Annotated in this window: 83 protein-coding genes and 2 riboswitches; of the genes, 46 read left to right on the top strand and 37 right to left on the bottom strand. The window is 72.0% G+C overall.

The genetic code is table 11. From position 1 onward, the window contains the following. Window positions 1–199: 199 nt before the first annotated feature. The 3 genes from pyk to pta all read right to left on the bottom strand — a co-directional run bounded on the left by pyk (window position 200) and on the right by pta (window position 5044). A complete protein-coding gene (gene pyk / locus ACZ4M3_RS07945) occupies window positions 200–1627 on the bottom strand; it encodes a pyruvate kinase (protein ID WP_467730721.1) in 1428 nt (475 codons plus the stop codon). Window positions 1628–1690: 63 nt separating this feature from the next. Then, entirely contained in the window at window positions 1691–2905 is a 1215-nt protein-coding gene (locus tag ACZ4M3_RS07950) for an acetate kinase (RefSeq protein WP_467730722.1), read from the bottom strand. A gap of 45 nt (window positions 2906–2950) precedes the next feature. Beyond that, window positions 2951–5044, bottom strand: coding sequence for a phosphate acetyltransferase (gene pta, locus ACZ4M3_RS07955; protein WP_467730723.1), 2094 nt, complete (start codon window positions 5042–5044; stop codon window positions 2951–2953). Between the two features lie 307 nt (window positions 5045–5351). Between pta and ACZ4M3_RS07960 the strand changes: the two genes are divergently transcribed. Then, window positions 5352–6377, top strand: coding sequence for an ATP-dependent 6-phosphofructokinase (locus ACZ4M3_RS07960; protein WP_136214478.1), 1026 nt, complete (start codon window positions 5352–5354; stop codon window positions 6375–6377). Between the two features lie 23 nt (window positions 6378–6400). On the opposite strand, the gene ACZ4M3_RS07965 is transcribed toward ACZ4M3_RS07960, so the two are convergent. Beyond that, complete coding sequence (locus ACZ4M3_RS07965; RefSeq protein WP_467730724.1) at window positions 6401–7129, bottom strand: XRE family transcriptional regulator; 729 nt, start codon at window positions 7127–7129, stop codon at window positions 6401–6403. Between the two features lie 313 nt (window positions 7130–7442). On the opposite strand from ACZ4M3_RS07965, the gene ACZ4M3_RS07970 reads away from it, so the two are divergent. Both ACZ4M3_RS07970 and ACZ4M3_RS07975 read left to right on the top strand, forming a co-directional pair. After that, window positions 7443–7835 (top strand): MerR family transcriptional regulator, encoded by a 393-nt coding sequence (locus tag ACZ4M3_RS07970; RefSeq protein ID WP_467730725.1) that lies wholly within the window; start codon window positions 7443–7445, stop codon window positions 7833–7835. A 31-nt stretch (window positions 7836–7866) separates the two neighbouring features. Next, complete coding sequence (locus tag ACZ4M3_RS07975) at window positions 7867–8223, top strand: thioredoxin family protein (protein ID WP_467730726.1); 357 nt, start codon at window positions 7867–7869, stop codon at window positions 8221–8223. A gap of 29 nt (window positions 8224–8252) precedes the next feature. On the opposite strand, the gene glgB is transcribed toward ACZ4M3_RS07975, so the two are convergent. The 4 genes from glgB to ACZ4M3_RS07995 form a co-directional block, all read right to left on the bottom strand. Continuing rightward, window positions 8253–10538: a 1,4-alpha-glucan branching enzyme gene (gene glgB, locus ACZ4M3_RS07980; RefSeq protein WP_467730727.1), complete on the bottom strand. Its 2286-nt coding sequence runs from the start codon at window positions 10536–10538 to the stop codon at window positions 8253–8255. Then, window positions 10535–11986: a maltokinase N-terminal cap-like domain-containing protein gene (locus tag ACZ4M3_RS07985; protein ID WP_467730728.1), complete on the bottom strand. Its 1452-nt coding sequence runs from the start codon at window positions 11984–11986 to the stop codon at window positions 10535–10537. The genes glgB and ACZ4M3_RS07985 overlap by 4 nt, the downstream gene beginning before the upstream one ends. Window positions 11987–12158: 172 nt before the next feature. Then, the gene (gene treS, locus ACZ4M3_RS07990) at window positions 12159–13853 is read right to left on the bottom strand and encodes a maltose alpha-D-glucosyltransferase (protein ID WP_467730729.1); all 1695 of its coding nucleotides are present in this window, start codon (window positions 13851–13853) and stop codon (window positions 12159–12161) included. Further along, complete coding sequence (locus ACZ4M3_RS07995) at window positions 13850–15844, bottom strand: alpha-1,4-glucan--maltose-1-phosphate maltosyltransferase (protein WP_467730730.1); 1995 nt, start codon at window positions 15842–15844, stop codon at window positions 13850–13852. The genes treS and ACZ4M3_RS07995 overlap by 4 nt, the downstream gene beginning before the upstream one ends. 498 nt (window positions 15845–16342) lie before the next feature. Between ACZ4M3_RS07995 and glgP the strand changes: the two genes are divergently transcribed. Continuing rightward, entirely contained in the window at window positions 16343–18991 is a 2649-nt protein-coding gene (glgP, locus tag ACZ4M3_RS08000) for an alpha-glucan family phosphorylase (RefSeq protein WP_467730731.1), read from the top strand. 37 nt (window positions 18992–19028) lie between these two features. Here glgP and ACZ4M3_RS08005 read toward each other — a convergent pair whose 3' ends face one another. After that, entirely contained in the window at window positions 19029–20030 is a 1002-nt protein-coding gene (locus ACZ4M3_RS08005; protein ID WP_467730732.1) for an Lrp/AsnC family transcriptional regulator, read from the bottom strand. Window positions 20031–20166: 136 nt separating this feature from the next. On the opposite strand from ACZ4M3_RS08005, the gene ACZ4M3_RS08010 reads away from it, so the two are divergent. Both ACZ4M3_RS08010 and ACZ4M3_RS08015 read left to right on the top strand, forming a co-directional pair. Then, window positions 20167–21687: an MFS transporter gene (locus tag ACZ4M3_RS08010; protein ID WP_467730733.1), complete on the top strand. Its 1521-nt coding sequence runs from the start codon at window positions 20167–20169 to the stop codon at window positions 21685–21687. 177 nt (window positions 21688–21864) lie between these two features. Continuing rightward, complete coding sequence (locus ACZ4M3_RS08015; protein ID WP_467730734.1) at window positions 21865–22782, top strand: hypothetical protein; 918 nt, start codon at window positions 21865–21867, stop codon at window positions 22780–22782. 155 nt (window positions 22783–22937) lie between these two features. On the opposite strand, the gene ACZ4M3_RS08020 is transcribed toward ACZ4M3_RS08015, so the two are convergent. Next, window positions 22938–25208, bottom strand: a complete 2271-nt coding sequence (locus ACZ4M3_RS08020) for a M4 family metallopeptidase (RefSeq protein WP_467730735.1) — start codon at window positions 25206–25208, stop codon at window positions 22938–22940. A 381-nt stretch (window positions 25209–25589) separates the two neighbouring features. On the opposite strand from ACZ4M3_RS08020, the gene ACZ4M3_RS08025 reads away from it, so the two are divergent. Next, complete coding sequence (locus ACZ4M3_RS08025; RefSeq protein WP_467730736.1) at window positions 25590–27074, top strand: sugar transferase; 1485 nt, start codon at window positions 25590–25592, stop codon at window positions 27072–27074. A 52-nt stretch (window positions 27075–27126) separates the two neighbouring features. Here ACZ4M3_RS08025 and ACZ4M3_RS08030 read toward each other — a convergent pair whose 3' ends face one another. Then, window positions 27127–28080 carry a GDP-L-fucose synthase family protein gene (locus ACZ4M3_RS08030; protein WP_467730737.1) on the bottom strand — a complete coding sequence of 318 codons (954 nt, stop codon included), beginning with the start codon at window positions 28078–28080 and terminating at the stop codon, window positions 27127–27129. A 361-nt stretch (window positions 28081–28441) separates the two neighbouring features. Between ACZ4M3_RS08030 and gmd the strand changes: the two genes are divergently transcribed. The 4 genes from gmd to ACZ4M3_RS08050 all read left to right on the top strand — a co-directional run bounded on the left by gmd (window position 28442) and on the right by ACZ4M3_RS08050 (window position 33606). After that, window positions 28442–29455, top strand: coding sequence for a GDP-mannose 4,6-dehydratase (gmd, locus tag ACZ4M3_RS08035; RefSeq protein ID WP_467730738.1), 1014 nt, complete (start codon window positions 28442–28444; stop codon window positions 29453–29455). A gap of 246 nt (window positions 29456–29701) precedes the next feature. Then, a complete protein-coding gene (locus ACZ4M3_RS08040; protein ID WP_467730739.1) occupies window positions 29702–32485 on the top strand; it encodes a CBM96 family carbohydrate-binding protein in 2784 nt (927 codons plus the stop codon). Window positions 32486–32582: 97 nt separating this feature from the next. Next, on the top strand, window positions 32583–33260 hold the full coding sequence (locus ACZ4M3_RS08045) for a hypothetical protein (protein WP_467730740.1): 678 nt from the start codon (window positions 32583–32585) through the stop codon (window positions 33258–33260). A 127-nt stretch (window positions 33261–33387) separates the two neighbouring features. Continuing rightward, a complete protein-coding gene (locus tag ACZ4M3_RS08050) occupies window positions 33388–33606 on the top strand; it encodes a hypothetical protein (protein ID WP_329198438.1) in 219 nt (72 codons plus the stop codon). 20 nt (window positions 33607–33626) lie between these two features. Here ACZ4M3_RS08050 and ACZ4M3_RS08055 read toward each other — a convergent pair whose 3' ends face one another. Next, window positions 33627–34766, bottom strand: a complete 1140-nt coding sequence (locus tag ACZ4M3_RS08055; RefSeq protein WP_467730741.1) for a glycosyltransferase — start codon at window positions 34764–34766, stop codon at window positions 33627–33629. After that, window positions 34763–35302, bottom strand: coding sequence for a WcaF family extracellular polysaccharide biosynthesis acetyltransferase (locus tag ACZ4M3_RS08060; protein ID WP_467730742.1), 540 nt, complete (start codon window positions 35300–35302; stop codon window positions 34763–34765). Before ACZ4M3_RS08060 ends, ACZ4M3_RS08055 begins: the two co-directional genes overlap by 4 nt. 108 nt (window positions 35303–35410) lie before the next feature. Here ACZ4M3_RS08060 and ACZ4M3_RS08065 point away from each other — a divergent pair, with 108 nt between their 5' ends. Next, window positions 35411–36931 carry a hypothetical protein gene (locus ACZ4M3_RS08065; protein ID WP_467730743.1) on the top strand — a complete coding sequence of 507 codons (1521 nt, stop codon included), beginning with the start codon at window positions 35411–35413 and terminating at the stop codon, window positions 36929–36931. 359 nt (window positions 36932–37290) lie between these two features. Here ACZ4M3_RS08065 and ACZ4M3_RS08070 read toward each other — a convergent pair whose 3' ends face one another. Genes ACZ4M3_RS08070 through ACZ4M3_RS08080 form a run of 3 tightly spaced genes read right to left on the bottom strand, consistent with a single transcriptional unit; the run spans window position 37291 to window position 41488 of the window. Beyond that, entirely contained in the window at window positions 37291–38526 is a 1236-nt protein-coding gene (locus ACZ4M3_RS08070) for an MATE family efflux transporter (protein WP_467730744.1), read from the bottom strand. Then, on the bottom strand, window positions 38523–40286 hold the full coding sequence (locus tag ACZ4M3_RS08075) for a lipopolysaccharide biosynthesis protein (protein ID WP_467730745.1): 1764 nt from the start codon (window positions 40284–40286) through the stop codon (window positions 38523–38525). The genes ACZ4M3_RS08070 and ACZ4M3_RS08075 overlap by 4 nt, the downstream gene beginning before the upstream one ends. Further along, the gene (locus tag ACZ4M3_RS08080) at window positions 40283–41488 is read right to left on the bottom strand and encodes a glycosyltransferase (RefSeq protein ID WP_467730839.1); all 1206 of its coding nucleotides are present in this window, start codon (window positions 41486–41488) and stop codon (window positions 40283–40285) included. Before ACZ4M3_RS08080 ends, ACZ4M3_RS08075 begins: the two co-directional genes overlap by 4 nt. Before the next feature lie 172 nt (window positions 41489–41660). Here ACZ4M3_RS08080 and ACZ4M3_RS08085 point away from each other — a divergent pair, with 172 nt between their 5' ends. Next, window positions 41661–42143 carry an FAD synthase family protein gene (locus ACZ4M3_RS08085; protein WP_467730746.1) on the top strand — a complete coding sequence of 161 codons (483 nt, stop codon included), beginning with the start codon at window positions 41661–41663 and terminating at the stop codon, window positions 42141–42143. Here ACZ4M3_RS08085 and ACZ4M3_RS08090 read toward each other — a convergent pair. Both ACZ4M3_RS08090 and glgX read right to left on the bottom strand, forming a co-directional pair. After that, window positions 42124–42861, bottom strand: coding sequence for a CDP-alcohol phosphatidyltransferase family protein (locus tag ACZ4M3_RS08090; RefSeq protein WP_467730747.1), 738 nt, complete (start codon window positions 42859–42861; stop codon window positions 42124–42126). The two genes, ACZ4M3_RS08085 and ACZ4M3_RS08090, sit on opposite strands and share 20 nt — an antisense overlap. A gap of 128 nt (window positions 42862–42989) precedes the next feature. Beyond that, window positions 42990–45389, bottom strand: a complete 2400-nt coding sequence (gene glgX, locus ACZ4M3_RS08095; protein WP_467730748.1) for a glycogen debranching protein GlgX — start codon at window positions 45387–45389, stop codon at window positions 42990–42992. 180 nt (window positions 45390–45569) lie between these two features. Here glgX and ACZ4M3_RS08100 point away from each other — a divergent pair, with 180 nt between their 5' ends. The 6 genes from ACZ4M3_RS08100 (at window position 45570) to ACZ4M3_RS08125 (ending at window position 52135) form a co-directional block, all read left to right on the top strand. Continuing rightward, complete coding sequence (locus tag ACZ4M3_RS08100; RefSeq protein ID WP_467730840.1) at window positions 45570–46790, top strand: L,D-transpeptidase; 1221 nt, start codon at window positions 45570–45572, stop codon at window positions 46788–46790. A gap of 143 nt (window positions 46791–46933) precedes the next feature. Beyond that, a complete protein-coding gene (locus ACZ4M3_RS08105; RefSeq protein WP_467730749.1) occupies window positions 46934–48160 on the top strand; it encodes a L,D-transpeptidase in 1227 nt (408 codons plus the stop codon). 85 nt (window positions 48161–48245) lie between these two features. Beyond that, window positions 48246–49013, top strand: a complete 768-nt coding sequence (locus tag ACZ4M3_RS08110) for an enoyl-CoA hydratase/isomerase family protein (RefSeq protein ID WP_467730750.1) — start codon at window positions 48246–48248, stop codon at window positions 49011–49013. A 281-nt stretch (window positions 49014–49294) separates the two neighbouring features. Beyond that, the gene (locus ACZ4M3_RS08115; protein WP_467730751.1) at window positions 49295–49798 is read left to right on the top strand and encodes an ATP-binding protein; all 504 of its coding nucleotides are present in this window, start codon (window positions 49295–49297) and stop codon (window positions 49796–49798) included. Window positions 49799–50171: 373 nt separating this feature from the next. Continuing rightward, window positions 50172–50951 (top strand): polysaccharide deacetylase family protein, encoded by a 780-nt coding sequence (locus tag ACZ4M3_RS08120; protein WP_467730752.1) that lies wholly within the window; start codon window positions 50172–50174, stop codon window positions 50949–50951. Then, the gene (locus tag ACZ4M3_RS08125) at window positions 50948–52135 is read left to right on the top strand and encodes a YncE family protein (protein ID WP_467730753.1); all 1188 of its coding nucleotides are present in this window, start codon (window positions 50948–50950) and stop codon (window positions 52133–52135) included. The genes ACZ4M3_RS08120 and ACZ4M3_RS08125 overlap by 4 nt, the downstream gene beginning before the upstream one ends. 83 nt (window positions 52136–52218) lie before the next feature. Here the strand turns inward: ACZ4M3_RS08125 and ACZ4M3_RS08130 are convergent, their stop codons facing one another. Together ACZ4M3_RS08130 and ACZ4M3_RS08135 are read right to left on the bottom strand one after the other, a co-directional pair. Continuing rightward, on the bottom strand, window positions 52219–53472 hold the full coding sequence (locus ACZ4M3_RS08130; RefSeq protein WP_467730754.1) for a cytochrome P450: 1254 nt from the start codon (window positions 53470–53472) through the stop codon (window positions 52219–52221). After that, complete coding sequence (locus tag ACZ4M3_RS08135; RefSeq protein WP_467730755.1) at window positions 53453–54256, bottom strand: tRNA-dependent cyclodipeptide synthase; 804 nt, start codon at window positions 54254–54256, stop codon at window positions 53453–53455. The genes ACZ4M3_RS08130 and ACZ4M3_RS08135 overlap by 20 nt, the downstream gene beginning before the upstream one ends. Window positions 54257–54507: 251 nt before the next feature. Between ACZ4M3_RS08135 and ACZ4M3_RS08140 the strand changes: the two genes are divergently transcribed. Then, window positions 54508–54720 (top strand): EF-hand domain-containing protein, encoded by a 213-nt coding sequence (locus tag ACZ4M3_RS08140; protein ID WP_190183507.1) that lies wholly within the window; start codon window positions 54508–54510, stop codon window positions 54718–54720. A gap of 21 nt (window positions 54721–54741) precedes the next feature. On the opposite strand, the gene ACZ4M3_RS08145 is transcribed toward ACZ4M3_RS08140, so the two are convergent. The 5 genes from ACZ4M3_RS08145 to ACZ4M3_RS08165 form a co-directional block, all read right to left on the bottom strand. Then, window positions 54742–55290: a PadR family transcriptional regulator gene (locus tag ACZ4M3_RS08145; protein ID WP_467730756.1), complete on the bottom strand. Its 549-nt coding sequence runs from the start codon at window positions 55288–55290 to the stop codon at window positions 54742–54744. Between the two features lie 74 nt (window positions 55291–55364). Beyond that, complete coding sequence (locus ACZ4M3_RS08150) at window positions 55365–56198, bottom strand: ATP-binding cassette domain-containing protein (RefSeq protein ID WP_467730757.1); 834 nt, start codon at window positions 56196–56198, stop codon at window positions 55365–55367. Next, window positions 56195–56944: a cobalt ECF transporter T component CbiQ gene (gene cbiQ, locus ACZ4M3_RS08155; RefSeq protein ID WP_467730758.1), complete on the bottom strand. Its 750-nt coding sequence runs from the start codon at window positions 56942–56944 to the stop codon at window positions 56195–56197. The genes ACZ4M3_RS08150 and cbiQ overlap by 4 nt, the downstream gene beginning before the upstream one ends. A 3-nt stretch (window positions 56945–56947) precedes the next feature. Next, the gene (locus tag ACZ4M3_RS08160) at window positions 56948–57301 is read right to left on the bottom strand and encodes an energy-coupling factor ABC transporter substrate-binding protein (RefSeq protein ID WP_467730759.1); all 354 of its coding nucleotides are present in this window, start codon (window positions 57299–57301) and stop codon (window positions 56948–56950) included. Then, window positions 57298–58002, bottom strand: coding sequence for an energy-coupling factor ABC transporter permease (locus ACZ4M3_RS08165; protein ID WP_467730760.1), 705 nt, complete (start codon window positions 58000–58002; stop codon window positions 57298–57300). The genes ACZ4M3_RS08160 and ACZ4M3_RS08165 overlap by 4 nt, the downstream gene beginning before the upstream one ends. Before the next feature lie 29 nt (window positions 58003–58031). Then, window positions 58032–58256, bottom strand: a riboswitch (cobalamin riboswitch). Window positions 58257–58338: 82 nt separating this feature from the next. On the opposite strand from ACZ4M3_RS08165, the gene ACZ4M3_RS08170 reads away from it, so the two are divergent. Further along, complete coding sequence (locus tag ACZ4M3_RS08170) at window positions 58339–59070, top strand: flavodoxin family protein (protein ID WP_467730761.1); 732 nt, start codon at window positions 58339–58341, stop codon at window positions 59068–59070. A gap of 10 nt (window positions 59071–59080) precedes the next feature. On the opposite strand, the gene ACZ4M3_RS08175 is transcribed toward ACZ4M3_RS08170, so the two are convergent. After that, window positions 59081–59572 (bottom strand): AMIN-like domain-containing (lipo)protein, encoded by a 492-nt coding sequence (locus ACZ4M3_RS08175; protein ID WP_467730762.1) that lies wholly within the window; start codon window positions 59570–59572, stop codon window positions 59081–59083. A gap of 124 nt (window positions 59573–59696) precedes the next feature. On the opposite strand from ACZ4M3_RS08175, the gene ACZ4M3_RS08180 reads away from it, so the two are divergent. Next, window positions 59697–60374: a hypothetical protein gene (locus ACZ4M3_RS08180; protein WP_467730763.1), complete on the top strand. Its 678-nt coding sequence runs from the start codon at window positions 59697–59699 to the stop codon at window positions 60372–60374. Between the two features lie 88 nt (window positions 60375–60462). On the opposite strand, the gene ACZ4M3_RS08185 is transcribed toward ACZ4M3_RS08180, so the two are convergent. The 4 genes from ACZ4M3_RS08185 to gcvT all read right to left on the bottom strand — a co-directional run bounded on the left by ACZ4M3_RS08185 (window position 60463) and on the right by gcvT (window position 65010). Then, window positions 60463–61845: an L-serine ammonia-lyase gene (locus ACZ4M3_RS08185; RefSeq protein ID WP_467730764.1), complete on the bottom strand. Its 1383-nt coding sequence runs from the start codon at window positions 61843–61845 to the stop codon at window positions 60463–60465. Between the two features lie 269 nt (window positions 61846–62114). Then, complete coding sequence (gene glyA / locus ACZ4M3_RS08190) at window positions 62115–63371, bottom strand: serine hydroxymethyltransferase (protein ID WP_467730765.1); 1257 nt, start codon at window positions 63369–63371, stop codon at window positions 62115–62117. A gap of 16 nt (window positions 63372–63387) precedes the next feature. Then, a complete protein-coding gene (gene gcvH, locus ACZ4M3_RS08195; protein WP_467730766.1) occupies window positions 63388–63771 on the bottom strand; it encodes a glycine cleavage system protein GcvH in 384 nt (127 codons plus the stop codon). Window positions 63772–63894: 123 nt separating this feature from the next. Further along, window positions 63895–65010 carry a glycine cleavage system aminomethyltransferase GcvT gene (gcvT, locus tag ACZ4M3_RS08200; RefSeq protein WP_467730767.1) on the bottom strand — a complete coding sequence of 372 codons (1116 nt, stop codon included), beginning with the start codon at window positions 65008–65010 and terminating at the stop codon, window positions 63895–63897. Between the two features lie 160 nt (window positions 65011–65170). Beyond that, window positions 65171–65274: riboswitch (glycine riboswitch) on the bottom strand. 233 nt (window positions 65275–65507) lie between these two features. On the opposite strand from gcvT, the gene ACZ4M3_RS08205 reads away from it, so the two are divergent. The 11 genes from ACZ4M3_RS08205 (at window position 65508) to ACZ4M3_RS08255 (ending at window position 77950) form a co-directional block, all read left to right on the top strand. Continuing rightward, window positions 65508–66146, top strand: coding sequence for an AAA family ATPase (locus tag ACZ4M3_RS08205; RefSeq protein WP_467730768.1), 639 nt, complete (start codon window positions 65508–65510; stop codon window positions 66144–66146). 356 nt (window positions 66147–66502) lie between these two features. Beyond that, complete coding sequence (locus ACZ4M3_RS08210) at window positions 66503–67237, top strand: enhanced serine sensitivity protein SseB (protein ID WP_467730769.1); 735 nt, start codon at window positions 66503–66505, stop codon at window positions 67235–67237. Window positions 67238–67295: 58 nt separating this feature from the next. After that, window positions 67296–68036, top strand: a complete 741-nt coding sequence (locus tag ACZ4M3_RS08215; protein ID WP_351384798.1) for an enhanced serine sensitivity protein SseB C-terminal domain-containing protein — start codon at window positions 67296–67298, stop codon at window positions 68034–68036. A gap of 540 nt (window positions 68037–68576) precedes the next feature. Next, complete coding sequence (locus ACZ4M3_RS08220) at window positions 68577–69569, top strand: ABC transporter permease (RefSeq protein ID WP_467730770.1); 993 nt, start codon at window positions 68577–68579, stop codon at window positions 69567–69569. A 41-nt stretch (window positions 69570–69610) separates the two neighbouring features. After that, window positions 69611–71368, top strand: coding sequence for an ABC transporter substrate-binding protein (locus ACZ4M3_RS08225; RefSeq protein WP_467730771.1), 1758 nt, complete (start codon window positions 69611–69613; stop codon window positions 71366–71368). Between the two features lie 145 nt (window positions 71369–71513). Then, entirely contained in the window at window positions 71514–72515 is a 1002-nt protein-coding gene (locus ACZ4M3_RS08230; protein WP_329198490.1) for an ABC transporter permease, read from the top strand. A 29-nt stretch (window positions 72516–72544) separates the two neighbouring features. Then, on the top strand, window positions 72545–73621 hold the full coding sequence (locus ACZ4M3_RS08235; RefSeq protein WP_467730841.1) for an ABC transporter ATP-binding protein: 1077 nt from the start codon (window positions 72545–72547) through the stop codon (window positions 73619–73621). 5 nt (window positions 73622–73626) lie between these two features. Further along, a complete protein-coding gene (locus ACZ4M3_RS08240; protein WP_467730842.1) occupies window positions 73627–74745 on the top strand; it encodes an ABC transporter ATP-binding protein in 1119 nt (372 codons plus the stop codon). A 167-nt stretch (window positions 74746–74912) separates the two neighbouring features. Then, complete coding sequence (locus ACZ4M3_RS08245) at window positions 74913–75569, top strand: trimeric intracellular cation channel family protein (RefSeq protein ID WP_467730772.1); 657 nt, start codon at window positions 74913–74915, stop codon at window positions 75567–75569. A gap of 57 nt (window positions 75570–75626) precedes the next feature. Further along, window positions 75627–76487: a thioesterase family protein gene (locus ACZ4M3_RS08250; protein WP_467730773.1), complete on the top strand. Its 861-nt coding sequence runs from the start codon at window positions 75627–75629 to the stop codon at window positions 76485–76487. A 299-nt stretch (window positions 76488–76786) separates the two neighbouring features. Then, on the top strand, window positions 76787–77950 hold the full coding sequence (locus ACZ4M3_RS08255) for a cysteine desulfurase family protein (RefSeq protein WP_467730774.1): 1164 nt from the start codon (window positions 76787–76789) through the stop codon (window positions 77948–77950). On the opposite strand, the gene ACZ4M3_RS08260 is transcribed toward ACZ4M3_RS08255, so the two are convergent. Then, window positions 77943–78596 (bottom strand): N-acetylmuramoyl-L-alanine amidase, encoded by a 654-nt coding sequence (locus ACZ4M3_RS08260; protein WP_467730775.1) that lies wholly within the window; start codon window positions 78594–78596, stop codon window positions 77943–77945. The genes ACZ4M3_RS08255 and ACZ4M3_RS08260 overlap by 8 nt on opposite strands. Before the next feature lie 68 nt (window positions 78597–78664). On the opposite strand from ACZ4M3_RS08260, the gene mnmA reads away from it, so the two are divergent. Next, window positions 78665–79798 carry a tRNA 2-thiouridine(34) synthase MnmA gene (gene mnmA / locus ACZ4M3_RS08265; RefSeq protein WP_467730776.1) on the top strand — a complete coding sequence of 378 codons (1134 nt, stop codon included), beginning with the start codon at window positions 78665–78667 and terminating at the stop codon, window positions 79796–79798. Between the two features lie 36 nt (window positions 79799–79834). On the opposite strand, the gene ACZ4M3_RS08270 is transcribed toward mnmA, so the two are convergent. Further along, the gene (locus ACZ4M3_RS08270) at window positions 79835–80758 is read right to left on the bottom strand and encodes an NADP-dependent oxidoreductase (protein ID WP_467730777.1); all 924 of its coding nucleotides are present in this window, start codon (window positions 80756–80758) and stop codon (window positions 79835–79837) included. Window positions 80759–80902: 144 nt separating this feature from the next. Here ACZ4M3_RS08270 and ACZ4M3_RS08275 point away from each other — a divergent pair, with 144 nt between their 5' ends. The 10 genes from ACZ4M3_RS08275 (at window position 80903) to gatB (ending at window position 92828) form a co-directional block, all read left to right on the top strand. Next, window positions 80903–81883, top strand: coding sequence for a GlxA family transcriptional regulator (locus ACZ4M3_RS08275; protein ID WP_467730778.1), 981 nt, complete (start codon window positions 80903–80905; stop codon window positions 81881–81883). Window positions 81884–81971: 88 nt separating this feature from the next. Further along, window positions 81972–82316, top strand: coding sequence for a DUF1330 domain-containing protein (locus ACZ4M3_RS08280; protein WP_467730779.1), 345 nt, complete (start codon window positions 81972–81974; stop codon window positions 82314–82316). A 64-nt stretch (window positions 82317–82380) separates the two neighbouring features. Further along, window positions 82381–83070, top strand: a complete 690-nt coding sequence (locus tag ACZ4M3_RS08285) for an SDR family oxidoreductase (protein ID WP_467730780.1) — start codon at window positions 82381–82383, stop codon at window positions 83068–83070. Beyond that, the gene (locus ACZ4M3_RS08290; RefSeq protein ID WP_467730781.1) at window positions 83067–84062 is read left to right on the top strand and encodes a methionine synthase; all 996 of its coding nucleotides are present in this window, start codon (window positions 83067–83069) and stop codon (window positions 84060–84062) included. The genes ACZ4M3_RS08285 and ACZ4M3_RS08290 overlap by 4 nt, the downstream gene beginning before the upstream one ends. Window positions 84063–84092: 30 nt before the next feature. Next, a complete protein-coding gene (ligA, locus tag ACZ4M3_RS08295; RefSeq protein ID WP_467730782.1) occupies window positions 84093–86303 on the top strand; it encodes an NAD-dependent DNA ligase LigA in 2211 nt (736 codons plus the stop codon). Between the two features lie 387 nt (window positions 86304–86690). After that, complete coding sequence (locus ACZ4M3_RS08300) at window positions 86691–88886, top strand: putative bifunctional diguanylate cyclase/phosphodiesterase (RefSeq protein ID WP_467730783.1); 2196 nt, start codon at window positions 86691–86693, stop codon at window positions 88884–88886. Between the two features lie 374 nt (window positions 88887–89260). Next, window positions 89261–89557, top strand: coding sequence for an Asp-tRNA(Asn)/Glu-tRNA(Gln) amidotransferase subunit GatC (gatC, locus tag ACZ4M3_RS08305; protein ID WP_010984178.1), 297 nt, complete (start codon window positions 89261–89263; stop codon window positions 89555–89557). A 5-nt stretch (window positions 89558–89562) separates the two neighbouring features. Continuing rightward, the gene (gatA, locus tag ACZ4M3_RS08310) at window positions 89563–91062 is read left to right on the top strand and encodes an Asp-tRNA(Asn)/Glu-tRNA(Gln) amidotransferase subunit GatA (RefSeq protein ID WP_467730784.1); all 1500 of its coding nucleotides are present in this window, start codon (window positions 89563–89565) and stop codon (window positions 91060–91062) included. After that, window positions 91059–91304, top strand: a complete 246-nt coding sequence (locus ACZ4M3_RS08315) for a hypothetical protein (RefSeq protein ID WP_136214541.1) — start codon at window positions 91059–91061, stop codon at window positions 91302–91304. Before gatA ends, ACZ4M3_RS08315 begins: the two co-directional genes overlap by 4 nt. 15 nt (window positions 91305–91319) lie before the next feature. Next, the gene (gene gatB / locus ACZ4M3_RS08320; RefSeq protein ID WP_467730785.1) at window positions 91320–92828 is read left to right on the top strand and encodes an Asp-tRNA(Asn)/Glu-tRNA(Gln) amidotransferase subunit GatB; all 1509 of its coding nucleotides are present in this window, start codon (window positions 91320–91322) and stop codon (window positions 92826–92828) included. A 91-nt stretch (window positions 92829–92919) separates the two neighbouring features. Here the strand turns inward: gatB and ACZ4M3_RS08325 are convergent, their stop codons facing one another. After that, complete coding sequence (locus ACZ4M3_RS08325) at window positions 92920–94656, bottom strand: protein kinase domain-containing protein (protein WP_467730786.1); 1737 nt, start codon at window positions 94654–94656, stop codon at window positions 92920–92922. 73 nt (window positions 94657–94729) lie between these two features. After that, window positions 94730–94924, bottom strand: coding sequence for a helix-turn-helix domain-containing protein (locus ACZ4M3_RS08330; RefSeq protein WP_467730787.1), 195 nt, complete (start codon window positions 94922–94924; stop codon window positions 94730–94732). A gap of 157 nt (window positions 94925–95081) precedes the next feature. Between ACZ4M3_RS08330 and ACZ4M3_RS08335 the strand changes: the two genes are divergently transcribed. Then, the gene (locus tag ACZ4M3_RS08335; protein ID WP_467730788.1) at window positions 95082–95870 is read left to right on the top strand and encodes an alpha/beta fold hydrolase; all 789 of its coding nucleotides are present in this window, start codon (window positions 95082–95084) and stop codon (window positions 95868–95870) included. On the opposite strand, the gene ACZ4M3_RS08340 is transcribed toward ACZ4M3_RS08335, so the two are convergent. The 3 genes from ACZ4M3_RS08340 to ACZ4M3_RS08350 all read right to left on the bottom strand — a co-directional run bounded on the left by ACZ4M3_RS08340 (window position 95848) and on the right by ACZ4M3_RS08350 (window position 99161). Next, on the bottom strand, window positions 95848–96441 hold the full coding sequence (locus tag ACZ4M3_RS08340; protein ID WP_467730789.1) for a GNAT family N-acetyltransferase: 594 nt from the start codon (window positions 96439–96441) through the stop codon (window positions 95848–95850). The two genes, ACZ4M3_RS08335 and ACZ4M3_RS08340, sit on opposite strands and share 23 nt — an antisense overlap. Then, window positions 96438–98555, bottom strand: a complete 2118-nt coding sequence (locus ACZ4M3_RS08345) for a penicillin acylase family protein (protein ID WP_467730790.1) — start codon at window positions 98553–98555, stop codon at window positions 96438–96440. The genes ACZ4M3_RS08340 and ACZ4M3_RS08345 overlap by 4 nt, the downstream gene beginning before the upstream one ends. A gap of 105 nt (window positions 98556–98660) precedes the next feature. Next, window positions 98661–99161 (bottom strand): DinB family protein, encoded by a 501-nt coding sequence (locus tag ACZ4M3_RS08350; RefSeq protein ID WP_467730791.1) that lies wholly within the window; start codon window positions 99159–99161, stop codon window positions 98661–98663. Between the two features lie 731 nt (window positions 99162–99892). Here ACZ4M3_RS08350 and ACZ4M3_RS08355 point away from each other — a divergent pair. Continuing rightward, a complete protein-coding gene (locus ACZ4M3_RS08355) occupies window positions 99893–101221 on the top strand; it encodes a (2,3-dihydroxybenzoyl)adenylate synthase (protein WP_467730792.1) in 1329 nt (442 codons plus the stop codon). The last annotated feature ends 245 nt before the right edge of the window (window positions 101222–101466 follow it).

Here is a 101466-nt window from a genome sequence, read left to right on the forward strand (position 1 = left end):
AACTCGTGGGGACCCCAGGGGGTACCCCCCCCGGCAAGACACCCACCCCCCCCCTTCCCCTTCGGGGGGGGGCGCGCCCCCCGCGGTCGTATACGGGCCACCGGCCCGCGGTGCGCCCCCCGTACACCGAGGACGGCCCCGCCCGGAGGGGGTGGGGACGGCCTCGGTCTCTGTGCGGGCAGAGGGGGAGCGGGGCGGATCAGGCGGTGGCGCCGCCGAGGTGGTGGACGCGGACCATGTTGGTCGTGCCCGGGACGCCGGGGGGAGAACCGGCCGTGATGACCATGGTGTCGCCGGGGTTGTAGCGGCCGAGCTTGAGCAGCTCGCCGTCGACCAGGTCGACCATCGCGTCCGTGGTGTCCACGTGCGGGACGATGTAGGACTCGACGCCCCAGCTCAGCGTGAGCTGGTTGCGGGTGTTCCGGTCCGTGGTGAAGGCCAGGATCGGCTGCTGCACGCGGTAGCGGGAGAGCCGCCGGGCCGTGTCACCGGACTGCGTGAAGGCGATCAGCGCCTTGCCGCCGAGGAAGTCGGCGATCTCGCAGGCCGCGCGGGCGACGGAGCCGCCCTGGGTGCGGGGCTTCTTGCCCGGGACCAGCGGCTGGAGGCCCTTGGAGAGCAGCTCCTCCTCGGCCGCCGTGACGATCTTCGACATCGTCTTGACGGTCTCGATCGGGTAGGCGCCCACCGAGGACTCCGCCGACAGCATGACCGCGTCCGCGCCGTCCAGGATCGCGTTGGCGACGTCGGACGCCTCCGCGCGGGTGGGGCGGGAGTTCGTGATCATCGACTCCATCATCTGGGTCGCGACGATCACCGGCTTGGCGTTGCGGCGGCACATCTCGATGAGCCGCTTCTGCACCATCGGGACCTTTTCGAGCGGGTACTCGACGGCCAGGTCGCCACGGGCCACCATGACCGCGTCGAAGGCGTCCACCACGGCTGCCATGTTCTCCACGGCCTGCGGCTTCTCCACCTTGGCGATGACGGGGACCCGCCGGCCGACCTCGTCCATCACCTTGTGGACGTCCTTGACGTCGTTGGCGTCGCGCACGAAGGACAGGGCGACCATGTCGCAGCCCATCCGCAGGGCGAAGCGCAGGTCGTCGATGTCCTTCTCCGACAGGGCCGGCACGTTCACGGCCGCGCCGGGCAGGTTGATGCCCTTGTGGTCGGAGATGACACCGCCCTCGATGACGATGGTCTTGACGCGCACGGCGTCGACCTCGGTCACCCGGAGCTCGACGTTGCCATCGTTGATCAGGATCGGGTCGCCCTTGGCCACGTCGCCCGGCAGGCCCTTGTAGGTCGTGCCGCAGATGGACTTGTCACCGGGGACGTCCTCGACGGTGATGGTGAACTCGTCACCGCGCACCAGCTCGACGGGACCCTCGGCGAAGGTCTCCAGCCGGATCTTCGGGCCCTGGAGGTCGGCGAGGACGCCGACCGCGCGCCCGGTGTCCTCGGAGACCTTCCGGACGCGGTCGTACCGCTCCTGGTGTTCTGCCTGGGATCCGTGGCTGAAGTTGAATCGGGCCACGTTCATGCCTGCCTCGATGAGCGCTTTCAGCTGCTCATACGAGTCGACGGCGGGGCCCAGCGTGCAGACGATTTTGGAACGGCGCATGGAGCGGATCCTATCGGTTTGTTTCGTAGCGGAATATTCCGTCTGGTGGAAAGTCCAAAGTGACTACCGGGTAACCAGCGCGTAGGCCTGAGTGGCGATCTCCAGTTCCTCGTCCGTCGGTACCACGGCCACGGCCACCCGGGCGTCCTGCGCCGAGACCAGCCGCGGCCGCGACGAGCGCACCGCGTTGGCCTGCGGGTCGAGCGCCAGGCCCAGTCCGGCCAGCCCCTCCACCGCAGCTTCCCGGACCTGGTGGGCGTTCTCGCCGACCCCGGCCGTGAACGTCACCGCGTCCACCCGCCCGAGCACCGCCGAGTACGCACCGATGTACTTCTTCAGCCGGTGGACGTACGCGGCGAACGCCGTCGCCGCCGCCTCGTCCCCCTCGCCCGCGCGCCGCAGCACCTCGCGCATGTCGTTGTCCCCGCACATGCCCAGCAGACCGCTCTTCTTGTTCAGGAGCGAATCGATCTCATCCACCGAGAGGCCGCCTACCCGCGCCAGGTGGAAGATCACGGCCGGATCGAGGTCGCCCGACCGGGTTCCCATGACCAGCCCCTCCAGCGGGGTCAGACCCATCGACGTCTCCACGCAGACCCCGCCGCGGACGGCGGAGGCCGAAGCGCCGTTGCCCAGGTGCAGCACGATCACGTTGACGTCCGCCACCGGCTTGCCCAGCAGCTCGGCCGTCGCCCGCGAGACATAGGCGTGGGACGTGCCGTGGAACCCGTACCGCCGGATGTCGTACTTCCGCGCCGTCTCGGCGTCTATCGCGTACCGGGCCGCGTACTCCGGGATCGTCGAGTGGAAGGCCGTGTCGAAGACGGCGACCTGCGGGAGATCGGCGCGCATGGAGCGGGCCACCTCGATGCCGGTCACGTTGGCCGGGTTGTGCAGCGGGGCCAGCGGGATCAGGCTGCGGATCTCCGCCAGCACCTCGTCGTCGATCACCGTCGGCCGGGTGAACCGGACTCCGCCGTGCACCACCCGGTGTCCCACGGCGGCCAGTTCGGGGGAGTCCAGGCCCAGCCCGTCGGCGGCCAGCTCCGCCGCGACCGCCTTCAGCGCGGCCTCGTGGTCGGCGATCGGGCCGGCCTGCTCCCGCTTGCCGCCCGCGGCGCCGGGTCCGGTCAGCGGCTCGTGCACGAGCCGGGACGTCCGCTCGCCGATGCGCTCGACCAGGCCGACGGCGAGCCGGGAGGAGTCCGCCATGTCGAGCAGCTGGTACTTGAGCGAGGAGGAGCCGGAGTTGAGGACGAGGATGCGTGATGCGGTCACAGGTGTGGATGCCTTCTTCACTGGGGGCGGAGGGGGAGGTACGGGTCAGCCGGCCGACGGCTGCGGCCGGGCGGGCGACTGGGCCTGGATCGCGGTGATCGCCACCGTCGTGACGATGTCCTGGACCAGGGCGCCGCGCGACAGGTCGTTGACCGGCTTGCGCAGCCCCTGGAGCACCGGACCGACCGCGACGGCGCCCGCCGAGCGCTGGACGGCCTTGTACGTGTTGTTGCCGGTGTTGAGGTCCGGGAAGATCAGCACGCTCGCCCGCCCGGCCACCTCCGACCCGGGCAGTTTCGTCGCGGCGACGGAGGGCTCGACGGCGGCGTCGTACTGGATCGGCCCCTCGACCAGCAGGTCGGGCCGCTGCGCGCGGACGAGCTCGGTGGCCTTGCGGACCTTCTCCACGTCCGCGCCGGTGCCGGACGTGCCGGTCGAGTACGAGAGCATCGCGATCCGCGGCTCGACGCCGAAGGCGGCGGCGGTGGCAGCGGACTGGACGGCGATGTCGGCGAGCTGCTCGGCGCCAGGGTCCGGGTTGACCGCGCAGTCCCCGTAGACCAGGACCTGGTCGGCCAGGCACATGAAGAAGACGGAGGAGACGATGGACCCCTCCGTCTTGGTCTTGATGATCTCGAAGGCGGGGCGGATGGTCGCGGCGGTGGAGTGCACGGCGCCGGAGACCATGCCGTCGGCCAGGCCTTCCTGGACCATCAGGGTGCCGAAGTAGTTGACGTCGGTGACCACGTCGTTGGCCAGCTCGACGGTCATGCCCTTGTGGGCCCGGGCCGCGGCGTAGTACTCGGCGAACCGTTCCCGCAGCGGGGAGGTCGCCGGGTCGATCAGCTGGGCGCCCGAGATGTCGATGCCCAGGTCGGCGGCCTTCTTGAGGATCACCGGCTGCTCGCCGAGCAGGGTCAGGTCGCAGACCCCGCGCCGCAGCACCACGTCCGCGGCGCGCAGCACCCGCTCCTCGGTGCCCTCGGGCAGCACCACCCGGCGGCGCTCGGCGCGGGCGCGCTCCAGCAGCTCGTTCTCGAACATCATCGGCGTGACGCGCTCGGAGCGGGCCACCGACAGCAGGTCCCGCAGCTCGGCGGTGTCCACGTGCCGCTCGAACAGGCCCAGCGCGGTCTCCAGCTTGCGCGGAGTGGCGGAGTTCAAACGGCTCTGGAGCGAGAAGAGTTCCGTGGCGGTGGGGAAGCTGTTACCTGCCACCGACACCACGGGCGTGCCGGGCGCCAGCTTCGAGGCCAGCGTCAGGATGTCCCGGCCGGGGCGCTCGTTCAGCGTCAGCAGGATCCCGGCGATCGGCGGGGTACCGGAGGTGTGCGCGGCCAGCGCGCCGATGACCAGGTCGGAGCGGTCCCCGGGGGTGACGACCAGGCAGCCGGGGGTCAGCGCGCCCAGGAAGTTCGGCAGCATCGCGCCGCCGAAGACGAAGTCGAGGGCGTCCCGGGCCAGCCCGGCGTCGTCCCCCAGCAGCACCTCGCCGCCGAGCGCCCGGGTGATCTCGGCGACGGTCGGGGCGGAGAGGGACTTGTCGTCCGGCAGTACGTAGCAGGGCACCGGGAGGCGGGCGGCCAGCCACTCGGCTATGACGTCCCGGTCCTCGGCGGCGACCCGGTTGACCGCCATGGCCACCACGTGGCAGCCGAGGCCCTCGTACGCCCGGTAGGCGTTGCGGGCCTCGGCCCGGACGGCCTCGGCGGAGTGCTTCGTACCGCCCACCACGGGCACGACCACGGCCCCCAGCTCGTTGGCGATCCGGGCGTTCAGCGCGAGCTCGTCCGGCAGGTTCGTGTCGGCGTAGTCGGTGCCGAGCACCAGCATGACCTCGTAGTCGCGGGCCACCCGGTGGTAGCGGTCGACCAGCCGCGAGACCAGCTCGTCGGTGCCCTTCTCGGCGAGGACGGCCGACGCCTCCTGGTACTCCATGCCGTACGCGGACGCCGCGTCCTGGTCTATCCGGTAGCGGGCCTTCAAGAGGTCGAAGAGCCGGTCGGGACTGTCGTGCAGCAGCGGACGGTAGACCCCCACCCGGCCCGTCTGCCGGGCCAGCAGCTCCATGATCCCCAGCTCGACGACCTGCCGGCCGTCCCCCCGCTCGATACCGGTCACGTACACGCTGCGCGTCACGCGTGCTCTCCGTCCATGTTTCGCCCCCGGAGCGGCTCAGGCGCCACCCGGCGGATCTCCGAGTCGGTTGTCCCAGTTAGTGTGGGCTTGACCTCTTGACAATACCTCTGCGTATAGGTACGACGCCCGCCGGGAAAAGGCCCGGTCGGGAGGGCCGCAAGGCCCTGCGGGGCCCGGGCGCGGAGAGCGCCGCACCCCGGCCCCGTGGAAGAATCGGACAAGGCTTCAGTAATACGCCCTTCACATGTACGGCCGCCCGCCCGCACGCGTACGGCCAGGTGCGACCAGGAGCAGGAGACACAGCACGATGCGTATCGGAGTTCTCACCGCAGGCGGCGACTGCCCCGGACTGAACGCCGTCATCCGGTCGGTCGTACACCGTGCGCTGGTCGGACACGGAGACGAAGTCATCGGCTTCGAGGACGGCTTCAAGGGCCTGCTCGACGGCCACTACCGCCCCCTGGACATCAACGCGGTCAGCGGCATCCTGGCCCGCGGCGGGACCATCCTCGGCTCGGCGCGCATGGAGCGCGCCCGGCTGCACGAAGCCGCCGAGCACGCGCAGGAATTGTCGACGCGGTACGGCCTCGACGCGCTGATCCCGATCGGCGGCGAGGGCACGCTGACCGCCGCCCGGATGCTGGCGGACGCCGGGATGCCGGTCGTCGGGGTACCGAAGACCATCGACAACGACATCTCCTCCACCGACCGCACCTTCGGGTTCGACACCGCCGTGATGGTCGCCACCGAGGCCATCGACCGCCTCAAGACCACCGCCGAGTCCCACCAGCGGGTCATGGTCGTCGAGGTCATGGGCCGGCACGCCGGCTGGATCGCCCTGGAGTCCGGCATGGCCGGCGGCGCCCACGGGATCTGCCTGCCGGAGCGCCCGTTCGAGGTGGACGCCCTGGTGAAGATGGTGGAGGAACGCTTCTCCCGGGGCAAGAAGTTCGCGGTCGTCTGCGTGGCCGAGGGCGCGCACCCGGCCGAGGGCTCCATGCCGTACGAGAAGGGCGCGATCGACGCGTACGGGCACGAGCGCTTCGCCGGCATCGGCAACCGCCTGGCCGTCGAGCTGGAGCACCGGCTGGGCAAGGAGGCCCGCCCGGTCATCCTCGGCCACGTCCAGCGCGGCGGCACGCCGACGGCGTACGACCGCGTCCTCGCGACCCGGTTCGGCTGGCACGCCGTCGAGGCGGTGCACCGCGGAGACTTCGGCAACATGACCGCCTTGCGCGGCACCGACATCGTCATGGCCCCCCTGGCCTCGGCCGTCACGGAGCTCAAGCGGGTCCCGGACCACCGGATGTACGAGGCCGAGTCGGTCTTCTGACCGGACCCGGGCGGCGCGGTGCCCTACATCGCGCCGCCGGCCACCGCCCAGAAGCGGTCCACGATCTGCGCGAGGTACTCCCGGCCGGCGTCGCCCGTCGCCGCCGCGCCTCCACCGCCGCCCCAGCTCAAGGTGGCCACCATCCGCGACTGGTACTCGCCGTGCAGCTTCTCCAGCGCCCGGTCCAGGTTCGCCCGGGGCACCGGCAGCAGCTTGCCGAGCGGCTTGCCGTACGCCTGCCAGCGCGTGGTGACCGCGCTGCGCAGCAGCTCGGCCAGCTCCTGCTCCTTGCCGGTCGCCGTCACGAACTGGGCCAGGGTCAGCCCGAGCGTCGAGGCGAGGGCGGCCGACTGCCGTTCGTTGCCCTTCCAGCGGCCGGAGTCCTCCATCTTCTGGTACGCGTTCGTGTCCAGCCCGATGCGCCGGGCCAGTTCGTCGGGGCCCAGGCCGCGGGCGATCCGGTGCTCCCGCAAGGTAACGGGCTCGGCGAGCAGTTCACCGGGAGCGCACCACAGGACGCCGGCCAGCGCCGTGAGTTCGGCGGAGGTCGGCGAAATCTCGCCGCGCTCCCACGCCATCACGGTTTCGGGGGCGACCGTCAGGCCGTACTGGGCACGCAGGCCGTAGGCGACGTGACCGGGGGCCATGCCCAGGGCCGCGCGGAGACGACGCGCGGCGGGGGCATTGAAAGGGGGGCTGGAATGCACAGGGCACACGGTAGGAGTCACCAAGGGGTGGCGACTACAGACCATTCAAACAAGCCCATAACTCGTAGGAATCTCCTACGGAGTTTGGCGCTTTGGGCGGGTTTCCCGGCGACTGTCCGGTAATCGGATGGAGCGAAGATCCAATTTCAGCGTACGGATTTGGCCACTCCATTTCAGCGGTATCGGAACAACCGTCGGGTGATCCCCGTCACAGGCCCTGAACCGGCCATCCGCCACCTGCGTGTCCCATACCGGGGGCCCTCGCATACGGGGGTGGCGAGGGCCCCGACCCCCTGCCGCCGCACACCCCCGGAACTCCCTTTGCCTTGACGTCGGCGTCAAGGCTTACGGTCTCGGCATGCGAATCGGTGAACTGGCGGAGCGCGCCGGAACCAGCACGCGGACCCTGCGCTACTACGAGGCGCGCGGCCTGCTCCCGGCGCGGCGCGGCAGCAACGGCTACCGCACCTACGACGAGGACGACCTGCGCCTGCTGCGCCAGATCCGGGTGCTCCAGGACTTCGGTTTCGAGCTGGAGGAGACCCGGCCCTTCGTCGACTGCCTGCGCGCCGGCCACCCCGCCGGGGACTCCTGCCCCGCGTCCCTCGCCGTCTACCGGCGCAAGCTCGCCGAGCTGGACGAGCTGATCGGCCGGCTGGCCGACGTGCGCGAGCAGGTCGCGCGGCAGCTGGCCGGAGCGGAGGCGGCGGCAGGGGGAGCCGGCCGGCCCGCATGCGAGATGAACCCGTGAGCCGTGTCCGTACGAAAGGGAGACCGAAGAGATGATCCACGCCAAGGGCGTCGCCGAAGTGACCGACCTGGACTTCGATGCCGAGGTGCTCGGCGAGCGCGGCCGGCCCGTGCTCGTCGAGTTCACCGCCGACTGGTGCGGGCCGTGCCGTCAGCTCGCGCCCGTCCTCTCCGCCGTCGCCGCCGAGGAGGCGGACCGGCTCAAGGTCGTGCAGATCGACGCGGACAGCAACCCCGCCGTCGTCGCCCGGTACGGGGTGCTGTCCATGCCGACCATGCTCGTCTTCCGCGACGGCGAACCCGTCCAGCAGCTGGTGGGCGCCCGCGCCAAGCGCAAGCTCCGCCAGGAACTGGAACCCCAGCTCGCGAGCCGGACCGTCACCGCCTGAGCCGGACCGCTACCGCCTGAGCCGGACCGTCACGGCCGCAGCCAGATCGTCGCCATCGGCGGCAGCGTGAGGCGCAGGCTCACCGGGCGCCCCTGGGCCGGCACCGGCTCGGGGCGCATCGGCTGGAGGTGGCGCACCCCGCTGCCGCCGTACGCCTCGGAGTCGGTGTTGAGCACCTCGTGCCACTGCGCCACCTGCTCCGGCACCCCGATCCGGTAGCCGTGCCGCACCACCGGGCAGAAGTTCGACACTGCCAGCAGCGGCGAGCCGTCCTCGGCGTACCGCAGGAACGCGAAGACGTTGTCGTCCGTCGCGTCCGCCTCCACCCAGGAGAACCCTTCCGGCACGGAGTCCCGCTCCCACAGCGCGGGCGTCGCCGTGTAGGTGTGGTTCAGGTCGCGCACGAGGTCGCGCACTCCCCGGTGGTCACCGGCCGCCGAGTACCCGGGGTCGACCAGCCACCAGTCCGGCCCGTGCTCCTCCGACCACTCCGCACCCTGGGCGAACTCCTGTCCCATGAACAGCAGTTGCTTGCCCGGGTGGGCCCACATGAAGCCCAGGTAGGCCCGGTGCGAGGCCCGCTGCTGCCACCAGTCGCCGGGCATCTTCGACACCAGCGACCGCTTGCCGTGCACCACCTCGTCGTGCGAGATCGGCAGCACGTAGTTCTCGCTGTACGCGTAGATCATCCCGAAGGTCATGTCGTGGTGGTGGTACTTGCGGTGCACCGGCTCCTTCGACATGTAGCGCAGCGTGTCGTGCATCCAGCCCATGTTCCACTTGAGGCCGAACCCCAGCCCGCCCGCGTCCGTGGGCCGGGTCACCCCCTCCCAGGCCGTGGACTCCTCGGCGATCGTCACCACCCCGGGGCAGCGCCGGTACACGGTCGCGTTCATCTCCTGGAGCAGCTTCACCGCGTCCCAGTTCTCCCGGCCGCCGTGCTCGTTCGGCAGCCACTGCCCCTCCTCGCGGGAGTAGTCGAGGTAGAGCATGGAAGCCACCGCGTCCACCCGCAGCCCGTCGATGTGGAACTCCTGGCACCAGTACACGGCGTTGGCGACGAGGAAGTTGCGCACTTCCTTGCGGCCGTAGTCGAACTCCAGCGTCCCCCAGTCCGGGTGGGCGGCCCGCCGCGGGTCGTGGTGCTCGTACAGCGGCCGGCCGTCGAACTCCGCCAGCGCCCACTCGTCGCGCGGGAAGTGCGCCGGGACCCAGTCGACGATCACGCCGACCCCGGCCCGGTGCAGCGAGTCCACCAGGAACCGGAAGTCGTCCGGGGTGCCCATCCGAGAGGTCGGCGCGTAGTAGCCGGTGACCTGGTAGCCCCAGGAGCCGCCGAACGGGTGCTCGGCGACGGGCATCAGCTCCACGTGCGTGAAACCGAGCTCCCGCACGTACGCCGGGAGCTGCTCGGCGAGCTCGCGGTAGGAGAGCCCCGGCCGCCACGACCCCAGGTGCACCTCGTAGACCGACATCGGCGCGCGGTGCGCCGGCCGGGCGCCGCGCGCGGCCATCCACTCGGCGTCCCGCCACGCGTAGTGCGAGTCGGTGACGACGGAGGCGGTCGCCGGCGGGACCTCGGCGCGCCGCGCCATGGGGTCGGCGCGCACCGTGTGGCCGCCGTCGGGGCGGGTGATGTCGTACTTGTACAGGGTGCCCTCGCCGATCCCCGGCAGGAACAGCTCCCACACCCCGGTCGAACCGAGCGAGCGCATCGGGTACGCGCCCGCGTCCCAGTACGAGAAGTCGCCGGTCACCCGCACGCCCTGGGCGTTCGGCGCCCACACCGTGAAGCGGGTGCCGCGGACGCCCTGGTGTTCCATGACGCGGGAGCCGAGGGCCGTCCACAGTTCCTCGTGCCGGCCCTCGCCGATCAGGTGCAGGTCGAGCTCGCCCAGGGCCGGCAGGAACCGGTAGGGGTCGTGGACCTCGGTCTCGTCGCCGTCGTAGCGGACCAGCAGGCGGTAGTCCGGCACCTCGGCCAGCGGCAGCAGTCCGGAGAACAGCCCGTCGCCGTCGTCGTGCAACTCGGCGCGCAGCCCCTCGGCGACCACGGTGACGGACTTCGCGTACGGGCGCAGCGCGCGGAAGGTGACCCCGCCCAGCTCGGGCCGGGACCCCAGCACGGCGTGCGGGTCGTGGTGGCGGCCCTCCAGCAGCCGGGCCCGCTCCCCGGCGTCGAGGGCCGGGGCCGGGGCGATGCCTTGGGGCGCGGCGGCCCGCCGGGCCCGTGGCGTACGAGCCTTCGTCGCGGGCTCGGGGGCGGTGGCCGCTTTGTCGCGGACGGTCGGTGACGGCTGTCGTGCGGCGCTCACGCGAGCGGCCTCCTCGGGGGCTTCGGACGGGGCTGGGGGTGGGCGGCGGTGCCCGGGGCGGGCGGCAGCCGGTGGGCCGGCCGCTGGGGCTCCGAGAGCCGCCGGATCGCCGCCATCGGGACGTGCAGCCAGTCGGGACGGTGCCGGGACTCGTAGCGGGCCTCGTACACCGCCTTGTCGGTCTCGTACGCGCGCAGCAGGACGGGGTCCTCGCGCGGGTCGCGGCCGGTGGTGCGGGCGTAGCCCTCGCAGAACGCCGCCCGGCACTCGTCGGCCCACGCGGGGGCGAACGGCCGGTGCGAGCGGGCGGCGTAGTCGAAGGAGCGCAGTATCCCGGCGATGTCGCGCACCGCCGGTTCGGGACGGCGGCGGTCGGCCAGCGGCCGGGCCGGTTCGCCCTCGAAGTCGATCAGCGCCCAGCTGCCGTCGGGGGCCCGCAGGGTCTGCCCCAGGTGCAGGTCCCCGTGGATCCGCTGGGCGGCGACCCCGGCGCCCCGGGAGGCGGCCAGCGCGTCGAACGCCCCGCGCAGCCCGGCCTCGTACGGCAGCAGGGCGGGCACCTCCCGGGCGGTGGCGGCCAGCCGGGCCGTCATCCCGGCGGCGAGCCGGGCGGTCTGCTCCGGGTCCAGCGCCAGGGTGGGCAGGGCGTCGGCGAGCGCGCTGTGCACCTCGGCGGTGGCCCGGCCCAGCGCGTGCGCCTCGGCGGTGAAGTCGGCCCCGGCGCCGAGCCGGCGCAGCGCGAGCTGCCATCCGTCGTCGGAGCCGCGCAGGTACGGCTGGAGCACGCCCAGGGTCAGCGGTTCGGAGCCGGGCAGTTCGGCCTCGTACCAGGCGACGGGCGCGGGCACCCGCGCACAGCCGACGGCGGCCAGCGCCCGGGGCAGCTCCAGATCCGGGTTGACCCCCGGCCCGACCCGGCGGAACACCTTGAGGATGTGTGAATCCCCGTAGATGAGCGAGGAGTTGGTCTGCTCGCCGGAGAGCGGCCGGGGCGTGGGCGCCGCCGGGATCAGCGCGTGCGGATCCCGCTCGAAGCGCAGCGGGCCGAGCGAGCCGGGGGAGCGCAATCGTTCCAGCAGCAGCGCCGCGAGCCGCGGATCGCCGAGGCCCTCGTACACGGCGTGGCCGGCGTACGGGCCCTGCTCGGCGTACCCGATCAGCGCGGGCGCGAGTGCCGGAGGGAGGTTGGGGCGTACCCCGAGGAGCAGTTGGTAGCAGTCCGAACTGCCTTCGGCATCCACCCCGATGAGCAGGTGGAGCAGCCCGGGGGAGGCCCCGGGCGGCAGCAGTTCGACGGCAGAGACCAGCCGGAGCCGGGTGATGGGGCGTCCCTTGCCGGCGAACCAGCGTTGTCTCGGCAGCCAGGCCCGCAGCATGGGCTCCAGCGGTCCGAGCGGGACTCCGGCCAGGCTTCCCTGGCGGCTCCGGGCGGATGCAGCCTCCGACATGGCGTCGCGTCCTTTCCCCGGGCCGTCACAGAATGCGCAGAGTGTCCCGGATGGCGATGGTTGCTGTCCGGCGGTGAGCGAGTGTCGGGTCAGGATGATCCGTACAGGGGCGGGCGATTGACCCATTCGCGCGCCCGCCCCGTACCGCCGTTACCCGCTTTTCGGTGCCGGACTACTCACTGCGCAGGCGGAACCACAGAAAGCCGTGTCCCGCGAGGGTGAGCAGGTACGGCCATTCGCCGATCGGCGGGAACCGCACATCGCCCGTGAGTTCGACGGGCACCCGCCCGTTGAACGACCGCAGGTCCAGCTCGGTGGGCTGTGCGAAGCGCGAGAAGTTGTGCACGCACAGCACCAGGTCGTCCCCGTACTCGCGCAGGAACGCGAGCACCGCCGGGTTGGTCGAGGGCAGTTCGGTGTACGACCCCAGCCCGAAGGCGGGGTTCGCCTTGCGTACTTCGATGAGCCGGCGCGTCCAGTGCAGGAGCGAGGAGGGCGATGCCATCGCCGCCTCGACACTGGTGACCTGGTACCCGTAGACGGGGTCCATGATGACCGGCAGGTTCAGCCTGCCCGGATCGCAGGAGGAGAAACCGGCGTTGCGGTCCGGGGTCCACTGCATGGGCGTGCGCACGCCGTCGCGGTCGCCGAGCCAGATGTTGTCGCCCATGCCGATCTCGTCGCCGTAGTACAGCACCGGCGAGCCGGGCAGCGACAGGAGCAGGGCGGTGAACAGCTCCATCTGGTTGCGGTCGTTGTCGAGGAGCGGGGCGAGCCGGCGCCGGATGCCGATGTTGGCCCGCATCCGCGGGTCCTTGGCGTACTCGGAGTACATGTAGTCGCGCTCTTCGTCCGTGACCATTTCGAGGGTGAGCTCGTCGTGGTTGCGCAGGAAGATGCCCCATTGGCAGTTCGCCGGGATCGCCGGGGTCTTGGCCAGGATTTCGGAGACGGGGTAGCGGGACTCTCTTCGCACCGCCATGAAGATGCGCGGCATGACGGGGAAGTGGAACGCCATGTGGCACTCGTCCCCGCCCTTGGCGAAGTCACCGAAGTAGTCGACCACGTCCTCGGGCCACTGGTTGGCCTCGGCGAGCAGGACGGTGTCGGGGTAGTGCGCGTCGATCTCGGCCCGGACCCGCTTGAGCAGGGCGTGGGTGCGCGGCAGGTTCTCGCAGTTGGTGCCCTCCTCGGCGTACAGGTAGGGCACGGCGTCGAGGCGGAAGCCGTCGATGCCGAGGTCCAGCCAGAAGCGCAGCGCCGAGATGATCTCCTCGACGACGGCCGGGTTCTCGTAGTTCAGGTCCGGCTGGTGCGAGAAGAAGCGGTGCCAGTAGTACTGCTTGCGCAGCGGGTCGTACGTCCAGTTCGAGGTCTCGGTGTCGACGAAGATGATGCGGGCGTCCTGGTACTGCTTGTCGTTGTCGGCCCACATGTAGTAGTCGCCGTACGGTCCGTCCGGATCCTTGCGCGACTGCTGGAACCACTCGTGCTGGTCGCTCGTGTGGTTCATGACGAAGTCGATGATCACCCGCATGCCGCGCTGGTGCGCGGCGTCCACGAACTCCACGAAGTCGGCGAGGTCGCCGAACTCCGGCAGCACGGAGGTGTAGTCGGAGACGTCGTAGCCCCCGTCGCGCAGCGGTGACGCGAAGAACGGCGGAAGCCAGAGGCAGTCCACACCCAGCCACTGGAGGTAGTCGAGTTTGGCGGTGAGGCCCTGCAGGTCGCCGACGCCGTCGCCGTTGCTGTCCTGGAACGAGCGGACGAGGACCTCGTAGAACACCGCCCGCTTGAACCAGTCGGGGTCGCGGTCCTTGGCGGGGGTGTCCTCGAACGTGTCGTGGACGGGATCGTTGATCATCATGTGATGGGTGACCCTCCGGTGGGCGGGGACGGTCGCAGAGCGGCCAGCACGTGCGCGGGCGTCCGGCCCGGCTCTAGGCGCACGTAGTTCGCCCTGCCCCAGTGATAGGTCTCGCCGGTGAGCTCGTCGCGCACCGCGAGGGACCCGTGCCAGTCGAGGCCGAGTACCGGCATGTCCAACGAGACGGTCGCCTCCTGGGTGTGGTGCGGATCGAGGTTGACGACCACCAGTACGGAATTGGCTCCGGCGTGCTTCGAATAGGCGATCACCTGTTCGTTGTCGGTCGAGTGGAAATGGAGGTCGCGCAGCTGCTGGAGGGCGGGGTTGCGGCGGCGGACCCGGTTCAGGGTGGTGATCAGCGGGGCGATGGTGCGCCCCTCGCGGTCGGCGGCGGCCCAGTCGCGTGGCCGGAACTCGTATTTCTCGGAGTTCAGGTACTCCTCGCTGCCCGGCTTGACCGGCTCGTTCTCGCAGAGCTCGTATCCGGCGTAGATCCCCCAGGTGGGGGAGAGGGTGGCGGCGAGCACCGCCCGCACCTCGAAGGCGGGACGTCCGCCGTGCTGAAGGTACTCGTGCAGGATGTCCGGCGTGTTGACGAAGAAATTCGGCCGCATGACGGCCGCGGAACGGTCGCCGGTGAGCTCGGTCAGGTACTCGGTCAGCTCCGCCTTGCTGTTGCGCCAGGTGAAGTACGTGTAGGACTGCTGGAAGCCCACGGCGGCGAGGGTGCGCATCATCGCGGGGCGGGTGAAGGCCTCCGCCAGGAAGATCACGTCGGGGTCGGTCTTGTTGATCTCCGCGATCACCTTCTGCCAGAAGACGACGGGCTTGGTGTGCGGATTGTCGACGCGGAAGATCCGGACGCCGTGGTCCATCCAGTGCCGCAGGATCCGGACCGTTTCCTCGACGATCCCGGCCATGTCGGTGTCGAAGTGGATCGGGTAGATGTCCTGGTACTTCTTCGGCGGGTTCTCGGCGTACGCGATCGTCCCGTCCGCGCGGTGGCGGAACCACTCCGGCCGCTTCTCCACCCACGGGTGGTCCGGCGAGCACTGGAGGGCGAAGTCGAGGGCGATCTCCATGCCGAGCTCGCGGGCCCGCGCCACGAAGGCGTCGAAGTCCTCGATGGTGCCCAGCTCGGGGTGGACGGCGTCGTGACCCCCCTCGGTCGACCCGATGGCCCACGGCACGCCCGGGTCCCAACTACCCGCCGAGAGCGTGTTGTTCGGCCCCTTGCGGTAGGTGCTGCCGATGGGGTGGATGGGCGGCAGGTACACGACGTCGAAGCCCATGGCGGCGATCGCGGGCAGTCGCTCGGCGGCGGTCCGGAAGGTCCCGCTCACCGGGACCGAGCCGGGCTCCACCACCGCTCCCTCGGAGCGGGGGAACATCTCGTACCAGGAGCCGAACAGGGCCCGCTTGCGCTCCACGAGCAGCGGCAGCGGCTTCGCGGCGCTGACCAGCTCCCGGTACGGGCGCCGCGCGAGGGCCTCGGTCACCGGCTCGGCGAGGGCGGCCGCGTACCGTACGGAGACCTCCCGGTCCTCGTCGCGCATCGCCTCGGCGGCGGCCAGCACGTGCGCCCGCCCGTCCTTCTTGGGGATCTTCGAGCCGGCCCGCGCGTACAGCTCCGCGCCTTCGAGCAGCATCAGCCCGGTGTCGATCCCGGCCGGGATCTTGATGGCGGCGTGCGCCCGCCAGGTGGCGATCGGGTCGCTCCACGCCTCGACGGTGTACGTCCACCTGCCCTCGGTGTCGGCGCACACCCTGGCCCCCCACCGGTCGGTACCGGGGGCGAGTTCGCGCATCGGCACGGGCGGCCGCAGCCGGCCGCTCGGATCTCGGAGTACGACGTGGGCGGAGACGGCGTCGTGGCCCTCGCGGAACACGGTGGCCGAGATCCGGAAGACTTCGTCCACGACCGCCTTGGCGGGTCTGGCGCCGCAGTCGACGGCAGGGCGGACGTCCAGCACGGGAATGCGACCGATCATGATGGGATCACCTGGGGGCAGTTCGCGGGGCTCGGTGGCAACGGTCCGGCTGACGGGGCAGCCGGCAGTGCACGCTCTGTTCGCTCTGTTTCTAGCCGCTCAGAAGTCGGCTGGGCTGCGGGCATGGCCGCTCCTGTCCGCGTTCACTCGGGTGGCGGGAGAGGTGGTGGGCGGTGTGCGCCGTGCGTGTACCCGGGGAGCCCTTCCCACTCTCGTCCCGCCCAATCCGCGTGCTTGGTTAACTACTCGTACGTAGTGGCACGCCGATAACCAAGCCCCGGCTCGACATCCGCCGAGGCTCCGTCAAGTCGGTTGAGGACTCCCGGACCTACACCGGTATACCGCCTCCGCGGCCCGTGCGCGCGTCGGCGCCGTGGCCGCACCGCGCGGTCGCGGGCTAGCCTCGTGGCTCCGGAAGTGATCCAAAGTGGACGGATGCGCGGGTGCACAGCGTGGTGCGGCCGCTCCGATCCGCGATCCCCTGCGAAGGTGGAACACGTGAAGGCTATCCGTCGATTCACCGTGCGCCCCGTCCTCCCCGAGCCGCTGCTGCCACTCGCCGACCTCGCGCGCAACCTGCGCTGGTCTTGGCACGCGGAAACCCGCGAACTCTTCCACTCCGTCGACCCCGAGGGCTGGCAAGCCGCTGCCGGCGATCCCGTGCGACTGCTCGGCGCCGTGTCCGCCGGTCGCCTGGAGGAGCTCGCCGGCGACCGGCGGTTCCTGCGCCGGCTCGCCGTGGCCGCCGCCGACCTCGATGACTACGTCCACGGCGCCAGGTGGTACCAGACCCACGAGAACGGTGGGGACCTGCCCGCCGCCATCGCCTACTTCTCCCCCGAGTTCGGTATCACCGCGGCCCTGCCGCAGTACTCCGGCGGTCTCGGCATCCTCGCCGGCGACCACCTCAAGGCCGCCAGCGACCTCGGAGCCCCGCTCATCGGCGTCGGGCTGCTCTACCGGCACGGCTACTTCCGCCAGTCGCTCTCCCGCGACGGCTGGCAGCAGGAGCACTATCCCGTCCTCGACCCCAACGAGCTCCCCCTCGCCCTCGTGCGCGAGACCGACGGCACGCCCGCCCGGGTGGCCCTCAGCCTCCCCGGCGGGCGGTCGTTGCACGCGCACATTTGGCAAGCCCGCGTCGGGCGGGTCCCGCTGCTGCTGCTGGACTCCGACGTCGAGGACAACGACACCGCCGCCCGCGAGGTGACCGACCGCCTCTACGGCGGCGGCAGCGACCACCGGCTGCTCCAGGAGATGCTGCTCGGCATCGGCGGCGTCCGCGCCGTGCGGACGTACTGCCGGCTGACCGGTCATGCCGACCCCGAGGTGTTCCACACCAACGAGGGACACGCCGGCTTCCTCGGTCTCGAACGCATAAGGGAACTCGAAGGTGAGCAGGGGCTCGGCTTCGACGCCGCCGTCGAGGCGGTTCGCGCCGGCACCGTGTTCACCACCCACACCCCCGTCCCCGCCGGCATCGACCGGTTCGACCGCGCCCTGGTAGCCCGGCACTTCGGCGAGGGCGGCGAGCTGCCCGGCGTACCCGTCGAGCGGATCCTGGAACTGGGCGCGGAGTCCTATCCCGGCGGCGATCCCGGGGTGTTCAACATGGCCGTCATGGGCCTGCGGCTCGCCCAGCGCGCCAACGGCGTCTCCACCTTGCACGGCGCGGTCAGCCGGGGCATGTTCGCCGGGCTGTGGCCCGGCTTCGACCCGGTCGACGTGCCGATCACCTCGATCACCAACGGGGTGCACGCGCCGACCTGGGTGGCGCCCGAAGTGGTCCGGCTCGGCGCCCGCCAGATCGGGGCGGGCCGGACCGAGGACGCGCTGTCCGTCGGCGGCTCCCCGCGCTGGGACGCCGTGGCGGGCATCGCCGACCAGGAGGTCTGGGACCTGCGCCGGGTGCTGCGGGAGCAGCTGGTCCAGGAGGTGCGCGACCGGCTGCGGGCCTCCTGGAAGCAGCGCGGGGCCGCGGACGCCGAACTGGGCTGGGTGGACTACGTACTCGACCCCGACGTGCTGACCATCGGCTTCGCCCGCCGCGTCCCCTCCTACAAGCGGCTCACGCTGATGCTGCGCGACCCGGAGCGGCTGCGCCGGCTGCTGCTGGACCCCGACCGGCCGGTGCAGATCGTGGTCGCGGGCAAGGCGCACCCCGCCGACGACGGCGGCAAGCGCCTCGTGCAGGAGCTGGTGCGGTTCTCCGACGACCCCCGGGTGCGGCACCGGATCGTCTTCCTGCCCGACTACGGCATGGCCATGGCGCAGAAGCTCTACCCGGGCTGCGACATCTGGCTGAACAATCCGCTGCGCCCGCTGGAGGCCTGCGGCACGAGCGGGATGAAGGCCGCGCTCAACGGCTGCCTCAACCTCTCCGTGCTGGACGGCTGGTGGGACGAGTGGTTCGAGCCCGACTTCGGCTGGGCCATCCCCACCGCGGACGGGGCCGGGACGGACGTGGAACGGCGCGACGACCTGGAGGCCAACGCCCTCTACGAGCTGATCGAGAGCCGGGTCGCCCCGCGCTTCTACGACCGGGCCGGGCGCAGCGGACTGCCCGAGCGGTGGATCGAGATGGTCCGGCGCACCCTGGTCTCCCTGGGACCGAAGGTGCTCGCGGGGCGGATGGTGCGGGAGTACGTGGAGCGGCTCTACGCCCCCGCAGCGCTCGCGCACCGCGCGCTCGACCCGGAGGCGGCGCGGGACCTCGCCTGGTGGAAGGGCCGGGTCCGCGCGGCCTGGCCGCGGGTCGCCGTCGAGCACGTGGAGGCGCTCGCCGCCGCCCCCGTCGGCGGGACCGCCGAGCTGGGGGCCACCCTCACCCTGCGGGTCCGGGTGGCGCTCGACGCGCTCGCCCCGGAGGACGTCGAGGTGCAGGCCGTCGCGGGCCGGGTGGACGCGCAGGACGTGATCCAGGGCGCCCGGACCTTCCCGCTGAAACCGGCCTCCGGACCGGACCTGGAGGGCCGCTGGGTCTACGAGGGCCCGCTCGCCCTCGACCGTACGGGGCCCTTCGGCTACACCGTGCGGATCCTGCCCGCGCACCCGCTGCTGGCCAGCCCGGCCGAACTGGGCCTGGTCGCGGGCCCCCTGGACACCAGCGCCGACACCGACGCGGGGGGCGGGGTCCTGCTGAGGTGAGCCCCGAGGGGGACGGGCGGCGGGCCGACCCCGGGCCTCACGGGTCGATCAGCCGCCCGTCCTCCACCAGCATCCCGGCCCGCTTGATGTTGCGCAGGGTCGGGATCACCTCGACCCGCTCGATGCCCGGCACGGTCCCGATCCGCTCCGTCAGGTACGTGTACAGCGCCTCCGTGTCCCGGCAGACCACGACCGCCAGCAGGTTCGCCGCCCCGGTCACCGCGGCCGCGAAGGGCACCTCCTCGTGCCGGGCGACCGCCGCGCCCGCCTCCGCCAGCCGGGCGGGCGCCGCGGTCAGCATCAAGGTCGCCTCCGCCTCGTAGCCGAGCCGGGAGGGCACGAGCTCCACGTCCAGGTACAGCGCCCCGAGCTCCCGCAGCCGCTCCAGACGGCGGCGCGCGGTGGATTCCGACAGGCCCGAGGCGCGGGCCAGTTCGGGGTAGCCGGCCCGCCCGTCCCGGCCCAGTACCGACAGCAGCGCCTGCTCGGCCTCGTCCAGGACGTGGCGCTCGCGCACCGGCCCGGCCGGCGGCCGCTCCAGCGCCGCGACCTGCTCGGGCCGCAGCACGTCCAGCCCGCACCACCGCTCCGGGCCGCCGATGAAGACCCGCAGCAGCGTGTGGGCGCTGACCCCGGTCACCCGGCGGGTGCGCGGGAGCTTGTCCAGCAGCAGGCCGTCGCGGTCCGCGCGGGTGCGCGCCTTGGTCAGGCAGTGGATCTCGGTCCCGCCCGAGCCGAGCTTCACCCAGGAGATGTCCGGCCGCCGGGCCAGCGCCCCGGCCACCACCAGCGCCGCGTCGGGCGCGCACTGCACGCGCAGCCAGGACTCGAACAGCCCGACGCTGCGGCCGTGGGGCAGCCCGACCACCCGGACCAGACCGCCGGAGCGCATCCGGCGGTAGCGGCGCACCACCGTCTGGTCCGAGACCTCCAGTACTTCGGCGAGCCGGCTGAAGGAGGCCCGGCCGTCGATCATCAACGCCTGGATCAGGGATCGGTCGAGGAGGTCGAGCTCCTCGTCCGGTGCGGTGCGGTTCATGTTTTCCATCATTCCAGGCCCGTCGATGACCGGAATCCGGCGGCAGCCGGGTGCCGGGTGTGGGGGGCGGGGTACGGGGTGCGACCTTGGGGCCACCGAACCGATGACTCGATCCACTCCACAAGAGGAGAGTTCCATGCGCAAGTGGCTGCCGTTGACGGCGGTCTGTCTGGGGGCCTTCATGCTCCTGGTCGACGTCACGATCGTGACCGTCGCCCTGCCGGACATGGCCGCCGACATGCACACCGGGTTCTCCGCCCTCCAGTGGGTGATGGACATATACGCCCTGGCGCTGGCCGCCCTGCTGCTCGGCGCGGGCTCCCTCGCCGACCGGATCGGCCGGCGCCGCGTCTACCTCGGCGGGCTCGTGGTCTTCGCCGCCGCCTCGCTCGCCTGCGGCCTGGCCACCGGCCCCGCCGCCCTGATCGCCTTCCGCGCCGTACAGGGCCTCGGCGGCGCGGCGATGTTCGCCACCACCATGGCCCTGCTCAGCGCCGCCTACCAGGGGCGCGACCGCGGGATCGCCTTCGGCGTCTGGGGCGCGGTCAACGGCGCCGCCGCCGCGGCCGGGCCGATCATCGGCGGACTGCTGACCGAGCACTTCGGCTGGCGCTGGATCTTCTACATCAACCTGCCGGTCTGCGCCCTGGCGGTGTACGTCACCCTCAAGGCGGTCGCCGACTCCCGAAACCCGCACGCCAAGGGCCTCGACCTGCCCGGCATGACCGCCTTCACGGCCGGCGCCGGGGCCGTCACGTACGCGCTGATCCGGGCCGGCGAGACCGGCTGGACCTCCGGCGCCACCCTCGGCCTCCTCGGCCTGGGCGCGGCCGCCTTCGCGGTCTTCGTCCTCGTCGAGCTGCGCACCGACCGCCCCATGCTGGACCTCTCGCTGTTCCGCAGCAGGACCTTCGTCGGTGTCATGACCGCCGCGCTGCTGCTGTCCGGGGCGGCGTTCTCCTACCTGATGTACGTCTCCCTCTGGCTCCAGTCCGTCGAGGGGCTGAGCCCGGTCGGCGCGGGCCTGGTCGTGGTGCCGCTGAGCGCGGCCTCGTTCCTCGTCTCGGCCCTGGCCGGGCGGCTCCTGCACGGGGCCCCGGCGCGGCTGACCATCGGCGGCGGGCTGCTCCTGATCGGGGCGGGCGCGCTGCTCCAGGCCTGGATGCTGGACGCCGGTGACGGCTGGCCGGCGCTGGTCCCGGGCCTGCTGGTGACGGGGGCCGGGGTGGGCGCGGCGATCCCGTCGCTGGCCGCCACCGTGATGGGTGCGGTCGCACCGGCCCGGGCCGGCATGGCCGGGGGCGCGCTGAACACGGCCCGGCAGCTGGGCATGGCCTTCGGCATCGCGGTGCTCGGCTCCCTGTTCCACGCCGGGCTGGCGGACGGCCTCGCCGGCTCCGGCCGGGCGCGCGGCACCGCCGAGGCGCTGGCGTCGGGCGGGGCGGGGCAGTTGCTGGCGGCGGCCCCGACGGCGAAGGCCTGGGTGGAGGCGGCCTTCGTGAGCGGGCTGCGGGAGACCTTCGTGGCCTCGGGGGTGATGGGTCTGCTCGGCGCCCTCGCCGTGGTCCTGCTGATCCGCTCCACGGGGCGGACCGGGGCCGCGGCGCCGACCGCGCCCCGGCCCGCGGCGGCGGTCGCGGCGGCGGACCGGGTCTAGGGGTGTCGGCCGACGCGGCCGCGGGGGCTGCCGGATGGGCCCCGTCGGCCGATCCAGGAGGGTGAACCTTCGAACGCGCTGGGCATGCTGAATCGTTTCGTCTGAATCGTCCGCTCCTACGCTGCCCGCTGGATGCCACCGGACCGGCATTCCAGCCGACCAGAGAACGGACTTTCCATGCGTGCTCGTACCACCGCCGCCGCACTCCTCGGTGCCCTCGCTCTCGTTCTGCCCACCGCCGGCACCTCGCTGGCGGCCGACCACGATGATGACGACGGCCACCGCTCGCTGGGCCGTCTGGAGTACCTCGTCGACGACGACGAGGCCGGCGGCGACGAGCACCGCCAGATCCGTCCGGCGGACAACGACACCTGCTACCGGCTGACGGGCACCTCGTGGGAGGACCCGGCGACCTCCGTGCACAACGAGACGGAGTCGCTGGCGGTGCTGTTCCGGGACCGCGACTGCGGCGAGCGTGCGGAACGGGCGCTTGAGCCGGGGGAGCGGGTGCACGGCGTCCAGGTCCGTTCGGTGCTGTTCAAGCCGGTGGACGACAACGAAGGCCGCCACGAGGGCCGCCACGACGGGCGCGGCGACGGGCGCGGCGACGGGCGTGACGACGACGAGTTCGGCGACGGCGACGGCGACCGGGGCCGCCACGACGCCCGGCCGGGCCTGCCGGGCGCCAGGCCGGCCGTGCAGGAGATGGCACAGCCGCGCATGGACGAGCCGGGCGCGCAGCCGGCCGACGAGCCGGCCCGCGACGAGCAGGCCGGGCAGGAGCCGGCCCGCGACGAGCAGGCCCGCCAGGAGCAGGCGCAGCGCGACGAGCAGGCCGGGCAGGAGCAGGCGCGCGAGGAGCAGGGCCGGCAGGAGCAGGCCCAGCGGGACGAGCAGGCCCGCAAGGAGCAGATCCAGCGCGAGGACCAGGCGCGCCAGGAGGAGCAGGCCCGGCAGGACCAGGCCCGGATGGACGAGCAGGGCCGCCAGGAGCAGCAGGCCCGCGAGGAGCGGGAGCAGCGCGAGGAGGAGCAGGGGCGCCCCGGCGAGCAGGGTCCCGACATGTTCGACCGGATCTTCGGCGGCATCGGCTGACCCGCCACCGCGCAACGGGAGAGCCCGGCACCCCCGTGGTGCCGGGCTCTCCCGCGTCATGGAACAGGGCCGCCCGGGGAGGTCGTCTCCCGGGCGGCCCCGCGATCAATCGGTCGAGCCGTGGAGCGGCTCGGCCCCCGTCACCCCGGTAGGGGTCAGAAGGTGAGCTTCCAGCTGTTGATGTAGCCGGTGTCCGCGGAGGCGAGGTCAGCCACCCGCAGCTTCCAGACACCCTGGGCGACCTCGGAGGAGGCGTTCACGGTGAAGCTCTGGACGATGTTGTCCGCGCTGCCGCCGGTGCGGTTGCGCAGGTTGTAGACGGAGCCGTCGGGGGCGACCAGGTCGACCTTCAGGTCACCGACGTAGGTGTGGACGATGTTGACGTCCACCTTGAGGGTGCTCGGGGCGTTGCCCGTGCGGGTCACCGTGATCGGGGACTCGACGGTCGAGTTGTCCGCGATCTGGTAGTCGTTCGTGTTCTCGAACACGTTCTGCTGGGACGTGCCGACGGTCCAGGTGAAGGACGCCGTGCCCGTCTTGCCCGCGGAGTCGGTCACCGTGACGGTCACGTTGGACGTGCCCGCGGTGGTGGCGGTACCCGAGATCAGACCCGTGGAGGAGTTGATCGACAGGCCGGCCGGCAGACCGGTCGCCGCGTAGCTCAGCGCACCCGCGTTGGTGCTGGTCGCCTGGACCTGGAGGCTGACGGCGGTGTTGACCTGCGTGGTCTGGTTGGCGATCGGGGTGACCGAGACGCCGGAGGTGATGCGCGCCCCGACGTTGATGCCGGCCCAGGCGTTGGCCACGTTGTTGTACGTGGTCGAGCCCTGGCCGTACAGGTCGGCGGCGGCCTGGAGGGTCGCCGTGCGGGCGGCCGCGTAGTTGGTGTTCGACTTGAAGTAGCCGACGGTCAGCGCGCGGAACCAGATCTTGGAGGCGGCGTCGCGGCCGACCCCGGTGACGGGCAGGCCGTCGGACGTGGGCGAGTTGTAGCTCACGCCGTTGATGACCTTGGCGCCGGAGCCCTCGGAGGCCAGGTAGAACCAGTGGTTGGCCGGACCCGAGGAGTAGTGCACGTCGAGGTTGCCGACGCCGCTGTACCAGGCGTCCGCGGACGAGCCGTCCTTGCTCGGCTTGTCCTGGTAGCGCAGCGGCGAGCCGTCGCCGTTGATGTCGATCTTCTCGCCGATGAGGTAGTCGCCGACGTCGGTCGGGTTGTTGGCGTAGAACTCGACCGAGGAGCCCATGATGTCCGAGGTGGCCTCGTTCAGACCGCCGGGCTCACCGCTGTAGGTCATGTTGCCGGTGACCGAGGTCAGGCCGTGGGACATCTCGTGCGCGGCCACGTCGATGGACGTCAGCGGGTGGTTGTTGCTGGTGCCGTCGCCGTACGTCATGCAGAAGCAGCCGTCGTCCCAGAACGCGTTGACGTACGCGTTGCCGTAGTGGACCCGGCTGTAGGGGGCCACGCCGTCGTTGCGCAGACCGTTGCGGCCCATCACGTTCTTGTAGAAGTCCCACGTCACCTGGGCGCCGTACTGGGCGTCGGCGCCGGCGGTCTCTCGGTTCGAGGGGGAGCCGTTGCCCCAGACGTCCGTGGTGTTGGTGAAGAGCGTGCCGGTGCCGGAGCTGCCGCCCTTGAGGTCGTAGGTCTTGTGACCGCCGCGTCCGGCGTCGGTCAGCGTGTAGTTGCTGCCCGACTGCGAGGTGCCGAGGGTGACCTGGCCGCTGTACTCGGTGTTGCCGGTGCCGCGCTCGATGGCCTGCCACTCGGTGATCTTCGCGCCGGTCTTGGCGTCGGTGACCACGTGCAGCTCGCTCGGCGTGCCGTCGTCCTGGAGGCCGCTGACCACGGTCTCGAAGGCGAGGACGGGCGCGCCTTCGGCCGCCCAGATCACCTTGCGGGCGTTCTTGGAGGGCTTGGCCTGCTTGGCGCCCGCGGCGTTGGCCGCGGACACGGCCTGGCTCTCGGCGGCCGAGGGGGCGACGGAGGGGCTGGTGTCCGCCACCTTGATCTCGTGGTTCGTGGCCTTGGTGACGCTCTTGGTGACGCCGCCCTTGGCGTGGACCGTCAGGTCGCCGCCGAGCACGGGTATGCCGTCGTAGGTGCGCTCGTACGTGGTGTGGGTGGTGCCGTCGGCGTCCTGGACCACATCGCGGACCACCAGGCGCTCCTGGCCGCCGAGGCCGAGGGCCTTGGCCGCCTGCACGGTGGTCGAGTTGGCGTCGGCGAGGAGCGTCGCACGCTCCGAGGCGCTGAGCAGGCGACCGGCCGCGCCCGGGTTGGGCTGAGCCGCCTTGGCGGACTGCGACGACGCGGTGGCGTCGGCGGTGGCGGTTCCGGCCTGAATGCCTACGGCGAGCAGGGCTGCGGCGGCGACGAGTGCGCCGGCCGCGGTGGCACGCCGCTGGGGGGTGAGACTCAACGCGAACTCCTTCTGCGAGGGGGGTTCCGGACGGCTGGGTGGGCCTCCGGGCAGATCAGGGCTGTGCGATGAACGGTCGAAGAGTGTCACCTGCGGGCGTCGATGTCAGGGCCACATCAAAATGTTGGCCGGAAACAGTCCGTTGTCCGAAGAGACGTATCCGGTATCCGAACCATTCACTTGTGTATGAGAAGGGAAGGGCGAGCCATCCGGAACAGCAGATGCCAGTTGCTAACACTTGGACAACGAGAAGCTCCGTTAACGCGAACGGCATTAAACGTACGGGTGTTTGTCGTACTGTTTCCCGGTGCGTCAGATGCCCGTCGCCAGGGGAAGCCGCGGGCACACGCCACTGTCATAGACCACGTGCCAGGGGGGCCCATGAGGCATGTCCATTTTCCTGCGCAAAGAGTGGCCGGGACGGCCGTTGATCCGACCGCGTCGATGTCCGCGCCTCCGCGCCGGCTCGGCGACAAGGCTCGCTGGTACCTTCCCGCAGCGGTATCGGCCGACTTCCTGGGCGCGGCGGTTCCCGTCGGGCTCGTCTTCGACGCGGCGCAGCAGGCCCGGCCCGTCTACTGCGCCGTCGGCGCGGCCCTCGGGTGGACCGCGGTTCAGACGCTGCGCCGACGGTACGCGGCCCGGGTGCTCGGTGAGTCCCGCGGTGTGCTGCCCGTTCTCCACGACTGGCTGATTCTGATCGGTGTCCTCGCCGTCGCCCGGGTGCTGACCGGGGAGAGCACCCCGCGACTGGCGGCGCTGGGGGCGCTGTTGCCCGCCCTGCTCATCACCGTCGCCTGTCACAAGCTGACCTACCGCCACCTCTCCGCCGCCCGCCGGGAGGCCCAGGCGGTCAGCCGGGTCCTGGTCGTCGGCGAACCCGAGGCGGCCGAAGGCGTGATCGCGCACCTCGCCTCGCGCACCGACCACCCTTACGTCGTCGTCGGTGTCGTCCCGGTCGGTGAAGGACGACTCGACAGCGGAGTACCCGTCGCGACCCGGCTGGACGCGACCCCGCACGGCCCCGGCGCCGACGCCGCCGCCGTGCTCGGCGCCGTCCGCAGCCACCACGCCGACCTGGTGCTCGTCGCCCCGGGCGTGCGGATCGCCGGGGAGCGGCTGCGCCGGGTCGCCTGGGCGCTGCACGACGCCGGGCTGGAACTGGCCGTCTTCCCCGGTCTGGTGGAGATATCCGTCAAACGCCTGGAGACCCTCTCCGCGGGCGGCCTCGCCGTGCTGCGGATCGCGCCGCCCGTGCGCAGGGGAGTGCAGCCGCTGCTGAAGTCGGCGCTGGACCGGGCGGGCGCCGCCGTCGGCCTGCTGCTGCTGTCGCCGGTCTTCCTCGCGCTCGTCCTGGCGATACGTTTCAGCTCGCGCGGACCGGCCTTCTACAGCCAGCACCGGATCGGCCGCGACGGGGTCCCGTTCGTCATGTGGAAGTTCCGCACGATGGTCGTGGACGCCGACCGGCTGAAGGCCGAGCTGGCGGGGGCCAACGAGAACGACGGCCTGATGTTCAAGATGCGCCGGGACCCCCGGGTGACCCGGGTGGGCCGGCTGCTGCGCCGGACCTCGATGGACGAACTGCCGCAGCTGTTCAACGTACTGACGGGCAGCATGTCGCTGGTCGGCCCGCGTCCGCCGCTGCCGGAGGAGGTGGCCCGGTACGACGAGACCGAGCTGCGCCGGCTGAACGTGCGCCCCGGCATGACGGGCCTGTGGCAGATCAGCGGACGGTCGGACCTGTCCTGGGACGAAACGATTCAGCTCGATTTGCAGTACGTCGACAACTGGTCCTTCACCAGCGACGTCGACGTCATGGGCCGTACGCTCCGCGCCGTCGTAGACGGTCGCGGGGCGTACTGAGGGGCCGGCCTTGCGATCAGCCCCGCGTCCGGCGTCGCGGCCGGCCTTGCGATCAGGGCGAGGTCTGCGAGTCGAGCCACCAGCGGTAGGTGGACGCGATGCCGTCGCGCAGCGCGATGCCCGGCTTCCAGCCCAGCGAGGTCAGGCGGGTGACGTCCAGCAGCTTGCGGGGCGTCCCGTCGGGCTTGGCGGTGTCCCAGGCGAGCCGGCCCTCGAAGCCGGTCACTTCGGCGACCGTCTCGGCCAGTGCCTTGATGGTGAGGTCCTCACCGCAGCCGATGTTGACCGGCTCGTCGCCGTCGTAACGCTCCAGCAGCACGGCGCAGGCGGCCGCGAGGTCGTCGACGTGCAGGAACTCGCGGCGCGGGGTGCCCGACCCCCACAGGGTCACCTCCTCGCGCCCCTCGGCCGCGGCCTCGTGGAAACGCCGGATCAGCGCGGGCAGGACGTGCGAGGACTCCAGGTCGAAGTTGTCCCCCGGGCCGTACAGGTTCGTGGGCATGGCCGAGATGTACGAGGCGCCGTACTGCTTGCGGTACGACTGGACCTGCACGATCCCGGCGATCTTGGCGAGGGCGTAGGCCTCGTTCGTCGGCTCCAGCGGGCCGGTCAGCAGGGCGTCCTCGCTGATGGGCTGCGGGGCCAGCTTCGGGTAGATGCAGGAGGAGCCGAGGAACAGCAGCCGGTCCACCCCGGCGGCGTGCGACCCGGCGATGACGCTGAGCTGGATCCGGAGGTTGTCCTCCAGGAACTGCACCGGGTAGGTGCTGTTGGCCATGATCCCGCCGACCTTGGCGGCGGCCAGCACCACGGCGTCCGGGCGGACGTCCCGCAGGTACGCCTCGGTCGCGGCGGCGTCGCGCAGGTCGAGCTCGGCGCGGCTGCGGGTGAACACCTCGTGGCCGTCGGCGGTCAGCCGCCGTGCGACCGCGGACCCCACGAGGCCGCGGTGGCCGGCGACGAAGACGCGGGCGTGCGGGGGCAGGAGCGGCAGCGAACTTGTCATACCGCCGATGATGCCAGTCCGCCGCCGCGGGTTTACGGGGGAGGGGCCGCCCCCGCCCGCGGGCCGCGGTTCCGAGGGGGCGGGGCGTACCGGGGCGGGTGCCGCCCGGACCGGGGCGGTAAGGGGCGGATGTGGGGAGGCGGTTCCGGAACGGGCGTGTACGGTACCCATCCGGCCCCCCGGGGCCGGGTCGGCGGCCTCGGGCGCGCCGCGGCCGCGGGCCCTCCGGCTCCGCACTCCGGGCCGCCGCCCTCCACGGCGCGGCGGGCCCGCCGCACACCATGAGGCGCAGCCTCGACAGGGCCGGTGGAAGACCGCCGGCCGGCACGACAGACCGCAACGACAACCAGGGGGACCCCACATGGGCAAGACCGCACTGATCACCGGCGTCACCGGGCAGGACGGCTCGTACCTCGCCGAGCTCCTGCTCGCCAAGGGCTACACGGTGCACGGGCTCGTGCGGCGGTCCTCCAGCTTCAACACGGAGCGGATCGACCACATTTACCAGGACCCGCAGACCGAGAACCGCTCCCTCGTGCTGCACCACGCCGACCTGTCCGACGGCGTCGCCCTGGTGAACCTGCTCCGCGACATACGCCCCGACGAGGTCTACAACCTGGGCGCCCAGTCGCACGTCCGCGTCTCCTTCGACGCGCCCCTCTACACCGGTGACGTCACCGGCCTCGGCGCGCTGCGCCTGCTGGAGGCCATCCGGGCGAGCGGCGTGGACACCCGGATCTACCAGGCCTCGTCCTCGGAGATGTTCGGCTCCACCCCGCCGCCGCAGAACGAGCTGACCCCGTTCCACCCGCGCAGCCCGTACGGGGCCGCCAAGGTCTTCGCGTACTGGACCACGGTGAACTACCGCGAGGCCTACGACATGTTCGCGGTGAACGGGATCCTCTTCAACCACGAGTCCCCGCGCCGCGGCGAGACCTTCGTGACCCGCAAGATCACCCGCGCGGTCGCCCGGATCAAGGCCGGCCTCCAGGACCACCTCTACCTCGGCAACCTCGACGCCGTCCGCGACTGGGGCTACGCGCCGGAGTACGTCGACGCCATGTGGCGGATGCTCCAGCAGGACGAGCCCACCGACTACGTGGTCGCCACCGGCGTCGCCGCGACCGTCCGCGAGTTCGTCGAGTCCTCCTTCGGCCACGCCGGCCTCGACTGGACCGAGCACGTGCGCTACGACCCCAAGTACGAGCGTCCCAGCGAGGTCGACGCACTCATCGGCGACGCCTCCAAGGCGCAGGAGATCCTCGGCTGGAAGCCGACGGTCCTGGTGGCGGAACTCGCCCGGATCATGGTCGACGCCGACGTCCGCCAGGTCGAGGACCAACTGGCGGGCGTGACCGTCCGCATCGACCGCTAGAGGCCTTATATTTCGCCTACGCTTTGCCGTGTCCCGGTCATACCGTGCAGGTCCCTGCCGGGTGACCGGGGCACACCCGCCGTATGTCCGCCGTGCGCCCTCCGTGCCGAACCCGTTGATTCCAAGTTGGTATGCAATGGGTCAAGTGAGGTGACCGGGCCCTCGCGTGAGCCCTAGTCTGCGCCAGTACATATGGCTGATCGGATAGTTCCAGCCATCAAACCGGGCGATTGCCCTGGGGGGCCCATGCGTAGATCCAGAGGGCTGACTGCTGCCCTCGTCCTGTCACTGGCCGGTGCCGGCACCGGTATAGGCCTGGTGTTGATGCCCGAGGCGTCCGCCATCACGCCTCCCGTGGCATTCACCGCCGACGAGCTGCCCACCTGGCAGCCCAACGGCATCGTCTGGGCGATGGCCCAGGCGGGCGGCACGGTCTTCGCCGGCGGCACCTTCTCGGCGGTCCGCCCGCCGGACGGCAGCGGCAGCGGCACCGAGCAGGAAGCGGTGAACTTCGTGGCGCTCGACGCCGCGACGGGCGCCCCGACCTCCTGCAAGCTCGCCTTCACCGTCGGCGACGGCAGCGCGACCGTCCGCACGCTGGCCGTCTCGAAGGACAAGAAGACCCTCTACGCGGGCGGCTACTTCGGCGCCGTCAACGGCACGCCGGTCTCCAGCGCCGCCGCGATCGACATCGAGACCTGCACCCCCAAGGCCTCCTTCCACCCCGGCTTCCCCGCCACCGTGCGCGCGTTCGCCGTCAGCGACGACACGCTGTACGCGGCCGGCGACTTCTCCACCGTCGAGGGCCAGACCCGCGAGCGGTTCGCCGCGGTCGACGCCACCTCCGGTGCGCTCAAGCCCTTCACCGCCAACGCCGACGAGCCCGGCCGGGCGGTCGCGGTCACCCCCGACGGCAAGAACGTCCTCCTGGGCGGCGACTTCTTCACCGTCAACGGCCAGAACACGCACGCCCTGGCGGTCGTGAACGCCACCACCGGCGCCGTCGCCAAGACGTACAGCACCATCCCGTCCAACTCCGTCGTCAAGTCGATCGCCACCGACGCCACCGGGTTCTACACGGGCAACGAGGGTTCCGGCGGCGGTGTCTTCGACGGCCGCATCGGCCTCAACCTCAGCGACTTCAGCGAGAAGTGGCGGGACCGCTGCCTCGGCGCGACCCAGTTCGTCCTGCCGTACGACGGAGTGCTCTACAGCTCCTCGCACGCCCACGACTGCTCCCTCAACGGCGAGTACCCCGACGGCCGCCGGCACCACCTGCTGGCGCAGCCCACCGACTACCAGGGCACGCCCCCCGCTCCGGTGGACGGTTTCGTTGCCTCCCCGCGCAAGCTCGGCTGGTTCCCCGACACCAACGACGGCCTCGGCGAGGGCATCGGCCCGCGCGTGATGGCCGTCGCGGAAAAGGGCGACACCAAGTACATGTGGGTCGGCGGCGAGTTCACCACCGTCAACGGGGTCGCGCAGCAGGGCCTGACCCGCTTCGCCTCCACCGGTGACGTCGGCGCACCGACCACCCCGGTCGCCAGCGCCGCGAGCGTCAAGCCCGGCGAGGTCCAGGTCCGCTGGCGCACCAGCTACGACGAGGACGACAGCAAGCTGACGTACCGGATCTACCGCAACGGCTCGTCCACCCCCGCGCACACCATGACCGCCGACTCCCTGGAGTTCGAGCGGCAGCAGGCCTCCTGGACCGACACCACCGTCAAGGCCGGCCAGTCCTACACCTACCGGGTGACCGCGACCGACGCCGCCGGCAACACCAGCGCGCTGTCGGCCACCGCCTCGGTGACGGTGCCCGCCTCGGTCCAGTCGTACCCGAACCAGGTCCGCGCGGACGGCGCCAACCTGTACTGGCGCTACGACGACACCGTCAGCCCCTACGTCGCCGACTCCTCGGTGGACGGCAACACCAGCGGCATCCAGCTGAACGCCCCGGCCCTGCGCCAGACGCCCGGAGCCGTCTCCGGCGCCAGCACCGCGATGGGCTTCAACGGCACCAGCCAGCAGGTGTACAGCGACCACCGCCAGACGGTCGGCAGCAGCTACACCATCGAGACCTGGTTCAAGACGAACACCACCCGCGGCGGCAAGCTGATCGGCTTCGGCAACAACACCGACCGCAGCAGCGGCTCGTACGACAAGCAGCTGTACATGACCAACACGGGCCGGCTGGTCTTCGGCGTGTACAACGGCTCGGCCCGGACCATCTCCACCGGGCTGTTCGACACGTACAACGACAACAAGTGGCACCACGTCGTCGGTACGCAGGGTCCGGGCGGCATGACGCTGTACGTCGACGGCCAGCGGAAGGACTCCAACAGCGTCTCCAACTCCGTCTCCTACGCCGGTTTCTGGCACGTGGGCGGCGACAACCTCAGCAGCTGGCCGAACCGTCCGACGAGCAACTTCTTCGCCGGGCAGCTCGACGAGACGGCCGTCTACCCGACGGCGCTGACCCAGGCCCAGGTCAAGAACCACTACGACCTCGCCAAGGCCCCCACCGACACGGTCTCCAAGGTCGTCACGACCGAGGACACCTACATCAACCAGGGCGCCCCCGGCCAGGCCTACGGCACGTCCACCTCGCTCGCGGTGCGCGGCACCTCGGCGTACGAGACGTACCTGCGGTTCAACCTGCCGGCCGCTCCGGCCGGGACGGTCCTCAAGGCGGCCTCGCTCCAGGTCAAGACCACGACGCAGACCGGTGCCGGTACCGCCGACACCGTGTCCGTGGTGCCGGTCACCGGTACCTGGAGCGCCGCGGGCACGACGTTCAACACCAAGCCGACCCTCGGTACCACCCCGCTCGGATCCATCGCGGGCGTGCCGGACGGCTCGGCGGTCCAGAACGTCGAACTGGACACCGCCGCGGTCTCCGCGGTGCTGGGCACCAACGGCTACAGCATGGCCCTGACGAGCACGGGCACCGACCCGCTGTGGCTCTGGTCCGCGGAGGCGACGGCCGCGGACGCCGCGCCGCAGCTGGTCCTCACCTTCGGCCCCAAGTAACGGCCGAGGCACCACCCGCCTGACGGAGTACGGGGCCTGCCCGGGCGGCAGGCCCCGTACTCCTTTCTCCACCACCGGCAAGTACGGGAGCCCCCTGATGTACCGACGTTCCGCAGCGGCGGCTGTTCTGCTGGCCGCCGCCCTGACCCTGACCGCCTGCAGTTCGGACGGCGGCGGGAAGGCCGACGCCGCGGCCGGCAAGCCGAAGCCGCCCGCCGCCTCCTCGGCGCCGGACCCGGCCGACAGCCCGGCGGCGCCCGCCACCGCCGGCGCCAAGCCGTCCGGTCCGGTGCTCCCCGACGCGAAACTCACCCCGAAGACGGGCACCTTCACCGAGACGGAGAGGAAGTACCTCAGCGGCCGGGTCCCGGAGAAGATGGATCCCGCGGCCGTCCTCCAGACGGGCCAGGAGTCCTGCCAGCGGGTGGAGCGCACGGCGAAGCACGACAAGGACGCGGCCACCGGGGCCATCGTCGCCGGGGAGATCCCGGGGGCGAAGGACGCCATCCCGTTCCTGTGCCCGGAGCAGAAGCCGCTGCTGGACGCCGCCGAGAAGGGTTTCGGCGACGGCGTTCGGCAGTCGCCCGCCCCGGGCACCTACCGGGCGCTGACCCAGAGCACCACCTGCTCCTGGGAGGCCAAGGGCAAGGACGGCGCGGTCCTCGCCTCGGGCCCCGCGACCCCGCCCAAGGCCGGCGACAAGATCACGGCGACCATCCCGGCGGGCACCGCCGAGTTCAACTCGACGGCCTGCTACGCCTGGATCCCCGCATAGGCCACGGCCGTACCGGACGAGTACGAGAACGCCCCCGCGGGCAGTGCCACCGCCGCGGGGGCGTTTCCACGTCCGGGTCCGGGGTACTCGCGCCGTCACAAGACCACGAACGTGGAGGCGAGTTGACATGCGAGGCATCGGCGGCTGCATAGCCCTGATCGTGGTGGGGGCCATCCTCACTTTCGCGAGCGACTGGCGGATGGAGGGCGTCAACCTCCCTCTCGTCGGCCTGATCATGATGGCGGCGGGGGCGATCGGCCTGGCCGTGTACTCCAGCGTGCTGCGCCGCCGCCGCGCCGCCGGGGTGCTCCCGGTCGTCGAGGAACGCGGCCGCGACATCATCTGACGCGCCGCGCGGGGGAGCTGTCACGCCCCCGCGCCGCGAGCCGCCCCGTACACCGGCAGGAGGGTGTCCACTACCGAGTCCATCGAGAACGACTCCGCGGCCAGCCTCCGGGCGGCGACGGAGGCCGAGCGGTTCGCGTCCGGGTCCAGCAGGGCGAGGACCGCCTCCGCGACCCCCGCCGGACCGGGTTCCACCGCCCGCCCGGCGCCCGCCGCGGCGATGTCCCGCGCCAGACCGTTGGAGTGGGTCACCACCGCGGGCACGCCCACCGCCAGCGCCTCCAGCACCGACATGGGGAACGGCTCCTCCACCGACGGCAGCACGTACACGTGGGCCCGGCGCAGCTCCGCCAGCACCTCGGCGCCGGACAGCGCCCCGGGGACCGTGAAGCGGTCCGACAGCCCCAGCGCGGCGATCCGCGCCCGGACCGCCGCCAGTTCGCCCTCGTCCGGCCCCGCCACCACGAACTCCGCGTCCGGATGCGCCGCCAGCACCGCCGGGGCCGCGTCCACGAAGTCGACCGGCCGCTTGCGGGCCTGTAGGCGCGCCGAGTACAGGATGCGCGGCGCCCCGGCCGGGGCCGGGCGCTCCTCCTGCGCCGGGGTGCCGTTGACCAGCCGTACCGCCGAGGCCAGCGCGGGCGGCCCCACCACCGCGTCCAGCCCCGCCCGCTCGTGCGGGGTCAGGTACAGCACCGCGTCCGCCCCGCGCAGCACCCGGCGTACCGCCACCGCGTCCAGCACCTTGGCCAGGAGCTTCCCGCTCGGGTCCACCATCCCGTGGGTCTGGAGCACCAGCGGCTTGCGGGCCCGCAGCGCGGCCAGCGCCACCGGCAGCGTCACCAGGTCGCGGGCCAGGTGGACGTGGACCACGTCCGCGTCGCGCACCAGCCGCCCCGCGGAGGCGAGCAGCGCCGGCGAGGTCATCCCGCTGAAGCCCAGCGGAAGCAGCCTGCGCGCCGGGAACAGCTTCGCCGGCACGCCCTCCACGTCGGTCGGCCACGGATCGGGGAACCCCTCGCCGAGGGCCAGCAGCCGGGCCTCGTGGCCGCGCGCCCGCAGCCCCTTGGCCAGGTTCAGCGCGACCCGGACGGGCCCGCCGAAGGCGTGCGAGGGGGAGTGCAGGGTCACGGCGTGCAGGACTCTGAGCGCGGCACTCACTTGGGCTCCTCCACCGGGCGGCGCCGCCCGTCCTGGGTCTGCAAGGTCAGCTCGGGCAGGTCCCGGTGGACCACCGCGCCGGCGCCCGCCACGGCGCACCGCCCGATCGTCACGCCCGCCAGCACGGTGGCCCGTACCGCCACCCACGCCCCGTCCTCCACGACGATGGGCGCGTTGCGGTAACGGAAGTCGGCGGCCCGGTGGTCGTGCGAACCGGTGCACAACATCGCCTCCTGGGAGACGCACACGTTCGCACCGATGGTCACCGGCTCCAGGTTCAGCAGCCAGGCGCCCTCACCGATCCACGCGTGGTCCCCGACCGTCAGCTTCCACGGCCACAGCACCCGCACCTTGTGCCGGATCAGCACGCCCTCGCCGATCCGGGCGCCGAACGCGCGCAGCAGCGCGACGCGCAGCCGGGCCGGACAGAACCACGCCATGAAGAGCGTGTTCATCACGGCGAACCAGAGCGCCTGCGTCAGCAGTCCGCGCCCCTTGTCGTACCCGGCCAGCGTGAAGGAAGGAAGATCACGCAACAGTCGCCCCCATCGTCCGCCCCCGACAGCCACCCCGCCGCGCCTCCCCGGGCGCAGCCCGCTCAGACTAGACTGCGCGCGGACCAGGCACATGGGGTGGGGGCGGCAGTGGCAACGGACATACGCAGGCCCCCTGTCGCGGTACCGGCACCGGCACCGGCGCCGCGGGACGAGGCGCAGTGGGGCCGGGTCACCGCCCCGCGCACCCTGCTCTCGCGTGCGCTGTCCGTCCCGCTGATCCTCGGGTTCACCGTCTTCCTGCCGCTCTTCGTCGCGATCCAGCCCGGCGACGGTCCGCACGACGCCGCGTTCTGGCTCCAGTTGCTGCTCACCATGTACGCGGGCGCCCGGCTGTCCGCGATGGTCCTGACCAGTCGGCGCAAGCTGCTCCAGGGCTCGTTCTGGCTCTTCGTCTACATGGCGATGGGCGTGGCCCCGCTCGCCCAGGCCGTCCTCGGCCGGGTCCCGACCCCCGTCGTCGGCCCCCGCTACGACCTCACCACCGCGATCGGTCTGGTCCTGCTGGGCTGTACCGCGTTCGACGTCGGCGTGCTGCTGGCCCGGCACCGGCCGACGGGCCGCGCGGGCGGTGGCGCCCAGAAGGAGAAGCGGCCGGTCATGGCCCACCGGCGGCGCCTGCAACTGCTCACCGGGCTCGCCTTCCTGTGCAGCGCGGCGTTCATCATGAAGCTGGGCGGCCCGGCGGTCTTCTTCTCCAGTCGGCAGGAGATCATCGCGGGCATCGAGGAAGCGGGCGTCTCCAACGGCGACGGCCAGGCGGGCCAGGCCCTGCTGCGCGGCTTCGGCACGGTACCGGCGCTGCTGGCGCTGCTGCTGTACACGCGCTGGCTGATCACTTCGAAGTACGCCCGCCGCAAGGTGTCGATCATCGTGACGTGGGGGGCGCTCGCGCTGCTGAACGTGGTGGTCAACAACCCGATCTCCAACCCGCGCTACTGGTTCCTGACGGTCATGTTCGCGCTGCTGTTCACGGTCTTCCCGGTGAGCGCGGCGATGTACCGGGTGGCGCTGTCGATGGCCGTGGTGGTCGCGCTGCTGGTCTTCCCGTTCGCGGACCGCTTCCGGTACGACGAGAAGAACTACAAGCCGGTCGAGACGACGTCCTTCCTGGAGCCGATGGCCCTGAAGGACTACGACCAGATCGGCATGTTCGCGAACACCATCACCTACTCGAACTCGGGCCCGGGCCATCTGTACGGGCGCCAGCTCGCGGGGTCGGTGTTCTTCGCGGTGCCGAGGTCGGTGTGGCCGGGCAAGCCGAAGGACACGGGCGTGATGATCGGGGAGTGGATGGGGACGGTCAACACCAACCTCTCGTCCCCGGTCTGGGCGGAGCTGTGGGTCGACTTCGGGCCGCTGGGGATGGGTGCGGGGCTGTTGGGGATGGGCTACGCCGCGGCCCGGGTGGACCGCCGGTACGCGAAGCGGGCCACCAGGCGGTCGCCGCCGGGGAGCCTGATCTCGGTGGTGGTCCCGCTGGTGGCGGGCTACTCCTTCATCCTGCTGCGGGGTCCGCTGCTCCAGGCGTCGGGACGGGTGGCGATAGCGGGCCTCTGCCTGGCGCTGGTCGCGACGTTCCGCGAGGACAAGTCGGCCCGCCTCCGCTGACGGCCCGCGCCGCAAACGCCGGCGGGGCCGGCAAGTCCAGCCCCGCCGGCGTGCCGCGGAATCCTGACCCGGTGCGGCGCCGTTGCGCCGGCGGGGTGGGCAACTCCAGCCCCGCCGGCGGTTGAGGCGTGGGGGTCCCCGCGGACGGAGTCTGGGGGAGGGTGCGGGGCGGAGCCCCGCAAGGCCCGGCGGAGCCGGGGGCGCTTGCGCAGCGGCGCCGCAGCCGGGTCGGCCCCGGGCGGTCAGGCCGGTTCCGCGGACGGGACGGGTTGCGCCGGGCGGTCAGGCCGGTTCCGCGGACGCCGTCGGCCCCGGGCGGTCAGGCCGGTTCCGCGGACGGGACGGGTTGCCCCGGGCGGTCAGGCCGGTTCCGCGGACACCGTCGGCGCCGGGCCCGGGACCGCGGGGTCCGGGAGGCGGGAGACCCGGGTCCAGGCCGCCGCCGCCTTCGCCGCCGAGCCCGCCGCCAGGCCCCACGCGGCGCCCGCCACCCCCCACACCGCGTACCCTCCCAACAGCAGCGCCACCGACAGCAACGAGAACACCACCTGCAACGACAGCGTCGCCCTCGGCTCCAGCACCCGCAGGGTCAGCAGCGCACACGTCCCCAGCCCCATCACGGCGTACTGCGCCCCCGTCGCCGGCAGCAGCGCCGCCGCCGCCCCCCACGTGTCGCCCAGCAGCTGACGCCCCGCCGCCCCGGGCAGCGCGTACAGCACCGCGCCCCACCCCGCGCCGAGCGCCGCCAGCACCCCGCCCATCAGCAGCGTCAGCCGGACCACCCCCCGCTTGCCCGACGCCCGCCCCACCACCGGCGGCCCGAACGCGTTCGCCGAGTTGAACAGCACGTTCAGCGGCCCGAACAGCGTCGTCGCACCGCGCAGCGCACCGACCGCCAGCGGCGTCGCGAACACCCCGAGTCCGAGCACCGCGAGCTGGCTGGAGCCGTTGCCCACCGCGAACTCCACCACGAACCGCTGCCCCAGGTGCCCGCGCCGCAGGTACGGCCGCAGGTCCACCCGCGCCCCGCGCACGTACGGCCGCAGCAGCCACAGCCCGAGCGCCAGCGCCGGCAGCGCCGAGATCCCCCACACCAGCACCAGCCGCCCCGCCGAAGCCCCTTCGGGCTGCAGCAGGAGCGCTGCGACCACGCCCACCAGCCGCGCCGCATCGGCGGCCAGCGCCCGCTCCGGCACGCGCAGCGCGGAGAAGCAGTACCGCAGCCCGTCCTGTACGAGCACCAGCGGCAGTACGAGCCCCAGCGCGAGGAACGCCCACCCCGCGGCCCCCGGCAGCACCAGGCCCACCAGGGCCAGCACCGTCCCGGCCACGGCCGAGGCGGCCGCGGTGAAGGCGAGGCCCGAACGGCACACCGCGCCCAGGCGTTCCCCGGCCTTCTCCAGCACCACCGTCTGGCCGACGTACGCCATGTTCAGCCCGAGCAGCACCGTGAAGGTCACGTACACCATCGAGAAGTCGGCGAAACCCGACGCCGACGACAGCCGGGCGGCCAGCACCAGCACCAGGATGTTGGTGGCGCTGGAAGCCGCCTGGTCCAGCACCGAGGCGACGGCGGCGAGCCCTCCGCGCCTCACCGCCGGCCCGTGCGGACCGTGCGCAGCGCCACGGTGTCGGTGCCGTCACCGGGGATGTGCTGCTCCTGCTGGGCGACCTCGTACGGGATCGGCTGCGGCGCCGGCTCGCGGGCCGCAGCCGGGGCCGCCGGAGCGGCCGGGGCGCCGCCCTTGCCCTTCGCCTTGCCGCGGCCGCCGCGCTTCTCGCCGGGCAGCGGCGTGTGCAGCACCGCGCCGAGCACGGTCCCGCCGGCGCCGCTGATCAGCTCGCGGATGCGGGACAGGTCGCTGCGGTGCACCGCCCGCGGGTCGCAGACCACGAGGACGCCGTCGACCCGGTCGACGAGCGCGAGGGCGTCCGCGTACGAGAGGACCGGCGGGGCGAGCACCACGACGGTGGAGTTGGGGGAGTCGGCCTCGGAGATCAGCCGGGTGGCGCGCGGCGACGTCAGCGCGCGGGCGACGTTGCGCACCGGCTCGCCGGGGATCAGGTCGAAGGCGCCCGACTCCCCGGCGTCCACGACGAGCTGGCGCCCGTCGGGCCAGTCGGAGTCGCCCTGCTGCCCCGGCTGACCGCCCGGGCCCGGGCCGCCCGGCATCTGGCTCCAGCGCGGGCGGCCGCCCGCGTCGGTCGGCAGCTGGCTGGCCAGTACCGGAGTGCGCAGGTCGGCCTCGATCAGCAGGACGTCCTTGCCGGTCTCGGCGAAGGAGGCGGCGAGGTTCACGGCGACCGCGGCGGCGGTCTCGCTGCTGCCGCGCGGTGCGACCACCAGCAGCCGGCGCCGGTCGGCGAAGCGGGAGTCGTAGGCGAGCCGGAAGGCCACCGACCGGAACTCCTCCGCGAGGCGCGGGTCTTCCTCACCGGCCGCCAGCAGCGGCCCGCCCCCGGTCTTGTCCCGCGGCAGGGAGCCCAGTACGGGTGCGCGCAGGGCCCGCGCCACATCGCCGTCGGAGCGCGGCGCCGGGTCGAAGACGAGCCGGACCCAGGCGGCGAGCAGGCCGAGCGCCGTACCCACGGCCGCGCCGAGCGCGAGGGACATCGGGATGCCCGGCCCGTCGGAGTCGCCGGGCGGGGTCGCGGGGCTGGTGACCCGGCCGGGCGCCATGTCGAGCGCCTGGAGCTTGGCGATGTTGCTGTTGAGGGTGTTGACCTTGCTCTGGAGGTCGGTCTTGGAGGAGTACGCCGCGTCGCGCCCCGGGCCCGAGGGCAGGGTGTTGATCTGCTTGACGAGCTCGTCGAGCTGCTTGGCGACCGGGTCGCGCTGGTCCTGGTAGCCCTTGACCATCTTGTCGCGGGTGACGTCGAGGGCCTCTTGCCGCTTGAGCAGGTACGCCGCGGTCATCGCGTTGGCGCGCTTCGCGGCCTCCCCGGGGGAGGCCGCGGTGTAGGTGAAGCGGAGCACCATCGTCTGCGGCGGGTTGGTGACCTGGAGGCCGCTGCGCAGGGCGGTGACCCCGGACTCCGGCACGCCGAGCTTCTTCGCCGCCTCGTCGGCGGTGGAGGAGCTGAGCGCGACCTGGCGCTCCGAGCCGATGTTGATCGCCTTGTCGGGCGCCAGGCTCGGGTTGAAGGGGTCGTCGGTGGGTGCGCGGAGCACGATGTCGGCGGTCGCGACGTAGGTGTCCGCCGTGGAGACGCCGAGGTAGACGCCGCCCAGCAGTCCGATGCCGATCCCCGCGCCGAGGAGCCGGCGGTAGCGCAGGAGCTGGCGGAACTGGTCCCTCAGGAGGTCCGGTTCGTCCTCGGCGGGGGCCGCTGCCGGCCGGTTCGTCTCGATCACGGCCGGGATCCCCCAAGTGCTTCGTCCATCAGTGCGTCGATGCGGGCCAGTCCCGCTTCGCGGCTCAGGTGGGCCGCCACGTGGACGGGCCCGGCGGCGCCGAGGGCGTCCGCGGCCGCCGGGTCCTCGGCCAGCGCCCGTACGGCCTTGAGCAGGGCGTGCGGGTCCTCCGGCGGTACGAGCACCCCCGCGCCGGAACGTTCCACCTCCTGGGCGGTCCCGCCCTGTGCCGCGACGGACGCGACGACGGGCCGGCCGGCCTGGAAGTACGAGGTCAGCTTTGAGGGCACGCTCATGTCGAGCACCGCCGCGTGCTGGGTGACCGCGAGCACGTCCGCCGCCGCGAGGATATCGGGGAACTCGCCGTCGGCGGCAGGGGGGATGATGTCGAGGTTCGGTACGTCCGCCGCGAGGCCGGCGAGGGCCGCGCGCTGGCTGCCGTCCCCCATCAGGACGAAGCGGACCTCCGGGTCGAGCCGGGCGGCGCCGACCAGGACTTCCAGTCCCTGCTTGAGACCCATGTTCCCGGAGTGCAGGACCACCGTCTGGCCCGGCGCCCAGCCGAGGTGGCGGCGGGTCTCGCCGCGCGGCTTGGTCGGCACGGCCACGTGCGACCAGTTGGGCACCAGCCGGATCTTCTCCTCGGGCACGCCCATCCCGACGACCCGGTCCACGAAGGTCTCGTGGATGACACCGACCAGGGTGGCGCGCCGCAGCGCGTAGGCCTCGGCCCGCCCGGCCAGCGCGGCCGCCTTGTCGCCGCCGCTGATCCCGCTCTGCGCGGCGGCGGCGCCCATCAGGTCCTGGACGACCGGGACGTAGGGGACCTGCCACTTGGCGGCGAGCCGGGCGGCGAGCACCCCGCCGGCCAGGCTGGGCATCTGGGCGAGGATCGCGTCCGGCTTCGGCATCCGGGGCGGGGCCACGGCGCCGTGCAGCAGGATCGATCCTTCGAACAGGGCCCGTCGCACGGCGGTCTGGCGCGGCGGCACGGTGTGCGCACGCCGGTGCACGGTGACCCCCGCGCGCCGTTCCGTGCGCCGGAGCGCCCCCCGGTATTCCGGCTCCAACGACCAGGACGGATAGTGCGGCATGCCCGCCAATACGTGCGTCTCGTGGCCGAGATCCGCCCAGTGCTCCGCGATCTGGGTGGCGTACGGCCCGATCCCCGCGTGCTCGGGAGCGTAGTTGGTGGATACCAGCAGCAGTCGCCGGTGACCGGATCTGGACACTGGGCGTCCCCTTCCCCCCTGGATGATGCGCACGTCACCCTATTCGTTCACCCGCGTGGTGCGGAACGTGCACGCTATTGTCTGCTAATCCGCCACACCGGGGGGTGTGGCTTCTGGGGGGTAAGAGATGACGGAGCAGGACATGTCCGACCTTGGTGTGCCCGCGCGCAGGCCGTACCGGGTCGGCTACGCACCGGGCGCCTACGACCTGTTCCACATCGGACACCTCAACATCCTCCGGCACGCCCGCAGTCAGTGCGACTACCTGGTGGCGGGGGTGGTCTCCGACGAGATGGCCGAACTCGCCAAGGGCCGGAGGCCGATGATCCCGCTCGTCGAACGACTGGAAATCGTCCGCAGCGTCAAGTACGTCGACGCGGCCTTCGTCGAGACGGTTCCCGACAAGGTGGAGACCTGGAAGCAGGTCCGCTTCGACGTCATCTTCAAGGGCGACGACTGGCGCGGCACCCCCAAGGGCGACCGGCTGGAGCAGGACTTCGCCGCGCACGGCGTCGACGTCGTCTACTTCCCCTACACGGTCCACACCTCCAGCACCCAGCTGCGCCGGGCGCTCGACGCGCTGGCGCAGCCGCTGCCGGAGCCGCTCACCGCGGAACTGCGCTGAGTTCCCGGAACCACTTCGCGAGGAACGCGAGCAGGAACAGCACCGCGACCGCGCCCAGACCGGCGTACGCCCAGCGGAACAGCCCGCCGCCGCCGAGCAGCAGGAACACCAGGCAGAACACCCCGTAGTCCACGGGCAGCAGCGCCACCGCCCGCAGCGTCGACGGGGTGGCGGCCGGGCTCCCCGGCGCCGGCCCGGGCTTGAGCTTCTCGGTGAGCAGGCCGCCGAAGAAGGTGACGACGGCGGCGAACTGGAAGCCCAGCGGCACCAGCAGCCAGCCGCCGGACGCCGTCCCGCCCCCGCCGGTGCCGTACGCGTCGGGGAACCGGTAGAAGGCGATCAGCACACAGGTGTGCAGCGCGGTCAGCTTGGCGCAGTCCACGACGTGGTCGAGCCACTCGCCCGCGGCGCTGCCGCCCCCGCGCAGCCGGGCGAGCTGTCCGTCCGCCGAGTCGAAGGCGAAGCCGGCCGCGAGCGCCGCCCACACCGCGACCCCCAGTTCCCACGAAGGCGCGGCCAGCGCGACCGCCGCCGCGGCGGCGAAGCTGAAGACCGCGCTGATCAGCGTCACCTGGTTCGGGCTGAGCCCGAGCGCATACGAACCGGCGGCCAGGTACCGCCCGGCGGGCCGGTTGACGAACCGAGAGTAGAACGACACCCCCTTAGCCGACTTCTGCGCCCCGCGCAGCTCCCGCAGCGCGGTCCCGACTCTCGGCATCGACGCAAGCCCCCTTCGCAACGGATGTGTGTACGACGTGTGTACGTACGAAGGGCACATCATCGCAGGGCGTCCACGGCTTTCGGCTCCGGATGCGCCCATACGTCCTGAACCAGCGGTAGGCGCGTTCAGCCCGCCACCCGCAGCAGCAGCACCGCCCGCGCCGGGACCGTCAGGGGCTCGCCACCCCGGTGCCGGGTACCGGGCGCCGCCGACTGGTCCTCCCGCGAGGTGTCGAGCACGAGCTCGTACGCCGCCGCCCAGGGCGGCCCCGGCAGCATCCACTCCACCGGCCGGTCCCCGGCGTGCAGCAACGCCAGGAAGCTGTCGTCGACGACCTGCCGCCCCCGCTCGTCCCGCCCCGGGATGTCCCGCCCCGACAGGTACAGGCCCAGCGCGGCGGCGGGCGCGTACCAGTCCCGCTCGGTCATCTCCGTCCCCGCCGGGGTGAACCAGGCCAGGTCGCGCAGGCCGTCCGCGTCCTGGGCCCGCCCGGAGAAGAACGCCCGCCTGCGCAGCACCGGGTGCTCCCGGCGCAGCGCCGTCAGACGGGTGGTCAGCGCGAACAGCTCCCGCCAGGCCGGGTCCTCCCGGAGCGACCAGTCCAGCCAGCTCGTCCCGTTGTCCTGGCAGTACGCGTTGTTGTTGCCGCCCTGCGTCCGGCCGAACTCGTCGCCCGCCACCAGCATCGGCACCCCGGTCGACAGCAGCAGCGTGGTGAGCAGGTTGCGCAGCTGCCGCCGGCGCAGCGCCCCGATCCGGGGGTCGTCCGTCTCGCCCTCCGCCCCGCAGTTCCACGACCGGTTGTCGTTGGTGCCGTCCCGGCCGTCCTCCCCGTTCGGCTCGTTGTGCTTGCGCTCGTACGACACCAGGTCCCGCAGGGTGAAGCCGTCGTGCGCGGTCACGAAGTTCACCGAGGCGTACGGGCGCCGCCCGCCCCACGCGTAGAGGTCGCTCGAACCCGACAACCGGTACCCCAGATCGCGTACGTCGGGCAGCGCGCCCCGCCAGAAGTCCCGGACGGCGTCCCGGTAGCGGTCGTTCCACTCCGTCCACAGCGGCGGGAACGCGCCCACCTGGTAGCCGCCCGAGCCCACGTCCCACGGCTCGGCGATCAGCTTGACCCGCCGCAGCACCGGGTCCTGGGCGATCACCGCCAGGAACGGCGAGAGCATGTCCACGTCGTGCATGGAGCGGGCCAGGGCCGCCGCCAGGTCGAAGCGGAAGCCGTCGACCCCCATCTCCGTCACCCAGTACCGCAGCGAATCGGTGATCAGACGCAGTACGTTCGGCCGCCCCGCGTGCAGGGTGTTCCCGCAGCCCGTGTAGTCCGCGTACCGGCGCTGGTCGCTCTGGAGCCGGTAGTAGCCGCGGTTGTCGATCCCGCGCAGCGACAGCGTCGGCCCCAGCTCGCCCGCTTCCGCCGTGTGGTTGTAGACCACGTCGAGGATCACCTCGATCCCCGCCGCGTGCAGCGCCCGCACCATCCGCTTGAACTCGCCGACCTGCTGACCGGCCGTGCCGCTCGACGAATACCCGGCGTGCGGGGCGAAGTAGCCGATCGAGTTGTACCCCCAGTAGTTGCGCATCCCGCGGCGCAGCAGGTGGTCCTCGTGCGCGAACTGGTGCACCGGCAGCAGCTCCACCGCCGTCACCCCCAGCCGGGTCAGGTGCTCGACCGCCGCGGGGTGGGCGAGCCCCGCGTAGGTCCCGCGCAGCCCCTCGGGCACACCCGGGTGGCGCATGGTGAACCCGCGCACGTGCAGCTCGTAGATCACCGAATCGGCCCAGGGGGTCTTCGGCCGGACGTCGTCCGCCCAGTCGTCGTCATCGTGCACCACGACGCCCTTGGGCACGTACGGGGCCGAGTCCCGGTCGTCGCGCACGGTGTCCGCGATGTACTGCTGCGGCCAGTCCCGCACGTGGCCGTACACCTCGGGCGGCAGCGCGCCGTAGTCGTTGCCCGGCCGTGCGTCCACGGCCCGGGCGTACGGGTCCAGGAGCAGCTTCGCCGGGTTGTGCCTGGCCCCCGTCCAGGGGTCCCAGCGGCCGTGCACCCGGAACCCGTACCGCTGCCCCGGCCGCACGCCCGGGACGAAGCCGTGCCAGATCTCGTGGGTGAGCTCCGTCAGGGCGCAGCGGGTCTCGGCGCCGCGCCCGTCGAACAGGCAGAGCTCCACCGTCTCCGCGCCCGGCGCCCACAGGGCGAAGTTGGTGCCGGCGACCCCGTCCGGGCCCGGCCGGTAGCGGGCGCCCAGCGGGTGCGAGGACCCGGGCCACACCGGCGGTCCAGGGGGCGCCGGCACCCGTACGGTCCGGGCTTTGGCCAGGCCGTTGAGCTGCCCGTTGGCATGGCCGTTGACGTGGCCGTTGACGTGGCCGTCGACCTGGCCGTCGGCCCGGCCGGCCGGGCCGCCCCGCGGCTGCCCGTCCGGCTGTCCGTCGACGGGCGGCGCGGGCGCGCTCCCGTTGACCCGTACCTCTCCGGCGACGGTTTCCACCGCCTCTTCCTCGGCTGCGCTCGACACTGCCCGCCTCCACGGCTCTCGGTACCTGCGGGGGCAGGGGAGTGCGGCCCCGGCGTCCCGGCCCGGGCCCGCCCCCGTCTGGTCCTTCCCACTGTTCTGCCCGCACTGCCCCGCCCGGAACGTCGGCCGCGGCCACGTTTCCCTCCGAGGGGCCCGGTCGTTGGACACGGCGTGACTCTTCTGACGAGGCGGGCAGGGGCGGGCTTGGCGGCCGTCGCGGTATGGGCGGCCCTGCTGGGCGGCCTGAGCGGCTGCACCGGGGACGGCCGCTCACCGGTCGAGATCCAGCTGCCCGGCAAACCCCGGTCGCCGGACGAGGCCATCCGGATCACCCCCGAGGACAACGCCAAGGGGGTGCCCGCCGACGGCCCCTTGACGGTCAAGGTCGCCGAGGGGCGGCTGGAGCGGGTGGTGGTCACGAAGGTCGAGGACGCCCAGGAGGAGCGGGTCCCGGGCGCGATCGCCGCCGACGGGCTCAGCTGGAGGCCCGACCCGGCGGCCGGCCGGCTCGCCCTCGCGGCCAAGTACACCGTCGACGCGGTCGCCCTCGACGGGCACGACCGCCGGCAGGCCCGGCACACCACTTTCACCACCTACGTGCCCGAGGAGCGGTTCATCGGCTACTTCCGGCCCGAGAACCGCTCGACCGTGGGCACCGGGATGATCGTCTCCTTCCGGTTCAACCGCTCCATCAAGCAGCGCGCCGCCGTGGAACGGGCCATCAACGTCAGCTCCGTTCCCCCCGTCAAGGCCGTCGGCCACTGGTTCGGCGACGACCGGCTCGACTTCCGGCCCAAGGAGTACTGGAAGCCCGGGACCGAGGTCACGATCCGGATGGACCTCCGCGACGTCGAGGGCTCGCCCGGCGTGTACGGCATCCAGGACAAGACGGTCACCTTCAGGGTCGGCCGCTCGCAGATCTCCACCGTGGACGCCGCCGCGCACACCATGGAGGTCCGCCGCGAGGGCCGGTTGCTGTCCACCCTGCCCATCACCGCCGGGGCGCCCAAGAACACCACGTACAACGGCAAGATGGTGGTGATGGAGATGTTCGACGTCACCCGCATGAACGGCCAGACCGTCGGTTTCGGCGGCGAGTACGACATCCCCGACGTCCCGCACGCCATGCGGCTCACCACCTCGGGCACCTTCCTGCACGGCAACTACTGGGCCAGCCCCGACACCTTCGGCTCCCTCAACACCAGCCACGGCTGTGTCGGCCTGCGCGACGACAAGGGCGGCGGCTCGGACACCCCGGCCGGCTGGTTCTTCGACCGCTCGCTCGTCGGCGACGTGGTCGAGGTGGTCAACTCCCAGGACAAGACGGTCGCGGGGGACAACGGCCTGGGCGGCTGGAACCTCTCCTGGGCCGACTGGGTCGTCGGCTCCGCGACCGGCTGACGGCCGGGCCCCGGCCCGGGGCCCGGTTCGCACACCAGTTGGGACGGAACGGTGACAAGACCGTGCCTTCACGTGATCTCCCCATGTGATTTCCTGGCGGGAAGCGCGCGACTGTCCGCGCGGGGGACATGGGGAGAACAAGAGTGAACCTGCAGCCGATCCGCGGCCGCGTCCGCACCGGCCTGCCGGCCCTTCTGCTGGGAGCGGCGCTGCTCTTCACCAGCGCCTGCAGCGGCGGCGCAGACAACGGGGGCGGCGCCGGGGGCGACGCCGGCGGCAAGGGTGGCGGCAAGACCGGCACCGAGGCGTCCAAGGCCGTGGTCAACGTCAAGCCGGACGACGGTGCGAAGGAAGTCGCCACGAACGGCGTCCTGAAGATATCCAGCACCGGCGGCAAGCTCACCACGGTGACGGTCGCCGACACCAAGGGCAACGCGGTGGACGGCAAGATGGGCGCCGACGGGGCCAGCTGGGAGCCGTCGCGCAATCTCGCCGCGGCCACCGAGTACAAGGTGCACGTGGTCGCCAAGGACGAGGCCGGCCGCGAGTCCGCGAAGGACACCACCTTCACCACCCTCACGCCGACGAACACCTTCGTCGGCCACTACACCCCCGAGGACGGCGAGACCGTCGGCGTGGGCATGCCCGTGTCGATCAACTTCACCCGGGGCATCACCAACACCGAGGCCGTCGAGAAGGCCATCACCGTCACGGCGGAGCCGAACGTGCCGGTGGAGGGCCACTGGTTCGGCAACGACCGGCTCGACTTCCGCCCCGAGAAGTACTGGGCCGCGGGCACCAAGGTCACGGTGAAGATCGCCCTCGACGGGGTCGAAGGCCGCCCGGGCGTCTACGGCAAGCAGACCCGGACCGTCCACTTCACCATCGGCCGTTCCCAGGTCTCCACCGTCGACGCGAGCGCGCACACGATGGAGGTCGTCCGCGACGGCCAGGTGCTCAAGAACCTGCCGATCACCGCGGGCGCCCCGTCGACCACCACGTACAACGGCCAGATGGTCATCAGCGAGAAGTACAAGGTGACCCGGATGAACGGCGCGACCGTCGGCTTCGGCGGCGAGTACGACATCTCCGACGTCCCGCACGCCATGCGCCTGTCGAACTCCGGCACCTTCGTGCACGGCAACTACTGGGCCTCCAGCAGCACGTTCGGCTCGGAGAACGTCAGCCACGGCTGCGTCGGCCTCAAGGACGCGCGCGGCGCGGGCGACGACGACCAGCCCGCCGCCTGGTTCTTCAACGAGTCCCTGATCGGCGACGTGGTCGTGGTGAAGAACTCCAAGGACAAGCAGATCGCCCCGGACAACGGCCTCAACGGCTGGAACATGGACTGGTCGGAGTGGATCAAGTAACCCCCTCCCGCGCCTGATCCGGTGGCCCGGTGCTGTGACCCACAGCACCGGGCCACTCCGCGTTAACCGCCGCTAACCTTCCCCCATGACCCTCTCTCTCGAAGTCTCCGAAGGCGTCGGCACCCTCCGCCTGGACCGGCCGCCCATGAACGCCCTGGACATCGCCACCCAGGACCGGCTGCGCGAGCTCGCGGTGGAGGCCACCGACCGCGCCGACGTCCGCGCGGTGATCCTCTACGGCGGCGAGAAGGTGTTCGCGGCCGGCGCGGACATCAAGGAGATGCAGACGATGGACCACGCGGCCATGGTGGCCCGCTCCCGCGGGCTCCAGGACGCCTTCACCGCCGTCGCGCGGATCCCCAAGCCGGTCGTCGCGGCCGTCACCGGCTACGCCCTGGGCGGCGGTTGCGAGCTCGCACTGTGCGCCGACTACCGGATCGCCGCGGACAACGCCAAGCTCGGCCAGCCGGAGATCCTGCTCGGCCTGATCCCGGGCGCCGGCGGCACCCAGCGGCTGTCCCGGCTGATCGGCCCTTCCAAGGCCAAGGACCTGATCTTCACCGGCCGCATGGTCAAGGCGGACGAGGCGCTCGCGCTCGGCCTGGTGGACCGGGTGGTCCCGGCCGCCGAGGTGTACGGGCAGGCGCACGCCTGGGCGGCGAAGCTCGCACAGGGCCCGGCCCTCGCGCTGCGCGCCGCCAAGGAATGCGTGGACGCCGGGCTGGAGGCGGACATCGACACCGGACTGACCATCGAACGCAACTGGTTCGCCGGGCTGTTCGCCACCGAGGACCGCGAGCGCGGCATGCGCAGCTTCGTCGAGGAGGGCCCGGGCAAGGCCAAGTTCCTCTAGGCCCGGTCCGTTCGCCGCCCGGGCCGGGTCGCCGTCCGGTTCGTCCCCCGGTTCCTTCCTCGGGGTGGATTAGCCAGGCCTTAAGGCAGCCTTAAGCCCGCATGGTGATCCACTCACCGTGATCACCGGTGCGCATCGCGTCACACCAGGTCAGACCGGTGGCGCGGCCCCCTGATTGCCCTGCGCATATGCCGGATCACCCCCTGGGAATCGACGGACCCCGGGGGGTGTTTTCCCGCGGAACGGCCCGGAGCGGCGGTGCGGCCGTCCATGATGGGTGCATGGCGGGCCTGGAGGGTGTGGAGCAGCCGCGGCAGCGCGGCAGCGCTTCGGCGGTACGGATCGCGGCGGCTCTTGAGGAGGAACAGGGTCTCAGGGCCCTGGAGTTGTACGGGAACCCCGCCGAGGCGGAGGTCACCCTGCCGTCCATGCCCGAATCCGCCGGCACGGCGCGCCGGCTGACCCAGTCCGTGGTGATCCGGCTGTGGGGCCTGTCGGCGCAGACCGCCGAGCACACCGTCCTGCTGGTCTCGGAACTCGTCGGCAACGCAGTGCGGCACACCGGTGCGCGGTCGTTCGGCCTGCGGCTGGTGCGCCGTCGCGGATGGATCCGGGCCGAGGTGCGCGATCCCTCGCGCGGGCTGCCCTGTCTGATGCCGGTCCACGAGCTGGACACCACGGGCCGGGGCCTCTTCCTCGTGGACAAGCTGTCCGACCGCTGGGGCGCCGACCTGCTGCCGCGCGGCAAGATCACCTGGTTCGAGATGCGGGTGGCCGACCGCTGAAACGCCAGAAACCCCCTGTCGCCGTGTGGTGGGGCGCCGCGGGGGTTTCATGGGTGCGCCGAGGATCGAAGGGGGTGTGATCCTCGGCGAGGACTTCGCTCGGGTCAAAGGGAAGCCGTGATTCCGACTATGGCAGACGAGCGACCAAATGCCAAAACCCCAAACTCGGACATAAGTGTGTATAACCTAAGAGTTCACAGTTAAATCCTAGGTGAGGTGGCCCACTCGCCTCGTAATCAATGAATAAGTATCGACCGCTCTGTGTAAATCGTTGATCACATAGCGGACTAACCCGCTGGCGGGGCCCGCTTCGGGCGGGCGCCGAACTGGGTCAATCAGCCGTTACCGGGACATCCGGACCTTAAATGGGCAGGTGCCCTGCTACCCGGACCGTCGATCCGCCCTCCTCGCCGGTGCCGCGGTCGCCGCCGGTGCCCTCACCGCCGCCTGTGGAACCAAGGTGGCGCCCCGGGCGCCCGCCCCCGCCGCCCCGACCCCGGCCGGACCCGCCCCTGCGGCGGCCGCCCCGGGCCCGCGCCGGTTCGCCGGCCAGCCCGTCGAGATCGGCCACGGCTCCCGCGACCGCCCGCGCGTCGCCCTCACCTTCCACGGCAACGGCGACCCCGCGACCGGGCGCGCCGTCCTCGCCGAGGCGGAGCGGGCGGGCGCGCGCGTCACCGTACTCGCGATCGGCACCTGGCTCGACGAGCACCCCGACATGGCCCGCCGCGTCCTCGACGGCGGCCACGAGCTCGGCAACCACACCCAGCGCCACCTCGCGATCAACTCCATGCCGGAGGACGAGGCCTACGCGGAGATCACCGGCTGCGCCCAACGCCTCAAGCGCCTCACCGGCTCGATCGGCACCTGGTTCCGCCCCTCGCAGACCCAGTACGCGACCCCGCTCGTCCAGAAGCTCGCCCAGCGGGCCGGCTACCCGCACGTCCTCTCGTACGACGTGGACTCCCTCGACTTCACCTCGCCCGGCGCCGCGGCCGTCATCCGCAACGTCACCGGGACGATCCACGCCGGATCGGTGGTGAGCCTGCACTTCGGCTACGCGGACACGGTCGACGCGATGCCGCCCCTCCTCGAAGAACTCGCGCGTCGCCAACTGCGCGCGGTGACCACCACGGAGCTGCTGACCCCATGACGACGAATCGCCTTCCCCGGAAGGCCACCGTGCTGCTTGCCGGACTGGTTCTCGCGGCCCTGGCCGGGTGCGGAGCCGGGGGAAAGGGCGCGACCGAGGCGCTCGGCTCCAAGGGGCCCGCCCGGCCGGCCAAAGCGGAGCCCGCGGCGCCGCCCGGACTGGCCGGAATGCCACCGGTACTCGACCCCCACGACGTCTACGCGGCCGACCGGCCGAACCAGCTGTCCCCGGTCGTCAAGAACTTCCCGTCCCGCGTCTACGTACCGAACACCGGCTCCAACACCGTGTCCGTGATCGACCCGAAGACCTACAAGGTCATCGACACCATCCCGGTCGGCATCCAGCCCCAGCACGTGGTGCCGTCCTGGGACATGAAGACCCTGTGGGTCAACAACAACCGCGGCCACACGCTCACCCCCATCAACCCGGCCACCGGGGAGGCGGGTGACCCCGTCGAGGTGCACGACCCGTACAACCTGTACTTCACCCCCAACGGCAAGTACGCGGTCGTGATGGCCTCGATGGACCGCGAGCTGGTCTTCCGCGACCCGCACACCATGAACCGGGTGAAGACCGTCCCGGTGACCTGTTACGGCGTCAACCACGCGGACTTCTCCCTCGACGGCCGCTACTTCATCGTGAGCTGCGAGTTCTCCGGCGAACTGCTCAAGGTCGACACCGAGAAGATGGAGATCGTCGGCCAGCAGAAGCTGCCCTTCGAAGGCGCCATGCCGCAGGACGTCAAGGTCTCGCCCGACGGCAAGACCTTCTACGTCGCCGACATGATGGCGCACGGCATGTGGGTGCTCAGCGGCGACAAGTTCGGCACGCCGAAGCTGCTCCCCACCGGAAAGGGCTGCCACGGTCTGTACGTCAGCCGCGACTCCAAGGAGATGTACATCTCCAACCGGGGCGAGGGCAGCATCTCCGTCTTCGACTTCAAGGCGAACAAGCTCACCAAGAAGTGGGAGCTCCCGGACGGCGGCAGCCCCGACATGGGCGGCGTCTCCGCCGACGGCAAGGTGCTGTGGCTCTCGGGCCGCTACAACTCGGAGGTGTACGCGATCGACACGGCCACCGGCGAGGAACTGGCCAAGATCCCGGTCGGCTCCGGCCCCCACGGCCTCGCCGTCTACCCCCAGCCCGGCCGCTACTCGCTCGGCCACACCGGCATCTTCCGGTAGGGGCGGCGACGGCGCGGCGGTGTCCCGGGAGCTCGCACAGCTCCCGGGACACCGCCGGTTCCCGTCCGCCTACGCCGCAGGCGTCACCAGGCGACCGGAAGCCGTTCGGGCAGCCGCTTGATGAAGCCCGTACGCCAGACGAGGTTCTCGGCCGGCACCGCGAGCCGCAGCTCCGGCAGCCGCTCCACCAGCACCTCCAGGGCGATCTCCGCGTGCACCCGGCCCAGCGCGGACGCCGGGCAGAAGTGCCGCCCGGCGCCGAAGGCCAGATGGGCGTTGGTGCTCTGCCGCTCCAGGTTCAGCTCCTGCGGGTCCTCGAAGGCCTCCGGGTCGAAGTTGGCCCCCTCCAGCAGGACGAGGACCAGCTCGCCCTCCTTCACCAGTACGTCCCCCACCTGCACGTCGGCCAGGGCGATGCGCGGCAGGCCGTCCCCGACGGACAGGTTCCAGCGCAGCAGCTCGTCCACCGCCGCGCCCATCCGGTCCGGGTGCGCGCGCAGGTACCCGATCAGTTCCGGACGCTGGAGCAGCGCGAGGACCGCGAGCACCAGGAACGCGGACGTGGACACCGCCCCCGCCCCGAACAGCGAGACGGCGACCGTCGCGAACATCTCGTCGGTCAGGTGCGCCGACTCCGGGTCGGCCTCCTTCAGGCCGGCGAAGGTGCCGAGGAGCCCCGTACGCTCCTCGGCCGGCAGCGCCAGCTGGACGTTCAGCTGCCCGACGAAGTAGCCGACGTCCTTGTACCAGTTCAGTGCCGAGTCGGCGAACGGCTCGCGTGCGGTCATGAACGCGACGTCCAGCCCGGACATCAGCCGGCGGTGGTCCTCGAAGGGAACGCCCAGCACCTGACAGTGCAGCGCCGCCGAGAAGGGGTCGGCGAACCCCGCCCGGAGGTCCGCCGGACCGCCCTCTGCCACGATCCGGTCGATCAGCTCGCCCGCCTTGGCGCGCAGCCGGTCCCGCAGGCCCGGCTGGCGCGGGTTGAGCGCCTTCATCACCGCGTTGCGCAGTCCGGCGCTGTTGATGTTGCCCATGTTGTTGACGACCTCGGGCGGGATCGTCAGCGCGTACTGGCGCGGGACACCGGGGTTCGCGGTGTCCTTCAGGCTGAACCGCTCGTCCTCCAGCACCTGCTTGGCCAGCGCGTAACTGCTCACCAGCCAGGCCGGGTCCCCGGTCAGGGTGCGGACCTTGGCGACCGGCGCCTTCTCCCGCAGCCAGGTGCACTCCTCGGGGAGCACGTCACCGCGCCGCGACAGCGGGAAGTCGAGGAGGGCCTCACCGTTCCCGACGCCCGGCCGGCTCTCCCGGCCCTCAAGCTGCTCGGCGCTCATCGGCGGTCCCTTCGGTCGGTGCGTGGTGCGCGGCTCTCGCGTGGCGCTCGGTGCTCGCGTCGTTCTCGGCCGCCGGGTGCGGGGCGGCCTCCGCGGCCTCCGGACGTACGACGGCGTACGCCTGGTTGCGGGTCGCGCGCAGGCCCCCACCGCGCGCGAAGAGGACATCCGTCATCGGCATCTTGACGTGATAGGCCGCCACCGAGGACGGCACGTCGAGAATGCTCGGGGTGTCCACGAAGAACGGCAGCTCCGCCGCCATGTAGTCGAAACAGACCTGCAACTGGCCGTCGGTGATGGATTCACCTTCCGGCAACTTTGAGCCGACAAAGTGTAGGGCCATTTCCTCGCAGCCCTTACGGAACTCGTCATCGGTTTCCAGGAAATGCAGAACCCGCCGGTGCAGTAGTTGGTACACGGGGTTCGACTCGAACTCCGAAAGTGCCCTCACTCGTATCTCGGCGTGCGTGGATCCGGACTCCTCGACACCTTTGAGAATCCTTCGCCGCACTGCCTTGATCTCCTTCGCGGCGCGCTTCTCCGCGTGTTCCCGGGTGTAGCCGAAGGCGGCGAACATCCGGTCCACGTGGCGGTCCGCGTAGACGAAGTCGACCTGCGCGAAGCGGGTCGTCGCCCATCGGGCAAGACTGCTGATGCGCTCGGAGCTGAAGTAGCTGTTGCCGGGACTCACTCCGATGAGCACATGGTCGCCGTCTTCCCAGATATGGCGGCAGGTGCGGGTGAAGGGCAGAACTTCGAATGATGCGTCAGCTGTGATCGTCACCTGTGATCGCCCTTTATGCCGCTTGTCCCTGGGAGCCCTGCGCTCCTGGTGTGGCGGCAATGCCGGTACGTTATGCCGTGATCCCGGAGCGTGACAAGTGGGGGCCGGATCTGTTGGCTGGAATTATCACTTCCGGCTGCCGGAGGAGGAATTGAATTTATATCTGCCGGCCGAACGGGACCCGGCGTCGGCCGGGCCCGCCGGGGGCGCTACCCTGAGCCGTCAACAAGCACCGAGAAGGGGTGGACCCAGTGGCGGACATCGAGAGCGCGCGGGCGACGTTCGGCAAGTTCGACGCGGACGGCGACGGCTTCGTCACGGCCGACGAGTACAGCGCGGCCATGAAGGCCATGGGTGACGCGTACGTCACCGGCGCCGTCGCGGACGCCGTCATCGCCGCCAAGGACGCGAACGGCGACGGCCTGCTGAGCTTCGACGAGTTCTGGAACGCCCTGAACAAGTAGCGCACGCCGGGCGGGGCCGCGTCACGCGGGCGGCCCCGTCATGTCCTCGACCTCGGCCAGCGCCTCCTCCAGCCAGCGCAGCCAGAACGTCTCCAGGCCGATCCCGCCGCGCAGCACGAGCCGGCGCAGCCGGTCCTCGTCGGAGTCCCGCCCCGGCGGGAAGTCCTTCGCCTCGATGGCCTCGTACTCCGCCAGCTGCCCCCGGTGCAGTTCCAGATGCCGCCGCAGCTCCCCGGCCAGCCCCTGCGGGCCGACGACGCCGGCCGCCCGCATCCGCAGCAGCAGGGGATCCCGGATCGCCTTCGGGTCCTGGCTCCCGCCGACCCACCGCGCCAGCTCCGCGCTGCCGGCGGGCAGCACCTCGTACTCCTTCTTCTGGCCGCGTACGGGCACCTCGCTGGGCAGCGCCCGGATCAGCCCGGCCTCTTCCAGCCGCCCGAGCTCGCGGTAGATCTGCTGGTGCGTCGCGGACCAGAAGTACCCGATCGACTTGTCGAACCGCCGGGTCAGCTCCAGCCCCGACGAGGGCTTTTCGAGCAGGGCGGTGAGGATGGCGTGCGGGAGCGACATGAGCTCATCCTAGGTTCGCGGCGCCGGCCGCCGACGGTGCCGAGCCAGGTCAGGCCGGGGCGGGCCGGGCCGGGTCAGGACGGCGCCTGGGCCCAGGCGGCCAGCGCCTCCGGGGTCCTTGGGCCCGGCGCGTCCCCCGCCAGCAGGTCCCGCGCCCGCAGGAAGGCCGCCACCGCCGGGGACCACGCCTGGCGCAGCCCCGCCGACGCCAGCAGCTCCGGGTCCGCCAGCAGGGCCGCCGCCGGGCCGACGCGGATGCCCGCCGGGGTGAGGACGGCCGCGTCGTCGGCCCAGCGCACCGCGAGGTCCACGTCGTGCGTGGCCATCACCACCGTCGTACCGTTCGCGCGCAGGCCCGCCAGCACGTCCAGCAGCCGCTCCTGCCCGTCCGGATCCAGTCCGGCCGTCGGCTCGTCCAGGATCAGCACCCGCGGCGCCATCGCCACCGCGCCCGCGATCGCCGCCCGCTTGCGCTGCCCGTACGAGAGCAGGTGCGTCGGCCGGTCCCGCAGGGCGGTGATATCCAGCGCGGTGAGCGCCGAGTCGACCCGGGCGCGTACCTCGGCCGGGCCCAGGCCCATGTTCATCGGGCCGAAGGACACGTCCTGTTCGACCGACGCCGCGAACAGCTGGTCGTCCGGGTCCTGGACGACCAGCTGCACGCAGCCGCGCAGCCGGGTCAGCCCCGCCCGGTCGTAGGTCACCGGCGCGCCGTCCAGCCGCAGTTCGCCCGGACCCGGCCGAAGGCTCCCGCTCAGCAGCCGCATCAGCGTGGTCTTGCCGCTGCCGTTGCGGCCCAGCAGGACCAGCGCCCGGCCCTCCGCGATCGCGAAGTCCGCGCCGGACAGCACCGCCGGCCCGTCCTCGTACGCGTAGCCCGCGCCCACCAGTTCCACCAACGGGTTCACAGGTACAGCCCCTTCAAGGTGAGAGTGACGGCAACCAGCGCGCCCAGCAGGGCCGCCGACGCCGCCAGGAACCGCCACGACAGCGCCGCCCCGGGCACCAGCACCCGCAGCGCCCCGTCGTAGCCGCGCCCGGCCAGCCCCTCCTGGAGCCGCGCCGCGCGGTCGAAGGCCCGTACGAACGAGGTCGCGGCGAGCCCGGCCAGCGAACGCCACAGCGCCGCCCGGCCGGTGTGCCCGAGCCGGGCCGCCTGCGCCCGGTGCACCTGGGCCACCGAGTCGAGCAGCAGGAACCCGATCCGGTACATGACCAGGGCCACGTCCACCACCGGGGCCGGGACGCCCGCCCGCACCAGCCGGGGCAGTACGTCCGACACCGGGGTGGTGAAGGCGAACAGCAGCACCCCGAGCGAAGCCGCCGACGTGCGCAGCAGCAGCTCCGCCGCGTGCCGGGGGCCGTCCGGGGCCAGGGAGACCGGCCCCGCCGGGCCGCCGACCGCGAACAGCAGCGGCAGCGCCCCGGTGAAGCAGAAGCCCAGCGGGATCCGGAAGGCCCGCCACAGCTGCCGTCCGGCCACCCCGGCCGGACCGAGCAGCACGGCCAGCGTCGCCGCCGCGACCAGCGGCCCGCCGGGCCAGGGCGGCAGGCCGACGGCGGTGACGGTGAGCCCGAGCCCCAGCAGCGCCTTCTCCAGCGGGTGGCGGTGGCGCCAGCGGCTGCCGTGCGCCGCCACGTCGATGGGCAGCACCGGCTAGGACTCCGTCGGGGGCGCCGGCGGATCCTGTGGGCCGCGCGCCTGGGCGAGGCCCTGGCGGCGGCCCTTGCGCAGGCCGAAGTAGTAGGCGAGCACGCCCGCACCGAGGGCCGCCTGGAGGGCGAACAGCGCCGACTCGATCTCCGCGGACGGGGGTTCGTACAGCGGCGAGAACCACGGCTTGTAGTCCGGCCGGATCTCGGTGATCGCCGACTCGGCCTGGTTGTCGGCCCCGGCGAACGGCTCTTCCTTGCCCTCGCCCATGCCCAGCGCGACCGGCAGCACGGCGAGCGCGGCCACCAGGAGCAGCAGCAGCGCGTTGATCTTCGTGTTCTTGCTCGCGCCGCTCATCGGGCCGCCGCCTCCTGCTCGGTGCGGGTGGTGCGGGCCGTCAGCCCGGCGACACCCAGCCGGACCAGGTCCGACTTGCTGGACTGCATCAGCAGCCGCATGACGAGTACGGTCAGCAGCCCCTCGCTGACGGCCAGCGGGATCTGCGTGACCGCGAAGATCCCGCCGAACTTGGCGAGCGCGCCGAGGAAGCCGCTCGCCGGGTCGGGAAAGGCCAGGGCCAGCTGCACACTGGTCACGCAGTAGGTGACGAGGTCGGCGAAGAACGCGCCGAAGAAGACGGTCACCATCAGCGGTACGCCGAACCGCTTGAGCAGCCGGTAGACGCCGTAGCCCGCCCACGGCCCGGCGATCGCCATCGAGAAGGCGTTCGCGCCGAGCGTGGTCAGCCCGCCGTGGGCCAGCAGCAGGGCCTGGAACAGCAGGGTGATGGTCCCGAGCACCGTCATCACCGGCGGCCGGAACAGGATCGCGCCGAGCCCCGTTCCGGTGGGGTGGGAACAACTGCCGGTGACCGAAGGTATCTTGAGCGCCGACAGGACGAAGGTGAACGCCCCCGACGCACCGAGCAGCAGCGTGCTCTCCGGGTTGGCCTTCACCTCCCGGGTCAGGGCGCGGACACCGTGGACGACGAAGGGGGCGGCCGCGACGCCCCAGGCGGCCGCGTGCAACGGGGGCAGGAAGCCCTCGGCGATATGCATGAGTGGGGAGACCTCTCCAGCACCTCGTGGATGGACAACGCGCCCCGGCCGGTCTCCTGGCTCACGGGTACTGATGCCCTGGCTCCGCCTTCCCGGGCCGAGCGGTCTCCCGCGCGGGCCCAGTGGCGTCCCGCGGTGGGGGCACCTCCCGGACGGAGTCTGGGGGAGAATGGAGCCGGACTTCCCGATCACAGTGGCGAGGGCCGCACCGGTTTTCCACCGGTTTCCCGAACACCAAGGCCCCATGACCCTAGTCGGCCGCCCGGACGGGTCACAACCCGGCCCTTCCGGGCGCGCCCGCTGGCGGCCGCGTCCGCCGGGACGCAGGGTGGCGGGGTGGCCGACGACTCCCGTTCCGCGCAGACCCCCCACTACGGCGACCTGAGCGCCCTCTACGTGAACTGCACGCTCAAACGGTCCCCCGAGACCAGCAACACCGAGGGCCTGATCTCCCGGAGCCGCGCGGTGATGGAGGCCGCCGGGGCCCGGACCGCGCTCGTCCGCGCCGTCGACCACGACATCGCCACCGGTGTCTGGCCCGACATGACCGAGCACGGCTGGGAGAGCGACGAGTGGCCCGTCCTGTACAGCCGGATCATGGACGCCGACATCCTGGTGCTGTGCGGCCCGATCTGGCTCGGGGACAACAGCTCCGTGATGAAGCAGGTCATCGAGCGGCTCTACGCCTGCTCCTCGCTGCTGAACGAGCGGGGCCAGTACGCCTATTACGGCCGGGTCGGCGGGGCGCTCATCACCGGCAACGAGGACGGCGTCAAGCACTGCGCCATGAACGTCCTCTACAGCCTCCAGCACCTCGGGTACGCGATCCCGCCGCAGGCCGACGCCGGGTGGATCGGCGAGGCCGGGCCGGGTCCCTCGTACCTGGACCCCGGCTCGGGCGGCCCCGAGAACGACTTCACCAACCGGAACACGACCTTCATGAGCTGGAACCTCATGCACCTGGCCGCCCTCCTGAAACGGGCGGGCGGCATTCCGGCGCACGGCAACCAGCGCTCGGAGTGGGACGCCGGGTGCCGCTTCGACTTCCCGAACCCCGAGCACCGGTAGCGCGGGGCGGTCAGCAGGTGGCCGGGTGCGGGAAGTCCAGGACGAACCGCTCCGGGGCGTGCAGCACGCCGGTGTTGTAGGCGGGCGGGGTGTCGAAGGCGGCGCCGAAGGTGACGTACCCCTCGAAGTCGCCGGTCAGGGCCATGCCCTTGAGCTTGCTGAGGGCGATCTGCTGGAGCTTGGGCCCCACGTAGACGTTCTTGCCGGTGTCGTCGTGCCCGGCGGCGGGGTGCAGCCTGATCTCCAGGAAGTACTTCCCCGGCAGCGGGACGGGCTTGCCCGACCCGTCGTAGACCAGCTGGGAGACGGGCGTGACGGTGACCGGCGGGGCGGCTCCCTGGAGGTCGATGACGAGCCGGTCGTAGGTGCAGTGCCCGCCCCAGCGGGCGTTGGTGACCAGCGTGGTGGTGGCGGCGGAGGCCGGCGCGGCGAGCGCGACCCCGGCGGTGAGCAGGGCGCCGGCGAGCAGCGCGGTGATCTGGCGGCGACGTACGCGATGCATGACGTCCCCCCGATTCTGAGAGACGGGGACAGGGCTGACACTCCTGAGGACACCCGGAGCGCCACCGCGGTTGCACGGATCCCCGGTGCCGCGGCGCCGTTCCTGGCAGGGTGACGGCGTGGACATGGACCGTGCGACAGGGGAGCACCGGATGCGCCGTCTCAGCCGTCACACCCGTCACACCCGCCGGCACCGCCTCCGGCCTCGTGCCGTGGTCGCCGCGGCCCTCGTCCTCGCGGCCACCGCGTGCGGGGGCGGCGGCGACCAGGAGGTCTCCCAGGAGGGCAAGGGCGGCTACCCGTGGGTCGCCACCGACGAGATATGCAACGCGCTGCCGTACGGCAAGCTGGCCGACCCGCTCGGGGCCCGCGAGGACGTGGCCGACCGCACGCGCAGGACCACCGGGGGCTACCCGGGGGCGAAGTGCGTCCAGCAGCTCGTCGACACCGGCCCGGCGGCCTACCGGGGCGCCAAGGTAGAGCTCGACTTCGCCTACGTGCCGGGCGTCGACGAGGCGAAGGCGGTCTTCGGCAAGGTGCGGGACGACGCGGGCAAGGACTCGGGGGGCGGCGCCGCGACCGACGTCAAGGGCGTGGGCAAGGAGGCGTACCGCCTCCTCTACACCAAGCCGGACGACCCGCACCAGGTCCGCCAGCTGCGGGTGCGGGACAGCAACCTCATGCTGGAGGTCACGGTCACCGGCGAGGCGCGCCAGGCCCCCACGCCGGAGAGCCTCAAGGCGCTGGACGACTCGGTGAACGACTTCGCCAAGGGCTGCCTGACCGCCATCCGCAGGAAGTAGCGCGAGCAGGCGGGAGGGCCGGCCGCGCACGCGCGGCCGGCCCTCCCGCCTGCTCCCTCCGGCTGCCGTCAGCGGCGCCGGAGCCGGCTCAGCACTCGATGACGTTGACCGCGAGGCCGCCGCGGGCGGTCTCCTTGTACTTGACCTTCATGTCGGCGCCGGTCTCCTTCATGGTCTTGATGACCTTGTCCAGGGAGACCTTGTGCGAGCCGTCGCCGCGCATCGCCATCCGGGCCGCGGTGACGGCCTTGACCGCCGCCATGCCGTTGCGCTCGATGCAGGGGATCTGGACCAGGCCGCCGACCGGGTCACAGGTGAGGCCGAGGTTGTGTTCCATGCCGATCTCGGCGGCGTTCTCGACCTGCTCCGGGGAGCCGCCCAGGACCTCGGCGAGGGCGCCGGCCGCCATCGAACAGGCCGAGCCGACCTCGCCCTGGCAGCCGACCTCGGCGCCGGAGATCGAGGCGTTCTCCTTGAACAGCATGCCGATCGCGCTCGCCGCGAGGAGGAACCGCACCACGCCGTCCTCGTCGGCGCCCGGCACGAAGTTCATGTAGTAGTGCAGTACCGCCGGGATGATTCCCGCCGCGCCGTTCGTCGGGGCCGTGACCACCCGGCCGCCCGCCGCGTTCTCCTCGTTCACGGCCATCGCGTAGAGCGTGATCCACTCCATCGAGAGCGCCTGCGGGTCGCCCTCGGAGCGCAGCTTGCGGGCGGTGGTCGCCGCGCGGCGCTTGACGCGCAGGCCGCCCGGGAGGATGCCCTCGCGGGACATGCCGCGCGCCACGCAGGCCTGCATCACGCGCCAGATCTCCAGGAGGCCCGCGCGGATCTCCTCCTCGGTGCGCCAGGCCTTCTCGTTCTCCAGCATCAGCGCGGAGATCGACAGGCCCGTCTCGCGGGTGAGGCGCAGCATCTCGTCGCCGCTGCGGAACGGGTACTTCAAGACCGTGTCGTCGAGCTTGATCCGGTCCTCGCCGACCGCGTCCTCGTCCACGACGAAACCGCCGCCGACCGAGTAGTACGTCTTCTCCAGCAGCGGGGCGCCGGCGGCGTCGTACGCGAACAGCGTCATGCCGTTCGCGTGGTAGGGCAGCGACCGGCGGCGGTGCAGGATGAGCTGGCTCGGCTCGTCGAAGGCGATCTCGTGGGCCTCGCCTATCTCGGCGCCCATCAGGCGCAGCCGGCCGCTCCGGCGGATGCGCTCGACCTCGGCGTCGGCGTTCTCCACGTCGACCGTGCGGGGCGAGTGGCCCTCCAGGCCGAGCAGGACCGCCTTGGGGGTGCCGTGGCCGTGGCCGGTGGCGCCGAGCGAGCCGAAGAGCTCCGCGCGGACGGAAGCCGTCTGGGCGAGGACGCCGTCCTTCTTCAGGCGGGTCACGAACATGCGCGCCGCCCGCATCGGGCCGACCGTGTGGGAGGAGGAGGGACCGATGCCGATGGAGAAGAGGTCGAAGACGGAGATGGCCACGGTGGCGAGACTCCCTTGTCTGCTCGTGGGTGGGAGAGGGGCACAGGAGAGCGGGTTGATCAGCCGGAGGTGATCAGGGAGGTTTGTTCGGATTTTGTCCGACAGCCGAGCTTAACGCGACGAGGTGAACGACCCCCCTGCCCGGAAGGGCCACAAGGGGAAGCCGGGGTGTGCGTCGGCTCACATCCGGGTCCGCACCGCGCGGAGCGATCAGGCGTGCAAAGGGGCCCGGGCCTGTGGGTACAGGCACCGGGCCCCGCCCGGCCGCGTCAGAGCGTCGGGTACAGCGGGAACTTCGCCGCGAGCGCGGAGACGCGCGCCTTGAGGGCCGCGCTGTCGTACTCCGGCTTGAGCGCCTGCGCGATGATCTCGGCGACCTCGGTGAAGGCCTCGGCGTCGAAACCGCGGGTCGCCAGGGCCGGCGTGCCGATCCGCAGACCCGAGGTGACCATCGGTGGCCGCGGGTCGTTCGGGATGGCGTTGCGGTTGACCGTGATGCCGACCTCGTGGAGGCGGTCCTCGGCCTGCTGGCCGTCCAGCTCCGAGTTGCGCAGGTCGACCAGGACCAGGTGCACGTCGGTGCCGCCGGTCAGGACGTCCACGCCCACGGCCTTGACGTCGTCCTGGACCAGCCGCGCGGCGAGGATCTTCGCACCCTCCAGGGTGCGCTCCTGGCGCTCCTTGAACTCGGGCGACGCGGCGACCTTGAACGAGACGGCCTTGGCCGCGATCACGTGCTCCAGCGGGCCGCCCTGCTGACCGGGGAAGACCGCGGAGTTGATCTTCTTCGCCAGCTCCTGCGTCGACAGGATGACACCGCCGCGCGGACCGCCGAGGGTCTTGTGCGTGGTGGTGGTGACGACGTGGGCGTGCGGGACCGGGTTCGGGTGCAGACCCGCGGCGACCAGGCCGGCGAAGTGCGCCATGTCGACCATCAGGTACGCGCCGACCTCGTCCGCGATGCGGCGGAAGGCGGCGAAGTCCAGCTGGCGCGGGTAGGCGGACCAGCCGGCGACGATCAGCTGCGGCTTGGACTCCTTGGCGAGGCGCTCGACCTCGGCCATGTCGACCTGGCCGGTCTCGTCCACGTGGTACGGGACCACGTTGTAGAGCTTGCCGGAGAAGTTGATCTTCATGCCGTGGGTCAGGTGACCGCCGTGGGCCAGGTTCAGACCCATGATGGTGTCGCCCGGCTTGAGCAGCGCGAACATGGCGGCCGCGTTCGCCTGGGCACCGGAGTGCGGCTGCACGTTCGCGGCCTCGGCGCCGAAGAGCGCCTTGATCCGGTCGATGGCGATCTGCTCGACCACGTCGACGTGCTCGCAGCCGCCGTAGTAGCGGCGGCCGGGGTAGCCCTCGGCGTACTTGTTGGTCAGGACCGAGCCCTGGGCCTCCATGACGGCGACCGGAGCGAAGTTCTCCGACGCGATCATTTCCAGGGTCGACTGCTGGCGCACGAGCTCGGCGTCGACGGCGGCGGCGACGTCGGGGTCGAGTTCGTGGAGAGGGGTGTTCAGTACGGACATCAGGAGTCCCCGGGGGTCAGTTGTCGGAGTGGGTGAACGCGGCGTAGTCGTCGGCGGAGAGCAGGTCGGCCGGCTCCTCCGTGACGCGCACCTTGAACAGCCAGCCGTCGGTGAACGGGGCCGAGTTCACCAGCGCCGGGTCTTCCACGACGTCCTGATTGGCCTCGACGACCTCACCGGAGACGGGGGAGTACAGGTCGCTGACCGACTTGGTCGACTCCAGCTCACCACAGGTCTCGCCCGCGGTCACCGTGTCGCCGACGGCGGGGAGCTGGGCGTAGACGACGTCACCGAGCGCGTTGGCCGCGAACTCCGTGATGCCGACCGTCGAGACGCCGTCCTCGGCGCTCGACAGCCACTCGTGCTCCTTGCTGAAACGCAGCTGCTGGGGGTTGCTCATGACCTGATTCTCCTGGATGCGGGGGAGTGGATACGAACGGTGGTCTCGGGTACTGGGACAGCGCGGTACGGCCGCCGTACGGGGCTCCGTGCGGCGGTGACGCGGTACGCGGCCGGAGCGGGACTACTTCTGCCGCTTGTAGAACGGCAGCGCCACGACCTCGTACGGCTCATGCGTACCGCGAATGTCCACGCCGACGCCGGAGGTGCCGGGCGCGGCGTACGCCGCGTCCACGTACGCCATCGCGATCGGCTTGCCCAGCGTCGGCGACGGGGCACCGGAGGTGACCTCGCCGATCACCTTGCCGTCGGCGACGACCGGGAAACCGGCGCGCGGGACCCGGCGGCCCTCGGCGATCAGGCCGACCAGCTTGCGCGGCGGATTGGTGGCGGCGCGCTCGGCGGCGGCCTCCAGGGCGGCGCGGCCGACGAAGTCGCCCTCCTTCTCGAACTTCACGACCCGGCCCAGACCCGCGTCGAACGGGGTCAGGGAGGTGGTCAGCTCGTGCCCGTACAGGGGCATGCCCGCCTCCAGGCGCAGCGTGTCCCGGCAGGAGAGCCCGGCCGGGACCAGGCCGGCGCCCTCGCCGGCCTTCGTCAGCGCCTGCCACAGCTCCACGGCGTGCTCGGGGGCGACGAACAGCTCGAAGCCGTCCTCGCCGGTGTAGCCCGTACGCGCGATCAGCGCGGGGACGCCGGCGACCGTGCCGGGCAGGCCGGCGTAGTACTTGAGCCCGTCCAGGTCGGCGTCGGTGAGGGAGGCCAGGATGCCGGGGGATTCCGGACCCTGGACGGCGATCAGCGCGTACGCGTCACGGTCGTCGCGGACCTGGGTGTCGAAGCCGGCGGCGCGCTCGGTCAGGGCATCCAGGACGACCTGCGCGTTGGAGGCGTTCGCGACGACCATGAACTCGCTCTCGCCGAGGCGGTAGACGATCAGGTCGTCGATGATCCCGCCGTCCTCCTGGCAGATGTGCGTGTAGCGGGCGCGGCCGACGCCGACGGTGGAGATGTTGCCGACCAGCGCGTGGTCCAGGGCCTTGACGGCCTCGGGGCCGGTCAGGGTGATCTCGCCCATGTGGGACAGGTCGAAGAGACCGGCCTTCGTGCGCACGGCGTTGTGCTCGTCGCGCTCACTGGCGTAGCGCAGCGGCATGTCCCAGCCCGCGAAGTCGGTCATGGTCGCACCGAGCGAGCGGTGCAGCGCGTCGAGCGCGGTCAGGCGGGGGGCAGTGCTCATGGGTGTGGCTCCCGGGTCCCAGGGCATGACATGACGAGGACGGTCCTCCCCATCTGTCATCGGAACCTGAGAGGTTCGCCGAGAGTTCCCGCACCGGGCGGGCGCGTCATCGGCTTGCACCTTGGGTGGAGCTGTCGAGCAGCCCGCTTTTCAGATCTGCCTCATCCACGCGGTACGGGGCCTGAGAGATTCAAGGGAGGAACTTGCTCCTTCGGCGCCCGGGCACGGCCTTGCGGCCTGCCGGGACTCTCCCGCGCGGATTCAAGCGGCCGGTATGCAGTTGGTGTCCAGATGGCGCACATCATTGCACGAGGCGGGCGGGTGTGGGCGGGGCGGGCCCGAAAGTCCGTGCGGAACCGAGCGGGGCTCCAGCGGGCGGGGCGGAACCGGGTGGACCGGATTACCGTCTCTTTACATTCAGTGGGCACGGTCCCGGGGCCCCGGGCCCGGGCCCAGGGTCCGGTTCGGGGGAGGCGATCACTGTGCGGAGGTTCGGAATGCCGGCGTTCACGGGGACCCTTGAGGGCGTTCCGGCGCAGCGGCGGGCGGCCGCGCCGGTGGAGCCGGGGCGGGTGCGGGACCTGCGGGGGGCGGGGGCCCGGGGGCCGAGGTGGCTCGGCTTCGGCGAGGGGGACATCGTGGTGGTGTCCGGTCTGCCCGGGGGCGGCAAGAGCACGCTGATCAAGCGGGCGGCGGGGGTCGGGGCGATCGACTCGCAGGACACGCGGGAGCGGTGGGAGCGGCGGTTGCCGGGGGCGCTGCCGTACGCCGCGTACCGGCCGGTGGTGCGGGCGGCGCACTACTGGGGGCTGTGGCGGGTGGTGCGGTCGGGGGCGTCGGTGGTGGTGCACGACTGCGGGAGCCAGGCGTGGGTGCGGTGGCTCCTGGCGGGGGCGGCGCGGCGGCGCGGCCGGGCGCTGCACCTGGTGCTGCTGGACACCACCGCGGAGGAGGCGCTGGCCGGGCAGGCGGAGCGGGGGCGGCGGGTGTCGGCGTACGCGTTCACCCGCCACCGGGCGGCGGTTGCCCGCCTGCTCCGCGCGGCGGAAGCGGGCCGGCCGCCGGCGGGGTGCGCGTCGGTCACCCTCCTCGACCGCCCCGCCGCTGCCGCGGTCACCCACATCCACTTCCCCTGACGGGGGCGCCGGCGTTTGCGGCGCGGGTCAAACCCAGCCTCGCCGGCGTTTGCGGCGCGGGTCCGGCACAACCCGGCCTCGCCGGCGTTTGCGGCGCGGGTCCGGCACATCCAGCCTCGCCGGCGTTTGAGGCGCGGGGTCTGGGGCGGAGCCCCAGGAAACCCGGCTCCGCCGGGCACCGGGCTCCCCCCCGGACCCTCTCCCAGACTCCGTCCGGGGGGACCCCCACTCAAACGCCGGCGAGGCCGGATGTGCCGGGCCGGACCGAACCCGCCCGGGGCGACCCCGGGTGTGGGGGGACGGAGGGACGGAATAGGGTCGGCACAGGAGCGCGGAGCGAGTGGTGGAGGCGGCAGATGCACGGCGGCGGGTGGCCCGACAACGAGCTGGAGCACGTGCTCGGCGCAGCCCTGGGGCAGGCCGACGCCGGCGCCCGGATCCTGGAGGTGCTCGGCCGCAGCCACGTCTGGGTGCCGCTGCCCGCCGGCGGCAGCCCCGCGCACACCGCCCTCAACCTCCCGACCATGCTCATCGGCGGCGACGCCTACGTCCCCGTCTACAGCTCCGAGGCCCAGTTCCGCGTCTGCGCCGGCCCCGCCATGGACTTCGCCGTCGCCCCCGCCGTCGAGTTCGCCCGCGGCCTGCCCCCGCAGCTCGGCATCGCGCTCAACCCCGAGGGCGCGGTCGGCGTACCGCTCCCCCCGCCCGCCGTCGCGGAACTCTGCCGCACCGGCCGCACCCCCCTCGACGGCCCCGCCACCGGCGGCCGGGTCCGCCTCTTCGAGCCCGACTGGCAGGACGACCCGGTCGACTTCCTCGCCGCCGCCGCCGAGGAGTTCCGCGCCATCGGCGTGGTCGCCGCCGCGCACCGCTGCCTCGCCAGCGTCGAGGGCGGGGCACCCCAGCTGTACATCGGTGTCCGGCTGCTGGGATGGGATCCCGAGGCGCGGAACGCCCCGCTGGAGGCCCTCGGCCGGGCCCTGACCCGCGTACCACCGCCCTGGCCCGTGCAGTTGATCCTCCTCGATGCCGCCCAGGACCCGGTCGTCGACCACATCCGTGAGCGCGTACGCCCCTTCTACCTCCCCTAGGGCCGCTTAAGCTGGGGCCGATACGCGTGGATGACGGGCGGACGAAGAGGGGTACCGGGTGAGTGCGTCAGGCACGGCCGCGGCCGGGCAGGTCGAGCACATGCTGCGCCAGGTGACTCCCGGGCGCTATGAGAGCTACGAGTCGCTCCTGCACGCCCTCGCCGAGGGCCGCCTGTGGATGCTGCTCTGGCAGGGGCAGCCGGGATCCCCGGACGCCCAGTACGGCGGCATGGAGGTCGACGGCCTGGGCTACGCGCCCTGCGTGACCTCCCCGCAGGAGCTGGCCGCCAGCGGCTGGAACCGCGGCTACGAGGTGGTCACCGGCCGGGACATCGCCCGCGCCCTGTACCCGGACCGCTGGGGCCTGTGGCTCAACCCGCACGCCCAGGGCGGCGGCCTCGGCCTCCCCTGGGCCGACCTGCGCCGGATCGCGACCGGCCTCGACCGGATGCCGGCCGGTCCGCTGCGGCTGTCCGAGCCGGCCCTGGAGCTCCCGCAGTTCTACGGGCTGCTGACCCAGCACGCGCACCGTACGCCCGCCGTCCGCTCGCTCCGCCGCGCCTGGGTGCAGCCCTCGCTGGGGTCGGCGTACCTCGCGGTGGGGCTGGACCTGTACGACGCCTCCGCGCCCGCGCTGGAATCCGTACGCGAGATGATGCGGCAGTCGGTCGGGGCGGTCCCCGAGGGCGTACCGGTCTGCACCGTCGCGCTCGCGGACGAGCACGATCCGGTGGCGATGTGGCTGCGTTCGCAGACCCGTCCGTTCTACGACCGCGAGGGCCAGGCCCCCTCCTACTAGGCCCGGCCCGGGCTCCGCCGCACCGGAAGGGGCCCCTCCGCCACCTGCCCGTGTTTTGAGACAGCGATAACGAGCCATTTCGAGGCCGCCGGAACCCAGCGTTCCCGGCGGCCTTCGCCTTGTCCGGATTCCGCCGCTCTTGTGACCCGGAAAAGCGCACCCCTCTTGCGAGTTGGGGTACATGTCCGTTTGCGTACCGAACGGACGGTCTTGCTCCGCTCAGGTGTGAGTGAAGTCCGGATAACGGGAATCGGGGCGTCAGATCACGGTTGCGCATCCATTCAACTGCGGGTCTGGCGGCTGGTCGAGCGCCCGATGAAGACTCCCCACCCAAGAGCCGCTCAGTCCTCCCGAACCCGGCTCGGCACGTGTTCCGACCCGTGGTCCCGTACCGCGGTTTCCGCAGCACTTCCCGCACTTCCTGCACCTCAACACGCGTTCAGCGTGTCCCACGCACTCCGAGCGCCACTCCGCACCAACGCCGCCACAGCGGCGGGCATGGGCCGGCACACCCGTCGGCCGAGAGGGGTCCCCACCACGATGACGGCACCACTGCACGACACGAGCGCGGAGACGCCCGCACCCGTGTCCGTAGCCGACGTCCCTGCCAAGGCCATCGAAGGCCGCTCGCCCGGCCGCATCGCCTGGATGCGGCTCAAGCGCGACAAGGTCGCGCTGACCGGCGGCGTGGTCGTGATCTTCCTGATCCTGGTGGCGGTCTTCGCACCGCAGATCGTGAGCCTGCTGGGCCACCCGCCCAACGAGTTCCACGAGGACCTGATCGATCCCGACCTCGGCACGCCGATCGGTTCCTTCGGCGGCGCGAGTTCCGACTTCCTGCTGGGCGTCGAACCCACCAACGGCCGCGACGTGTTCAGCCGGATCGTCTACGGCGCCCGCATCTCCCTGATCGTCGCCTTCCTGGCGGCCTTCGTCTCGGTCGTCATCGGCAGCCTGCTGGGCGCGCTCGCCGGCTTCCTCGGCGGCTGGGTCGACAGCCTGATCAGCCGCCTGATGGACCTGCTGCTGGCCTTCCCGCAGCTGCTGTTCACCATCGCGCTCGTCTCCGTCGTGCCCAACAGCCTGCTGGGGCTGGAGGGTTCGAGCGTCCGCATGGCGGTCCTGATCCTCGTGATCGGCTTCTTCGGGTGGCCCTACATCGGCCGCATCGTCCGCGGCCAGACGATGTCCCTGCGGGAGCGCGAGTACGTGGAGGCGGCCCGCAGCCTCGGCGCGGGCCGCGGGTACATCCTGATCAAGGAACTGCTGCCGAACCTGGTCGCGCCGATCCTCGTCTACTCGACGCTGATCATCCCGACCAACATCCTGACGGAAGCGGCCCTCAGCTTCCTCGGCGCCGGCGTCAAACCGCCCACCGCCTCCTGGGGAAAGATGCTGTCCGACGCCATCCCCATCTACCAGGACGACCCCATGTACATGGTGGTCCCCGGTATCACGATCTTCATCACCGTCCTGGCGTTCAACCTCTTCGGGGACGGGCTGCGCGACGCACTCGACCCCAAGGGCAGCTGAACCGCTCTTTCGATTCACCCACCTATGGAGGTTGGACAACCGTGATCCGCAGAAAGCAGGCACTCGCGATCACCGCCGTGATCGCCGCCCTGTCGCTGACCGCCGCGTGCGGTGGCGACGACACCAAGAAGTCGGAGGGCGACAAGGGCGACAAGGGGTACAGCGGTGCTGCCACCGGTGTCGTGAACGCCTCCGACACCAAGGGCGGCGAGCTCAAGCTCTGGTCCCCCCAGGACGTCGACTTCCTCGACCCGGCGCGTGCCTACTACGGCTTCGTGTGGAACATGCAGCGCCTCTTCATACGCCAGCTCTACGCGTACGACAGCAAGCCGGGCGCCGCGGGCACCAAGCTGGTCCCGGACCTCGCCGACGGCGAGCCGGTCCTGAGCAACGACGGCAAGACGTACACCGTCAAGATCAAGGACGGCGTGAAGTTCGAGGACGGCGCGCCGATCACCTCGAAGGACTTCAAGTACGGCATCGAGCGCGTCTTCGCGCAGGACGTGCTGGCCGGCGGTCCGACGTACCTGATCGACCAGCTCGACCAGGGCCAGAAGTACGAGGGTCCCTACAAGGACACCGACCCCGACAAGATGGGCCTGAAGTCCGTCCAGACGCCGGACGACCACACCATCGTCTTCAACCTGGCGAGTGCGAACTCCGACTTCAAGTACCTGCTCGCCATGCCGTCCTCCTCGCCCGTTCCGGCGGGCAAGGACACGGGTGCCACGTACACCAACAAGCCCGTCTCCACCGGCCCGTACAAGGTCGAGAGCTTCGCCTCCGGCAAGGGCGCGACCTTCGTCCGCAACGAGAACTGGGACCCGAAGACCGACACGGTCCGCAAGGGCCTGCCGGACAAGGTCACCTTCACGGTCACCACCAACCCGGACGACATGGACCAGCGCCTGCTCTCCGGCGACATCGACCTCGCCGTCGACGGCACCGGTGTCCAACAGGCCGCGAAGAACAAGATCCTCAAGGACCCGAACCTCAAGAAGAACGCGGACAACCCGTTCACGGGCTACATCCGCTACTTCGCCTTCCCGCAGACGGTCGCGCCGTTCGACAACGTCGAGTGCCGCAAGGCCGTCATCTACGCGGCCGACCCGAAGTCGCTGCAGAACGCCCGCGGCGGCCCGACCAGCGGTGACCTCGGCGCGAACATGCTGCCGCCCGGTGTCCCCGGCGCCGACAAGTCCTACGACCCGTGGAACCTGACCGCGGGCAAGCCGCAGGAGGACAAGGCGAAGGCCGCCCTCAAGGCGTGCGGCAAGCCCGACGGGTTCGAGACCACCATCGCGGTCCGCAACAACAAGGCCCCCGAGGTCAAGTCCGCCGAGTCGCTCCAGGCCGCGCTCGCCAAGGTCGGCATCAAGGCGACGATCGACCAGTACGACGGCAAGCTCTCCTCCTCCACCATCGGTTCGCCCGAGAACGTGAAGAAGAAGAACTACGGAATCATCGTCATGGGCTGGGGCGCCGACTACAACTCCGGCGCGGGCTTCCTCCAGCCGCTGGTCGACGGTTCGTTCATCGCCCAGACCGGCAACAACAACTACACGATGCTCGACGACCCCGAGGTCAACGGGCTGTTCGACAAGGCCGCCGCGGCGTCCACGCCGGAGGCCGCCGCGCCGTTCTACACCGACATCAACAAGAAGGTCATGGAGAAGGCGCTCTACCTGCCGATCAACTTCGACAAGGCGCTGGTCTACCACAACCCGCGGCTGACGAACGTCTACTTCAACGACTCCATGGGCAAGATCGACCTCGCGGTCGTCGGCGTCGCCAAGTAGCCGTCAGGACACCAGCAGGTCAGCAAGTACGTAAGTAAGTGCCTTCACCGCACGTGCGCTAGTCCGAAGGGCAGGTGAAGGCCGCAGGCGGCGGTCGTCGTCCCCACGAGGGGCGGCGACCGCCCGCCCCGGGCGGCCGACTGCAGTGCTCGTCTACCTCATACGGCGGCTGTTCAACGTCGCCGCCACGCTGCTGGTGGTCTCCGTGGTCACCTTCGGCATCTTCTTCGCGGTCCCGAAACTGACCGGCAGCGATCCCGCGCTCATGTACGCCGGCCGCGAGACCAACCCGACCGCCCTGGCGGGCATCCGCGTGAAGATGGGCTTCGACAAACCCATCTCCGAGCAGTACTGGGTGTTCCTCAAGGGCATCTTCGTCGGCCGCGACTACGACGCCGGCACCGAGGTCACGCACTGTGCGGCGCCGTGCTTCGGCTACTCCTTCAAGAGCGAGGCCCCCGTCTGGGAGACCATGCTTGACCGCATGCCGGTCACCCTCTCGCTCGCCCTCGGCGCGGCCGTGATCTGGGTGATCGCCGGTGTGGCCACCGGAGTGGTCTCCGCGCTCAAACGCAGGACCGCCATCGACCGGACCGTGATGATCGGAGCGCTCGCCGGCGTCTCCCTGCCGATCTTCTTCACCGGCATGGTGGCCCCCGCGATCTTCGTCTACGGCCTCGGCTGGCTGGACGTGTCCAACTACAAACCCCTGACCGAGGATCCACTGGCCTGGCTCAACAGCCTGATCCTGCCCTGGGTCACCCTGGCCTTCCTGTTCGCCGCCACCTACGCCCGCATCACCCGCGCCACCATGCTGGAGGTCCTCGGCGAGGACTACATCCGCACGGCCCGCGCGAAGGGCCTCAAGGAGGGCGTGGTCATCCGCAAGCACGCCCTGCGCTCCACGCTCACCCCGGTCGTCACGATGTTCGGCCTCGACCTCGGCGGTCTCCTCGGCGGCGCCGTGCTCACCGAGACGACCTTCAACTTCCAGGGGCTGGGGACGGCGGCCGTCGCCGCCATCAGCCAGGGCGACCTGCCCGTCATCATGGGCGTGACCCTGCTCGCCGCGCTGTTCGTGGTCCTGGCCAACCTGATCGTGGACCTGCTGTACGCCGTCATCGACCCGCGCGTGAGGCTGACGTGACCGACAACCCCTCCGGCTCCGGCGGACCCGTGTTCGTACCCGAGCAGGCGAAGCCAGAATCCCGCGCCGCGGCGTCGTCCTTCCTTTCCGTGCGCGACCTCCAGGTCCACTTCCCGACCGACGACGGGCTGGTCAAGTCCGTCGACGGACTCTCCTTCGACCTCGAACGCGGCAAGACGCTCGGCATCGTCGGCGAGTCCGGCTCGGGCAAGTCCGTCACCTCGCTGGCCATCATGGGCCTGCACCGCACCGGCCAGGCCCGCAGCCGCCCGCACATCTCCGGCGAGGTCGTGCTCGACGGCGAGGACCTGGTCCGGGCCGACGCCGACCACGTGCGCAAGCTCCGCGGCCGGAAGATGGCGATGGTCTTCCAGGACCCGCTGTCCGCGATGCACCCGTACTACTCGGTCGGCAAGCAGATCGTCGAGGCGTACCGGACCCACAACGACGTCGACAAGAAGGCGGCCCGCACCCGCGCCGTCGAGATGCTCGACCGCGTGGGCATCCCGGAACCCCACCGGCGGGTCGACGCCTACCCGCACGAGTTCTCCGGCGGCATGCGCCAGCGCGCGATGATCGCGATGGCGCTGGTCAACAACCCCGAACTGCTCATCGCGGACGAGCCCACGACCGCCCTGGACGTCACCGTCCAGGCGCAGATCCTGGACCTGATCCGGGACCTGCAGAAGGAGTTCGGCTCCGCCGTCATCATGATCACCCACGACCTCGGCGTGGTCGCCGAGATGGCCGACGACATCCTCGTGATGTACGGCGGCCGGTGCGTCGAGCGCGGCACCGCCGAGAAGGTCTTCTACCAGCCCCGCCACCCCTACACCTGGGGCCTGCTCGGCTCCATGCCGCGCATCGACCGCGACCAGACCGAGCGCCTGATCCCGGTCAAGGGCTCCCCGCCCAGCCTCATCAACATCCCGAGCGGCTGCGCCTTCAACCCCCGGTGCCCCTACGCCGACGTACCCAAGGGCGGCATCACCCGCACCCAGCGCCCGGAGCTGACCCAGGACGACGGCCGGCACTGGTCCGCCTGCCACATGTCGCAGGAGGAGCGGACCCGGATCTGGACCGAAGAGATTGCGCCGAAGCTGTGAGCGAGATGAACGAGACGGGCGCCCAGGCCGGTGCGCAGGCAGCCGCGCAGCCGGTTGCGCCGCTGGCCACCGGCGCCGAGGAGCCGCTCCTCAAGGTGACCGGGCTGGTCAAGCACTTCCCCATCAACAAGGGGCTGCTGCGCCGCCAGGCCGGAGCGGTCAAGGCCGTCGACGGCATCGACTTCGACGTCCGTCGGGGCGAGACCCTCGGCGTCGTCGGCGAGTCCGGCTGCGGCAAGTCCACGATGGGCCGGCTGATCACCCGGCTGCTCGAACCGAGCGGCGGCAAGGTGGAGTTCGAGGGCCGGGACATCACCCACCTCGGGGTGGGCGGGATGCGGCCGCTGCGCCGTGACGTCCAGATGATCTTCCAGGACCCGTACGGCTCGCTGAACCCCCGCCACACGGTCGGCACGATCGTCGGAGCCCCGTTCAAGCTCCAGAAGGTCACCCCCGAGGGCGGCGTCAAGGCGGAGGTCCAGCGGCTGCTGTCGCTGGTGGGCCTCAACCCGGAGCACTACAACCGCTACCCGCACGAGTTCTCCGGCGGCCAGCGCCAGCGCATCGGCATCGCCCGCGCGCTGGCCCTCAAGCCGAAGCTGGTCGTCGCGGACGAGCCGGTGTCGGCGCTGGACGTGTCCATCCAGGCCCAGGTGGTGAACCTGCTGGACGACCTCCAGGAGGAGCTCGGCCTGACCTACGTGATCATCGCGCACGACCTGTCGGTCATCCGGCACGTCTCCGACCGGATCGCGGTGATGTACCTCGGCAAGATCGTGGAGCTGGCGGACCGCAAGTCGCTGTACGAGGCGCCGATGCACCCGTACACGACCGCGCTGATGTCGGCCGTGCCGGTGCCGGACCCGAGGCGGCGCGGCGCGAAGAGCGGCCGCATCCTGCTCAAGGGCGACGTGCCCTCGCCCATCTCACCGCCCGGCGGCTGCCGGTTCCACACCCGCTGCTGGAAGGCGACGGAGCTCTGCACGACGCAGGAGCCGCCGCTGGTCGCCCTCAAGACCGGGCACCAGGTCGCCTGCCACCACCCGGAGAACGCCCCCGACCAGGCGCCGGGCGACAAGGCCCTGCCGGGCGCGGCGGAAGCGGTGGAGACGCCCACCGTCTAGCCGGAGGTGTGTCACCCCCGGTGCCGGCGGCCGGGGGCGGACGCGGTGCCGGGGTCCCGGGGTGGCCACGCCCGGGGGCCCCGCCACGGCGGGTGGCCGTTACGGCGGTCCGGGCCGGGGCCGGGGCTTTTGTCGGGGCCGCCGCCCGCAGCCCGCACAATGGGGGCGTGTCCCACGATCTCTTCCCGCCCGAGGTCCAGCACGCCCTGGACCTCGCGGGCATTTTTGTCTTCGCCACCGCCGGCGCGCTGCTCGCCGTCCGCAAGAACTTCGACGTCTTCGGCATCTGCGTGCTCGCGCTCGTCACCGCGCTCGGCGGTGGACTGCTGCGCGACCTGGTGATCGGCGCCGTCCCGCCGGCCGCGTTCGGAGAGCTCAGCTTCTTCCTGACCCCGCTGGTGGCCGCCGCGATCGTCTTCTTCCTGCACCCCGAGGTGCAGCGGATCAACCGCGCCATCAACGTCTTCGACGCCGCCGGGCTCGGCCTGTTCTGCGTCTCGGGCACCACGAAGGCCTACGAGTACGGGCTGGGGCTCACCGCGTCGGCCGCGCTCGGGCTGGCCACGGCGGTCGGCGGCGGCGTCATGCGCGACGTGCTCGCCAACGAAGTGCCGTCGCTGCTGCGCGACCGGGAGATGTACGCGGTGCCGGCCGTGGTCGGAGCCTCGATGGTGGCCCTGTTCATCGGCTTCGACGTGCTCAACGGGGTCACCACGGGCATCGCCATCATCACCGCCTTCGTGCTCCGGCTGCTCGCGATCCGCTACCACTGGCGCGCGCCGCTGGCCTGGAACCGCCGCTCCGGCGTGACCGAAGAGTCGTAACACCGCCGTAGCAGAACAAAGCTACCGCTTAGTAGCTTGCCGGTGTACCGTCGCCCCATGTCACACACAGCGGCCCAGGCGGCCATCGGAGACAGCGAGTTCGACCGCGACACCGCCATCGCCCCCCGCGCGGGCGAGCCCGGCGTGTACGACACGGAACTCTCGGCGGGCTGGACGATCATCAGCGCCGTCAACGGCGGCTACCTGCTGGCCCTGGTCGGCCGGGCACTGGCGGCGGCGCTGCCGCACCCGGACCCCTTCACCGTCTCCGCCCACTACCTGACCTCCTCCGTGCCCGGCCCCGCGGTGATCCGCACCCAGGTCGTCCGGACCGGCCGCACCCTCTCCACCGGGCAGGCCTCGCTCTTCCAGTACGACGAGAGCGGCGCGGAGATCGAGCGCATCCGGGTCCTCGCCTCCTACGGCGACCTCGACTCGCTCCCCGGCTCCGTCCACACCACGGCGCGGCCCCCGGCCATCCCGGCGTACGAGGACTGCCTCGGCACGGAAGCCGGTCCGGCGCCGATCCCGGGCAGCTCCGAGATCGTCGACCGGCTGCGGCTGCGGCTGGACCCCGCGACGGCCGGCTGGGCCGTCGGCGCGCCGTCCGGCAAGGGCGAGATGCGGGCCTGGTTCGAACTGGCCGACGGCCGGGACGCGGACCCGCTCTCCCTGCTGCTGGCGGTGGACGCGCTGCCGCCGACCGCCTTCGACCTCGGCCTGATGGGCTGGACCCCGACCGTCGAACTCACCACGCACATCCGCCACCGTCCGGCCCCGGGACCGCTGCGGGTCGCCATCACCACGCGCAACCTGGCCGGCGGCTTCCTGGAGGAAGACGCCGAGGTCTGGGACTCCACGGACCGCCTGGTGGCCCAGTCCCGCCAGCTGGCCCGCGCCCCGCGCGGCGCTTCTTGACGCGGCTCTCGCGCCCGCTCGGCCCTGGAGGGCCTCCCGGGCTTCGGGCCGCTGCACCGGACTCCGTCCGGCGGTGGCCGTAGCCGAGGTGTACCGGTCGCTTGACACCGGGCACAGCCGGCCCCGCGAGGAGGCCCGCCAGGAGGGGGCGGGGGAGTCCGGGGCACGGGGGCCCGGGCGGAGCACACCTGGCGGCGCGGCGGCCCGGCGGCCCGCGGAACGGTGGAAGCGCGGGCCGCGGGGTGGCTCGGGGCCCGGAGGGGGTGGGGGTGGTGGGGGGCTCGTAGAATCGGGGGATCATGGCCTACCTCGATCACGCCGCAACCACGCCGATGCTGCCGGAGGCGGCTGCGGCGATGACCGCGCAGTTCGCCGCCACGGGTAACGCGTCCTCCCTGCACGCCGCCGGCCGCCGCGCCCGCCGCACCGTCGAGGAGGCGCGCGAGGCACTCGCCGAAGCCCTCGGCGCGCGCCCGAGCGAGGTGGTCTTCACCGCCGGCGGCACCGAGGCCGACAACCTCGCCGTCAAGGGCCTCTACTGGGCCCGCCGCGACCAGGACCCCGCCCGCACCCGCGTCCTCACCAGCCCCGTCGAGCACCACGCCGTCCTCGACGCCGTCCACTGGCTCGCCGAGCACGAGGGCGCCCGCGTCGAGTACCTGCCCGTGGACCGGTACGGGCGGGTACACCCCGAGGCCTTCCGGGAAGCGGTGGAACGCAACCCCGACGACGTCGCCCTCGCCACCGTTATGTGGGCGAACAACGAGATCGGCACCGTCCTGCCGGTCCGCGAACTCGCCGCGATCGCGGGCGAGTCCGGCATCCCCCTGCACTCCGACGCGGTCCAGGCCTTCGGACAGCTCGACGTCCGCTTCGGCGACAGCGGCCTCGCCGCCATGACGGTCAGCGGGCACAAGGTCGGCGGCCCCTACGGCATCGGCGCGCTGCTGCTCGGCCGCGACCAGAGCCCCGTACCCGTCCTGCACGGCGGCGGCCAGGAGCGGCACGTCCGCTCCGGCACCCTCGACGTGCCCGCCATCGCCGCTTTCGCCGTCGCCGCAGTGCTCGCCGCCGAGCGGCGCGAGGACTTCGCCACCCGGATCGGCGCCCTGCGCGACGAGCTGATCGCCGCCGTACTGCGGGAAGTGCCCGACGCCGTCCTCGGTGGAGACCCCGCCGAGCGGCTGCCCGCCAACGCCCACTTCAGCTTCCCCGGCTGCGAGGGCGACTCGCTGCTGCTGCTCCTCGACGCCCAGGGCATCGAATGCTCCACCGGCTCGGCCTGCACCGCCGGCGTGGCCCAGCCCAGCCACGTCCTGCTCGCCACCGGAACCGATCCCGAGCTGGCCCGCGGCACCCTGCGGTTCTCCCTCGGCCACACCTCCACCAAGGAGGACATCACCGCCGTGGCCGCCGCCATCGGCCCCGCCGTGGCCCGCGCCCGCACGGCGGGCCTCAGCTAGGCCTGGCCGTGTCCTCCCGCAGGGCCTCGCCGACCATGCGCAGGTACCGGTCCCAGTCCCACAGGGGGCCGGGATCGGTGTGGTCGGTACCCGGGACCTCGGAGTGACCCAGGATGTGCTTGCGGTCGACGGGTATGCCGTACCGGCGGCAGACGTCCGCCGCCAGCCGGGCCGACGCCGCGTACATCGCGTCCGTGAAGTCCTGCGGCCGGTCTATGAAGCCCTCGTGCTCGATGCCGATGCTGCGCTCGTTCATCGAGCGGTTCCCGGCGTGGAAGGCCACGTCCAGCTCGCGGACCATCTGCTCCACATGCCCGTCCTGGCGGACTATGTAGTGCGCCGACGCCTTGTGCCAGGGGTTCTTGAAGGCATCCACCGAGGTTTCGAAACTGCCCTGTGTGACATGGACGACTATCCGGTCCACCCGGTAGTCGTCCGGCCGGTCCGCCCTCCGCCAGTTCGCCGGCGAGGCCGCCGTCCAGCTCGCGCCCGCGTGGTCCAGCTCCCCCTCCTTGCGCGGCGCGGACACCCCCGGAAGCATCCACCAGGCACGCCCGAGCTCCTCCCGCCCGGCGACCGCCGCCACCGCGAAGATCCCGAGCCCCCCGAACAGCACGGCCCTGCGGGTCCTGCCCCTGCTCCCCATGTGATCCCCCCCCGCTCCTGACAACGCGCTGTGACCCCGGGCGGTTCCCCCGTACCCTGGACGGTGCTATGACTGAGAACCTGCCGCGCACCCCCCGCCCCCTCCGCGTACTGGCCGCCATGTCCGGCGGCGTGGACTCCGCCGTCGCCGCCGCCCGCGCGGTCGAAGCCGGGCACGAGGTGACCGGCGTCCACCTCGCGCTCTCCGCGAACCCGCAGTCCTTCCGGACCGGCGCCCGCGGCTGCTGCACCATCGAGGACTCCCGCGACGCCCGGCGCGCCGCCGACGTCATCGGCATCCCCTTCTACGTCTGGGACCTCGCCGAGCGCTTCCGCGAGGACGTCGTGGAGGACTTCATCGCCGAGTACGAGGCCGGGCGCACCCCCAACCCGTGCCTGCGCTGCAACGAGAAGATCAAGTTCGCGGCGCTGCTCGACAAGGCCCTCGCCCTCGGCTTCGACGCCGTGTGCACCGGCCACTACGCCACCGTCGTACTGAACGAGGACGGGACGCGCGAGCTGCACCGCGCCTCCGACATGGCCAAGGACCAGTCGTACGTGCTCGGCGTCCTCGACGAGAAGCAGCTGGCCCACGCCCTCTTCCCGCTCGGCGACACGCTCACGACCAAGGACGAGATCCGCGCCGAGGCCGAGCGCCGCGGCCTGGCCGTGGCGAAGAAGCCCGACAGCCACGACATCTGCTTCATCGCCGACGGCGACACCCAGGGCTTCCTCGCGAGCCGGCTGGGCAAGGCCGAGGGCGCCATCGTGGACGGCGCGACCGGCGAGAAGATCGGCAGCCACGACGGCGCCTTCGGCTTCACCATCGGCCAGCGCAAGGGCCTGCGCATCGGGCACCCGGCCGCCGACGGCAAGCCGCGCTACGTCCTGGACATCTCGCCGGTGAACAACACCGTCACCGTCGGCCCCGTCGAGGCACTCGACGTCAGCGCCCTCACCGCCATCCGCCCCCGCTGGTGCGGCTCCACCCCGGCCGCCCCGGGCACGTACACCGCACAGCTGCGCGCCCACGGCGGCGAGACCGAGGTGTTCGCCGAGGTCGTGGACGACGAGCTGCGGGTCTCCTTCACGGAGCCGGTGCGCGGCGTGGCCCCCGGCCAGGCGATCGTGCTCTACGACGGCACGCGCGTGGTCGGCTCCGCCACCATCGCCACCACCGCCCGGGCCGCCGCGAGCGTCTGAGCCGGCCCGGTCCGCCGGGCCCACCCGGCCGGCCGCTCAGGCCACCGTCAGGACGATCTTGCCGGTGGTCCGGCCCTGCTCGCCGATCTCGTGGGCCTTCGCCGCCTGCTCCAGCGGCAGCACCGTGTCGATGACCACGCGGAGCTTGCCCGCGTCGGCCAGCGCGGCGATCTCCAGCAGGCCGCGGAGGTCCGGCTCCACGAGCATCCAGGCGGCGTGCACGCCCTGCGGGTCCTCCGGGAGGCCGTCCGGGCCCGGCAGGGTGATCAGGTGTCCGCCCTGCTTGAGCACCTTCAGCGAGCGCTGCCCGAGGTCCCCGCCGACCGCGTCGAGCACGACGTCCACATCGGAGACGGCGTCCTCGAAGTCGGTGGTCCGGTAGTCGACGACCTCGTCCGCGCCCAGCTCGCGCAGCAGCTCGTGCTTGCCCGCGCTGGCGGTGCCGATCACGTGCGCGCCGCGCGCCTTGGCGATCTGCACGGCCAGGTGGCCGACCCCGCCCGCCGCCGCGTGCACCAGGACCCGCTGCCCGGCGCGCAGCCCGGCCGTGTCCACCAGCGCCTGCCAGGCGGTCAGCGCGGCCAGCGGGAGAGCCGCCGCCTGCACGTGGTCCAGGGAGGCGGGCTTCGGTGCGAAGTGCCGGGCCGGGGCGACCACGTACTCGGCGTAGCCGCCCGCCTGGCGCGGGAAGTTCGGCATGCCGTAGACCTCGTCGCCCGCGCGGTACAGCGTCACGCCCGGGCCGACCGCCTCGACGGTGCCCGAGACGTCCCAGCCGACCATCGGGACGTCGCCCCAGCCGATGAGGGCGCCACTGGCACGGGTCTTGAAGTCCACCGGGTTCACGCCGGCCGCGTGGACCCGCACGAGGATCTCGTTCAGACCCGGCTCGGGCCGCTCGGCCTCGACCTCGGTGAGAACCTCGGGGCCACCCCACTGGCTGACGACGACCGCGCGCATGACTGTCTCCTTCGTAGCGCTCTGTTGCGCCCTGTTGCGTTCTGTGGTGCTCGGGGCCGGTCGTTCCGGCCCGTGGCACCAGCTTGGCTGCTCGCCGCGCCCGATGGTGTTGGCCGTACGGCCACCATGTGACAGGATCTGGCCATGCCCGCTTTGCATCGAATCGCCGTACTCGCCCTCGAAGGTGTCGCCCCCTTCGAGCTCGGCATGCCGTCCCGCGTCTTCGGCAACGCCCTGAGCGAGGACGGCGACGCCCTCTACGAGGTCACCGTCTGCACCGCGGACGGCCTCCCCGTCGCCAGCGACGCGGGCTTCACCGTCGGCGTCGGCGCGGGCCCCGAGGCCCTCACCGCGGCCGACACCGTGATCATCCCGCCCACCCACGCCATGCCCGGGCTGCTGCGCGGCGAACCCCTGCCCGCGGCCCTCGCCGCCGCCCTCGCGGCCATCCGCCCCGGCACCCGCATCGTGTCCATCTGCACCGGCTCCGAGGTGCTCGCCGCCGCCGGACTGCTCGACGGCCGGCCCGCCACCACCCACTGGGTGCACGCCCCCGCGTTCCAGCGGGCCTTCCCGCGCGTCAAGCTCGACGAGGACGTGCTCTTCGTCGACGACGGCGACGTCCTCACCTCCGCCGGGGTCGCCGCCGGCATCGACCTCTGCCTCTACCTGGTGCGCGCGGACCACGGCACCGCCGTCGCCAACCGCGCCGCGCGGCTGTGCGTCGTACCCCCGTGGCGCGACGGCGGACAGGCCCAGTACATCGACCGGCCGGTGCCCGAACCCACCGTCGCCACGACCACCGCCACCCGGGCCTGGGCCCTGGAACGGCTCGCCCAGCCGCTCACCCTCGCCGAGCTGGCCGCGCACGCGAGGATGAGCCTGCGCACCTTCACCCGGCGCTTCCGCGACGAGGTCGGCATGACCCCCGTCCAGTGGCTCACCGGCCAGCGCCTGGACCTGGCCCGGCAGTTGCTGGAATCCAGCGACCTGCCCGTCGACCTCGTCGCCCACCGCTCCGGCTTCGGCTCCGCCAACTCCCTGCGCCAGCACATGCGGGCCACCCTGGGCATCTCCCCGATCGCCTACCGGCGCACCTACCGCCCGGCCCTCGTGGAGGCATGACCTCGGAGGTAATCGCCGTACCGGCCGCGGCTTGGCAGGATCGGGTCAACGGCCCGGACCACCGGGCCGGCCGCGAGGGGAGAAAGCCATGACCGCGTACGCCGTCGGCCACCTGGGTCCCGGGAGCATGAACGAGGAGATCCTGCGCTACATCGAGGAGATCCAGGCCACCATGGACCCGTTCGACGGCCGCTTCCTCGTCCACGGGGCCGAGGTGGAGGTCATGGAAGGCACGTTCCCCGGCACGCTCGTCGTGATCGGCTTCCCGGACATCGAGCGGGCCCGCGCCTGGTACGCGTCCCCCGCCTACCAGGCCCTCATCCCGCTCCGCACCCGCCACGTCCCCGGCGAGATCATCCTGGTCGATGGCGTCCCGCCGGGCTACGACGCCCGCAAGACCGCCGCCGGACTGCGCGCGGCCGCCGGCCTCTGACCGGGCCGTCCCCGGCGGACCCCGGGGAGGACGACGGCTCCCTCCGGGGTGCGAGCATGGCCACATGGCTACTCACCTGATCACCGGTGCCGGATCCGGCATCGGCGCCGCCGTCGCCGCCCGCCTCCACGCGCGCGGCGACGACCTCGTCCTGCTCGCCCGCGACGCCGGCCGCGCCAGGCAGCTCACCGACCGCTACCCCGGCGCCCGCGCACTCGTCGGCGACCTCGCCGACCCCGACCGGCTCTCCTGGGCCTTCTCCAAGCAGGCGGTCCCCGAGCGGATCGACTCCCTCCTGCACATCGCCGGCATCGTCGACCTCGGCCCGGTCGGGGACCTGCGCCCCAAGACCTGGCACCAGCAGCTCAACGTCAACCTCATCGCCCCCGCCGAGGTCACCCGCCTGCTGCTGCCCACCCTGCGCGCCTCGCACGCCACCGTCGTCTTCGTGAACTCCGGCGCCGGACTCAACGCGCACGCGGACTGGAGCGCCTACGCCGCCTCCAAGCACGGCCTCAAGGCGCTCGCCGACTCCCTGCGCGCCGAGGAGAAGCCGCACGGCATCCGCGTCACCTCCGTCTACCCCGGCCGCACCGCCAGCCCCATGCAGGCCAAGGTGCACTCGCAGGAGGGCAAGGAGTACGACCCGGCCGCCTGGATCGACCCCGAGTCGGTGGCCACCACCATCGTCATGGCCGTCGACCTGCCCCGCGACGCCGAGGTCAACGACCTGTCCGTGAGGCCCGGCCGATGACCGCGAACGCCACCGGCGTCGGCTCGCTGCCCGGCGGCGACGCCCGCGAAGCCGCCAGGACCGCCACGGGCTCCTTCGAGGACTTCCCGTACCTCCCCGAACTGCCGGCCCGCGGGCCCGGCGCGGACATGATCGGCCGCACGCTCGGGCTGCTCGTGGACATGTACGCCCACGTCGAACCCAGCGGCTGGCGGATCAGCGACCGCCCCGGCCGCGACACCAGGCGCGCCCGGTCCTGGCTCGGCGAGGACCTGGACGCCCTGGAGGAGTTCACCCAGGGCTACCGGGGCAAGCTCAAGATCCAGGCCGTCGGACCGTGGACCCTGGCCGCCGCCCTGGAACTGCACGGCGGCGAGGCCATGCTCCAGGACGCCGGCGCCTGCCGTGACCTCGCCGGATCCCTCGCCGAGGGCCTGCGCGAGCACCTCGCCGACGTACGCCGGCGGGTGCCCGGTGCCGACATCGTGCTCCAGTTCGACGAGCCGTCGCTGACCGCCGTGCTGCTCGGCCGGGTCCGCTCCGCGAGCGGCTACCGCACCTACCGGGCGGTCGACCGGCAGGTGGTCGAGGGCACGCTGCGCGAGCTGTTCGCCGTCACCGAGTCCGTCGGCGGCGCAGAGGTGATCGTCCACTCCTGCGCCCCCGAGGTGCCCTTCGCGCTCCTGCGGCGGGCCGGCGCCACGGGCGCTTCGTTCGATTTCTCCTTGCTCACCGAGCGCGAGGACGACGCCATCGGGGAAGCGGTCGAAGACGGCCTGAAACTCTTCGCCGGAGTGGTGCCGGGCACCGACACCCCGTTGTCAGACCCGGGCGGTAGCGTCATGGGTGTCAGGAAGCTTTGGCGCAGGCTGGGGCTGGCCCCGGGGACTCTGGCCGAGTCCGTCGTGGTCACTCCGTCGTGCGGTCTGGCGGGCGCCTCGCCCGCCTACGCCCGCGCGGCACAGGCGCACTGCGTCAGGGCGGCGAGGTCGCTCGCCGACAACCCTGAGTGACGGTCGAGACGGGCCACGGGAGGACACGGCATGGCAGCCGAACAGAAGCAGGCAAGCGACACGACGGTACCGGCGGCGGTGCGCGAACAGCACGCGCTGCTCGCCGAGCAGGTCGAGGAGCACCGCTTCCGGTACTACGTGAACGACCAGCCGGTCGTCAGCGACGCCGAGTTCGACCAGCTGCTGCGCTCGCTGGAGGCCCTGGAGGAGGAGTACCCGGAGCTGCGCACCCCCGACTCGCCCACCCAGAAGGTGGCCGGGGCGTACGAGACGGACTTCGCCTCCGTGCAGCACCGCGAGCGCATGCTCTCGCTCGACAACGCCTTCGATGACGAGGAACTGGCGACCTGGGCCGAGCGGGTCGCCCGGGACGTGAACACCGGCGACCACCACTACCTGTGCGAACTCAAGGTGGACGGCCTCGCCGTCAACCTCACCTACGAGAACGGCCGCCTCACCCGCGCCGCCACCCGCGGTGACGGCCGCACCGGCGAGGACATCACGCCCAACGTCCGCACCATCGCCGAGATCCCCGACCGCCTCAAGGGCGAGCGGATCCCGGCGCTGGTGGAGATCCGCGGCGAGGTCTTCTTCCCGATGGAGAAGTTCGAGGAGCTCAACGCCCGCCTCGTCGCGGCGGGCGACAAGCCCTTCGCCAACCCGCGCAACGCCGCGGCCGGCTCGCTGCGCCAGAAGGACCCCAAGGTCACCGCGACCCGTCCGCTGCACATGGTCGTGCACGGCATCGGCGCCCGCGAGGGCTTCGACATCGACAAGCTCTCGCAGGCGTACGGACTGCTCGGCGAGTGGGGCCTGCCGACCGCCCGGCACAACAAGGTGGTCTCCTCGCTCGAAGAGGTCCGCGAGTTCATCGCCTACTTCGGCGAGAACCGGCACTCCGTGGAACACGAGATCGACGGCGTGGTCGTCAAGCTCGACGAGATCCCGCTCCAGGGGCGGCTCGGCTCCACCGCGCGCGCCCCGCGCTGGGCCATCGCCTGGAAGTACGCCCCCGAAGAGGTCAACACCAAGCTGGTCGACATCAAGGTCGGCGTCGGCCGCACCGGGCGCGTCACCCCGTACGCCCAGGTCGAGCCGGTGACCGTGGCCGGCTCGGAGGTCGAGTTCGCGACCCTGCACAACCAGGAGGTCGTCAAGGCCAAGGGCGTGCTCATCGGGGACACCGTCGTACTGCGCAAGGCGGGCGACGTCATCCCCGAGATCCTCGGCCCGGTCGTGGACCTGCGCGACGGCACCGAGCGCGAGTTCGTGATGCCGGCCGAGTGCCCCGAGTGCGGTTCGCCGCTGCGGCCGATGAAGGAAGGCGACATCGACCTGCGCTGCCCGAACGGGCAGACCTGCCCCGCGCAGCTGCGCGAGCGGCTCTTCTACCTGGTCGGCCGGCAGTGCCTGGACATCGAGAACTTCGGCAAGGTCGCCGCGGCCGCGCTGACCAGACCGCTGGAGCCGGCCTCCCCGCCGATGCTGGACGAGGGAGACCTGTTCACCCTCACCATCGAGGACCTGCTGCCCATCAAGGCGTACGTGCTCGATCAGGACAGCGGACTGCCCAAGCGCGACCCGAAGACGGGCGAGGAGAAGATCGTCAGGGTCTTCGCCAACCAGAAGGGCGAACCGAAGAAGAACGCCCTGGCGATGCTCCAGAACATCGAGGCCGCCAAGGACCGCCCGCTGGCCCGCATCATCAACGGGCTGTCCATCCGCCACGTCGGGCCCGTCGCGGCCGAGGCCCTCGCCCGCGAGTTCCGGTCGATCGAGCGCATTGAGCAGGCCACCGAAGAGGAACTGGCCGCCACCGACGGGGTCGGCGCGATCATCGCCGCCTCCCTCAAGGAGTGGTTCGCCGTCGACTGGCACCAGGAGATCCTGCGCAAGTGGCGCGAAGCCGGTGTCCGGATGGAGGAGGAAGGTTCCGGCGAACAGGAGGGGCCGCGGCCGCTGGAGGGCATGACGGTCGTGGTCACCGGCACCCTGCAGAGCCACACCCGCGACGGAGCCAAGGAGGCCCTCCAGAGCCGGGGCGCCAAGGTCACCGGCTCGGTCTCGAAGAAGACCTCCTTCGTCGTCGTCGGCGAGAACCCGGGCTCGAAGTACGACAAGGCCGTCCAGTTGAAACTCTCCATCCTCGACGACGCGGGCTTCGCGGTGCTGCTGGAGCAGGGGCCCGACGCCGCGCGCGCCGTAGCCCTCCCGGTGGACGGCGCCACCGAAGCGGAGTAACAACCGGACGAACCCCCCGCCGGGACAGCGGCGAAGACGAACGGATGCGTGGCGTGCGGCCGTACGGGCGGGCGCACGCCCCGCGCGGGACCGAGTGGCAAACGGCCGGTACAAGGCTGGTGGCAGGGCCGTGAGCTGTCGGATCATCGGATGGGTGACCCCGATGTCCTGGTCCAAACTCACCCGTTCGGCGGATACCGTACTGATGAGGATGGCTGGGTCGCATTCGGGCAACCACCGCCGACCGCTGCCCCTGGGAGCCTCTCGCGTCCTACTGTTGAGGGGTGCGCCTGTCGTGCACGGCTGCCTGATGCACTCTCAGCCGTGGTGGCATGACACAGGGGCCATCGCGTGACATCGGCATCGCCGGCTGTGAGAGGGACGGGCATGAAACCCACCGAAAGCGCCGACCCGTCACCTGAATTCGGCGGGGAACCCCCGTCCATGCGGACGGGCCGGCTCGGTGTCCTGGGTGCCAGGACACCGGACACCCGCCCGCCCGGCACCGGGGCGGGCACGAGCGGCGCACACGAGCGCACCGTGCTGCCCTTCGCCGTCGTCGGCCTGGCCGTCGCCGTACTCGCCGCAGGGGTCGTCACGGCACTGACCGACCGTCACGCCCTGTTCCCCGGCGGCCCGGTCGGCTGGGCCCTCGCCCTGCTCACCGGGGTCATCGTCGGCCACCTCGTGGCACTCGGCCGCGACCGCTGGTGGGGCGGAACCGGCTCGGGGGCCGCGCTCACCCTCGGCGTGCTCCTCCTCTACGGATGGGTCCCCGCCGGGCTCGTCTCGCTGGCAGTGGTCTCCCTGGTCGGGGCCGCCCGCCGCCACCGCTGGCGCCAGGGCCTGCTGCACGGCTCCGCCGACATCCTCGGCATCGGCGCGGGCGCCCTCGTCCTGGCGGCCTTCGGCCAGACACCGACCGTGGAAGTCCCCTGGCTGCCCGCCACCTGGGGCCTGGCGGCGATCCCCGAGGTGGTCCTGGTCGCCCTCGCCTACCTGCTGGTGACCCGGTGCGTGCTGTGGTTCGCGCTCGCCCCGCGCGGCGCCGGACTGCCCACCGTCGCCCGCACCGCCCTGCTGCGGCAGGCACTGGTCGCCGCCGCGCTGCTCGGCATCGCCCCGCTGATCTGCGTCGTCGCCGGCAACCAGCCCGTCCTGCTGCCGCTGTTCGCCGTACCGCTCATCGCACTGGACTCCACCCTGTGGATCGCCCGCGCCCGCGCCGAGGAACAGCTGCGCGACCCGCTGACCGGTCTGCCCAACCGGCAGTGGCTGCTGGAGCGCACCTGGGCGGCGCTGGACGAGGCTGAACGTTTGGGCACCCGCTCCGCCCTCGTCCTCATCGACCTGGACCGCTTCCGCGCCGTCAACGACACCCTCGGCCACCTCGCCGGGGACCGGCTGCTCCTCCAGATCGCCGAACGGCTGCGGCAGGCGCTCCCGCCGCACGCCGAGGCCGCCCGCCTCGGCGGCGACGAGTTCGCCGTCCTGCTGCCCCTCGCCGACTCCACCACCAGCGCCCAGCGGGTCGCCCGCAACCTGGTCTCCGAGCTCAGCTCCCCGCTCGACCTGGACGGACTCACCCTCGTCCTGGAGGCCAGCGCCGGCCTCGCCGTCTTCCCCGACCACGCCCTCGACGCCGAAGGCCTGCTGCGGCGCGCCGACGTCGCCATGTACCAGGCCAAGCGGGACCGCACCGGCGTCGAGGTGTACGAGTCCAAGCGCGACAGCAACACGCCCGACCGGCTCGGCCTCCTCGGTGACCTCCGGCGGGCGCTGGACGCGGGCGAGGTCGAACTCCACTACCAGCCGAAGGTCCGCTTCGACGGAAAGGTGGCCGGCCTCGAAGCGCTGGTGCGCTGGGTCCACCCCGAGCGCGGCCGGGTCTCCCCGGACGAGTTCATCGCGATCGCGGAGACCTCCGGCCTGATGCCGCACCTCACGGAGTACGTCCTGGAGACGGCCCTCGCCCAGGTGGCCCGCTGGCGGGCCCAGGGTCTGGAGGTACCGGTCGCCGTGAACGTCTCGCCGCGCGACGTGCACACCCCGGGCTTCGCCGGAGCCGTGGCCGCCAGACTGGCCCGGCACGGGGTTCCGGCGAGCGGCCTCCAGCTGGAGATAACGGAACACGTGCTGCTGGAGGACCCCCAGCGGGCTGCGGACACCATGGCCGGGCTGACCGGCCACGGGGTGAAGATGTCCCTGGACGACTTCGGCACCGGCTACTCCTCCCTGGTGCACCTGCGGCGGCTGCCGGTCAGCGAGCTCAAGATCGACCGCTCGTTCGTGGCGCGGCTGGCCGTGGACGCCCAGGACGCCGAGATCGTCCGCTGCACCGTGGACCTCGCGCACTCGCTGGGCCTGCTGGTCGTCGCCGAGGGCGTCGAGGACGACGAGACCTGGGAGCGGCTGCGGGACCTGGGCTGCGACGCCGTCCAGGGCTGGCTGGTCGCCGCCGCGATGCCCCCGCAGGAGGCCACGGCCTGGCTGCTGGCCCGCGGCGAACGCGGCTGGCGCCGCCCGGCGGACATCACGGCCGAACTCGCCGCCGCCGCGACCCAGGAACCCCAGGCCTCCTGACCCCGGGGCTCCGCCCCGGATCCCGCGCCCCAATCGCCGGCGGGGCTGGTTTCGCCCGGCGGGCCCCCGGAGCCCGGCCCGGGCCCCGGCGCCTCAATCGCCGGCGGGGCTGGTGTCGCCCGGCGTGTCCCGGTAGCGAGGACCGGGGGCGCCGGCCCGGTGCACGCCCCGGGCCGCCGGGCAACTCAGCCCCGCCGGCGTTTGAGGCGCAGGGTCCGGGGCGGAGCCCCCGCGCGGGTCCGGGCAGGGCCCGACGGGCGGCGCGCAGCGGACGCCGACGGCCCCGGACGCCAAACCGTTTAGTGGCTCCGGCCCCCCGCCCCATAGGATTGGCAGCGAAACCTACACACTCACCACCCCCAGAGGATCGCTGCATGCCTGGCATCACGCGCGAGGAGGTCGCCCACCTCGCTCGGCTGGCACGTCTGGAGCTCAAGGCCGAAGAGCTGGACCACTTCGCCGGACAGCTCGACGACATCATCGGCGCGGTCGCCCGCGTATCCGAGGTCGCCGACCAAGACGTCCCGCCGACCTCCCACCCGCTGCCGCTGACCAACGTCATGCGCGCGGACGAGGTCCGTCCGTCGCTCACCCCCGAGCAGGCGCTTTCCGGCGCTCCCGCCCAGGAGCAGCAGCGTTTCAAGGTGCCGCAGATCCTGGGGGAGGACTAACAACCATGGCTGACACCATCATCACCAAGCTCACCGCCGCCGAGACCGCCGAGAAGATCGCCTCCGGCGAGCTCACGGCCGTCGAGGTCACCGAGGCCCACCTGGCCCGCATCGAGGCGACCGACGAGAAGGTCCACGCCTTCCTCCACGTCGACCGCGAAGGCGCCCTGGCCCAGGCCCGCGCCGTCGACGCCAAGCGCGAGCGCGGCGAGAAGCTCGGCCCGCTGGCCGGCGTACCGCTCGCCCTCAAGGACATCTTCACGACCGTCGGGATCCCGACCACCGTCGGCTCGAAGATGCTCGAAGGGTGGATCCCGCCCTACGACGCCACCCTGACGCGCAAGCTCAAGGAAGCCGACGTCGTCATCCTCGGCAAGACCAACATGGACGAGTTCGCCATGGGGTCCTCCACCGAGAACAGCGCCTACGGCCCCACCGGCAACCCCTGGGACCTCACCCGCATCCCCGGCGGCTCCGGCGGCGGCTCCGCCGCGGCCCTCGCCGCCTTCCAGGCGCCCCTCGCCATCGGCACGGACACCGGCGGCTCCATCCGCCAGCCCGCCGCCGTCACGGCCACCGTCGGCGTGAAGCCCACGTACGGCTCGGTCTCCCGGTACGGCATGGTCGCCTTCTCCTCCTCCCTCGACCAGGGCGGCCCCTGCGCCCGTACGGTCCTGGACGCCGCGCTGCTCCACGAGGTGATCGCCGGCCACGACCCGATGGACTCCACCTCCATCGACGCCCCGGTCCCGCCGGTCGTCGAAGCGGCCCGCAACGGCTCCGTCGCCGGCATGCGCGTCGGCGTGGTCAAGCAGTTCGCGGGCGAGGGCTACCAGGCCGGAGTCGTCCAGCGCTTCAACGAGTCGGTCGAGCTCCTCAAGGAGCTCGGCGCCGAGATCGTCGAGCTGGACTGCCCGTCCTTCGACCTCGCCATGGCCGCGTACTACCTGATCGCCCCGTCCGAGGCCTCTTCGAACCTGGCCCGCTTCGACGGTCTGCGCTACGGCCTGCGCGTCGGCGACGACGGCACCCTGTCCGCCGAGGACGTCACCGCCCTGACCCGCGAAGCGGGCTTCGGCGACGAGGTCAAGCGCCGCATCATCCTCGGTACGTACGCGCTCAGCTCCGGCTACTACGACGCGTACTACGGCTCCGCCCAGAAGGTCCGCACGCTGATCTCGAAGGACTTCGAGAAGTCCTTCGAGCAGGTCGACGTGATCGTCTCCCCGACGACCCCGACCACCGCCTTCCCGATCGGCGAGCGCACCGACGACCCCCTGGCGATGTACCTCGCCGACCTGTGCACCATCCCGACCAACCTGGCCGGCAACTCCGCCATGTCGCTCCCCTGCGGCCTGGCACCCGAGGACGGCCTGCCGGTCGGACTGCAGATCATCGCCCCCGCCATGAAGGACGACCGGCTGTACAAGGTCGGTGCCGCCGTCGAGGCCGCCTTCACGGAGCGCTGGGGTCACCCGCTGCTTGAGGAGGCTCCGTCGCTGTGAGTGGTAGCGCACTGTCCAAGGCCAAGGGCTTCAAGAAGTCCAAGTCCGGTACGTACCTGTCGATCGGCACCACCGCCTTCGGTGCCATCAGCGTGATCAAGCAGGCCAAGAAGGCCCGCACCGAGAACGACACGCTGAAGCTGGTCGACGCCGTTGTGTCCGCCGCCGCCATCGTCACCGGCCTCGCGATCCTGTACCGCGAGCTGAAGCGCCTCGGCGACGACGACGTCCTGCTGGGCTGAGAGGGAAGTTTCACTGTGACCGTCACCGAACTGCTGTCGTACGAGGACGCCCTCGCGTCGTACGACCCCGTCATGGGCCTGGAGGTCCATGTCGAGCTCGGCACCAGGACCAAGATGTTCTGCGGCTGCTCGACCGAGCTGGGCGCCGAGCCCAACTCGCAGACCTGCCCCGTGTGCCTCGGCATGCCCGGCGCGCTCCCGGTCGTCAACGCGATCGGCGTCGAGTCGGCCATCAAGATCGGCCTCGCGCTGAACTGCGAGATCGCGGAGTGGTGCCGCTTCGCCCGGAAGAACTACTTCTATCCGGACATGCCGAAGAACTTCCAGACCTCCCAGTACGACGAGCCGATCGCCTTCAACGGCTTCCTGGACGTCCAGCTGGAGGACGGCGAGATCTTCCGCGTGGAGATCGAGCGCGCCCACATGGAGGAGGACACCGGCAAGTCGCTGCACGTCGGCGGCGCCACCGGCCGTATCCACGGCGCGTCCCACTCCCTGCTGGACTACAACCGCGCCGGCATCCCGCTCATCGAGATCGTCACCAAGCCCATCGAGGGCGCGGGCGAGCGGGCCCCCGAGGTCGCCAAGGCGTACGTCGCCGAGCTGCGCGAGGTCATCAAGGCCCTCGGCGTGTCCGAGGCCCGGATGGACAAGGGCCAGATGCGCTGCGACGTGAACCTGTCGCTGCGCCCGAACGGCACCGAGAAGTTCGGCACCCGCTCGGAGACCAAGAACGTCAACTCGCTGCGCTCCGTGGAGCGCGCGGCGCGCTTCGAAATCCAGCGCCACGCGGCCGTTCTCTCCTCCGGCGGCACGATCATCCAGGAGACCCGGCACTTCCACGAGGAGGACGGCTCCACCACGGCCGGCCGCATCAAGGACAACGCCGAGGACTACCGGTACTTCCCGGAGCCCGACCTGGTCCCCGTCGCCCCGGCCCGCGACTGGGTCGAGGAACTGCGCGCCACCCTGCCCGAGATGCCGCGCGTGCGCCGCAACCGGCTCCGCGAGGAGTGGGGCGTGAGCGAGCACGACATGCAGTCGATCCTCAACGCGGGCGCGGTGGACTCCATCGTCGCCACGGTCGAGGCGGGCGCCGACTCGGCCGCCGCGCGCAAGTGGTGGATGGGCGAGCTGGCCCGCAACGCCAACGAGCAGGGCGTCTCCGTGGACGAACTGCCCATCACCCCGGCGCAGGTCGCCCGGGTCGCGGCGCTGGTCGCCGAGGGCTCGCTCAACGACAAGCTGGCCCGCCAGGTCATCGAAGGCGTCCTCGCCGGCGAGGGCACCCCGGACGAGGTGGTCGACAAGCGCGGCCTCAAGGTCGTCTCGGACGAGGGCGCGCTGGGCGCGGCCGTGGACGAGGCCATCGCGGGCAACGCCGCCATCGCGGACAAGATCCGCGGCGGCAAGATCGCCGCGGTGGGCGCCCTGGTCGGCGCGGTCATGAAGACCACCCGCGGCCAGGCGGACGCGGCGCGCGTCAAGGAGCTCATCCTGGAACGGCTGGGCGTCTCGGAGTAGACCCCGTACGCAGGTCCCGTACGCGAAGGCGGCCCCGCACCGGAATTCCGGTGCGGGGCCGCCTTTTTCGGTGCGGGGCCGCCTTTTCGGTTCAGCGCGTCAGCTGCGGGGCGGCGATCACCACGGTGCCGTTGTCGCAGCCCATGTCCACCTTGACGCGCAGCCGCAGGGCGCCGTTCACGTCCACCGATTTGGTGATCGGTTTCCCGAGCTCCACCAGTTCGGAGAAGGCCGCGGGCTGACCGTCGAGCGAGATGGTGACCCGCCCCTTCTGCTGCAAGGAGCCGTCGTCGATGCCGGCGGTGAAGTCCAGGTGCTTCCACTCCCGGTTGAGGTCGAACTCCGTCACGGCCTCGTCGTTGCAGTCGGGCTGCGCGATGAAGGCGGCCCCGTACTGCTTGGTGTTGATCTTCGCCGCGCCGACCTTGAAGTTGCCCAGGTCGGAGACGGGCGTCATGACGGTCAGGTCGGCCGCCTTGATGTTCGCCGCGATGCCCGCCGGGGCCGTGCCGGAGGCGGTGGGGTCGGCCGTGGGATCCGTGCTCTCGCTCTCCGACGGGGTGGGCGTCGGGGTCTCCTCCGCGGTGGCCTCGTCGGAGGCGGTGCTCTCCGCCTTGCCGTTCGAGGCCGCCTGGTCCCGCCCCTTGTCGTCGTTCTTGTTCAGCAGCTGTACGCCGATCACCGCGAGCGCGGCGATGACCAGCACGGCGGCCACCGAGCCCAGGACCAGCCCGGCCCGTTTCTTCTTCCCCGGCCTGCTGCCCGTCGGCTCCGGGGGCGGGGTGGCGTGCAGGGCGTACGTGGGCGTGGACGGGGCGGGTGCGGGAGGCGGGCTCGCGGGCTTTGGTGGGACGACCGGCGCCACCACCGGCCTGGGCGGAACCGCGCCGGGTGCGGCGTCCTGGACGGCCGTGGCGCGCTGGGAGGTGGAGCTGGTGGTGGACACCACGGCGTGCCGCACGTCCTTCATCCAGCCGGCCAGGTTCACCGGCCGCTCGGCGGGGTCGTAGGCGTAGATCGCGGTGATCCGGCTGCGCTGCTCGGCGTCCAGCACCGCGATCTGCGGCAGCGCCTGCACGGCCCGGGCCAGCTGCTCCGGTGAGCTGGGCGGGGATTCTCCGCTCAGCAGGAAGTACGCGATGGCCCCGAAGGCGTACCGGTCCGTCCCCGGAGTCCGCTTGCCGTCGAAGACCTCGGGGGCCGCGTAGCCCGGGGTGAACCACACCTCGGCCGTCTGGTGGTCGGCGGTGAGCTTGCTCAGTCCGAAGTCCACCAGGGTCGCCTGCCCGTGGGCGTCGACCATGACGTTGCCGGGGGAGAGGTCACCGTGGATGACCTGCCGCCCGGACGGGGTCGCCTTCCCCGAGTGCAGCCAGTCCAGTACGTCGGCCAGCTGCTCCAGCGTGCGCATGACCTCGCGCCGCTCGGCGGCGCTGGTGAGGGTCCGCTCGGCCCGCCAGTCGCGCAGGTCGAGACCGTCGACGTGGTTCATGACGAGTACGAGGGCCCGCCCGGTCAGGGTCCCGGACTCCCCGGGGCGGTGGATCGGCGGCCCTTCGAAGTGCTCCCGGACGCCGACGACACCGGGCCGGTGCACGAAGCGGAGCAGCTCCGCCTGCTCGTTCCACTTCTGGCTGATCCGGTCGAAGACGTCGGGCGTGATGGTCGTCTTGGAGTCGAGCACCTTGACGACCACCGGTTCGCGACCGCCCGCGAGCTCGATCTCGGCGAGGTAGAGGACAGCCTCCCCGCCGCGCCCGATGGACCGGAGCAACCGATAGCGGTCGGGTGCGGAATCCGGTCCGATGTGCAGATCCTGGCTGGTCAATTTCCCCCCAGCGGCACTGGTTTGCGTGGGGATCAGTCTGGCGTGGCCTGAATCACACGGTCAATCGGAACGGTCAGTTTGCCGCCGAGACGAACGCGGCCCAGCTGCCCTGTTCCACCGGGGCGATTGACTCGACGTCACAGAAGACCAGGTCGGCCAGCTGCTGCTGGGTGAGCAGGGCGCGCTTGCGGTGGTGGGCCAGGAGGACGCCGACGACCTTCGAAGAGGCGTTCTTCTGAGGCCTGTTGCTTTTGGGCTTGCCGGTCACATCCCCCGGCGGGCTTCCGCCGACCCCCGTATCACCCCTACGGCACCCGCACAAAAGGCATGTACCAGCGCCCCGGTCATATTTCTGTAGTGAACGCTACTGAAATAGGGTACGGTTCAATCTGCAACGACCGCTACGGAAATGCCGAGGTGTACCCATGTCCGCCACCGCGACGACCGCCCCCTACGCCCGTACCGTCCGCAAGCAGAGCGGTGGCCCCGGGCTGCTGCTCGCTCACGGCGGCGGGGGATCCGTCGAATCCAACTTCGGGGCGATTCTGGACGACCTGGCCGCCGCGTACAGCGTCGTCGGGGTCGACTACCCGGGGAGCGGCGGGACGCCGCGCGCCACCCAGCCGCTGGAACTCGACGTACTGGCCGACCAGTTGGTGGCTGCGGCCGACGCCGAGGGGCTGGAGCGGTTCGCGGTGCTCGGCTACTCGCTGGGCGGTAACGTCGCCGTCCGGCTGGCCGCCCGGTACCCCGAGCGGGTCACCGCCCTCGTCCTCACCGCGACCTTCGCCCGCGCCGGGAACCGGCTGGGGCTCGTCGCCGACCTCTGGTCGGCGTTGGCCGCGCGGGGTGAGGACGAGCTGCTCGCGCGCTTCCTGACCCCGCTCGCCCTCGGCGCCCGAACGCTGGAAGCGCTCAGCCCCGCCCAGCTGGAAGAGCTGGTGCGGGCCACCGCGGCATCCGTCCCGCCCGGCAGCGGGGACCACGTCGAGCTGATCAAGGGCGCCGATCTGCGCGCCGACCTCGCGCGGATCGACGTACCCGCCCTGGTCATCGCGACGACCGAGGACGGGCTCGTACCGCTCGACCTCCAGCGGGAACTCGCCGACTCCCTCCCGGGGGCGCAGTACGCGGAACTCCCCACCGGCCACCTGCCCTTCGCCGAACGCCCGGCCGAGTGGGCGGCCTTGATCAGCGGTTTTCTGGGGCGCTGAGGAAGGCGAGACGGGCCTTCTTCGCCGGGAGGCAGACCTCGGGGAGGTCGATCTCCGGCAGCTCGATCTCGGGGCCGAGGACGAAGCCCGAGCGCTCCAGGAAGGCCATGACCTTCCCGTTGCGGACGTCCGGCTCACCGACCAGGCGGCGGGCGCCGACATTGGAGAACAGGTACGCCGTGAACACGCCCACCAGGGCCGAGCTGAACCCGTGTTCCGGCGCCCCCTGTGCGGGGCCGAGCAGCAGGTGGATGCCGACGTCGCCCGGCCGCACCTCGTAGCACTCGCTGATCCGGTCCTCGGCGCAGTCGTACGTCTGGAACAGCGCGACCGGCACCCCGTCGCGGCGGACGAGGAAGGCGTGGTGAGTGGTGCGGCGGTCGAGGTCCTCGTAGATCTCCTGGACCAGCTCGCGGCTCGCCCCGGCCATGCCCCAGAAACGGGCCCGCTCCTCGGTGACCCAGCTGTGGATCAGGGCGGAGTCGGCGGCCGGGTCGAGGGGGGTGAGGGTGACGGTGCCGAAGCCCTCGACGGGGCGGGTGAACACGGGCAGCCGGGTGGAGGTGGTCATACGGATTCCTTGGAGAGGCGGGCCCAGTCGGTGACGACGGGGAGGAGTTCGCAGCGCGCCCAGAAGGGGAGCTGGTCGCGGTGGTGGGGAGCGCCGGCCACGCCGTCCGCGCCCAGCGGGACCGCCCAGCGGCTGTCCTCGCGCCGGGCCAGGTCCCAGACGTAACGGGCCGCCGACGCACGGGCGGTGAGGTCGGTGAACCCGGGGACGGAGGAGGTGGCGTTCACGCAGTCGTGGTCGCCGCCGAGGCCGGGCCACTCGGCGTCCGGGTCCGGGAGCGCCGACCACGGGGCCAGCCGGTGGACCTCCGACCAGGGCGTGTCGGCGGTGTGCGCGGCCGCGGTCGCCTCCAGGGCGGCGCGGACGTGCGCGGCGCGGTCCAGGCCGGGAAGGAGCGTGGTGGCCAGCAGGCCTTCCAGGGCGTAGCCGACGCGCGGGACGAGGTACAGCCAGGGGTGGAACACCTCCGGGCCGGCGGGCGCCTCGGCCAGGCCGGCGAAGACCGGGTCGGCGGCGAAGCGGCGTACGGTCGCGGTCCGGAAGGCCGCGAAGACGGTGGCGTCGGTGGAGTCGGCCGCCATGCGCCGGTCCCAGGCGAGCAGGCGTTCGCGCAGTCGCGCCGCGTCGGGGGAGAGGCCGTCGAGCCCCGGCAGCAGGGCCAGCAGGGGTTCCGCCGAGGCCAGGTGGGTGTCCCGGTGTACGTCGGCCATCGCCCCCGGGGACCAGTCGGCCGAGCCGGAGAGCAGCTCGCGGATGCGGTTGGCCCGGTGCGGGGGCGCGAACTCCACGCCGAGCGGGGAGGCGATGCCGCGCGCGTTCGCCATGACGGCGAAGCCCTGGACCGGCTCGGCGGGGGTCGCCGCCCAGCCCCGCCAGGCGTACCGAGCGTCCCAGGCGGGCACGGGGCGCAGCCGGTTGGCGGGGTCGCGCCGCGGGACGGCTCCGGCGACGCGGTGCAGCAGGCCGCCCTCGGTGTCGGCGGCGTGGACGACGTTGACGGGCTCGGCCCAGCCATCGAGGGCGCGGTCGATGTCGGCGACTGTACGGGCGCGCAGCAGTGCGGGGAGGGCGGCGAAGCCGAGGTCGCGGCGGACCCGGGGCGGGTAGCGCAGGGAGAGGGTCTGCTCCGCGGTGGCGGTGTCGGTGATGACCGGGCCGCGCGCGGTTTCCAGCACCTCGACGGTGACGGGGTCGGCGCCGGCGACCGTGATGGTCTCGGTGTGCCGGTGGACGGCCTCCCAGACGCCGTCCGGCCCCAGCGCCTCGACGGTCTCGCCGTCGGTGTGGGCTGCGGCGTCGGTGGGGGCTGCCGGGCGCAACTGCTCGACGTACAGGTCCTGGTAGTCGGCCATGGCGTTGGTGATGGCCCAGGCAGCGCTGCCGGTGTGGCCGAAGTGGGCGAGGCCGGGGACGCCGGGGACGGCGAGGCCGAGGACGTCGTACTCGGTGCAGGAGAGACGTATCTGCTGGTAGACCCCGGGGTCCTCGATGAACCGGTGGGGGTCCCCGGCGATGATCGCCGCGCCGGTGGCGGTGCGCTCCCCGGGGACGAGCCAGCCGTTGCTGCCGGCGGTGCCGGGGCCGTCGGTGGCGAACAGGGTGACGGCGTCGTCGCCGAGGGCGCGGGCGACGCGCTCGCGCCAGAGCTTGGTGGCGAAGCCGGCGAAGAGGATGTGGGTGGCGATCCAGATGGAGAGCGGTACCCAGGGCTCCCAGGGGGTGGGACGGTGCCCGGTGCGCGCGAACCGCTCGTCGCGGGCGGCGCCTTCGGCGAGGGCTTCGTTGACGCCGTCCACGTACGCCTGCACCCAGGCGGAGGTCTGCGGGTCGAGGGCCTCGTGGCAGCGGCGCGCGGTGTCGTCGAGCCGGGCCTGGCGCGCGAAGCGGTCCCAGGCGACGGCCCCGGGCCCGAGGAACGCGGCGCTCGACCCCTGGGCGCGGTGCCGCTCCACCTCCACCTGCCAGGCCCGGTCGCGGGCGGTGACGCGGCCCTGGGCGTGGGCGAGGCGGAGGTGGTCGCGGGCACGGAGGTGGGGGACGCCCCAGGGGTCGCGGTAGACGCCGTGGGGGGCGGGGTCGGTGGTGGAGCCGTCTGCGGCGGTCGGGCTGGTCATGCTGGGGCTCCCCCGGTGGTGGATTGTTTAGGTAAGGCTGTCCTAACTGTCGAGCCAACTATAGGGGGTGGGGTGAGGGCGGAGCCCGGGGCCCGTGGCCCGGGTTCAGTCGCCGACGGTGCCGTCGATCGCCTCGCGGAGGAAGTCGGCGTGACCGTTGTGGCGGGCGTACTCGTGGATCATGTGCAGCATCACGAACCTGAGCGAGACCTCCTCATCCCACTTGGTGACGTAGGCCCTGACGTCGAGGGACTCTGCGGCGGCTTCGACGGCCCGGGAGTGCTCGACCTCCGCCTCCCAGGCCCCGAAGGCTTCGGCGCGGGTGGCGGCGGAGGCGTCGTAGGCGGCCTGGAAGTCATGCCGGTCGGACCACACGTGCGGGACGTCGGTGGCACCGATCGTGCGCCGGAACCAATGCCGCTCGACCTCGGCCATGTGCCGCACGAGCCCGAGCAAGGACAGGGTCGAGGGAGGCGACGCCTGCCGGCGCAGGTCTTCGTCGGAGAGGTCGCGGCACTTCCCGGCGAGGATGGCGCGGTGGTAGTCGAGATAGCTGCGCAGGCTCTCGCGCTCGCCGCCGGTGAGGGGAGGGTCGATGGGTTCCATGTACGGATCTTGCGGCGCGGGGGGTGGGGGAGGGAAGGGGGTTTTGCTGGGGAAGGGGGGCTTCGGGGGGCGGGGTGCCCTTGGGCGGGGGTGGTGGGGTGCTGGGGGTCCGGGTGCGGGGTGCACTCGGGCGGTGTCGGTGGGGTGCTGGGGGTTTCCCGTCAGTCCACTGTCCTTTCGTGTCGTGCCGGCCCGTCAAGGGCGCTCCTCCTCGTTCCTCGTCGTCGCGTCGCTGCGCGATGGCCTTCGGCCACCCTTGACTGTCCGTCCCGCCCCGAAAAGCCAAAGACTGCCGGGAAGCCCCCGAAGAACGGCCGGGCTCTTCGGGTCCACCGTCCAGCCCCGCCGGCGATTGAGGCGCGGGGTCTGGGGCGGAGCCCCAGGAAGCCCCGAGCGCAGCGAGGGGGCCCACCCACCGGCGCCGCAGATCGCTACGCGCTCCTCCGGGACGGCGTCCGCGGCCCGCCACGGGCTGGGAATGGGCCGCCACCGATCGCTACGCGGCTCACCTCACCTGGCGTCGATCAGCCCGTCATCGGCTGGGAATGGGCCGCGACCGATCGCTACGCGCCCCCGCCAGACGGCGTCCGCGGCCCGCATTGGGCTTTCCACCGACGGCACACCGCAGCGATGGGTCGGAAAGCGCATTGCCGCCAGCAAAGTTGACGGATTGGATTGCCCCCGGCGGCGCCGACGCACCGGCGCCACCGAAGCCGCGCAGAAGGAGGCGAATGCCCACCACGCTCAACGGCTGCACGCCCTGGCCCGAGGAGTTCGTCGACCGCTACTGGGCGGCCGGCCACTGGCGCGGCTACCCGCTCGACAGCTTTCTGCGCGGCCGGGCCCTGCAGTACGGACCGCGAACCGCGCTGGTGCACGGCGCCACCCGCATCACGTACGCGGCCCTGAACCGGCGCGTGGACCGCATGGCCGCCGGCTTCCGGCTGCGCGGCCTTCGGCCCGGGCAGCGGGTCGTGGTCCAACTGCCGAACGTGCCCGAGTTCGTCGTCACCGCGTTCGCGCTGATGCGCTCCGGTCTCGTCCCCGTGTTCTGCCCGGTCTCGCACCGTGCCTCCGAGGTGTCCCACGTCGTGCAGGTCACCCAGGCCGTCGGCTACGTCGGCCCCTCGACGTACCAGGGCTTCGACCACACCGCGATGGTCGCGGACATCGCGGCTCGAACACCCTTCCTGCGGCGGGTGTTCACCTGTGAGGCGCCGGGCACCTCGTCCCCGTACGGCGGTCTCACGACGGACCCGGCGGGCTGTCAGTACAGCTCACTGGGCTCACTCGACGCCCCGCCCGGACCACCGCTCGCGCAGCGCGCCGACCAGATGGCGTTCCTGATCGCCGACGCCGCGGAGCTCCGAATCGTCCCGCGCACCCACAACGATTACGAGTACCAGGCGCGGGCCGCCGCCGAGTTGGTGTCGCTCACCGAGAACGACGTCTATCTCGCCGCGTCCCCAGCCGAGTTCAACCTCACCTTCGGCTGCCCGGGCATCGTCGGCATCCTCTCCACCGGTGGCACCGTCGTCCTGGTCGAGGACCCGGGACCCGCCGAGTGCCTGCCGGTCATCGAACGGGAGCGGGTCACCATCACGTCGGTGGTACCCGCCGTCGCCCGGCTCTGGCTCGACGCGCTTCCCACCGTCCGGGCCGACGTGAGCAGCCTGCGTCTCGTCCAACTCGGCGGTGCGCCCCCGGACGGGGCGACCGCCGAGCGGATAGGTCCCGAGCTGGGCTGCCGCGTGCAGCAGGTCTTCGGCACGGCCGAGGGGCTGCTCACGCTCACCCGGCCGGACGACGTGCCCACCACGCAGGGCCGCCCGCTCTCACCTGACGACGAGATGCGCCTCGTCGACGCCGACGGCGAGGACGTGCCCGACGGGGAGCCCGGCGAGCTCCTCGTCCGCGGCCCCTACACGGTGCGCGGCTACTACCGGGCGCCCGACCACAACGCACGCTCCTTCACGGCCGACGGCTACTTCCGCACCGGCACCCTCGCCCGGCGCACCCCAGACGGCAACCTGGTGGTGACCGGCCGAACCAAGTCCTGACCTGGTCCGGCCGGGTCGCCGGTCGAACCTCCGGGATGCCCGCCAGCACCTGGACCCGACCCCTGACCTGTCCTGGCGGCCGATGTCGACGGGTTCGACGCCAGGGCACGTCAGCCGTGTAGCGATCAGTGGCGGCTTATGCCCAGCCCGTGGCGGGCCGCAGGCGCCGTGACGGGAGGAGCGCGTAGCGATCTGCGGCGCCGTGGGTGGGCCCCCTCGCTGCGCTCGGGGCTTCCTGGGGCTCC

This window comes from Streptomyces sp. NPDC026522, assembly GCF_055567555.1.

Bases quoted from the DNA above. Each gene is read 5' to 3' on its own strand.
- pyk (WP_467730721.1), bottom strand. From the start codon at position 1,627: ATGCGCCGTTCCAAAATCGTCTGCACGCTGGGCCCCGCCGTCGACTCG.
- ACZ4M3_RS07960 (WP_136214478.1), top strand. From the start codon at position 5,352: ATGCGTATCGGAGTTCTCACCGCAGGCGGCGACTGCCCCGGACTGAAC.
- ACZ4M3_RS07965 (WP_467730724.1), bottom strand. From the start codon at position 7,129: ATGGTCTGTAGTCGCCACCCCTTGGTGACTCCTACCGTGTGCCCTGTG.
- ACZ4M3_RS07970 (WP_467730725.1), top strand. From the start codon at position 7,443: ATGCGAATCGGTGAACTGGCGGAGCGCGCCGGAACCAGCACGCGGACC.
- ACZ4M3_RS07975 (WP_467730726.1), top strand. From the start codon at position 7,867: ATGATCCACGCCAAGGGCGTCGCCGAAGTGACCGACCTGGACTTCGAT.
- ACZ4M3_RS07985 (WP_467730728.1), bottom strand. From the start codon at position 11,986: ATGTCGGAGGCTGCATCCGCCCGGAGCCGCCAGGGAAGCCTGGCCGGA.
- treS (WP_467730729.1), bottom strand. From the start codon at position 13,853: ATGATGATCAACGATCCCGTCCACGACACGTTCGAGGACACCCCCGCC.
- ACZ4M3_RS07995 (WP_467730730.1), bottom strand. From the start codon at position 15,844: ATGATCGGTCGCATTCCCGTGCTGGACGTCCGCCCTGCCGTCGACTGC.
- ACZ4M3_RS08005 (WP_467730732.1), bottom strand. From the start codon at position 20,030: ATGAACCGCACCGCACCGGACGAGGAGCTCGACCTCCTCGACCGATCC.
- ACZ4M3_RS08010 (WP_467730733.1), top strand. From the start codon at position 20,167: ATGCGCAAGTGGCTGCCGTTGACGGCGGTCTGTCTGGGGGCCTTCATG.
- ACZ4M3_RS08015 (WP_467730734.1), top strand. From the start codon at position 21,865: ATGCGTGCTCGTACCACCGCCGCCGCACTCCTCGGTGCCCTCGCTCTC.
- ACZ4M3_RS08025 (WP_467730736.1), top strand. From the start codon at position 25,590: ATGAGGCATGTCCATTTTCCTGCGCAAAGAGTGGCCGGGACGGCCGTT.
- ACZ4M3_RS08030 (WP_467730737.1), bottom strand. From the start codon at position 28,080: ATGACAAGTTCGCTGCCGCTCCTGCCCCCGCACGCCCGCGTCTTCGTC.
- gmd (WP_467730738.1), top strand. From the start codon at position 28,442: ATGGGCAAGACCGCACTGATCACCGGCGTCACCGGGCAGGACGGCTCG.
- ACZ4M3_RS08040 (WP_467730739.1), top strand. From the start codon at position 29,702: ATGCGTAGATCCAGAGGGCTGACTGCTGCCCTCGTCCTGTCACTGGCC.
- ACZ4M3_RS08045 (WP_467730740.1), top strand. From the start codon at position 32,583: ATGTACCGACGTTCCGCAGCGGCGGCTGTTCTGCTGGCCGCCGCCCTG.
- ACZ4M3_RS08050 (WP_329198438.1), top strand. From the start codon at position 33,388: ATGCGAGGCATCGGCGGCTGCATAGCCCTGATCGTGGTGGGGGCCATC.
- ACZ4M3_RS08085 (WP_467730746.1), top strand. From the start codon at position 41,661: ATGTCCGACCTTGGTGTGCCCGCGCGCAGGCCGTACCGGGTCGGCTAC.
- ACZ4M3_RS08090 (WP_467730747.1), bottom strand. From the start codon at position 42,861: ATGCCGAGAGTCGGGACCGCGCTGCGGGAGCTGCGCGGGGCGCAGAAG.
- ACZ4M3_RS08110 (WP_467730750.1), top strand. From the start codon at position 48,246: ATGACCCTCTCTCTCGAAGTCTCCGAAGGCGTCGGCACCCTCCGCCTG.
- ACZ4M3_RS08115 (WP_467730751.1), top strand. From the start codon at position 49,295: ATGGCGGGCCTGGAGGGTGTGGAGCAGCCGCGGCAGCGCGGCAGCGCT.
- ACZ4M3_RS08125 (WP_467730753.1), top strand. From the start codon at position 50,948: ATGACGACGAATCGCCTTCCCCGGAAGGCCACCGTGCTGCTTGCCGGA.
- ACZ4M3_RS08130 (WP_467730754.1), bottom strand. From the start codon at position 53,472: ATGAGCGCCGAGCAGCTTGAGGGCCGGGAGAGCCGGCCGGGCGTCGGG.
- ACZ4M3_RS08145 (WP_467730756.1), bottom strand. From the start codon at position 55,290: ATGTCGCTCCCGCACGCCATCCTCACCGCCCTGCTCGAAAAGCCCTCG.
- ACZ4M3_RS08160 (WP_467730759.1), bottom strand. From the start codon at position 57,301: ATGAGCGGCGCGAGCAAGAACACGAAGATCAACGCGCTGCTGCTGCTC.
- ACZ4M3_RS08165 (WP_467730760.1), bottom strand. From the start codon at position 58,002: ATGCATATCGCCGAGGGCTTCCTGCCCCCGTTGCACGCGGCCGCCTGG.
- ACZ4M3_RS08175 (WP_467730762.1), bottom strand. From the start codon at position 59,572: ATGCATCGCGTACGTCGCCGCCAGATCACCGCGCTGCTCGCCGGCGCC.
- ACZ4M3_RS08180 (WP_467730763.1), top strand. From the start codon at position 59,697: ATGGACCGTGCGACAGGGGAGCACCGGATGCGCCGTCTCAGCCGTCAC.
- glyA (WP_467730765.1), bottom strand. From the start codon at position 63,371: ATGTCCGTACTGAACACCCCTCTCCACGAACTCGACCCCGACGTCGCC.
- gcvH (WP_467730766.1), bottom strand. From the start codon at position 63,771: ATGAGCAACCCCCAGCAGCTGCGTTTCAGCAAGGAGCACGAGTGGCTG.
- gcvT (WP_467730767.1), bottom strand. From the start codon at position 65,010: ATGAGCACTGCCCCCCGCCTGACCGCGCTCGACGCGCTGCACCGCTCG.
- ACZ4M3_RS08205 (WP_467730768.1), top strand. From the start codon at position 65,508: ATGCCGGCGTTCACGGGGACCCTTGAGGGCGTTCCGGCGCAGCGGCGG.
- ACZ4M3_RS08210 (WP_467730769.1), top strand. From the start codon at position 66,503: ATGCACGGCGGCGGGTGGCCCGACAACGAGCTGGAGCACGTGCTCGGC.
- ACZ4M3_RS08220 (WP_467730770.1), top strand. From the start codon at position 68,577: ATGACGGCACCACTGCACGACACGAGCGCGGAGACGCCCGCACCCGTG.
- ACZ4M3_RS08240 (WP_467730842.1), top strand. From the start codon at position 73,627: ATGAACGAGACGGGCGCCCAGGCCGGTGCGCAGGCAGCCGCGCAGCCG.
- ACZ4M3_RS08250 (WP_467730773.1), top strand. From the start codon at position 75,627: ATGTCACACACAGCGGCCCAGGCGGCCATCGGAGACAGCGAGTTCGAC.
- ACZ4M3_RS08255 (WP_467730774.1), top strand. From the start codon at position 76,787: ATGGCCTACCTCGATCACGCCGCAACCACGCCGATGCTGCCGGAGGCG.
- ACZ4M3_RS08260 (WP_467730775.1), bottom strand. From the start codon at position 78,596: ATGGGGAGCAGGGGCAGGACCCGCAGGGCCGTGCTGTTCGGGGGGCTC.
- mnmA (WP_467730776.1), top strand. From the start codon at position 78,665: ATGACTGAGAACCTGCCGCGCACCCCCCGCCCCCTCCGCGTACTGGCC.
- ACZ4M3_RS08270 (WP_467730777.1), bottom strand. From the start codon at position 80,758: ATGCGCGCGGTCGTCGTCAGCCAGTGGGGTGGCCCCGAGGTTCTCACC.
- ACZ4M3_RS08275 (WP_467730778.1), top strand. From the start codon at position 80,903: ATGCCCGCTTTGCATCGAATCGCCGTACTCGCCCTCGAAGGTGTCGCC.
- ACZ4M3_RS08280 (WP_467730779.1), top strand. From the start codon at position 81,972: ATGACCGCGTACGCCGTCGGCCACCTGGGTCCCGGGAGCATGAACGAG.
- ACZ4M3_RS08285 (WP_467730780.1), top strand. From the start codon at position 82,381: ATGGCTACTCACCTGATCACCGGTGCCGGATCCGGCATCGGCGCCGCC.
- ACZ4M3_RS08290 (WP_467730781.1), top strand. From the start codon at position 83,067: ATGACCGCGAACGCCACCGGCGTCGGCTCGCTGCCCGGCGGCGACGCC.
- ligA (WP_467730782.1), top strand. From the start codon at position 84,093: ATGGCAGCCGAACAGAAGCAGGCAAGCGACACGACGGTACCGGCGGCG.
- ACZ4M3_RS08300 (WP_467730783.1), top strand. From the start codon at position 86,691: ATGAAACCCACCGAAAGCGCCGACCCGTCACCTGAATTCGGCGGGGAA.
- gatC (WP_010984178.1), top strand. From the start codon at position 89,261: ATGCCTGGCATCACGCGCGAGGAGGTCGCCCACCTCGCTCGGCTGGCA.
- gatA (WP_467730784.1), top strand. From the start codon at position 89,563: ATGGCTGACACCATCATCACCAAGCTCACCGCCGCCGAGACCGCCGAG.
- ACZ4M3_RS08335 (WP_467730788.1), top strand. From the start codon at position 95,082: ATGTCCGCCACCGCGACGACCGCCCCCTACGCCCGTACCGTCCGCAAG.
- ACZ4M3_RS08340 (WP_467730789.1), bottom strand. From the start codon at position 96,441: ATGACCACCTCCACCCGGCTGCCCGTGTTCACCCGCCCCGTCGAGGGC.
- ACZ4M3_RS08345 (WP_467730790.1), bottom strand. From the start codon at position 98,555: ATGACCAGCCCGACCGCCGCAGACGGCTCCACCACCGACCCCGCCCCC.
- ACZ4M3_RS08350 (WP_467730791.1), bottom strand. From the start codon at position 99,161: ATGGAACCCATCGACCCTCCCCTCACCGGCGGCGAGCGCGAGAGCCTG.
- ACZ4M3_RS08355 (WP_467730792.1), top strand. From the start codon at position 99,893: ATGCCCACCACGCTCAACGGCTGCACGCCCTGGCCCGAGGAGTTCGTC.